The organism is Actinacidiphila guanduensis (assembly GCF_900103985.1).
Taxonomy (GTDB): Bacteria; Actinomycetota; Actinomycetes; order Streptomycetales; family Streptomycetaceae; genus Actinacidiphila; species Actinacidiphila guanduensis.
Map to the genome: position 1 here is coordinate 227,436 of NZ_FNIE01000002.1, position 115,343 is coordinate 342,778.

A 115,343-nucleotide genomic window follows, 5' to 3' on the forward strand; every position below is an offset into this window, starting at 1 on the left:
GCTTCACAGGGCTCACGGGGATACAGCGTAACCGTCCACAAGTAACAGGCAAATACCATCCTGGGTCATTACTTGCGACTGCGCAGCGTGATCTCCTCCGTGTCGTTTGTCATGATCTTGTATCGGGGGCGGAAGTTTTTCTCCTGCACAGGCTATGGACGAAGAAGCCGCAGCTCATGGGCGCTTTTCCGGTGGGCGGCGCGGCTTGTCCACAGGCCCGTCCCAAGGACTGTGCACAGGTTGGAGGCAGTTCTCCACAGGTATGTCGCCGCCGTCCACACCCCCTGTGGATAACCGGCTTGGTCCGCACCGCGCGGGGGCCTAGCGTGGAGCCCCCGACCCGCCCCGCGCGACCACCGGGAGCTTTGAGGACGAAGGGTGAAGTCGCCGCGGGACGGCGGCGGCGCCGTGAAAGAGTGGCACCCACGCGAGGTCCCGGCGGACCCGCCGGACGGGAGGAGGTGGCGGTAATGAGCCAACCCGAACCCGCCGACGACCGCTGGGGCGACCGCGCGACCGAGGAGCGCCCGGGGGTCAGCCCCTTCCGCAAGCGCGGCCCCGGCCAGGACGAGGGCCGCTTCGCCGAGAACGGCGGCTTCGAGCGGGTGCCGCCGCAGGACCTGGACGCCGAGCAGTCGGTGCTCGGCGGCATGCTCCTGTCCAAGGACGCGATCGCCGACGTCGTGGAGGTGCTCAAGGGCGCCGACTTCTACCGCCCGGCACACGAGACGATCTACAACGCGATCCTCGACCTGTACGCCCGCGGCGAGCCCGCCGACCCGATCACCACCGCCGCCGAACTCACCAAGCGCGGCGAGATCGCCCGCATCGGCGGCGCCCCTTACCTGCACACCCTCGTCAACGCGGTGCCCACGGCGGCGAACGCGGAGTTCTACGCCGAGATCGTGCACGAACGGGCCGTGCTGCGCCGCCTGGTGGAAGCCGGCACCCGCATCACCCAGATGGGGTACGCGGCAGACGGCGACGTGGACGAGATCGTCAACAACGCGCAGGCCGAGATCTACGCGGTCACCGAGCAGCGCACCTCGGAGGACTACCTCCCGCTCAGTGACATCATGGAGGGCGCGCTCGACGAGATCGAGGCGATCGGCTCGCGCAGCGGCCAGATGTCCGGCGTCCCCACCGGCTTCACCGACCTGGACTCCCTCACCAACGGCCTCCACCCCGGCCAGATGATCGTCATCGCGGCCCGTCCGGCGATGGGCAAGTCCACGCTCGCGCTGGACTTCGCGCGGACGTGCTCGATCGCGAACAAGATGCCGAGCGTCATCTTCTCGCTGGAGATGGGGCGCAACGAGATCGCGATGCGGCTGCTGTCGGCGGAGGCGCGGGTGGCGCTGCACCACATGCGTTCGGGCACGATGACGGACGACGACTGGACGAAGGTGGCCCGGCGGATGTCGGACGTCACCGAGGCGCCGCTCTACATCGACGACTCGCCGAACCTGTCGATGATGGAGATCCGGGCCAAGTGCCGCCGGCTCAAGCAGCGCAACGACCTGCGGCTGGTGGTCATCGACTACCTCCAGCTGATGCAGTCCGGCGGCTCGCGCCGCCCCGAGAGCCGCCAGCAGGAGGTCTCGGACATGTCCCGCAACCTCAAGCTCCTCGCCAAGGAGCTGGAGGTCCCGGTGATCGCCCTCTCCCAGCTCAACCGCGGCCCCGAGCAGCGCACCGACAAGAAGCCGATGGTCTCCGACCTGCGCGAGTCGGGCTCCATCGAGCAGGACGCCGACATGGTGATCCTCCTCCACCGCGAGGACGCCTACGAGAAGGAGTCCCCCCGCGCGGGCGAGGCCGACCTGATCGTCGCCAAACACCGCAACGGCCCCACCGCCACGATCACGGTCGCCTTCCAGGGCCACTACTCCCGCTTCGTCGACATGGCCCAGACGTGAGCCGGCCTGTCGGTTCCGCGTCTGAGTGACCCTTTCCGCGTCGCTGTGTCCTCATCGCGGCGCCGGCCGCCGACGCTCAACGGATTCCTCGCAGGAACCGGCCTCACCCTCGGAGGACCGAACCGGGTTCACGACACGGAAGTCGGCCGGTCGGGCCAGAAGACCAGTGGGCCGTTGGCCACCTGAGGCGTAGGGCGAAGTCGACTTGGGGGCGGAGTCCACCCGGCCACTTGAGGAACAGAATCAAAATGGTTACGCTTCTTTCAGGCTATGAGCCATCGGTCACCCGGCCGATCGGTGAGGTCGAGGTGAGGAGCGGGCCATGCGCGCGATCGAATACGACCGGTTCGGCGGCTATGACGTACTGGAGCTGCGCGAGAGGCCCCGGCCGGTGCCCACCGAGGGGCAGGTGCTCGTCAGGATGTCGGTGGCCGGGGTCAACCCGCTGGACGAGACCGTGCGTTCGGGAAAGCTCGCACCCGCCCTGCACAAGCCGCTGCCGATCCGGCCGGGTGGCTTCGGTGTGGGGCGGGTCGAGGAGCCCGGCGCCTCGGGGCTGGCCGCAGGTGACCGTGTCGTGCTGAGCGGAGGACGGTACGGGGTGAGCACCGACGGTTCGTGGGCCGAGTACATCGCGGTCGACGCGGCCCATCTGCTGCCGATCCCGGACGGCGTCGACGACGAGACCGCCGCCGCGCTGACCACCGGCGCCGGTTACCTGACCGCTTACCTGGCGCTGAAGGAGCTGGCGGGTTTCCGCAGCGGCCGGAGCGTACTGGCGCCGGGCGTCGGCGGTGCGGTCGGCCAGGGCGGCGTGGAGGTCGCCCGTGTCCTGGGCGCGTCGCAGGCCATCACCACGGCCACCACCGCCGAGAAGGCGGAACTGGGCCGGACCGCAGGGTATGAGGTCATCGACCTCACGCAGGAGTCGCTGCGTGAAGGGGTGGCGCGGCTGACCGACGGCAACGGCGTGGACATCGTGCTGGACGGCATCGGGGGTTCGGTCACCGGGGAGGCACTCGGCTCGTTGGCCGTGGACGGCACCCTCGTCAGCATCGGCTACGCGGCTGGAGTGCGTGCCGAGATCAACGTGACCGACCTGATTTGGAAGAACGCCCACATCCACGGATTCAGGTTCGCCCTGTTCACCCCCGAGCAGGTCAACGCCGCCAACGCGGCCCTGCTCGACCTGGTCGCACAGGGTGAGCTCCACCCGAAGGTGGCGCAGGTCTTCCCGCTGGAGAAGGCTTTCGAGGCGCAGCGCCTGCTGGCCGAGGGCGGCCCCTTCGGCCGCGTCCTGCTCGCTCTGTGACCCAGCGCGCCGCCGCGGGCCGACACGGCGGGCGCCAGAGCGCCAAGGGGGGCCTGACGGGCACGTCGGCAGCGTGACCCTCGCGGCAGGCGGCGGGCTCGGCGGGGTGCTGCCGGGAGGCGGGAGTGGGCGGTGGCGGATCGGTGCCGCGTCTGCGTCAGGAGGGGGCGGACAGCGTGGACTTCAGGGTGCGGCGGAGGTAGCGGCGGGTGGTGTGGGCGCGGTGGAGGCGGGCGGGGAGGGTGAGGGGGAGAGGGGTGGCGTAGCGGCGGGCGCGGATGTCGGCGACGACGGAAGGCGGCGCGTTCATCGCGGTCAGGGTGTCCAGCGCCTGGCCCTTGGTCAGGAGCCGGCCGTCCGCGAGGGTCACCGTGGCCCGGGCGAGGGTGAGCATGCCGAGGTCGACCCAGACGTCCTGCAGCCAGCGCAGCGGGGCCGCCGTCGCCGGCAGCCAGAAGTCCCGCAGGTCCGCCCGTACGAAGGCGGCCAGTTCGGCGTCGCTCACCGGCGGCAGCAGCCTGCCCGGCGGCGGGCCGAGCAGGACCAGGCCGCCGCTGTGCAGCTCCCGCCGCGTCACCTCCGTCACCGGCCGGGCGAACAGCCGGCGGTGCGCCCACGTCACATGCCGCGCCCGGGTGTCGGCGAGCGCGTCGCGGGCCAGGTACGAGCAGTGCAGCTTCTCCGCCGGCGGGAAGCGCGCCTCAAGCGATCGGTGCAGGTGCGTGAGGGCGTCCTGCTGGGCATCGTCCGCAGCGGCGCCGACGACCGCGATGAGGTCGAGATCGCTGATACCGGGCCGGAAGTCGCCGAGGGCGAGCGAGCCGTGCGCCCAGACCGCGACCGGGGAGACGACGTCCGCCAACCTGCCGGTGAACTCCGCCAGTAGCGGCGCCACCGCCTCGTGCACCTCGCGCATACCCACGATGCTGTCATTCCGCTCGCCCGGAGGAAACGCCTCCGCACCGCGGGTGCGGCACCGAAAAGGGGCCGTCCCCGGAACCGGAGCTCCGGGGACGCCCATGCACCACCAGGCGGGAGCCGTCAGATGGCCGTCCAGACGAACGTCACCGAGCCCTGCGAGCCCGCCGTGTTCCGGCCGGTGACCGTCACCGTCCAGGTGCCCGCCTTGCTCGCCGCGCCGGTGAAGGTGCCGTCTGCCGCCAGGGAGATCCCCGGCGGCAGCCCCGTCGCGGTGTAGGTGGCGCCCGACGTCCTGCCGTCCAGCGCCCAGTCCACCTTCTTGTGCACCGGGCTGCTCATCCCGTGCGGGTTGCTCAGGGTGAGCGGCGCCGCGGCCGTCCCGGTGCCCGCCGCGGCCGCCTTCGGGGCGATCGAGGCGGCCAGGTTGCCGTTGACGGTCGTCGGCACAGTGACGGTGCCGGTCAGCGGCAGGTTCCGCGAGGAGTCGCCGACCAGGATCTGGTAGGTGCCGGCCGCGGTGGTCCAGTTGCTGCTCGAGGTGTTCCAGTAGGCCAGGTCGTGCGTGCTGACGGTGAAGGTGACCGTCTGCGACTGGCCCGGGTTGAGCGTGACGCGCTGGAAGCCGCGCAGCTGGTGCACCGGCTCACCGGTGGACGCCGGATCGCCGACATAGAGCTGCACCACGTCCGTGCCGGCCCGCGACCCGGTGTTGGTGACCGTGGCGTGCACGGTCGCGTTCCCCCCGGACAGCGCCCCCACCTGCAGGTTGGAGAAGCCGTACGAGGTGTAGGACAGGCCGTACCCGAACGGGTAGAGCGGTGTGATGTTCTTCGCGTCGTACCAGCGGTACCCGACGTCCAGGCCCTCGCTGTACTGCACCTGCCCATTGGTGCCCGGCCACTGCGCCGCGGTGTTCGCGGGCACGTCGGCGAGCGACTTGGGGAAGGTGACCGGCAGCTTGCCGGAGGGGTTCACGTCACCGAAGAGCAGCGAGGCGATGGCCGTGCCGTACTCCTGGCCGGGGTAGAACGCCTCGAAGACGCCCGCCACCTGGTTGAGCCACGGCATGTTGATCGCCGAGTTGTTGTTGAGCACCACGATGGTGTGCGGGTTCGCCGCCGCCACCTGGGCGATCATGTCGTTGTCGGCCACCGAGCTGCCGCCGTTGTTCGGCAGGTCGAGCGTGGTGGTGTCGTGCTCCTCGTTGCCGTAGTTGTCGGAGGCGAAGACGATCGCGACATCGGAGGTGCGGGCGAGCGTGACCGCGGAGTTGAGGTCGGTCGCGTCGTTGTAGGTCACCGTGGTGCCGGTGCCCGCGGTCCGGTTCTGGATGCCGGTGATCGGCCAGACCGTGCCGGAACTCGTGGTGGTGGCGCTGCCGCCGCCGATGGTCTGCACACCGGCCCCGCCGTCCCAGCCGATCACCGCGATGGACTTGGTGGTGGAGGTGGACAGCGGCAGGATGCCGTTGTTCTTCAGCAGCACCGTGCCCTCCTCGGCACCCTGGAGCGCGACCTGCTGGTGCGCCGCGGTGGTGACGGTGGCGTCCCGGTTGCCGCTGGGCGCTTTGTCGAACAGGCCGAAGGCGAAGTACTGCGTGAGCAGCCGGCTGACCATCGTGTCCAGGGTGGCCTGGCTGACGGTGCCGTTGGCCACGGCCTGGGCGAGGAAGTCGGCGTAGAAGTACCCGTTGGGCATCTCCACCGTCAGGCCCGCGTTCGCGGAGTCCTGCGTGGAGTGCGTGCCGCCCCAGTCGCTGGTGATGAAGCCGCCGAAGTTCGCCTGCTGGTACAGCCCGACGTTCATCAGCGCCGGGTTCTGGCAGGCGGGCACGTTGTTGACGACGCTGTACGCGCACATCGCCGCCGCCGGCGAGCCCTGCTCCACGGCCGCCTGGAACGCCGGCAGGTACAGCTCCTGCAGCGTGCGGTTGTCGACGATGACCGTGCCGGCCGGGTTCTCGATGTTGTAGACGGCCACGTGCTTCATCTCGGCCATCACGCCCTGGCTCTGGATGCCCCGGATGTCGGCGGCGGCCATCTTCCCGTTGAGGTACGGGTCCTCGCCGAACGTCTCGAACGCCCGGCCCCAGCGCGGGTCGCGGACGATGTTCAGCGTCGGGCCGAGCGCCACCTGCGCGCCCTTGCCGGCGAACTCGGCGCCGATCGCGGCGCCGTACTGCTGCTCCAGCGCCTCGTCCCAGGTGGCCGCCGAGGCGTTCGCGGACGGCATCTGGGTGACGCCGCCGAGTCCGTCGCCCACGCCGTGCGGGCCGTCCTGGAGCCCGAGCGCCGGGATGCACAGCGACGGGATGCCGTTGATGTTGCCGATGTACGGCGAGGAGGCGTTGTTGCCGTGCAGGATCGAGACCTTCTCGGCGTTGGTCATCTGGGCCATGACCTGCGAGACACGGGTCGCGACCGGAGCGGTGGAACCGACCCACGGGCAGTCGCCGTTGCCGCCGCCGGGCGGGGTGCCGGTGCCGCCGGGGGTCAGGACGGTGAACTCCCAGAGGGAGTAGCCCCACTGGGTGGCCCGCTGGGTGCCGTACATGCGGATGTAGCGGCCGGTGGCGGTGAAGCTGAGGTTCTCCGTGCCGCCGGCGCCGCTGGTCGTGGAGTACACCGTGTTCCACGTGGAACCGTTGTCCGAGACCTGGATCTGGTACGCCTTCGCGTACGCGGTCTCCCAGGTCAGCTGGGCGCCGCAGATGCTCTGCGAGCTGCCGAGGTCGACCTGGATCCACTGCGGATCGGAGGCCGCGCTCGACCAGCGGGTGCCGGCGTTGCCGTCGAAGGCGGCCGAGGCGGGGGTGCCGTCGTTCTCGACCGAGGACGCGGTGGCCGGCTTGCCCAGGGCGGCGGTGGTGGTGCCGCATGTTGCGGGCGGGGTGCCGCCACCGGAGCCGCCGTAGACCTGGAACTCCCACAGGGAGTAGCCCCATTGGGTGCCGCGCTGGGTGCCGTACATCCGCACGTAGCGACCCGAGCCGGTGACGTTCAGGGTCTGGGTGCCGCCGGTGCCGGTGGTGGTGGAGTAGATGTCGGTCCAGCTTGCGGCGTCGTTCGAGGTCTGGATCTTGAACGCCTTGCCGTAGGCCGTCTCCCAGTTGAGGACGACCTGGGTGATCGGCTGCACGGAGCCGAGGTCGACCTGGAGCCACTGGGGGTCGGCGGCGGCGCTCGACCAGCGGGTGCCGGTGTCGCCGTCCACGGCCGCGTTCGCGGTGAAGGCGTCCTGGACCGAGGAGGCGGTGGCCGGCTTGCCCTGGGAGAGCAGCTGCGGGGTGGCCGCGTGGGAGGAGGTCGGGACGAGGGAGAGGTACGCCGAGGCGATGAGCACCAGGGCGAGCAGCAGGACGGCCTGCGGTGATCGTCGGAAACGTTTACGGCTGACGGAGAGCCCTTGTGGGGTGACCCTCATGTGAGTGCTCCTGTGTGTCGGGGTGCGGCTCGCTGTTGGGGGGACCGACAGTGGTGCGGGTGCGGGTGCGGGTGCGGGTGCGGGTGCGGGTGCGGGTGCGGGTGCGCTGCTGAGAGCGCTCTCTGATCGTCGTGATAGTCACGCCCGCCCGAGGGGGTGTCAACCTTTCCGACAAAGGCCGATCGGCGAAACCGCTTGCCTTGACCGGCAGTTGGTGTGGGAGCGCTCCGAGGGCCGGGGCGAGCCGGGCCGGGGCGCCCCCACCCTCCTACGGAAGGCTCGTCCGCGGAGGGCCGGACACGTCGAGAAGCGCGAGCATGGCGGGAAGCAGGTCGCTGTTCAGCGGATCGGGGTTGCTGCTGTCGATGGCACCTTCCAACGCGAGGGTCGTGTACCCGTGCACGAGAGACCAGACCGCGTAGCTCGGCAGCAGTGCGGGGTCGGTGTCGGAAGCCGCGGGTTCGGCGTCCTCGCCGCGCAGGCTGCGATCCAGAGCGCGGAGGGCGCGGTGCTTCTGTTCGGCCAGTTCGGGTGCGGTGAAGTCGAACTGGGTCATCCGCCACATCAGGTCGAACAGGGCACGGTTCTCACCTGCGAAGGCGACGTACTCCGCGGCAATGCGCGTGACACGCCCTCGCGCATCGAGCCCAGCGAGTTCGAGTGATTCGAGCCGATCGCAGAGTTGCCGGTAGGCGCGGGTCGCGAGCGCACCGAGGAGCCCGCGCGCGTCACCGAAGTGATGCTTGGGAGCAGACTGCGACACCCCCACCCGTCGCGCGGCTTCGCGCATGCTGAACCCGGCGACACCTTTCTCGGTCAGCACGACGAGCGCGCTGTCGAGCAGCGCGGCGCGCAGGTTGCCGTGATGGTACTGATCCCCGGTGAGTGGTTCCTTGCCCATCCCCTCATCTTGACAGTGAGCAGATGATTCGTAAACTGCTCGCTGTCAAGATGATGGATGGAGTGGCTATGTCGGACATGGTGCTGGTCACGGGCATCTCGGGGTTCATCGGTGGTCACACCGCGGCCGAGCTGTTGCGGCGCGGATACGCGGTACGTGGCTCGGTGAGGTCGCCCTCTCGTAGCGGCGAGGTGCATGCGGCGATGGCGGCAGCCGGCGTCGACACCGCAGAGTTCGAGATCTGCCGGCTCGACTTGTTGTCGGATCAGGGGTGGGCGGAAGCGGTCGACGGATGCCGATACGTATTGCATGTGGCCTCCCCGTTCGTGCTGGCAAAACCGAAAGACCCGGACGAGCTGATCCGTCCCGCCGTCGAGGGGGCAATCCGAGCGGTCGGGGCGGCACTGGATGCGGGCGTGGAGCGAGTGGTCATGACCTCGGCGTTGGCGACGATGCAGTTCGCCCGCGCACCCAGAGGGCACGTCTACACCGATGCCGACTGGACCGACCCGGACGACCCGCGCCTCAACGCGTACACCGTCTCGAAGGTCAAGGCCGAGCGGGCCGCGCGGGAGCTTGTCCAGCAACGTGGAGTCCCGGACTGGCTCGCAGTCATCAACCCGGGCGCGGTGATCGGGCCACTCCTGACGAACGATCCTGGGACCTCGGTCACCGCGATCCAGCAGATCATGTCCGGGGCGCTTCCGATGATTCCCGACCTTCGGCTTCCGTGGGTCGATGTGCGGGACGTCGCCGACGCCCACATCGCCGCAATGACCTTCGCGAGTGCCGCCGGTCGCCGCACGATCGTCGCCACCGACCCGATGTCGCTCATCGAGGTCGCCGGAGTCATCCGCGAACGCCTTCCCGAAGTGAGCCGGAAGGTGCCCGCACGGGCGATGCCGACCTGGTTCACCAGGCTCGCCAGCGTGTTCGAGCCCCAACTGCGCGACAACCGATGGCTGATCGGCCAGAAACAGCGCTTCGACCGCACCACCGCCGAGACCCTCCTCGGACACCCCTTGCGACCGATCCCCGACGCGATCGAGCGGACCGGGCGCAGCCTGGCCGAACGCCGGCTCATCTGAACTCCGGGACGTGACTGCGCCCCTGCGCCCCGTGCCACCTACCGCCCCGCTGAGGGAGCGACCGGTTCTCCGCCTGTGTCCGGCCGGCTGACCACCGAGTCCATCGACGGGCGGCTCGAACACCTCCGCGGCTCGGCGCTCGGGTTCCGAAACCTGACCGGCTGCATCGCCCGGTCAATACTCGAGGCCGGCGGTTTCAGACCACTCCTGCACCTCTGACTGCGAAGAGCGCCGTAACCCCCGTCCGGCGGCCCGGCGGACCCCGGCGGGGTACGGTCGAGGCGCATGTCGATCAGGTGCCGTGCCCGGTGGACGGGACGGCGGAAGGGCAGGGCGCGAGTGACCGCTGGAACCGACTCCCCGCAGGCGTACCAGGACGGGCTGCTGCCCGGTACCCGGCGGGCGCTGATGCACCGCGTCGCCGTGGAGCAGGCCGCGGGCCGGGCGCCCTCGGTGAGCGCCGCGCTCGTCCGGGACGGCCGGATGGTCTGGAACGGGTCCGCGAGCATGGTCGAGGGGCACGCGCCGGACGCCGGCACCCAGTACCGGATCGGCTCGATCACCAAGACCTTCGTCGCCGTGCTGGTGATGCGGCTGCGGGACGAGGGCCGGCTGGAGCTGACCGACCCGATCGGCGTGCACCTGGGCGGGCTGTCGGTGCCCGGGGTGACGGTCGGCCAACTGCTCGCGCACACCGCCGGATTGGCCTCCGAGACGCCCGGCCCCTGGTGGGAGCGCACCCCCGGCGAGCTGCGGCCGGAGCTCGCCGACATCCTCGGCCCCGCTCCCGTCAAGCACCCGGCCGGCCGCCGCCACCACTACTCCAACCCCGGATTCGCCCTGCTCGGCGCCCTGGTGGAGGAGGTGCGGGGCCGCTCCTGGGGCGAGGTGCTCCAGGAGGAGGTGCTCGATCCGCTGGGCATGGACCGGACCTCGCTGCGGCCGCAGCCGCCGGCCGCCGGTGGGTTCGCCGTCCATCCGCTGGCCGACGCCATGGTGCCGGAGGCCGTCCAGCAGACCGGGCGGATGGCGCCGGCGGGCGAGTTGTGGTCGACCACCGCGGACCTCTCGCGCTGGGCGGCCTTCCTCGCCGCCGGCCACGACGGCGTACTGGCCGCGGGGACGCTCGCCGACATGCGGGAGTCGGCCGCCCCCGCCGACACCAGCCAGCCGGACGGCGGCTACGGGCTGGGGTTGCAGCTGCTGCGCCGCAACGGGTGGGCGCTGGCCGGCCACACCGGCTCCATGCCCGGCTTCCTGGCCGCGCTGTGGGTGAGCACCGAGCGCCGCAGTGCCGGGATCGCGCTGGCCAACTGCACCTCGGGCCCCGCGGTGAGCGACCTCGCGGTCGACCTGATGCGGATCGCCGACGAGGCCGAGCCGCCCTTCCCCGCGCCCTGGCAGCCCGCCGAGGACCTGGACCCGGCGCTGGTGGAGCTGACCGGCCCCTGGTACTGGGGCACCGCGGGCTTCCTGCTCAGGGTGGTCGGCGGGCAGCCCGAGCTGCGCCGGATGGGCGGGCAGGGCCGCGGCACCCGGTTCCACGTGGAACCGGACGGCACCTGGACCGGCCTGGAGGGCTACTACGCCGGGGAGACGCTGCGGGTGGTGCGCCGGGCGGACGGCTCGGTCGGCCATCTCGACCTCGGGTCCTTCGTGTTCACACGCGAGCCCTACGATCCGCAGGCTCCGGTGCCCGGGGGCTTCCCCGGCTGGCACTGAGCCCCGGGCCCCGCAGCGGCAGCGCCGGCGCCGAACACGGCGGGCGCGGCGCCGCGCGCGGCCGGGGAGGTGGGGCGGGCGCGGTGGCTCACTCGTCACCGTGCGTGTTCCACGTGGAACATCGGCGGCCGCGCTCGGTGGCGGGGCCGCCGCCGTCAGCCCAGGTCGTCGCCGAGGAGGCCGAGCACGCCCTCGATGTTGGCGTCCAGGTAGTGCCGCAGGGTGAGCGGCACCACCTCCACCGACGCCAGGCCGACCCGGGTGAAGGGCACCCGTACGACCTCGTACTCGCCGCTGGGCGCCTCGACTTCGGGGCCGTGCCGCCGGTCGAGGTCCATCGAGGCGAGCCGGCAGGCGAAGAAGTACTGCACCTTCACGCCGTGCGCGCCGTCCTCGGTGATGTGCTCGACGGTGTCGATGAAGGCGGGCACGGCGTCGGTGATCTTCCCGCCGAGCTCCTCGTCGATCTCCCGGTGCAGGGCGGAGAGCACGTCGGCGTCCTCCTCCTCGACGCCGCCGCCGGGCGTCAGCCAGTAAGGAGACATGCCGGGCTTGGTCCGCTTGATCAGGACCAGCTGGTCGCCGTCGAGGATGATGGCGCGGGCGGTGCGCTTGACCACCGGGCGGGTGGTGGGACTGGGGTGCGTGTCCGGGGGCATGCCTGAGGTCTGCCGCGAAGGACGCGGGGGCAAACGTCCCCCGCACCCTTCAGTTGCCGTGCTGTGAACTGCCGGTGCCGCCGCCTGCCGCTTCCCTGAGCGCCGCGTCCAGCGCGCGGGTGACGTCGGCGACGATGTCCTGCGGGTCCTCGACGCCCACCGAGAAGCGCACGAAGCCCGGCGCGACCGCGTCGCCGCCCCAGCGGGCCCGCCGTTCGGCGGTGCTCTGCACGCTGCCGAAGCTGGTCGCCTCCGAGGTCATCCGCAGCGCGGCCAGGAAGCGTTCGGCGTGCTCGCGGTCCGGCAGGGTGAAGGACACCACGGGGCCGAAGCGCCGCATCTGCCGGGAGGCGAGCGGGTACGACGGGTCGGTGGGCAGCCCGGGGTGGCGTACCCCGGTGACCTCGGGCCGCTCCAGCAGCGCCCGGGCGAGCGCGAGCGCGTTCTCCGCCTGGCGGTCCACCCGCAGGGCGAGCGTGGCGAGGGAGCGGTGCGCGAGCCACGCCTCCATCGGGCCGGGGATCGCCCCCACGGTCTTGCGCCACAGCCGTACGGAGGCGGCCAGCTCGGGGTCGCGGGTGGTGACGTAGCCCATCAGCAGGTCGCCGTGGCCGCTGAGCGCCTTGGTGCCGCTGGCCACCGAGAAGTCGGCGCCGAGCGCGAGCGGGCGCTGGCCGAGCGGGCCGGCCAGGGTGTTGTCCACCGCGACCAGGGCGCCCGCCGCGTGGGCGGCGTCGGCCAGCCGCCGGATGTCGCACACGTCCAGCTCGGGGTTGGACGGGGTCTCCAGCCACAGCAGCCGGGCGCCTTCCAGCACCTCCAGCTGGGCGTCGCCCGCGGTGGGCGCCAGCCGCACCTCGACCCCGTAGGACTCCAGGCGGCCCTGGAGCGCGCGGGTGGTCTGGTAGCAGTCGGCGGGCAGCACGACCGCCTGGCCCGCGGACACCTGCGAGAGCAGCACCGCGGAGACGGCGCCCATGCCGGAGGCGAAGGCGAGGGTGGTGGCCGCCTCGTCGCCGGGCGCCTCCAGCTCGGCAATGGCCGCCTCCAAGGCGTCCCAGGTGGGGTTGTCGTCGCGCCCGTAGGTGTAAGGGCCGACCGGCTCGCCCGGCAGGTGGTAGTGCGAGACGAAGACCGGGCCCGGCAGCGAGGGCTCGTACGCGGTGGCCGGCGGCCGCCCGGCGTGGACGCTGCGGGTGCTGTCGCCCGATGCCGCGGCGCTCACTCGTCGTCCGGGAGTACGACGTGCAGCGCCCAGGAGACGATGCTGACGATCAGGGCGCCGACCACGGCCGTCCAGAACCCGTGCACGTGGAAGTCGAGGCTGAGCTTGCCGGCCAGCCACGAGGTGAGCAGCAGCATCAGCGCGTTCACCACCAGCGTGATCAGGCCGAGGGTGAGGATGAACAGCGGGAAGGACAGCACCTTCACCACGGGCTTGACCAGCCAGTTCACCAGGCCGAAGATCAGCGCGACGAGTATGAGCGAGAGCACCTTGCGCGCGGTGGAGTCACCGGTGAGCGTGATGTCCTTGATCACCCAGGTCGCCACGCCGAGGGCCCCGGCGTTGGCCAGGGTCTTGACGAGGAAATTCTTCATGGTGTGATCGTCGCAGGTCCGAGCACCCGCACAAGGGACGGGACCGAACCGTGGCCGTACCGCAGCGGAGGAGTGGCGATGAAGGTGTTCCGGCTGGACGACCTGGACGCGGAGCGTGCCGCGAACCAGGGCGCGTACCTGCGCTTCCTGCGCGAGCCCCACATGTCCGCGGGTCTGTACGCGCTCCAGGCCGGGCAGAGCGACCCGCAGCAGCCGCACGAACAGGACGAGGTGTACGTCGTGGTCAGCGGCCGGGCCTCGATCACCGTGGGGGAGGAGACCACCACCGTGGCCCGCGGCAGCGTCGTCTACGTACCGGCCCGCACCCCGCACCGCTTCCACCACATCAGCGAGGACCTCAGGGTCCTCGTGGTCTTCTCGCCGCCGGAGCCCTGACCGGACGCCGGAGCCCTGACCAGCGGGTGGAGCCCCGATCCGGCCGGTCCGGGCACCCCTAGGGTGTGTCTGACAAATCCCGCCTGGTCGGCGGGGTCTGGCACGCACTCTCGCCGCGTTGTCGGTCGTCGGCGCAGCCCGCTGCGCTCTCCTCCCTCCGCCTTGCGACAGCACGCACCAGACCTCGCCGCCCCCGCCCTTTCGGGCGGACGCCGCTATTTGCCAGACGCACCCTAGGGGGCGGATCAGGGTGGGATCAGGACCGCCGAGCCCCCGTCCGGGCACCTCGTGGCCCTACAGTCGTGAGTACGGCAACCACACCTGCCGACGATGCGCACCGCGCGCGCCGACCTAGGAGCGAAAGAGCGTCATGGACAATCTGCTGAAGAGCCTGCCCTGGTGGGTCAAGTGGATCGGCATCCCGGTCATCGCCCTGGTCGTCTTCGGCGGGCTGGTCGCGAGCCTGATCAGCATCGTCGTCGGCCTGCTGTTCAAGGTCATCGTCTTCGTCGTGCTGGTCGGGGCCCTGGTCTTCGTCGTGAAGCGCGTCACGTCCGGCGGCTCGGGCGGCAACCGCCGCGACTGGTGATCACCGCGCGCGCCGGTGGCTGTGCCCGCCCCCGCGGGCCGGCCGCGGCACCCGCGCGCCCGCCGGCGCACCGCGGTCGGCCCCGACCACGAGCGCGGCCAGCGCCGTGGTCAGCGGCACCGACGCCACCAGACCGATGCTCCCGACCAGTGTCCTGACGATCTCCTCGGCCACCAGCTCGCTCCCGGCCACCTGGACCACCCCGCTGCGCGCGATGGAGAAGAGCAGCAGCAGCGGCAGGGCCGCGCCCGCGTAGGCCATGACGAGGGTGTTGACCACGGAGGCGATGTGATCCCGGCCGATCCGCATCCCGGCCCGGTAGAGCTTGCGCCAGCCCGCCGTGGGATCGGCGTCCTTCAGCTCCCACACCGCCGCGACCTGGGTGACCGTCACGTCGTCCAGCACCCCCAGCGACCCGATGATCACCCCCGCCAGCAGCACGCCCTTGATCTGGATGTGCGGGTAGAGCGTGTGGATCAGCCCGGTCTCGTCCGAGGTGTTCCCGGTCAGCCGGGCCCAGCCGATGAAGTACGAGCCGAGCAGGCCGATCAGGAACAGTGAGCAGAGCGTGCCCAGCACGGCCACGGAGGTACGGGCGTTGACCCCGTGGCACAGGTAGAGCGCCAGGAGCATGATCGCGCTGCCGCCCACCACCGCGACCAGCAGCGGATTGTCGCCGTGCAGGATCGCCGGGAGGATGAACAGGGTCAGCACCGCGAAGGAGATGACCAGCGCGACCAGCGCCATCACCCCTCGCAGCCGCCCCACCAGCACCACCGCGAGCGCGAACACCCCGGCGAGCACCGCGAGCGGCAGGCCGCGGTCGACGTCGGTCACCGAGTAGCGCAGGTTCTTGGGCGCGTCGGGGGCGTAGGCCAGCACCACCCCCTCGCCCTTGGTGTAGCGGCGGGTCTGGTCCGGCTGGACGATCTCGGTGAACCGGGTGCCCTTGTCGGGGCCCGCCTCCACCTCGATGGTCGCCTTCTGGCAGGCGTCGCCGGCACTCGGGTCGGGAGTGGCGCCGGCCATCTTGCAGGAGACGTCGAGGAGCTGGACCACCCGGCCGGCCCGGGTCTGCTGGTCGAAGCCGACTCCGGTGCGCGCGTGGCCGGGCGCCCCGCCCGGCCACAGCAGCACCAGCCCGGCGACCACCGCGGCCGCGAAGGGCACCAGGATCGCGGCGATCACCCGCCGCAGGTGCCGGGAGACCGGTGCCGCGGGCCCGTGGGAGTGGCCGTGCAGGTGCGGGGCGGGGCCGTCCGGGGCCGGGCCGTGAGGGCCGTGAGCGGGGTCGTGCGTGGGCCCGGTCGCGGAGCCGTGCTGCTCGTACGGCTCGTGCGGGGGCCGGCCGGCCGGTTCGGGCGCGGGGCGCCAGGGGGTGTCCACCGGCCGATCATCGCAAGGGCCCCTGGTGGATGTCCGTATCCAGCCGCTACCGTTGGCAGCACCTTTGCAAACGCGGGAGCTCGGAGCACCGGGCTGAGAGGGCGCTGACATCGCCGTGAAGGGCGAGCGCTGCGCCGACCGCTGAACCTGTTACCGGGTAATGCCGGCGTAGGGAGTGGGTCTCATATGACCATGCAGGACGCACGCACGCGCGAAATCGGCTGGCACAAGGGCTATCTGGAGGGTTCGCGGCCCGATCTGCGGGTCCCGGTCCGGCGCGTGCACCTCACCGACGGCAACGACGTGACGCTCTACGACACGTCAGGGCCGTACACCGACCCGTCCGTCGAGACCGATGTACGGCGCGGCCTGGCGCCGCTCCGCCAGAACTGGATCGTCGCCCGCGGCGACACCGAGGAGTACTCCGGCCGCCCGGTGCGGCCCGAGGACGACGGGCTGCGGCACACCTCGCCCCGCGGCGGGCTGCGCAACCTCGACGCGGTCTTCCCCGGCCGGCCCCGGCTCCCCCGCCGCGGCCTGCCGGGCCGGCCGGTCACCCAACTCGCCTACGCGCGACGGGGCGAGGTCACACCGGAGATGGAGTTCGCGGCGCTGCGCGAGGGCCTCTCCCCCGAGACCGTGCGGGAGGAGATCGCCGCGGGCCGGGCGGTGCTGCCGGCCAACGTCAACCACCCCGAGATCGAGCCGATGGTCATCGGCAAGCGGTTCCTGGTGAAGGTCAACGCCAACATCGGCAACTCCGCGGTCACCTCCTCCATCGAGGAGGAGGTCGAGAAGATGACCTGGGCCACCCGGTGGGGCGCCGACACCGTGATGGACCTCTCGACCGGCCGCAACATCCACACCACGCGCGAGTGGGTGCTGCGCAACTCCCCCGTGCCGATCGGCACCGTGCCGCTCTACCAGGCCCTGGAGAAGGTGGACGGCCGGGCGGAGGAGCTGAGTTGGGAGATCTACCGGGACACGGTGGTCGAACAGGCCGAGCAGGGCGTGGACTACATGACCGTGCACGCCGGCGTGCTTCTGCGGTACGTGCCGCTGACCGCCCGCCGCAAGACCGGCATCGTCTCGCGCGGCGGCTCGATCATGGCCGCCTGGTGCCTGGCCCACCACCGCGAGAGCTTCCTCTACGAGAACTTCGAGGAGCTCTGCGACATCCTCGCCGCCTACGACGTGACGTTCTCCCTCGGCGACGGGCTGCGGCCCGGCTCCATCGCCGACGCCAACGACGAGGCGCAGTTCGCCGAGCTGCGCACCCTCGGCGAGCTGAACACCATCGCCAAGCGGCACCACGTGCAGACCATGATCGAGGGCCCCGGCCATGTGCCGATGCACAAGATCAAGGAGAACATCGACCTGCAGCAGGAGGTGTGCGAAGAGGCGCCCTTCTACACCCTCGGCCCGCTCACCACCGACATCGCCCCGGCCTACGACCACATCACCTCCGGTATCGGCGCCGCGATGATCGCCTGGTGGGGCACGGCGATGCTCTGCTACGTCACTCCCAAGGAGCACCTGGGCCTGCCGGACCGGGACGATGTGAAGACCGGCGTGATCACGTACAAGATCGCCGCCCATGCGGCCGACCTCGCCAAGGGCCATCCCGGCGCGCAGGCCTGGGACGACGCGCTGTCCGACGCGCGCTTCGAGTTCCGCTGGGAGGACCAGTTCAACCTGGCGCTCGACCCGGACACCGCGCGCGCGTTCCACGACGAGACGCTGCCGGCCGAGCCCGCCAAGACCGCGCACTTCTGCTCCATGTGCGGTCCGAAGTTCTGCTCGATGCGGATCTCCCAGGACATCCGCCGCACCCACGGCGGCGACAGCGGAGCAGCCTCCGCGGGGGTGTCCGAGGGGGTTGATCCGGAGCTGGACGCCGAGATCGCGGCCGGGATGGCGGCGAAGTCCGCCGAGTTCGCCGCCGCGGGCAACCGCGTCTACCTGCCGCTGGCGGAGTAGCCGGACGCCGCGAGTGCGCGGCCGGCTCTGCGTGGAAGGCCCCGGTGCTGCCTGCCGGGGCCTTCCCGCATGCGTGGTCGCGATCGGTCGGCGCCGTGTCGGGCAGCCCGGGGTCACCGGTGGGACGTGCCGCGCGGGCCTCAGTCGTCCGAGGCGTTGACGTTCGGCGGGACCGGCGGGGGCCAGCCGACCGTGGAGAAGCTGCGCCACAGGCCGACCGTGCCGACGGTCTTGGCGCTCTGCGTCGACGGCAGGTAGAAGCTGGGCAGCCCCTCCGGGTCGTGGCAGTTGGCGCCTTTGTGCAGCCAGATGTCGACCCCGGTGTTGTTGACGACCGAGTCGACGGGACGCGGCCCGAAGGAGTGGCAGTGCCCGTTGCCCTGGCTGGGGTTCTGCACGACCGAGCGGACGAACGCTCCCCGGGTGCCCACCACCTGCCCGGCCGAGGAGTCCGAGCAGCCCGAGGCCGCGAGGGCGAGCGGGGCGGCCGCGCTCAGGGCCACCAGCGATCGACGGACGCGCATGGAGCTCTCCCGTTCCGCACCCTTGCCGGCCAGGTACGCAACGAAGTCAAACAACGCGCGCCCGGCTCCGCGAGCCGGGGCGTCCATCCGGGCGGGCTCACTGCGGGCGGTGCTCGGGGCCGCCGAAGTCCGGACCGGTGAAGTCGGGGGAGGTGTAGCGCGGCGCTGTGGCCTGCGGGTCCTGCGGGGAGGAGAAGTCGGGCCGGGTGTAGCCCAGGTGAGGCATCCGCGTGACCCGGGGGGAGGGCGCCGGCGGCACGGCCTGCGCGTGGGCGAGGGTGTCCTCCAGGAAGGGCACCATCGCGCGGTCGAGCAGGGCGCGCTGCCAGGCGGCACGCGCCCGGGCCACCTCCGGCGGCAGCGACTCGGGCGCGTCGTGGATCGCGGTGGCGCCGTCCCGCAGCGCGGTGAGCAGCAGGCCCACCGCGCCCAGCAGGATCGCCGCCGCCGCGACCGCGGCGAAGAACCAGCCCGCCGTGCGCAGCGGCGAGGCGATGCCGGGCTCCGGGGAGACCGCCCGCAGCGCGTACCCGATGAGCAGGAAGATCACGGCGGCCGCGCCGGCCAGCATCGGGGTGAGCACCGCCAGCGTGGCGAAGATGCCGGCGCCCCGGCCGGAGCGGTCGGCCACACCCATGGCCGCGTAGCCAAAGGCGCGGCTCTCCCGCTCGCGGGCGTCCTCGCGCGCCGCCTCGCGGGTCTCGGCGCGGATCTCCCGGTAGGCGTCGTACTCCTCGGCCACTCTCGCGCTGATCGACTCGGCGGCGGCGAGCGCCAGCGTGCGCAACTGCTCGGCGTTCAGCGGCGTCCCGTCACCCGGGCCCAGCCCTGCTGTGCTGCCCCCCGGCCCTCTTCCGTCACCGTCCGGCCCGTCGAGGACGATACGCAGCGCTTCGTCGAGGACGTGCTCGAAGTCCGGGCGGTCCTCGGTGAGCAGATGTGGAACGCTGGTCATGTGCATCCCCCGATGCTCCGACTCCCCCACCACGTGCGGTGTTCCACGTGGAACCGGCCGGTTCGCCGGCGGGAGGAGCGGTGTGCCTACGGATACAGCCGATGGTAGGGCCGTCCGGAGGGCCTTGACAGGGCGTAGCCGGTAAATGTGCTGCGGAGGATGTGCCGTCGGGTATTCAGCCGACTCAGCCGACCAAGGGGAGTTGGGCGACCAGCAGCCGGCCGTCCATGGTGACCCCGCCGTCCATCGCCACCGCGAGGTTGTCCGCGTAGACCATCGGCCCGCGCACGCTCTGTCCCGACGGCTCGCCCTCGACCTGCTCCCCACCCTCGGCCAGCAGGTAAGGGATCGGGCTGTGGCCGTGCACCACGCGCTTTCCGCCGTAGGTGCCCAGCAGTTCGCGGGCCGCGTCGGGCCCGCCGTCCCCGCGGAAGGCGAAGCGCTTGGTGAACTTGCGGAACAGGTCCCAGCACTCGTCGGCGTCGCCGCGCTGCAGCACACCGGTGACCGCGTCGTTCATCTCCTCGATGCTGCTGCCGTAGTCGAGGTAGGCGGTGGTGTCGGAGTGCACCAGGAGGTGGCCGTCGGTGAGATGGGCGGCGTCCAGCCGGGAGATCCACGTCAGGTGGCGGTCCTCCAGGCGCTCCATGTCGGAGGGCTGGCCGCCGTTGAGCCGCCAGGCGGCGAGGAACGAGGCGGTGCCGCCGGTGGAGTTGACCGGCGTGTCACCGAACCGGTGGGCGCCCAGCAGCAGAAGTTCGTGGTTGCCCATCAGCGCCCGGCAGTAGCCGCCGGCCGCGGCGGCTTCAGCGGACAGCTGCATCACCAGCTCGATGACGCCGATGCCGTCCGGGCCGCGGTCGGTGAAGTCGCCCAGGAACCACAGTCGGGCGCTGCCGGCCGACCAGTGGCCCTCGGTGTCCACCAGGCCGCAGGCGTGCAGCGCGGCGAGCAACTCCTCGAGGTAGCCGTGCACATCGCCGACCACGTAGAGCGGCCCGGGGCGGTCGGTGGGCAGCGAGGTGTCGGTGATCACCGGGAGGTCGCGGGCGGTCGGGGTGTACTCCGGCGGGACCAACGGCGTGTCGGGGCGGGTCGGTTCGTAGCCGGGCGGAGCGGGGGGCGCCGGCGGCGCGGCGTCGTAGGAGGACGTCCCGGGGTAGCCCGGTTCGTACGGCGCGACCGGCTCGAAGGCGGGCGCGCTCCCATACCCGGGCGCGGGCTCGTACCCGGTACCGGGTTCATACCCCTGACCTGCCCCCTGAGTCATCGACCCCTCCACGATCGCGCCACCATCCGCCCATCATAGGAATGCGGCTGGCGCGTTGTGACATACCCAGGCACTCGGATTTCGCCAGGTCCAGACAAAACACCTCGTAAGTCACCGTCAGTCCCCGTCCGGCGGCTCCTGGCCCGGCCCCTGCCCGGTCCCGGCTCAGTGCCGGCTCAGTGCCGGTTCAGGCCCGGCTCACCCCTGCCCGCGCCCGGGCCCGCGCGGCGGGCTGACCGTCGTGCGGTGGGGGCGCCGCTGGGAGGAGGCGCGGATGATGAGTTCGGTGGGCATCACCTGCTGGACGGGGTGCGCGGGGCCGACCCCTTCGATGGCGTCGATGAGCAACTGGACCACCGCGGTGCCGATCCGCCGCGGCTGCAGCGAGAGCGTGGTGATCGGCGGGTCGGTGCCCGCGTAGCCGCCGCTCTCGGAGCAGCAGACCAGCAGCAGGTCGTCGGGCACGCGTAAGCCGTAGCGGCGGGCGGCGGCGAGCAGGTCGGTGCCGTTGGGGTCGAAGAGGCCGTAGACCGCGTCGGGGCGGTCCGGGCGGGACAGTAACCGGTCGGCGGCCACGGCGCCCGCGCACGGGTCGTGCGCGGGGTAGGCCTCGTAGACCGGTTCCTGGCCGACGCGCTCGCACCACTCCAGGTAGGCGGTGGTGGACAGCTTCGTGTACGTGTCGGTGCTGGTGCCGGTGAGCAGGCCGATCCGGCGGGCGCCGGCCGCGGAGAGGTGGTCGAGGATGCTCAGCACGGCCTCCTCGTGGTCGTTGTCCACCCAGGCGTGCACCGGCAGGCTGCCCGCCGGGCGGCCGTCGCTGACCACGGGCACGCCCTGCCGGACCAGTTCGCTCACCAGCGGGTCCTGGTCGGAGGGGTCGATCACCACCGTGCCGTCCAGCGCCACGTTGGCCCACACGTCGTGGCGGGAGGAGGCGGGCAGGATCACCAGGGCGTAGCCGCGGGCCAGGGCGGCCGAGGTGGCGGCTCTGGCCATCTCCGCGAAGTAGGCGAACTCCGTGAAGGTGAACGGTTCTTCGCCGTAGGTGGTCACCGTCAGGCCGATCAGGCCGGACCTGCCGGTGCGCAGAGTGCGGGCGGCGGCGGACGGGCGGTACCCGAGCCGGTCGGCGACCTCGCGGACATGCCGGCGGGTGGCGTCGGGCAGCCGGCCCTTGCCGTTGAGCGCGTCGGAGACGGTCGTGATCGAGACGCCGGCCGCGGCGGCGACGTCCCTGATCCCCGCCCGCTCGAGCCGGCGTCCGACGGGTCGGCTCGCCTGGTCGTTACCTGCTGCTGTCATGGCGTGCCGATAGTAGGGCGACGCTGGTCCATCCGGCTTCACGCACCAGGGGGGCGGGCAGGGCCCCTGCTGAACGGTTTCTGCAAGATCTACTTCGCCAAGCGAGATGGAATATGCAGGCGGCAGGGGCCGTGTGACGGGTGATGCGGGCCCGACGGCGTCGATCGGCGGGCCATTGGCCGCACATGATCGATTCGGCCAACTCACTCCTACGGGGGATGCGCGCCAGGCGTGCGCCACCAGGGCACAAGGTGACGCGCCGCACTCTCCCCGCCCGCGCGACCTGCTCGTAGTGTGTGAGCATGACCACTCCCAAGCTGCGCGCGGAACTCGACGGTATTCCGACGTACAAGCCGGGCCGCCCCCCGGCTCGCGACGAGGGCCGCCCCGCCTTCAAGCTGTCGTCGAACGAGAACCCGTACCCGCCGCTGCCGGGCGTGCTGGAGGCGGCCGCCGCGGCCGCCGCGTCCTTCAACCGCTACCCGGACCTGGCCTGTTCGGCGCTGACCGCGGAGCTGGCCGAGCGGTTCGGCGTGCCGGCCGCCCATGTGGCGACGGGCACCGGCTCGGTCGGCGTGGCCCAGCAACTGGTCCAGGCGACCGCCGGCGCCGGCGACGAGGTGATCTACGCCTGGCGGTCCTTCGAGGCGTATCCGATCATCACGCAGATCAGCGGGGCCCGGGCGGTCCAGGTGCCGCTGGACGCCGGCGAGGTGCACGACCTGGACGCCATGGCGGCCGCGATCACCGACCGCACCCGGCTGGTCTTCGTCTGCAACCCCAACAACCCGACCGGCACCGCGGTGCGCCGCGCTGAGCTGGAGCGCTTCCTGGACCGGGTGCCCGCCGACGTACTGGTCGTGCTGGACGAGGCGTACCGCGAGTTCATCACCGACCCCGAGGTGCCCGACGGTGTCGACCTCTACCGGGACCGGCCCAACGTGGCGGTGCTGCGCACCTTCTCCAAGGCGTACGGCCTGGCCGGGCTGCGGGTCGGCTTCGCCGTCGCGCACGAGCCGGTGGCCGACGCGCTGCGCAAGACCGCGGTGCCCTTCGGTGTGAGCCAGCTCGCCCAGGACGCGGCCGTGGCGAGCCTGCGCGCCGAGCCCGCCCTGCTGGAGCGGGTGCGCGCGCTCGTGGCCGAGCGGACCCGGGTGGTCGAGGCGCTGTCCGGGCAGGGCTGGACGGTGCCCGAGACGCACGCGAACTTCGTCTGGCTGCGGTTGGGGGAGCGCACCGCGGACTTCGCCGCGGCCTGCGAGCGGGCGGGCGCCACAGTGCGGCCGTTCCCCGGTGAGGGGGTGCGGATCACCATCGGCGAGACCGAGGCCAACGACCTGCTGCTCCGGGCCGCCGAGGAGTTCCGCAAGGAGCTGTAGGTCCTCCGGCGGTGAGGGCCGTTCGGCCCTGTGACCTGCCCTGATGCCCCCTGACCCACCCCCGGTGGCAGGGGGCATTCTCATGTGCGCGATACTACCTTGTGAATGTATTCACGTTCACAAGTGAACGTGTCGTGCCCATAAGGCAGGTCATGTCCGGTGAACCCGGGGCAAGTGCCCCGCGCGGCAGCAAAGGAGGCGTGTCGTGCAGCTCGCGCTCGAGCCACTGAACGTCGCCAGGTGGCAGTTCGGCGTCACCACCGTCTACCACTTCCTCTTCGTACCGCTGACGATCTCGCTGTCCGCGCTGACGGCCGGACTGCAGACCGCATGGGTGCGCACGAGCAACGAGAAGTACCTGAGAGCCACCAAGTTCTGGGGCAAGCTCTTCCTGATCAACATCGCCATGGGCGTGGTCACGGGCATCGTCCAGGAGTTCCAGTTCGGCATGAACTGGTCGGACTACTCGCGGTTCGTCGGCGACATCTTCGGCGCCCCGCTGGCCTTCGAGGCGCTCATCGCCTTCTTCTTCGAGTCGACCTTCATCGGCCTGTGGATCTTCGGCTGGGACCGGCTGCCCCGGCGCATCCACCTGGCCTGCATATGGATCGTCTCCCTCGGCACCCTGCTGTCGGCGTACTTCATCCTGGCTGCCAACTCCTGGATGCAGCACCCGGTCGGCTACCGCTACAACCCCGTCACCAAGCGCGCCGAACTCACCGACTTCTGGGCGGTGCTGACCCAGAACACTGCGCTCGCGCAGTTCTTCCACACCATGTCCGCCGCCTTCCTCACCGGCGCCGCCTTCATGATCGGCATCTGCGCCTACCACCTGGCCCGCAAGCAGCACATCGCCGTGATGCGCTCCTCGCTGCGGATGGCCCTGGTGGTCGCGGTCGTCGCGGGCGCCCTGACCGCGATCAGCGGCGACACCCTCGGCAAGGTCATGTTCAAGCAGCAGCCGATGAAGATGGCCGCCGCCGAGGCGCTGTGGGACGGCCAGGACGGCGCCCCCTTCTCGATCTTCGCGGTCGGCAACGTCGACAAGGGCCACAACGAGGTCGCCATCGAGGTCCCCGACCTGCTCTCCTTCCTCGCCACCGACGACTTCGGCTCCCACGTCCCCGGTATCAACGACGTCAACAAGGCCGAGCAGCACACGTACGGCCCCGGCGACTACCGCCCGGACATCCCCGTCGCCTACTGGGGCTTCCGCTGGATGATCGGCTTCGGCGCGGTCTCCATCGCGGTCGGCGCCGCCGGGCTGTGGCTGACCCGGCGCCGCTGGTGGGTGGCCCCCGAGCACCGCACCGGTGAGGACGAGGTGCCGCACCTGATGGTCACCCGCGGCATCCGGATCAGTCCCTCGCTCTCCCGCTGGTACTGGCGGATCGCCCTGCTCACCATGGTCTTCCCGCTGCTGGCCAACTCCTGGGGCTGGATCTTCACCGAGACCGGCCGCCAGCCCTGGGCGGTCTACGGACTGCTGCCGACGGCCGACGCGGTCTCCCCCGGCGTCTCCACGGGCGAGGCGGTCACCTCCCTGACCGTCTTCACGCTGCTCTACGCGGCGCTCGCGGTCATCGAGGTGCGGTTGATGGCCACGTACGTCAAGGCCGGCCCGCCCGAACTCACCGACGACGACCGCCGCTCCCCCACCCGGATCGGCGGCGACCGCGAGGGCGCCGACCGGCCGATGGCCTTCTCCTACTGACCGGCCGCTGAGCAGCCGAGGAGCGCGACATGCATCTGTACGACGTCTGGTTCGTCCTCATCGCCGTCCTGTGGACCGGCTACTTCTTCCTGGAGGGCTTCGACTTCGGGATCGGCGTCCTCACCGGACTGCTGGCCCGCGACCGCGCCGAGCGGCGGGTGCTCATCAACACCATCGGCCCGGTCTGGGACGGCAACGAGGTGTGGCTGCTGACCGCCGGCGGCGCCACCTTCGCGGCCTTCCCCGACTGGTACGCCACCCTCTTCTCCGGCTTCTACCTGCCGCTGCTGCTGATCCTGGTCTGCCTGATCGTGCGCGGCGTCGCCTTCGAGTACCGCGCCAAGCGCGAGGAGGAGCGCTGGCAGCGCAATTGGGAGCGGGCGATCTTCTGGACCTCGCTGCTGCCCGCCTTCCTGTGGGGTGTGGCCTTCGCCAACATCGCCTGGGGCGTGAAGATCGGCGCGGACAAGAACTACGCGGGCGGCTTCTTCGACCTGCTGCACCCGCACGCGCTGCTCGGCGGCCTGGTGACACTCACCCTGTTCACCTTCCACGGCGCGGTGTTCGCCTCGCTGAAGACGCTCGGGCCGATCCGCGAGCGGGCCAGGCGGCACGCGACCCGGGCCGGGCTGCTGGCGGCCGTGGCGGCGGCGTCCTTCCTGATCTGGACCCAGGTCCACACCGGCAACGGGCGCAGCCTGGTGGCGCTGGTCGTCGCCGTGGCCGCGCTGGCCGCCGCCCTCGGCGCCAACCTGGCCGGGCGTGAGGGCTGGTCGTTCGCCTTCTCCGGGGCGACCATCGCGGCCGCCGTGGTGATGCTCTTCCTCACCCTCTTCCCCGACGTGATGCCCTCGACGCTGAACAGCGACTGGTCGCTGACCGTCTCCAACGCCTCCGCGACGCCCTACACGCTGAAGATCATGACCTGGTGCGCGGGCGTCGCCACCCCGCTGGTGCTGCTCTACCAGAGCTGGACGTACTGGGTCTTCCGCAAGCGGATCGGCACCCAGCACATCGCGGAAGGCGCGCACTGATGGCCACCTCTCGTGCCGCAGCTGCGGGATACGCCCATGGCTGCGGGAGGCCGCAAGTGATGTTCCACGTGAAACACGAAAGGGGATGTTCCACGTGAAACCTGTCGATCCCCGACTGATGCGCTACGCCCGGACCACGCGGTGGTTCCTCGCCGGGGCAGTGCTGCTGGGCCTGGTCGGGGCCGTGCTGGTGGTCGCGCAGGCGGTGCTCATCGCCGACCTGGTGGTCGGCGGCTTCCAGCAAGGCAAGGGGGCGGGCGCGCTGCGCGGCGACCTCGTCGCCCTGGCCGCGGTCGCAGTCGGGCGCGGTCTGGTCGCCTGGCTCACCGAGCTGTGCGCCCACCGGGCCGCCGCCGCGGTCAAGTCGCAGCTGCGGCAGAAGCTCCTCGCGCACGCCACCGCGCTCGGCCCCGGCTGGCTGACCGGGCGGCGTTCCGGCAAACTCACCACGCTCGCCACCCGCGGTGTCGACGCGCTGGACGACTACTTCGCCCGCTACCTGCCGCAGCTCGGCCTCGCCGTGGTCGTGCCGGTGGTGGTGCTGGCCCGGATCGCCACCGCGGACTGGGTCTCGGCGCTGACCATCCTGGTGACACTGCCACTCGTGCCGCTCTTCATGGTGCTGGTCGGCTGGGCCACCCGGGAGCGGATGGACCGCCAGTGGCGGCTGCTGACCCGGCTGTCGGGCCACTTCCTCGACGTCGTCGCCGGGCTGCCGACACTCAAGGTGTTCGGGCGCGCCAAGGCCCAGGCGGAGAAGATCCGCGCCATCACCGACGACTACCGCAAGGCCACCCTGCGGACCCTGCGGATCGCCTTCCTCTCCTCCTTCGTGCTGGAACTGCTCGCCACGATCTCGGTCGCGCTGGTCGCGGTTGGCATCGGCATGCGGCTGGTGCACGGCGAACTCGACCTGCGCACGGGGCTGCTGGTGCTGGTCCTCGCCCCGGAGGCGTACCTGCCGCTGCGGCAGGTGGGCGCGCAGTACCACGCAGCCGCCGAGGGGCTCGCGGCCGCGGAGGAGGTGTTCGCGGTGCTGGAGACGCCGCGGGCGGGAAGCGCGGTCGGGGGCGAGCCGGCGGAGGGGGCCGGCAGCAGCGAGGGGGTCGACGGGGCTGCTGATGGAGCTGCCTGGGCCGATGAGGCCGCTGCCGAAGCCCCTGTTGGGGGCGCCGGTGCAGCTGCCTCGGCCGACGGGGCCGCTGTCGGAACTGCCATCGGAACTGCCGGAATTTCCGGGGTGGATGAGGCCGCGCTGCTGCCCGCCCCGGTGCCCGCGCCTGACGTGCGTACGAGCGTGATCTGGTTCGACGGCGTCGAGGTGCGCGAGGGCGGGGTGCTCGGCCCGACGACCCTGGCGCTCGCCCCCGGCGAGGTCCTTGCCGTGACCGGGCCCAGCGGGGCAGGCAAGTCCACGCTGATCAACACGCTGCTGGGCTTCGCGACCCCCGCGAAGGGCCGCGTCCTGATCGGCGGCGCCGACCTCGCCGCCATCGACCCGGCCTCCTGGCACCGGCAGATCGCCTGGGTGCCGCAGCGCCCGCACCTGTTCGCCGGGACCATCGCCGAGAATGTCCGGCTGGCCCGGCCCGAGGCGGACGACGCCGAGGTGGCCGCCGCGCTGGCCGCCGCCGGGGCAGGCGACTTCGCGGACCCGGACGACACGGTGGGCGAGGACGGCGTCGGCCTCTCCGCCGGCCAGCGCCAGCGCGTCGCCCTGGCCCGCGCCTTCCTCGCCGACCGTCCACTGGTGCTGCTGGACGAGCCGACCGCCAACCTCGACGGCGAGACCGAGGCCGCGGTGATCGCATCCCTGCGCGAACTCGCCCGCGGCCGCACGGTGCTGATGACGGCGCACCGCCCGGCGCTGCTGCCGCTGGCGGACCGGGTGCACGTGGTGGAGGCCGAGCACTTGGTGGGCGCTGTCTCGGACAGGCCCGCCGCCAGCGCCTCTGCCGCGCGAATACCGGCCCAGCCGGGCGCGTCCGGTCCCGTCCTGCGGACGGTGCGGGGCGGGAACCAGGACGGCGAGGTTCAGAGCGAGAAGCAGGGCGAGGCCCGAGGCGAGAGTCAAGGCGAGGCCCGTGTCCGGAGCGAGGCCGTTACCGCGGCGGCCCCGGCGCCCGCGTCCCCGTCCGTACTCCTCAGGCGCCGCGCGGCCTGGCTGCTGCGGTCGCTCCTTCCCGCCTCGGCCCGTACCCAGGGCTTCGGTGCCGCTCCCGGCTTCCGGCGCCGCTTCGCCGGGGCCTGCGCGCTCGGCGTCCTCGCACTCGGCAGCGCGATCGGGCTGATGGGCACCTCGGGGTGGCTGATCAGCCGCGCGGCCCAGCAGCCCCCGGTGCTCTACCTGATGGTGGCCGTGACCGCGACCCGCACCTTCGGCATCGGCCGGGCCGTCTTCCGCTACGGCGAGCGGCTGGTGGGCCACGACGCGGTGTTCCGCGCGCTGGCCGGCGTACGGGTGGCCGTCTTCCGCCGGCTGGAGCGGCTCGCGCCCGCCGGACTGAAGGACGCCCGCCGCGGCGACCTGCTCTCGCGGCTGGTCGCCGACGTCGACGGGGTGCAGGACCATTACCTGCGCTGGCTGCTGCCCGCCGTGACGGCCGCGGTGACCGCCGTGGGCGCCTCGGTGTTCACCGGGCTGCTGCTGCCCGCGGCCGGGGTGGTCCTCGCCGCGGGGCTGCTGCTCGCGGGCGCCGCCGTGCCCGCGCTGTCCGTGGCGGTCGCCCGCCGTACCGAGGACAGGCTCGCCCCGGCCAGGGGCGAGCTGTCGGCCCGCGTGCTGGGGCTGTTCACCGGCACCGCGGAGCTGACCGTCGCCGGGGCGCTGCCGCGGCGCCGCGAGGACGCGGCCCGGGCCGACCTGGCGCTGCGCCGTATCGCGGCCCGTTCGTCGGCCGCCGCGGGCCTCGGCGCCGGGCTGACCGCCCTGGTCACCGGCCTCACCGTGACGGGGTGCGCCTGGGTGGGTGTGCGGGCGGTGGCCGCGCACCAGGTGCACGGCGTGCTGCTGGCCGTCCTGGTGCTGCTGCCGCTGGCCGCCTTCGAGGCTGTCGCCGGGATGCCCGCGGCCGCGCAGCAGCGCCGCCGCAGCCGGCAGGCCGCCCGCCGGGTACGCGAGGTGCTGGACGCCCCACTGCCCGTACGGGAGCCGGAGCGGCCGCAGGAGCCGCCGGCCACCCCGTTCCCCCTGGAGCTGCGCGGGATCACCGCCCGGCACCCGGGGCAGGCCCGGCCCGCGCTCGACGGCGTGGACCTCGTCCTGACCCCCGGGCGGCGGGTGGCGATCGTGGGCCCGTCCGGCGCGGGCAAGACGACACTGGCGCACGTGCTGCTGCGGTTCCTGGACGCGGAGGGCGGCTCCTACGCGCTCGCGGGGCAGGACGCGACCGCGCTGGACGGCGACGACGTGCGGCGCCTGGTCGGGCTGTGCGCGCAGGACGCGCACGTCTTCGCGAGCACCGTGCGGGAGAACCTGCGGCTGGCCAGGCCGGGAGCCTCGGACGCCGAGCTGGTGGCCGCGCTGGCCGCCGCCCGGCTCGACCTGGACCTGGACGTCGAGGTCGGGGAGCACGGGGCGAGGCTCTCCGGCGGGATGCGGCAGCGCCTGGCGCTCGCCCGCGCGCTGCTAGCCGACTTCCCCGTTCTGGTGCTGGACGAACCCGCCGAGCACCTGGATCTGCCGACAGCCGACGCCCTGACCGCCGATCTGCTGGCCGCGACCCGGGGCCGTACGGTCCTGCTCGTCACCCACCGGCTCGCCGGGCTGGCGGACGGGGCGGTGGACGAGATCCTCGTCCTGTCGGCGGGCCGGGTCGTCCAGCGCGGCTCCTACGCGGAGCTGGCCGCGGCGGACGGGCCGTTCGCGCAGGGCTTGGCCAGGGAGCGGGCGGCGGACGCCGCGCCGGCGGTCGCGGCCTGAGGACCGCTCTCGTGCGGTGCCCGTACGGCTCCGGGGCGGCTCCTGTGCGCGGGGGCCGCCCCGGAGTTGCTTCCGCCGTCCCGGCTGCCTCCGGCTACGCCTGCGAGGCCGCGCGGGCCCGGTCGGCGAGCAGGCGCTCGATGACGACGGCCACGCCGTCCTCGTCGTTGGACAGGGTGTGCAGGGTGGTGGCCGCCAGCACCCGGGGGTGGGCGTTGGCGACCGCGTAGGAGGTGCCCGCCCAGGTCAGCATCGCCAGGTCGTTGGGCATGTCCCCGAAGGCGACGACCTGCGCGGGCGTCACCCCGCGCTCGGCGCAGCATTTGGCGAGCGTGGTGGCCTTGCTCACCCCCGCACCGCTGATCTCCAGCAGCGCCGCCTCGGCGGAGCGGGTGATCTCGACCCGGCCGCCGGCCAGCTCCACCGCGGTGGCCAGGAAGGCGTCGGGGTCGAGCGAGGGATGCCGGGCGAGCAGCTTGAGCAGGGGCTGGTCGCGGCCGTCGGCGACCAGCGAGTCGATGTCGGCGAAGGCCGCGATGTCCGGCTCCAACGTGGGGTACGCGGCCTCGCGCCGGAAGCCGAAGGCGCGCTCGACCGCGTAGGCCGTGCCGGGGACCGCCGCGCGCAGCGCGTGGGCGAACGCCAGCGCCTCGTCGTCGGGCAGCGGGAACGCCTCGACCAGCGTCCCGGCGCGCAGGTCGTAGACCGCGGCGCCGTTGGCCAGGATGGCGAGACCGTGTCCGGCGAGGTGCTGTGCGACCACACCCATCCAGCGCAGGGGGCGGCCCGTGACGAAGAAGACCTCGACGCCTGCCTCCTCGGCGGCGGCCAGGGCGGCGACCGTGCGCTGCGAGATGGTCCTGTCGTCCCGCAGCAGGGTGCCGTCCAGATCCGTGGCTATCAGCCGCAGACCGGAGTCGGCGAAGGTCTCTCCGTAAGTCTGTCGGTCGTACTCGGGTGCGGTCCCGGCGCCCTCGGGGGCGTCGGACGGGTGGCGGATGCCGGAGGACTCGGCCGGCTCGATGGCTGGGGTCACTGCCCCATCCTGTCCTACGTCGGCTTTGTCCTGCACACAGGTGCGGTCATCCGCTCAATGGAGCCGGGTGTTCCGCGGGTGGTCGTCGGTGGTGGCTTGCTCGCGCTCGTACGGGGATTGCCGGTGCTCTTGGGGCTCTCGTCGTGCGTACGGGTGGTGCGGGTGCGATACGTCACTGTGCCGCGGGGCCGGCAGGTACTGCTCACCTTGTGGGTGCTGTTTGCCTTGTCCGTCCTGCGGGGCGTGCGGGTCCTGTGCGGACCGGGGGTTCTGCCGGTCGTGCCGGTGGGGCTCGGTGCCGGGCCCTGGGTGCGGCCCAGAGGCTGTGCGCTCGGCTGTGCGCTCGGCGGGGAGCCGGGTGCCGCGGGGTCCCGGGTGGGTGTACCCGGAGTCGTCGCGCCTCGTGGTGCGGAGCCTCGTCGTGCGGGTGGTGCTGCCCGTCCGCGATGTGCCGGGCGAGCGGGTCGCGCGCGTGATGTGCGCCGTGCTCGTCGTGCGGGTGCCGCGAAGTGTCGGCCGGCCGTGGGCCGGATCTGCCGGGCGCGCGTACGGCCCGGTCAGGCGCACAGCGCGAGGTCGTCGGCGCGGGTGCTGCCGCTGCCTGCGACGGCCAGGTCGGCGAGTGCTCCCAGCCCGTTCAGGCCGTACGGGTCGAGCTCGGCCGGCAGGCTGCGGGCGCTGGGCGTGGCTCCGTGGGCCTCGGCGCTGATGCGCTGCTTCATCGTCGGCGGCAGGGTGCGGCCGCGGTTGCGCCGGTTCAGGCGGGACTCGGTGGTGGCGCGGGGCGCGGGAACGTGGGCGTCGCTGCGGCGCCGGCGGGGCGGAGCGGGCTGCGCGGCGGTTTCGGTACCGCCGTCCAGGGCTGGGAGTGCTCCTCCTGCCGGTGCTTCTGCCGATGCCTCTTTGTGCGCGCTGCCCCGCGCGTCGGCGGGAGCGACCGCGACGGCGACCGCGGTGGGGGCCGCGGGCACGGCCGGCGCGACCGGGGCCTGCAGGCGGGCGGCGGAACGGGCGGCCGGGGCGAACCCCAGCGCGGCCAGGCACTTGAGCAGCACGCTGAGCAGCGCGCCCCAGAACGTCCTGATGTCGGCCATCGACCTCTCGCTTCCTTGTGTCGTGGTGCGGTTTGCTGACTAGTCCGATCATGGGGAAGCCAGCACAGATTTCACGGAGCCGCACCTCGGGATCGGTGATATTCACATCAACGCCACCCGGATGGTGCAATTCGGGTGGTTCGGGCGCCCAGGTCGGGGGTTCCGGGGCGTGGTTAGGCTGGCGGGCATGTCGTATCGCCGGTCCTTCCGCAGCTCCTGTCCGGTGGTCGTATGAGCAGTGCGGAGACGGTGGAGACGGGTCGGGACGCTGCCTCGTACGCGGCCGAGCAGGCGGAAGTGGCCGAGTTCCGGCGGGCGTTGGGGCTGGACGCGCTGATCGATGTCCACACGCACTTCATGCCGGAGCGGCTGCTGGCCCGGGTCTGGGCGTACTTCGACGCGGCCGGGCCGCTCGTCGCCCGCCCGTGGCCGATCACCTACCGCGAGGAGGAGCAGCGGCGGCTGGAGCTGCTGCGCGGCTTCGGCGTGCGGGCCTTCACCTCGATGCTCTACCCGCACAAGCCGGGGATGGCGCGGAGCCTGAACGACTGGGCGGCCGACTTCGCCGCCCGCACCCCTGACTGCCTGCACACCGCGACCTTCTTCGCCGAGCCCGAGGCCGCGGCGGACGTGCGGCGCGCCCTCGACCAGGGCGCGCGTGTCTTCAAGTGCCACCTGCAGGTGGGTGGTTATGACCCCACCGATCCGCTGCTGGACGACGTGTGGGGCCTGCTCGCCGAGACCGGTACGCCCGTGGTGACGCACTGCGGCTCCGGCCCGGTGCCCGCCGCGTTCACCGGCCCGGGCCCGATCGGCGCGGTGCTGGCCCGCCACCCGCGGCTGCGGCTGGTCGTCGCGCACCTGGGCATGCCGGAGTACGAGGACTTCCTCGACCTCGCCGAGCGCCACGACGGCGTCCTCCTCGACACGACCATGGCCTTCACCGCGTTCTCCGAGGCGGAGGCGCCCTTCCCGCGCGCCGCCCTGCCCCGGCTGGCCGCCCTCGGCGACCGGGTCCTGCTCGGCACCGACTTCCCGAACATCCCCTACTCCTACGCCGAGGCCCTCACCGCTCTGGCTCGCACCGGCCTGGGCACGGCCTGGCTGCGCGCGGTCTGCCACGACAACGCCGCCCGCCTCTTCGCTCTGTAGACCTCATCCTTCTGCGGCCCGGACGGCTTCTTGGTCTTTCGCGGTCCGGACGGCTCTTGCCCTTTTGCAGTCCGGACGGCTCTTGGCGGTTCGGGTGACCCTTGGCGGTCCGGGCGACTCTTGCCAGCCCGGGCGACGGCCCGTCACCAGGGCGCTTCTCGCACCGCATTGGCGGCGGACGGCGGGGAAGGCGGCGGGCGTGGGAGAGATCCGGGTCGGCACCTGCTCGTGGACGGACAAGGCGCTCGTGGCGAGCGGGTGGTACCCGGCGGGCCACCGCGATCCGGAGGGACGGCTGCGGTACTACGCCGAACAGTTTCCGGTCGTGGAGGTCGACGCCACCTATTACGGCCTGCCGAGCGCGCGCAACAGCACCCTGTGGGCCGAGCGCACGCCCGACGGCTTCCGCTTCGACGTCAAGGCGTTCTCCCTGCTCACCGGCCATCCGACGCAGCCGCGCGCACTGCCGGCCGACCTGCGTGCGGCCTTCGCGCGGCAACACGGGCGCGGCGGCACCGACCCGCGCCTGCTCGACGAGGTCTGGCACCGCTTCGCCGACGCCCTCGAACCGCTGCGGCAGGCCGGGCGGCTGGGGGCGGTGCTCTTCCAGTTCCCGCGGTGGTTCGCACCGGGGTTGCCCGCGGCGGAGAGCCTGCGCCGCTGCCGCGAGCGTACGGCGGGCTGGCCGCTGGCCGTGGAGTTCCGGCACCCCGGCTGGTGGGGCGCCGACCGGATCGCCGGCACGACCGCGCTGCTCACCGAGCTGGACGCCGCCGCGGTCGCCGTGGACATGATCCAGACGCTGCCCGCATCGATCCCGCCCGTCGCCCAGGTCACCTCACCGCGGCTCGCGGTGGTGCGCTTCCACGGCCGCAGCGGCGCCTTCGGCACCGGCACCAAGGAAGACCGCTTCCGCCACACCTACACCCCGGACGAGCTCGCCGCCTGGGTGCCGCGCATCCGCACGATGGCCGAGCGGGCCCACGAGGTCCATGTCCTCTTCAACAACTGCTGCGCCGACGCGGCCCCCCACGCCGCAGCCACCATGCGCCGCCTCCTCACCGACAATGGCTGACGTGCCGGGACGACTCCCCGCGGCCGCGGGGTGCGCCCGGCTCCCGATTACCGCGCACGTCGAAGTCGACGCGCTCCAGTTCGTTGGCCCCCCGCCCTGGCCGTCGGCGACGAGGCAACGACTCAAGGGAGCCGAGGCCGCGGAACTCGATGACGACGGCCGCGGGGCAGCGATAGCCCAGGAACTGGCGGTCCGGCCCGAACCCGTCCCAAAGGTCTGCAGGTCGGACCCTGAGCCCGACACCCGCGGGTTCCGAACCCCGCCGGTTCGGCCTGTTTTGCGCGGACCGGAAGTCCATCGCAGCGGTCGGCCGGAAAGGGTCCGCGCCCGTGCGGGCCAGGAATCCCGCTCAGGAGCGGAGCTGTCCCGGGGCTTCGGTGGCGATGCGTTCGAAGGTGGCGTGGTCGTAGGCGAAGTCGGGGGAGTCCGGGATGGGCCAGTGGACGACGATCTCGGTGATGCCCGCCTCGGCGTGGCGGCCGGCGAAGTCCACGAAGGCGGCCACGGACTCGAAGGGGGTGGCGCGGTCGGGGGTGAATCCGGTGAGGAGGATCTTGGGGACGCTGTCGGGGTCGCGCGCAGCGTCCAGCAGGGCGCCCGAGAGACGGTCGATCTGGCCTCGAACGGCGGCCAGGGACTCCTCGGGAGTGCCTGTCTCGTACAGGGCCGGGTCGCCGGTGGTCACCCATGCCTGCCCGAACTTCGCGGCCAGGCGCATGCCGCGCGGGCCGGTGGCCGCGACGGCGAACGGCAGGCGGGGGGTCTGCACACAGCCGGGGATGTTGCGGGCCTCGAGAGCGGAGTAGAAGCGGCCGCTGAAGGTGATGTCGCCCTGGGTCAGGAGGCGGTCGAGGAGTTCGACGAACTCGGCGAAGCGGTCGGCGCGCTCCTTCGGCGTCCAGGGCTGCTGTCCCAGGACGGTCGCGTCGAACCCCGTCCCGCCGGCCCCGATCCCGAGCGTCACCCGGCCGCCGCTGATGTCGTCGAGCGTCATCAACTCCTTGGCGAACGGCACCGGTTCCCGGAAATTCGGCGACGTGACAAGAGTGCCCAGCCGGATCCTGTCGGTCACCCCGGCGGCTGCGGTGAGCGTCGGGACCGCGCCGAACCATGTGCGGTCGCGGAACGGTACCCGCCACGACAGGTGGTCGTAGGTGTAGGCGGCGTGGAACCCGAGCTCCTCGGCCCCCTCCCACACCTTCCGCCCATCGGCCCAACGGTAGATCGGCAGGATCACGGTGCTCAGACGCAGACTCATGCCCGGAGCTTACGGCCGCCACGCACAACTGCCCTGCCCAACGACGGTCCCGGCCACGTCGTCGCCGCGCCACGCTCCCCTCGGGCTACGCCTGCTGATGAAGCGGCTCCGGCTCACCGCTCCGCCGGATCGGGCGCCGCGGGTCGAGCCGTACTGCTCCCTGCGGACCGTGTCGCGCACCGCCAGGCGACTACTGCTGACCGTGACGGGACTCCGGTTTGCCGCTTGGTCGGATCGGGCGCCGCGGGTCGAACCGCACCGCTCCCTGCGGGCCGTGGCGCGTCTGCCGGGCAACTACCTCGCTCCCGTACCCGCGCTCTCCGTGTTGCTCAGCAACGTGCACGCTGCCGTATGCGCCGACACCCCGCCCAACCGGCTGACTACCCGGCCGCCTCCTATCCCGCACGGGGGCTGGCCGGGTGCGTAAGGTCAGGTGCCCGAATTTCCCAGATGGCTCCGCCCATTGCCATCCGGGTCCGGGTCCGTAGCTGTTGTCGCGGCTGCAGCTGCGTTCCGTCGTGCCGTTGCGGTCAGGGCGTCCATTCGGCGCGCGGCCACCTCTCGTTCGGCGGCCGCCGCCACGAACGCCGCCACCTGCCCGGCACCCACCAGATCCCGTACTGCCCGCACGGTCGGCTCCGGCAGCGGTACGTCGGCCGTCGACGGCGGGGTGGCGGGCGCGGGAGCCGCCGTGACCGTCCCCGTCCCCCTCTCTGTGACCGTTGCCGCCTCCGTGGTCGTCACGGACGCGCCCGGGGCCGGAGCCGCGACCGCCTCGCCGAGGTGGCGGCGGATGTGCTCGGTGGCCCGCAGCCGCATCGCCCGGGCCAGCTCGGCGTCGACCGTCTGCTGGGCCAGTGGGCGCAACCGGCGGATGAGCCCGGCGGCCTCCGCGGCCTCCTCCTCGCTCGGCGGATGGTCCAGGAAGCGCTCGAAGACGTACTCCGTGGTGAACTCCAGGAACCGCTGCGAGATGTGCTCCACCTGCCCGCGCAGCTCCTGGAGGTGGTCGGTGATCGCCGGCAACGGGACCCCGGCCCGGTGCAACTCCACCGCGACCGCCAGCTCGCTGGGGCTCGGTACCTCGAACTCCTCGGAGTCAGGCACCGGCACCAAGACGCCCAGCCGCACCGCCTCCTGGATCGCCGCCTCGTCCGTCACCCCGCCGAACGCCGCCGCCAGCTCCTCCCGCCCGAGCCGCGCCGGCCGCTCGTCCGACCACGGCCGGTCCACTTCCCCGACCAGCCCCAGCACCCCGCCCAGCCCCGTGCCCGAATCCCACGCCGCCAGCAACTCCTTGATGCTGGCCAGGGTGTAGCCCCGTTCCAGCAGGTCGGCGATCTGACGCAGCCGGGCCAGATGCCCGTCGTCGTAGACGTTGGCCCGGCCGTGCCGCACCGGCTTGGGGAGCAGCCCACGGTCGGTGTACGCGCGGATCGTGCGCACGGTCGTACCGCTGAGGTGGGACAGGCCCTCGATGCGGTACCCGCGCTGCCCTTCCGCTGTGGTCACCCTCAACTCCTCGCTGCTCGGGCCCCGATGAGGCGCCCCTCGGGCTCCCCTCCGGCACCCTCCGGACGCTGGTCAGGCGTCGGCTGGGCGCCGGTCGTGCGTCGGCTGGGCGCCGGCCGCGCCCCGTCAGTGCCAGCTGGGCGCCCCCAGCACCCGTCAGGCACCGGCAGCGCGCCACCGGCCGGGCACCACCGGCGGGTCACAAAGCCGCGTCCTGCTCCGTCCCCTTCTCGCCGGACGCGGCCGCCCGCGCCGCCGGGGACACCGCCAGGTACTCCTCCGCCCGGCGGAGCGAACCCTCCTGCGACGGATGGTACGACCGCCGCAGGTAGCGGGGCATCGCGGCGTTCAGCGACGCCCACGAAGGGAGCAGCCCGCGGCGGGCAGCGGCCCGGTGGTCCCTGAACCGGTAGCGCCCCCGGTCCAGTTGCGGGTCGTGCCGCATCAGGTAGCGGGCCCCGGCCACCCACAGGTAGAACAGCGCCGGCCAGGCGAAGGCCATCCCCTCCACCCTGCGCAGGTAGCGCACCGCGCCCTTGCCGCCCGCGTGCTGGTACATGTCGAAGGCGACAGCGCGGTGTTCGACCTCCTCCGCCCCGTGCCAGCGCAGCAGGTCGAGCATCACCTCGTCGGCGCCCACGTCGTCCAGCGCCTCGCTGTCCAGCACCCAGTCGCCGAGCACCGCGGTGAAGTGCTCTATCGCGGCTATCAGCGACAGCCGGAACCGCAGCCACTCCCGGGGGCGTATCGGCAGGCCCCGCGGCGGGCGCTCGCCGAGGAGCACGTCGAACATCCACTCCACGTGCCGGGTGTAGGCGGCCGTGTCCAACTGCTGCTCGGCCAGGTGCTCCAGCACATACGCGTGCTGGACGCTGTGCGTGGCCTCCTGGCCCATGAAGCCCTTGACGTCCTTGAGCAGCTGCTCGTCCGTGACCAGGGGCAGCGCCTCCTTGAACACCTTGACGAACCAGCGCTCGCCGGCGGGCAGCAGCAGGTGCAGCACGTTGATGACGTGGGTCGCCGTGGGCTCGCCCGGAATCCAGTGCAGCGGTGTCCGCTTCCAGTCGAACGCGACCCTTCGGGGCCTGATCGCGTGGCTCACGGCTGTGCCTCCTCACGCTCCACGGCGGTGACGAAGTCGGTTGTCCAGTCGGCGATGCGGTCCGGTTGCGACCTGGGGACCCAGTGCCTGGCCGGCAGGCGGTGCCGGGTGAGCCGGGGCACCCACCGGTCCAGGTCGTCGTAGAGGTGCTCGGACAGGAAGGCGTCGCGGGTAGGGACGATCAGCTGGACCGGGACGTGCGCGCGGGGGTCGGACCGGGGCCGGCCGAGGCGGCGGCGGATGTTGTCGCGGTAGAGCCAGGCGCCGTGCGCGGCATCCTGCGGCAGCGACACCGTCGGGTATCCGTCGGAGGGGACACGCTCGGCACGGGCGAGCAGCCTCGGCCACGCGCGGCCGAGGGCGCCGCGCCAGGCCAGTTCGGGCAGCACAGGGGTGTGCAGCGCGTACACGTACCAGGACTTGGCGGCCTGCGCGGCGAGTTGGGCGGTGCCGCGTGGGGTGGGATGGCGGGTGCGCGCCTTGATCCAGTGGCCGAAGTGGTCGAGGCAGGGCCCGGAGACGGAGGTGAAGGAGGCGAGGCGGCCCTTCGTCGCGGCGGACGTGGCGAACTCCCAGCCCTGGACCGAGCCCCAGTCGTGCCCGACGAGGTGCACCGGGCGGTCCGGGCTGACCGCGGCGGCCACCGCGAGGAAATCCTCGGTCAGCTTCTCCAGGGTGAAGCCGCCGCGCAGCGGCGCGGGCGCGGTGGAGCGGCCGTGGCCCCGCACGTCGTAGCAGACCACGTGGAAGCGGCCGGCCAGCCGGTCGGCGACCGCGCTCCAGACCTCCTTGCTGTCCGGGTAGCCGTGCAGCAGCACGACCGTCGGCGGACCGCCGGGCGCGGGCGCACCGCGCTCGGTCACGCACAGCCGCACCCCGGCGCCGGCCACGAACCGCTCGCGCACCTCCGCCTGTTCCCCGCCCATCGCCATCACCCCGTCCCGCCCGGCCCCGTGTCCGGTCACCGCATCAACACTGACAGTGATCAATGTGACATCGAGCGATGGCAGGGTCAAGACCTCCGGCACCACCCGGAGAAGATCTCACTCTTCCGAGTGCCTTCCCCTACGGGTGGTAAGCCGTGAGTCGTACACAGAGAGCAGACCCCGGGGGGACGCGGTGACACCGCCCGGACCTCTACGGTCGGAGCGTGACTGTGATCGCTACCGAGAGCCTGAGCAAGCGGTACCCACGGGTGACCGCCCTCGACCGGCTGACCGTGGACATCACGCCCGGCGTGACCGGGCTGGTGGGGGCCAACGGGGCCGGCAAATCGACCCTGATCAAGATCCTCCTGGGGCTGTCGCCCGCCAGCGAGGGCCGGGCCACCGTGCTCGGCCGCGACGTGGCGACCGACGGCGCCGAGATCCGCGCCCTGGTCGGGTACATGCCCGAGCACGACTGCCTGCCGCCGGACGTGTCGGCCACCGAGTTCGTCGTGCACATGGCGCGGATGTCGGGGCTGCCGCCCACCGCCGCCCGCGAGCGCACCGCCGACACCCTGCGCCACGTCGGGCTCTACGAGGAGCGCTACCGGCCGATGGGCGGCTACTCCACGGGCATGAAGCAGCGCGTCAAGCTCGCCCAGGCGCTGGTCCACGACCCGGAGCTGGTGCTGCTCGACGAGCCGACCAACGGCCTCGACCCCGTCGGGCGCGACGACATGCTCGGCCTGATCCGCCGCGTCCACACCGACTTCGGCATCTCGGTCCTGGTCACCTCCCACCTGCTCGGCGAGCTGGAGCGCACCAGCGACCACATCGTCGTCATCGACGGCGGCCGGCTGCTGCGGGCCTCCTCCACCAGCGACTTCACGCAGGCCACCGCCTCCCTCGCGGTCGAGGTCACCGACCGGGAGGAGGAGCTGCGGAAGGCCCTCACCGCGGCCGGGCTGACCGCGCGGCCCTCCGGCCACCTGCTGCTGGTCGACATCGCGGGCGAGGAGACGTACGACACCGTGCGCGACGCGGTGGCCGGCCTCGGCGTCGGCCTCGTGCGCATGGAGCAGCGCCGCCACCGCATCGCCGAGCTGTTCATCGACGACACGCAGGACGGTGAGGGCGCCGCGGAGGACGGCGGCCGCTCCACCGGACCGGAGCCGCAGCTGGCCGAGGCGCTCGCCGCCGGCGCAAAGGAAGGAGAGGGCAGTGACGCAGCCTGACCCGATCCCCACGGCAGCCACGGCAGCCACGGCCGCCGCGCGGCCCGGCGTCGCCGCCGGTCCCGCGGACGTCATCCACAACATCGGCTACCGGGCGTACGACGGCCCCCGCCTCGGCCGCGGATACGCGCGCATGTCCCTCTACAGCCAGAGCCTGCGCGGCGCCTACGGGCTCGGCCGCAGCGCGAAGTCCAAGGTGCTGCCGATGATCCTGCTGGCCGCGATGTGCGTGCCGGCTCTGATCATCGTCGCCGTCACGATCTTCACCGACCGCACCTCGCTGCCCCTGCAGTACACCCGGTACGCGGTCGTCACCCAGGCCGTGATCACCCTCTTCCTCGCCTCGCAGGCACCGCAGTCCGTCTCGCGCGACCTGCGCTTCAAGACCACTCCGCTGTACTTCTCCCGCCCGATAGAGGTCGTCGACTACGTGGCGGCCAAGTTCGCGGCACTCGCCTCGGCGCTCTTCCTGCTGACGGTGCTCCCGCTGCTGATCCTCTACGTCGGCGCCCTGCTCGGGAAGCTGGACTTCACCGACCAGACCGCCGGGTTTGCGAAGGCCCTGGTGTCCGTCATTCTGCTGTCCCTGCTCTTCGCGGGCATCGGCCTGGTCATAGCGGCCGTCACCCCGCGCCGCGGCTTCGGCGTGGCCGCGATCATCACCCTCTTCGTGATCACCTACGGGGCGGTCTCCGCGCTGCAGGGCGTCGCGTCCACCCAGGAGAAGTGGGACGTCATCGGCTGGGTCGGCCTGTTCTCGCCGATCACGCTGATCGACGGGCTGCAGACCTGGTTCCTCGGCGCCACCTCGGCCTTCCCGCACGCCGCGGGCCCGCCCGACGTGGCGGCCGGCTGCGCCTACCTGCTGGTCGTCGCCGGGATCATCGCCGGCAGCTTCTCGCTGCTGGTCCGCCGCTACCGGAAGGCCGGCCTGTCATGAGCACCATCGGCATCAACGCCGTCTCGCGCTGGTTCGGCAACGTGGTGGCCGTCAACGACATCACGATGTCGATCGGCCCCGGCGTGACCGGCCTGCTCGGCCCCAACGGCGCGGGCAAGTCCACCCTGATCAACATGATGGGCGGCTTCCTCGCCCCCTCCGCCGGCACCGTCACCCTGGACGGCACCCCCATCTGGCGCAACGAGCAGGCGTACCGCGAGATCGGCATTGTCCCCGAGCCGGAGGCGACCTACGACTTCCTGACCGCGCGGGAGTTCGTGGTGGCCAACGCCGAGCTGCACGGGCTGCCGGAGCCGGGCGTGGCCGCCCGGCGCGCGCTGGCCACCGTGGAGCTGGAGTACGCCCAGGACCGGCGGATCGACACCTACAGCAAGGGCATGCGGCAGCGCGCCAAGATGGCCTCCGCGCTCGTCCACGACCCCTCGGTGCTGCTGCTGGATGAGCCGTTCAACGGCATGGACCCGCGCCAGCGCCTGCAGCTGATGGACCTGCTGCGCACCATGGGCGCGCAGGGCCGCACCGTGCTCTTCTCCTCGCACATCCTGGAGGAGGTCGAGCAGCTCGCCCACCACATCGAGGTGGTGGTGGCCGGGCGGCACGCGGCCTCGGGCGACTTCCGCAAGATCCGCCGCCTGATGACCGACCGCCCGCACCGCTACCTCGTCCGTTCCAGCGACGACCGGGCGCTGGCCGCCGCCCTCATCGCCCACGACTCCACGGCCGGCATCGAGCTGGACCGCGCCGAGGGCGGGCTGCGCATCCAGGCGGTGGACTTCGCCGGATTCACCGGTTTCCTGCCTCGGATCGCCCGCGACCACGGCATCCGGCTCTTCGAGGTCTCGCCCTCCGACGAGTCCCTGGAGAGTGTCTTTTCCTATCTGGTCGCGGCGTGAGGAGCGGCAGACGATGACCACCACCACCGCGCCACCCGCCGCACGACCGGCCGCGGGCCCCGCGCTCTACCACCCCACTGTCGCCCGGCTCACCTACCGGGCGCTGCTCGGCCGCCGTCGCGCCCTGCTGCTCCTCGGCCTGCCGGCGCTGCTGCTCGTCATCGTCGTCGCGGTGCGGACGCTCAGCGGCCAGGACGACGGCACGGCCGAGGACATGCTGCGCAGCTTCGCGCTGAGCCCGATGGTGCCGCTGATCGGCGTCATCGCCGGCACCGGCGCGATCGGCCCCGAGATCGACGACGGCTCGATCATCTATCTGCTGGCCAAGCCGATCCGGCGCTCGACGATCATCATCACCAAGCTGCTGGTCGCCATGGGTGTCACGGTGACCTTCTCGGCGGTGCCCACCCTGCTCGCGGGCTTCGTGCTCAACGGGAACGGCCAGAACATAGCGGTCTCCTACGCGATCTCGACCGCCGTGGCCTCGGTCGCCTACGCCTCGGTGTTCCTGCTGCTCGGCGTCATCACCCGGCACGCGGTCGTCGCCGGCCTGGTGTACGCGCTGGTGTGGGAGACGGTGATCGGCAACCTGGTGCCGGGCGCGAAGACCCTCAGCGTCCAGCAGTGGGCGCTGGCGGTCGGCGCCAAGGCGGCGCACGGCGACCTGGTGCACTCCGCGGTGTCGCTGACCACCGGCGTGGTGCTGCTGGTGGTCGTCACCGGGGCCGCCACCTGGTACGCCGCCAGGCGGCTGAGCACCTTGAAGCCGGTCGGCGACGAGTAGCCGGCGAAGAGGCCAGGAGCACCCCGGCAGCGGCTGGGAATCAAAGGAGGGACGGCCGGGAACAGCGAGGAATAGGAGGGCGAGGCGGCCGCGTTGGCTGCTGGGGAGCCGGGCGCGGCCACGGACTGGTGCGGCGTCCACTCCCAGCAGGCGGCCGTAGCGCCGGGTGACGGGTCGAGCGGGGGTGTGGCTGCTGGTGACGGTGGGGAAGCGGTACACAGCAAACCGGCCGAGACTGGTGCCGATGGCCCAGGAGACCTCGCACCACCCGACGGTGCCGGAACCACCGGCCCAGGTCGCCGAGCCGGCAGCGCCGGTTCCGGCGTCTCAGCAGGGCGTGCCCTTCGTACCCCTGGGGAGCGCGCCGCTTGCGGACGGCGCGGTGCCCGCCGAAGGAGCCGCCGTCCTGCCGCGTACCCGCCGCCGCACCCTGCCGGCGGCGTACCGCTTCTGCCTGGAGTGGGTACGCTCCACGCCGGGGACGCACCTGTGGCTGGGCATCATCGTGGTGACCAGCGTGATCGCCGTCGCGCTGCCGCCGCATGTGCGCGCCCACCTGCTGCAGCACGTCAGTACGAACCTGGTGGAACTGCGGCGGCACCCCTTCCAGGTGCTGGTGGCCAGCGCGCTGTGGATCGAGGGCACGGCGGCGCTGGCGCTGTACGCGGTGCTCTTCGAGGTGGTGCACGCCGTCGCCGAGCGCTGGATGGGGACGGCGCGCTGGCTGGCCACGGCGGCCTTCGCGCACGTGGGCGCCACCCTGATCAGCCAGCGCGCGGTGCTGTTCGGCATCAATGGCAACCGGCTGCCCATGTCGCTCGCCGAGACGGTCGACATAGGCGTCAGCTACGGGCTGGCCGGCGTCGCAGGGGTGCTCACCTACCGGGTGCCGCGGCCCTGGCGCTGGCTCTACCTCGCGGCACTGCTCGGCGCCTTCGGCTACCGGCTGATCGCCGTCGACACCTTCACCGACCTCGGCCACTTCACGGCCGTGCTGCTGGGCCTGGGCTGCTACGCGCTCACTCCGCCAGGCCCAGGAAGGCGAACTCCCGCTCCAGGACGACTGCGATCCCGTCCTCGTCGTTGGAGAGGGTGACCTCGTCGGCGACCGCCTTGAGGTCGGGGTGGGCGTTGGCCATGGCCACACCGTGCCCGGCCCAGGCGAACATCGGCATGTCGTTGGGCATGTCGCCGAAGGCGATGGTCTCCGCGGCGGTGACGCCCAGCCGCCTGGCGGCCAGCGACAGCCCGGTCGCCTTGGTCAGCCCCAGCGGCAGCACCTCCACGATGCCCTCGCCGGCCATGACGATCCCGACCAGGTCGCCCGCGGCCGCGGCGGCAGCGCGGGCCAGCGCGTCGTCGTCCAGGGCGTGGTGCTGGAGGTAGATCTTGTTGACGGGCTCGGCCCACAGCTGCTCGCGCCCCTCCATGAGGACGACGGGCAGCTGGGGGTTGTAGATGTAGCCCTCGCCGACGAGCACCTCGCCGCTGAGCCCGTCCCGGCTGGCGGCCAGGGCGAGCGGCCCCACCTCCGCCTCGATGCGGGCCAGCGCCAGGGCGGCGACCTTGCGATCCAGGGTGACGGACGTCAGCAGACGCCCGGTGCCCGCGTCGTAGAGCTGGGCTCCCTGGCCGCAGACAGCAAGGCCCTGGTAGTCGAGGTCGGCCAGGACGTGCCGGGTCCAGGGCACCGAGCGGCCGGTGACCACCAGGTGCGCAGCGCCGGCCGCCGCCACCGCCGCCAGGGCGTCGCGGGAACGCTGGGAGACCGTGCGGTCGCTGCGCAGCAGGGTGCCGTCCAGGTCGGTGGCCACCAGCCGGTAGGGCAGGCCGCGGCCCTCCTCCTGGGCGGAGGGGGCGGCGGCGGTGCCCGCGGTCGCCCGGGCCGTCACTTGGCCGGGGCCGCGGTCGGCTCCAGCAGGTCACGTCCGCCGAGGAAGGGCCGCAGCACCTCGGGCACGCGGACCGAGCCGTCGGGCAGCTGGTGGTTCTCCAGCAGGGCGACGATGGTGCGGGTGACGGCGCACAGCGTGCCGTTGAGCGTGGCCAGCGGGCGGGTGCCCTGCTCGTCGCGCTGCCGGATGTTCAGCCGGCGGGCCTGGAACTGGGTGGTGTTGGACGTCGAGGTCAGCTCGCGGTACTTGCCCTGGGTGGGCACCCACGCCTCGCAGTCGAACTTCCGCGACGCCGAGGCACCCAGGTCGCCCGAGGCCAGCTCGATCACCTGGAAGGGCAGCTCCAGGGAGCTGAGCCACTGCTTCTCCCAGGCGAGCAGCCGCTGGTGCTCGGCCTCGGCCTCCTCCGGCGCGGTGTAGACGAACATCTCCACCTTGTCGAACTGGTGCACCCGGAAGATGCCCCGGGTGTCCTTGCCGTACGAGCCCGCCTCCCGCCGGTAGCACGCGGAGAAGCCGGCGTACCGCAGCGGCAGCCGCGAGGCGTCGATGATCTCGTCCATGTGGTAGGCGGCGAGCGGGACTTCGGAGGTGCCGACCAGGTAGAGGTCGTCCTTCTCCAGGTAGTACACGTCGTCCTCGACCTGGCCGAGGTAGCCGGTGCCGGCCATGGCGGCCGGGCGCACCAGGTTGGGGGTGAGCACCGGGGTGAAGCCGGCGGCGGTGGCCTGGGCGATCGCCGCGTTGACCAGGGCGAGTTCCAGCAGGGCTCCGACGCCGGTGAGGTAGTAGAAGCGCGAGCCGGAGACCTTGGCGCCGCGGTCGGTGTCGATGGCGCCGAGCAGTTCGCCGAGTTCCAGGTGGTCGCGCGGGGTGAAGCCCTCGGCGGCGAAGTCGCGCGGGGTGCCGATCTGCTCCAGGACGACGAAGTCCTCCTCGCCGCCGACGGGGGCGTCGGGATGGACGATGTTGCCTAGCCGCAGCAGCAGTTCCTGCGCCTCCTCGGCGGCCTGCTGCTGCTCGGTGTCGGCGGCCTTGACCGCGTCGGCCAGCTCCTTGGCGCGCGCCAGCAGCGAGGTCTTCTCCTCGCCCTGTGCCTTGGGGATCAGCCGGCCCAACTGCTTCTGCTCCGCGCGCAGCTCGTCGAACCGGGTGCCGGAGGACCTGCGCCGCTCGTCGGCGGAGAGCAGGGCGTCGACGAGGCCGACGTCCTCTCCACGGGCGCGCTGCGACGCGCGTACTCGGTCCGGGTCCTCACGAAGCAGGCGAAGGTCGATCACGATCCACAGGCTACCGGGAGCAGGCCCCCACCGCGACAAGGAAAAGGAGTAATGTTCCCTATGTCCACTTCGCTGGAAAAGCGAGGTAAATCATGGAAGGTGGCGGAAAAATGCCTCGTCAACGGTATTCTTCCGGTCCCTCCCGGGGGCCACGCACCCTGTGGAGAACCGGAGTTGATCAAGCGTCCGAGCGGGCCGCGAAGGCCGTCCCGCGGCGAGTTATCCACAGGGTGCCGGTGAATTCCCGCACGTTGTCCACAGGGTGTGGGGAAGATCTGTGGAGAACCGCGGTGATCATTTCCCGGGGCCGGCGTTCGGCCATGGATTCCCCACTCAAACCCGTTCCACACTCCCTTTCGAGTGAGAAGTGCTCCCTCGGACGGATGGCCGGGGCGAATTGGGGTGACGGGCGATGAGGTGTCGCACTCCGGGCGGAGCGGGTGTCTGTGTACCCATTTGTCGACTTGGCCGGGTTCTCCTGTCGACTTGTCCCCAGTTACCCACAGGCCGCGCACGGAGCCTGTGGAAAACTCTGTGGACGAAGCCCGACCTGGCTGGTGGAGGACGTGCGGGTGAACAGCCGGTGCCACGGGCACGGGCCTCAGCCGGGGCCGTCCAGCATCCGGGTCAGCCAGTCCGCCGCCTCCGCGAACTCCTCGTCGCCGGTGCCACGTGCCACCTTCGGCGCCGCACCGTCCGCCCGCGGGTACGAGCCGAGGAACCGCACCTTCAGGCAGCGCCGGTGCAACCCCATCAGGGTCTCGCCCACCCGCCGGTCGGTGAGGTGCCCCTCGGCGTCCACCGAGAAGCAGTACCGGCCCAGGCCCTGCCCGGTCGGGCGGGACTCGATCCGGGTCAGGTTCACCCCGCGGACGGCGAACTCCTGGAGCAGGTCGAGCAGGGCGCCCGGGTGGTCGTCGCGCGGCCAGAACACCGCCGAGGTCTTGTCCGCGCCCGTCGGCGCGGCCGGCCGCGCCGGGCGGCCGACGAGCACGAAGCGGGTGGCGGCGTTCGAGGCGTCGTGGATCCCGGTGGCCAGCGGCTCCAGCCCGTATACCGCCGCCGCGAACTCCCCGGCGAAGGCGCCGTCGTAGCGGCCCTCCTGCACCAGCCGGGCGCCGTCCGCGTTGGACGCCGCCGACTCCCAGACGGCGCCTGGCAGGTGCCGGGAGAGCCACTGCCGCACCTGCGCCTGCGCCGCCGGGTGGCCGGTCACCGTCTTGACGCCGGTCAGCCCGGTGCCCGGCCGCACCAGCAGCGCGAAGGCGATGGGCAGCAGCACCTCGCGGTGGATCACGAGCGGCCGGCCGAACGCCAACTCGTCGAGGGTGGTGGTGATCCCGCCCTCCACGGAGTTCTCGATCGGCACCAGGGCGCCCTCGGCCGTACCGTCGCGCACCGCGTCCAGGGCGGCGGGCACCGACACCATGGGAACGAGTTCGCGCGTGGCCGCCTCGGGCAGCGTGCGCAGCGCTGCCTCCGTGAAGGTGCCCTCGGGACCGAGGTAGGTGTAGCGGCCGGCCGACATGCGTTCAGCCTAGTCGTCGCACCGGGCTCAGCCCTCCAGCAGCCGCTGGCCGACGTATTCACCCGGACCTGGACCGCCGGGCACCGCGAACAGGCCGCTCGCCTCGTGCCGCAGGAAGCGCGAGAGGCCGTCGCCCCCGTCGAGCTTGCGCTGCACCGGGACGAAGCCCCGCATCGGGTCCGCCTGCCAGGCGACGAAGAGCAGGCCGGCGTCCGGGGTGCCGTCGGACCCGATCCCGTCGTGGAAGGAGAACGCGCGCCGCAGCATGGCCGCGCCGCCGTTGGACGCCGGCGCCGCCACCCGGACGTGCGCGTCGGGGGCGATGAGGGCGGCCCCGTCCTTCCCGAAGGCGTCCAGCCGCACCGGGGTGGTCTCCGTGCCGCCCGACAGCGGGGCGCCGTCGGACTTGCGGCGGCCGATCACCCGCTCCTGCGCGGCGACCGACAGGTGGTCCCAGGAGTCCAGCAGCATCCGGATCCGCCGGAAGACCGCGTACGAGCCGCCCGCCATCCAGGCCGGGGAGCCGTCCGCGGGCACGAAGACGCGGCGCTCGAAGTCGGCGTCGGTCGGCTTGGGGTTGTTGGTGCCGTCGATCTGGCCCATCAGGTTGCGGACGGTACGGGGGCGGTCGGTGGCGCCCGGCGTGCGGTTGAAGCCGTTCATCTGCCAGCGCACGGAGGCCGTTCCCACGGCGGCCTTCTGCAGCACCCGCAGCGCGTGGAAGGCGACCAGTGCGTCGTCGGCGCCGATCTGCACCCACAGGTCGCCGTTGCTGCGCTTGGGGTCGAGCCGGTCGGCGGTGAAGTCCGGCAGCGGGGCGAGCGCCTCCGGGAGCTGCGCGGTCAGGCCGGTGCGGGTGAAGAAACTGCGGCCGAAGCCGAAGGTGACGGTCAGGGAGGAGGGCCCGGCGTCGTCGGCGACCTGGTCGTCGTAGGCGGCGGGGGTGGCCGGCCGTCCGGCCCGGGTCATCTCGCGCACCGCGTCCGACCAGCGCCGCAGCAGCGCGGCCGCGGCCCGGCGGTCGGCGCCCGGCGCCAGGTCGAAGGCGGCGAGGTGGCCGCGGGCCTGGGCCGGGTCGACGATCCCCGCCTGGTGCACGCCCTCGAACGGGACATGGGCGGCGCCGACACCGGTCAGCGGCGCCGGGTCGTCCCGTACGGCGGCGGCGACCGCGGCCCCCGCCCCGCCGCCGACCACCAGGCCCGCGGCGCCGGCCGCCCCGGCGGTGCCGAGCAGCCGCCGGCGGGACAGGCCGGGGGCCGCGGAACTCGCGGCCGGGGCCGTGGGCGCCGCTTCGGCGGCCGGGCTCTGCCGCTGCGGCCCGGGCACCTGGGCGGCGCCCTCACCGGACTGCTGACCACCTGCCTTCCGCGCGGCCGTCTTACGACCGCCGGCCTTCGCTGTGCCGGACGCCGGGGAGCCCGTCTTCTTTCCGGTGGTGCTCACTGCGCGATCTCCACGTTCTTCGTCTCCGTCACCTCGTCGAAGTCCGAGGTGCGCACGGTGACCGACATCTGCCAGGAACCCGCGAGCGGCAACTGCACCGCGCTCGCCGTCCAGTGGCCCTTGCCGATGTGGTCCAGGATGACCGGGATGGGGCCGAGGTGCTGGGCGGGCAGCGTGAAGGCCAGCTTCAGCTCGGGCACGTCCACCGGCGCCCCGCTGTCGTCGGTGAGCAGCAGGTGCACGACGTTGGGGGTGCCGGCCTGCGCGGGTGCCAGCGTGATGCCCGCGACACCCTTCCCGCCCGCGCCGCCGGTGTCGTACGGGACGGTGACCGACAACTGCCGGGGGGCGCCGGACGCCGAGGAGGCCGAGGGCGCGGGGGCGAGGCCCTTCTGCTCCTCGGCGGCGCGCCCGGGCTGGGAGCCCGACAGGATCGTGGTGACGGCGAGCAGCACCACGGCGACGGCTGCCTCGGCCAGTACGGTACGGCGCAGGGCGCCTCTGGCCGGGTCGGCGGTGAGGACCTTGCGGGCGCGGGCCGCACTGCGGGCGGCCTGCTGGCGGCGCAACTGGGCGGCCCGGGCGGCGTTCTCCGCCGTACCGCCAGCCGTCCCGCCCGTCTTGCCATCACCCGTGGCGGTCGGCGTACCGTGCGCCTTGCCGTCTCCCGTTGCGGCAGGGGCGCCGCCGGCCGGGGCCGCGCTCGCCGCCGCACCTCCTGCCGCGCCTCCAGCCGTACCGCCCCCCGAACCCGCCGCCGGGACCGCAGTCGAGGCCGTACCGGAAGCCGTGGTCGCGGCCGCCGACGAACCCGCGCCCGTGCCCTTCGGCGTACCTCCTGCCGTACCCGCCGCCGAACCCGCGGCCGCCCCCTTCGGCGAACCCGCCGCCGAAGCCGCCACCCGCCCCGGCTTCTCCGCGGTGGCCCCCTGCGAGGGGACGACCGCCTGGCCGAGCCGGGCCGTCCAGCGGCGGGAGAACCAGGCGACGGCCACCAGCGTGCACACCAGGCCGATCTTGATGAGCAGGAGGTGGCCGTAGTGCGTGTCCGTGAAGGCCGCCCAGCTGCCCATCTGCCGCCAGGCCTGGTAGATCCCGGTGCCGACGAGCAGGGTGATCGCGGTGAGCCCGAGCAGCGAGAAGCGGCGTACGGCGAACGGCTCGATCGGCCGGGCCGCCATCGAGGGCGCCCACAGCGCGGTGAGCAGGGTGACCAGCCCGCCCAGCCACACCGCCATGGACAGCAGGTGCACCACGTCCACCGGCATCGCCACCTGGTGCTGGATGCCGACGGAGGCGTGCTCGGCCATCGCCCAGGTCGCCGAGATGCCGACCGCGACCACCGCACCGCCTATCCCCAGCCCCCACGCGAGGTCGGCCCGCTCCTCGGGGTCCTCCCGCTTGGCGTAGGAGCCGAAGAGGACGGCGAGGAAGACGGCCGCGGCCGCGAGCAGCAGCAGCCGGGAGAGCAGGGCGGCACCGGGCCGGGTCTCCAACTGGTCCCGCATCACGCCGAGATCGAGGGCCTGGCCGAGCCCCTTGCCGTTGACGTAGGGGCCGCGCAGCAGCAGGAGGGCGATTGTGGAGACCACGAGCGTCACCCACCCTGTGGCCGCGATCCGCTGCATCGGCCGCAGCAGGGCGCCGCGCGGCCAGCACACGGACAGGAAGACCGAGGCGCCGACGAGGAGGGCGAAGCCGAGGTAGGCGCCGAAACGGCCGATCCCGTAGAGCGTGCCGGCCGCCCCGCCGCCGGCCGAGGCCACGCCCGACAGGTCGACGCTGGTGCGCGAGGGCGCGCCGACCGAGAAGGTGAAGGCGCCGGCGACGGGGTGGCTGTCCTGCGAGATCGCCCGCCAGGCCACGGTGTACGTGCCGTTGCCCAGGCCCGGCTTGAGGGAGACGGTGGCCGTCGCCCCGGAGTCGCGGCCTTGCGCGTGGCCGGGGGTGCCCACGGCGACGTTCGCTCCGTGCGGGTCGAGCACGCGCAGCGAGTCGCCCGAGAGCAGCACCCCCTCGGAGAAGGTGAGCAGCACCCGCTGCGGGGCGGCCTTCACCACCGAGCCGTCACCCGGATCGGTGTGCAGCAGCGCGGCATGGGCGGAGGCGGGCGCGGCGGTCCCCAGCAGCAGCCCGACCAGCGCACCCGCGGCCACCAGCAGGGCCGCGACCCGCCGCAGAGGCGAGCGGCCCGCCCCCTGCCCCGGCCGCCGGCCCGGCCCCTGGCTCAGCCTGCCGCCCGTTCCTCGGCCAACGGCCCGGCCAACCCCCCGACCGAGCCCGCGGCCCCGCCCCGCGCCCGACGCCGGGCCCGCCCCTCGCCCCGGCCCCCGTCCGTACGACCGTGTGTTCATCGGGTGCTCAGCCTCCCGGCGTGTACGACGTGGGGCGCACCGGCACGGTGATCGTCACCGTGGCGGGCGCGCCCTGGGCGAAGTGCAGGGTGAGCGGCACCGTGTCGCCGACCGCCGGCTTGCGCGTGAGGTCCTCCAGCATCACGTGGTCGCCCCCGGTGGACAGCGTGAGCGTGCCGCCGGCCGGGACGGTCAGCGACTGCACCTGCTGCATGGTGTCGTCCTTGGTGATGTGCAAGGTGGCGTGGGCGGCCAGCGGGCTGCTCACCGAGGTCAGCCGGGCCGCGGTGCCGCCGGTGTTGGTGACGGTGAAGTACGCGGCGGCCATGTCGGTCAGCAGCGGCCGGGGTATGTAGCCGCCGGTCACCTTCAGGCGCGCGGGGCCTGCCGCCTTCGAGGAGCCGCCGCCGGAGGACGACGACGAGCAGCCGGTGACCGCCACCGCGGTGCACGTGGCCGCAGCGGCAAGGGCGATGAGGGCCGCGGAGCCGACCCGGGTGGGGCGGTTCACGGGTTCTCGCTCCTGATGATCCGGGGGAGGTCGTGCGCGTAGTCGCCGGCGGTGGTGCCGGACATGTAGAGCACGTGCGCCTTGTTGTCCTTGGGCCAGAAGGCGAGCACCTCGGCGCCGTGGGTGACGGTGATGCTGCCGTCCTTCTCCTTCACCGGCGGGTCGATGCCGACGCCGACCGAGCGGGCGGCCGCCTGGATGGTGGAGAAGGAGCCGGTCAGGCCGATGAAGCTCTTGTCCATCTGGCCGAGCCAGGCGTTCAGCCGGGCCGGGGTGTCGCGGGCGGGGTCGGAGGTGACGAAGACGACCTGCAGCCGGGCCTGGTCGGCGGGCGGCAGCTTGGACTTGGCCAGCGCGATGTCGCTCATCGTCGTCGGGCACACGTCCGGGCAGTGGGTGTAGCCGAAGTAGAGCAGGACGGGGTGGCCCGCGGTCTGCTCGACGAGGTCGAAGCGCTTGCCGTGGTTGTCGGTCAGCACCAGGTTCGGCTTGGTGAACGGCGTGTCGAGCACGGTGCCCGGCTTGTTGTCCGAGGACACCGAGGACACGGCGGCGACATCGGAGCCGGACCCGGACCCGGAGGAGCTGCCGCACCCGGCGAGCAGGAAGGCGGACGCGGCAAGGGCGGCGGCGCCGATGGTGACGGTCTTGCGCATGGAGTTTCCGTTCGGAGTTCGCTGACGTGGGCGGCGGGGGCGGGCCCGCCCGAGGAGCACGCGGGAGCGTCGGAAGCAGGAAGCAGCGGGAGGACGAGGGGGGCCGGGGCTCCGGTCGAGGGCTGAACCCCCGGCCCCCTCGAGCGGGACATCAGTCCGCGCTGCGCCTGCGGCCCGCGAACACCCCGAAGCCGACGCCGATCACGCCGACCGCGATGCCCGCCACGCCCAGCGCACGGGCGGTGTCATCGCTGGAGGAGCCGCCACCGGAGGCCGCGGCCTGCGCCGTACCGCCCTTGGTGTCCGCGGCAGGAGCCGCCGCCGGGCTGCCGGTCGGAGCCGCTGCCCCGTCGCCGCCCGCGGCGGTCAGCTTCAGCTCGGGCGCCGGGTTCTGCGGCTCGGGCTGCCCGGCCTGCGGGATCTCGATCCAGCGGACGACATCGCCGTTGCTGTAGGTCTGCAGCGCCTTGAACGTCAGGGTGTCGGCGTCGTCCGGCAGCGGGCCGAGCGAGACGGGGAACTGCTGGAACTGCCCCGGCGCGATCCTGCCGCCGGTCCAGGTGATCCGGGTGACCGCGCTGTCGACGGTGCCGTCGTCCGTCTTCAGCGGCGTCTTCAGCTTGGCCGTGGTGACCTTGGCCGTCCAGCCCGGGACCGGCTGGATCGACACCGAGGCGATCGGGTGGTCGGTCGGGAGGGCGACCTCCAGCTTGACGGTGGAGGCGTTGTCCTCCTCGCAGGGCACCTTGAAGGCGACCGTGCTGTAGCCGCCCTTGGGCGCCGAGTCCGGCTGCACGGTGACGTGGGCGAACGCCGGCACGGCGGCCAGGACGACGGTGGCGCCGGCGAGCGCGGCGACGGACGCGGCCCGGCCGCGGATACGGGAACTGCTCATGGCAGGTGGATCTCCACAGGTGACGGTGGTGCGCTGACGGTGGACCCGCGCACGAAGGGCGCGGTGGGGCGCGAACCGCTCGTCCCGAAGCAGGCCGCGTCGGCCGCCGGCACGGCACCGCGGCATCCGCGCGAACGGAGCCGGAGCCGGGGCAGCACACGTGGGGGCCGTCAAAGCGCCGCAAAGAGTGGCATACGGGACAGCGGGCAGGCGGCCGAAGCGTCCGCCGGCGCTCCCGTCAGGGGAACCGACGCCGCGTCAGGCCGCCAGGCCGTACGCCGGAGGACCCCGCCGCGCCACGCTGTGCCGCAGCCAGACCGTACGGTGCCGGGCGCGCGGGACACCGGCCGCCGCCGTCCGCAGCCGCGCGCTGGGCGCCGCGGCGGCAAGAGCGGCCAGCAGCGCGCAGGCCCACCGCAGGGCGGTGCCGGTCAGCGCGACCAGGCCCGCCACACCCCGCCGGGACAGCCGGATCAGCAGCCACAGCGCGACCTCGCCGCGCCGCAGCAGCCACCCCGCCGCCGTGGCGGCCAGCAAGTGGCCCAGCAGCATGGGCAGCGAGCACATCGACAGCAGCATCGAAGGCAGCGACATGGCGGCGCTGTGCGCGCCGGCCGGCAGGGGACCCGACGGGTCACCGGGCATCCACATGCCCGGCATGGCGGAGGACGCCCCGGCGAGGTGCGCTCCCGCGAGGTGCGAGGGGTCGAGCCCGGCCTGGACGACTATCTGCCGCGCCGCCTGGGGTGTCAGGTGCGCCGCCCGGCCGCCGCACACCAGCCGGTCGGCCACGGCCACCAGGCTGTCGGCCGCGCCGTGCCGCGGCGAGGCGGTGATGCTCGCGCACATCTGCCCGGTGCTGAAGAGCGTGTGCAGCACGATCTGCCCGAGCCCGAGCAGCGCCGTGATCCCCGGCAGCCGCCGCTCCCTTCCGGCCAGCGGCACCGCGAAGGCGAACACCGCGCACCAGGCCACCGCCAGGGAGGCCGGCGGCACCGCCCGCCCGGACGCCAGGGCGTGCCCGGCCGCGGCGAGCAGGACGCAGGCCCCGGCGAACACCCCCGCGCGCAGCAGCCGTACACCGGCGGCAGCGCGCACGGCAGGCGCGGTGCGGCGGGTACGGAAGGTGCCGGCGGGGCGGATGGCAGACATGACGGCGTCATCATCTCACCGCGGAAAAACCGGGCGGACGGCGGGTTTGAGCCGCGCGGAAGCAAGACGGCCGGCGCGACCGCGGCCGAAAGCCGGGCAGGACCCGTCCGACCTGCGCTCCTTGGCGGCGCGGCCGCCGCTCGGGCGTGCGTCCTACCCCGGCCCGTGCCGAAGACACATCCGCCGAATGGGCGGCATCACGTCAACACCACGCTTACATACAGCCTTTCGTGGCAATACGTAACCGTATGTCGAGCCGCAGCCAGGAGGCTGGAGCATGAGCATCTGGTGGTCACTCCATTTGCGGCGCGAGGCTGCGAGCGTTCCGCTGGCCAGAAGGCTGCTGATGGGCACCATGGAGACCGCCGGGGTGGACCCCGACATCTCCTTCGACCTGTCGGTGGCCCTGACCGAGGCGTGTGCGAACGCCGTGGAACACGCCGATTCCGCCACGGGCTACAGCGTCACCGCCCGGATCGAGGGCGACTGCTGCCGTATCGAGGTCGCCGACTCCGGTCCCGGCCTGCCCCGTGACCGCTTCCGCCACCCCGCCCGGCCGCCGGCCCTGCGCGGCCGGCACGCCGAGCACGGGCGGGGGCTGTTCCTGATCGAGGCCCTGGTGGACCACGTGCAGTTCCAGGACCGGCCGGGGCACGGCACTGTCGTCGCGTTCGACAAGGTGCTGAAGTGGCGTGAGGACGCCCTGCTCAAGGCGTCCTGACGCCGACTCGCCCCGCCCGGCCGGCCTGCGGCGCCCCGCTCAGGACTCCTTGAGCCCCGCCATCCACGCCTCGACCTCGTCCGACCGTCGCGGCAGCGCCGCCGACAGGTTCCGGTTGCCGCTCTCGGTGACGAGGATGTCGTCCTCGATCCGCACCCCGATGCCCCGGTACTCCGCCGGCACCGTGAGGTCGTCCGCCTGGAAGTACAGCCCCGGCTCCACCGTGAGCACCATGCCGGGCTCCAGCGTGCAGTCCACGTAGGTCTCGGTACGGGCGTGGGCGCAGTCGTGCACGTCCAGGCCGAGCATGTGGCCGGTGCCGTGCAGGGTCCAGCGGCGCTGCAGGGCCAGCTCCAGCACCCGCTCCACCGGGCCCTCCAGCAGGCCCCACTCCACCAGCCGTTCGGCGAGCACCCGCTGGGCCGCCTCGTGGAAGTCGCGGTAGGCCGCGCCCGGCTTGACCGCGGCGATGCCGGCCTGCTGGGCGTCGTACACCGCGTCGTAGATGCGGCGCTGGAGCGGGGTGAAGGTGCCGTCGACGGGGAGGGTGCGGGTGACGTCAGCGGTGTAGAGGGTGGTGGTCTCCACGCCCGCATCGAGCAGCAGCAGGTCGCCGGCGTTCACAGGGCCGTCGTTGCGCACCCAGTGCAGGGTGGTGGCGTGCGGGCCGGAGGCGCAGATCGAGCCGTAGCCGACGTCGTTGCCCTCCACGCGGGCGCGCAGGAAGAAGGTGCCCTCGATGTAGCGCTCGGAGGTGGCCTGGGCGCGGTCCAGCACGCGGACCACGTCCTCGAAGCCGCGGGCGGTGGAGTCGCACGCCTTCTGCAGCTCGCCGATCTCGAACTCGTCCTTGATGAGGCGCAGTTCGGAGAGGAAGACCTTCAGTTCCTCGTCCCGCTCGGCGGTCGTCTTGTCGTGCAGGGCCGCCTCGATCCCGGCGTCGTGGCCGCGTACGACGCGGACCGGTCCGGTGGCCTCCCGCAGGTCGTCGGCGGCGGTGCGCACGTCCTTGCAGGGCAGGCCGAGCAGCTGCTCGGCCTCCGTGAGGCTGTTGCGCCGCCCCACCCACAGCTCGCCCTGGCCGTGCAGCCAGAACTCGCCGTTCTCCCGGTCCGAGCGCGGCAGCAGATAGGCGGTGGCGGCGTGACCGCCCTCGGCGAGGGGTTCGAGCACCAGCACGGCGTCCTGCGTCTGGTCGCCGGTGAGGTGGACGTACTCGGTGGAGGCGCGGAAGGGATAGTCCGTGTCATTGGAGCGGGTGCGCAGGTTGCCCGCCGGGACCACGATCCGCTCGCCCGGGAAGCGCGCGGACACCGCGGCGCGGCGGGCGGCGGTCCGGTCGGCCTGCGGGATCGGGTCGAGGCCGCGCCGCTCGGTGTCCGCCCAGCCGGACTTCATGACGGCGGCCAGCTCGTCGGAGACGGCGGGGTAGAGCCCGTTCTTGCGCTGCTTGATCGGCTTGCCCGCGGGCTTGCCGGCCTCGCCCGCGGCTCCGTCCCCGGCGGCGCCCGTGCCTGCCCCGGGTGCCGCTGCCGCCCCCGCGGTGTCCTGCGTGTCCTCGGCCTCCGCCACCTGCTGCCTCCTCATACCGGAACGTTTCGTCCATCGTATGGGGGAGGGCGGGCCGGCGACCCCGCGCCCACATGCCCGAAAACGGCACGGCGAGTGCGGTGACACGGCACGGCACGACAGAACGGCGACAGGGCACGGCGACACAGGACGGCGATACGGTGTGGCGACGCGGCACCGCGACACGGCACTGCGACACGGCACTGCGACACAGGGCCAAAGCACAACACGGCGGCACGGCACTGCGGCACGGCATCGGCCTCGAAGGCACCCGCCTCGCAAACCCCCCTCACAGACCGCCCTACTCGAAGTGCGCCACCAGCAGCACCAGGTCCTCCGGGTGCTCCGCCCGGTCCCGCCCGTCCGGCAGCACCGCGCCCAGCACGTGGTCGGCCAGCCGCTCGGGATCGGCCCGCACGGCCGCCGGCGCGCTGCGGGCGGCTGCGTGCAGGCGGGTGAAGGCCCGGTCGGTGGGTTCGCCGGTACGGTGCAGCAACCCGTCGGTGAAGAGCAGCAGGCTCTCCCCCGGCCGCACTCGCAACTCCACGCCGGGCGCCTCCCAGCAGCTGAGCATGTTCAGCGGGGCGGACAGCGAGGTCTCGACGTACTCGCAGCGCCGGTCGCCGACGAGCAGCGGCGGGCAGTGGCCGGCGCCGGCCAGCGTGATCCGGTGGCCGCCGGCGGAGTGGGCGGCGGCGTGCACGAAGAGCGCGGTGGCCGAGCGGGCGGGCTCGGTCATCCGCAGCAGCAGTTCGAGGTCGGCGAGCACGGCGACCGGGTCCTCGCCCTCCATCACCGCGTACGCCCGCAGCGAGGCCCGCAGCCGGCCCATGGCGGCCACCGCGCCCGGTCCCGCGCCGGTCACCCCGCCGACGGCGAGCCCCAGCGCGCCCTCGGGCAGCGGCAGCGCGTCGTACCAGTCGCCGCCGCCGCGCGGGCCGGCGGTGTGGCGTACCGCCGTCCGCACCCCTGGCACCCGCGGCAGCCGCGCCGGCAGCAGTTCGGCGCGCAGCGCGGCGGAGCCGTCGCGGACCCGGGCGAGTTCGAGGCAGCGGGCCACGTACTCGGTGGCGAAGCGCAGGTAGAGGGCGAGCAGGCGGCGCCGGCGGTCGGGCGGCTCGGCGGGCTCGTCGTAGAACCAGACCGCGGTGCCGAGCGGCCCGCCGCTGTCGGCGGTCAGCGGCACCGCGTAGCTGGCGGCGAGGCCGAGGTGGGCGGCGACCTCGCGGTGGCGCGGGGCCAGGCCGGGCTCATGCAGCAGGTCGCGGTGGAGGCCGCCGCCGGCGCCCCCCGTGGCCAGGGCAGCCTGCGGCACCGTCTCCAGGGTGCCCAGGTCGCTGTGACCGAGGCCGAGCGCCACGGTGGTCTCCGGGCCGAGCCCGTCGGCCGGCGCCAGGGCGACCAGGCCGCGGCGGGCGCCGACCAGGGTGGCGCCGGCCCGCAGCAGTTCGTGCACCGCGTCGTCCAGGCCGCTGGTGCGGGCCAGGCGCTCGGTGAGCTCGTGCAGCAGTGACAAGTCGCACACCCAGGCGGCGAGCCGGTCCTGGACGGCGCCGGAGTGGTCGCCGGTGCCGCGCGGCGGCAGCGCCTCGTGGCCGCCGCTCTGCGCGGGCGGGACCAGGACGGAGGACGGCGAGGACGCCGGGGAGGCTGGGGACGCCGGGGGTGCGGCAGTCTGCGGCCTGACAGAAGACGACGGTTCGCTTCCGGCCACTTTTCCTACGTCGGCGGGGCTCATGGCCGGCGGCCCGTGGCTGCATGCCGACGCGTGGGGTGATCAGGGCATTCCGCCCGCGGTGTGCGGAGCACAAGCCGGAATAGCATCGCAAACCCCCATGTCGTGCTGCGCTGCTGCCAAGGACCCCACTTCTACACGCACGATCGTGGGCATGTCCAGGATTGTCCCGGTACAAGAATGGTGTCGGTGATACGTCCCCGTCTCTTCCGACGCACCGGTCACTTCCGTAGGTTGGCCGGAAAGCGTCACCCCCGCGCCATGCGCACGGTCGACTGAGCCCGGCCAACAGCGCGTCATTTCGCGGGTGGTGGGTAGGAACCCGAAGTCCGGCTCAAGCGTCGTAGTACGTATACAGTTGACGGCCGACCCAACCCCGAGTGGCGAGGGGTGCCACATCCGGCGCGAACCACGACCAGTGGCTCGTGGCCAGGATTCAGCAGGCAGGAGCGCCAGGTGCGCGCCACCCTCCGCCACGTTCCACGCTCGGCTGGCAGCGCGGAAAGCTGCCTCAAGTGCGGTGTGCTCGACAGTTACTTTGTGCAGTGGGCAGATCCCTGGGCGTTAACGGAAAGGAACGAGCGCTCATGCGCGAGATCCTCGGAAGGCGACGCAAGATCTCTCTTCGGCGAAGGGGGCGGACCGCCTCACTCGACGCGGCGCTCGTCTACGCCGGCCGGTGGCAGTGGCGCGTGGTCCCCGGCGTCGGACTCGACCGCCCCGTGCGGCGTACGGCCGGTGCCCCCGGCTGCGGTTGCGGCAGACCGGCCTGCGCCGTGCCCGGCGCCCACCCGCTCGACCCCGGACTGCTGGCCGCGACCCGGGACCCGCGCATGGTCCGCTGGTGGTTCACCTCCCGCCCGGACGCCCCCGTGGTGCTCGCGACGGGCGACCGCGTGTCGGCCGCGAGCCTGCCCGCGGTGGCGGGCGCCCGCGCGCTGGAGGTGATGGAGCGCCTCGGCTGCCGGCTCGGCCCGGTGCTGGCCACCCCCACCCGCTACGTCTTCCTCGTGGCCCCTTACTCGCTGCCCGAACTCGGCGAACTCCTCGACACCCAGGACTGGGTGCCCACCTCGCTGCGCTACCACGGTGACGGCGGCTACGTGGCGCTGCCCTCGGCCACCGAGACGCCCGGGCCGGTGCACTGGGTGCGCTGCCCGGTCGTGCCCGCAGGCGAGGACACCCCCTGGCTGCCGCGGATCGACGCGCTGGTGGACGCGCTGGTGCGGGCCGGCCGCACCTCGCCGGACGGGGACCGGCTCCGCTACTGAGGCCGCTGAGGACGCTAGGGCTGCTGAGGCGCCCCGGCCCGGAGCGGGCTTCGGCGCTCGGCCCGGCCGGTGGGAAAGCGGCCGGGCTGCGCTGTTCCATGCCGCCGCCTGGGGTGGTGTGCCCCGCGTTCCGCCGGGGTGTCGTGACAACCGCCCCTCCCTCCGGGTTATCTTCGGCCGGGCGGGGGATGCGGTACATCGAGGTCGGAGGAAGTGCAGGTGGTTCCGGTGACGTCGAAGCATCCTGGGAACGGTTCCGCGCGGCAGGCGCGCGAGGAGCAGGATCGGCTGCGCGCGGCCGGGCTGCGCAAGGTCGCGGTCGCCAGCGTGGCGGCGCTCGCCGTGGTGCTGCCGCTCGCCTTCGCCACCGCGAGCGCCGAACACGGTCGGGCGCACGGCGGGAACGCGGGCCACAGCAGTCCTGCGGCGCCGAGGACGTCGTCGGACGACTGAGCGGTCCCGCTGATCTGTCCTGGGCGAACGGGTGTGCGGCCTGCCGGGACGCGGTCGGGGGCGCTCGACCGGTGGACGGTCCCCGGGCGCCGGTGCAAGAACCGTCCCTCAGCTGCGGATACGGTGCCGCGGGCGCCGTACGGGCGCGGATCGCGCGGCTGCGGCCACCCTGCGGGCACGAAAAGGCCCGGCCGCTGGCGACGGGGGATGCACCAGCGACCGGGCTGTTCAAACGGTAACAAGACTTCGTCCGATCGCAAATTCCCCGATCGGGGGAGCGCCCCCATTCCCCGGTGTTTTCAGGGGAGTTGTGATCGGAATCACTGAGCAACCGCTTGGTCCGGTCCAGCGGCCGGGCCGGATCGCGGGCCGCCGACCGGCCGGCGGCGAGGCACCGGACCGGGCGGCGGCTCCCGTTCTCAGCTCAGCGTGATCTGGCGGTTCGTGAAGCCGCTGCGCGCCCTGCGCTCGTCCGCGGTCAGCGGGCCCGTCCGGGTGAGCGTCTCGGCCAGCCGCTCGCCGAAGGCCGCGGCCGGCTTCTCCACGTCGTCCGCCGACATCCCGACCGGCAGGTCCCACACCGGCACCAGTAGCCCGTGCGCGCGGAACGAGCCGACCAGCCGGGTGCCCTCGCCGAGTGAGGACGCGCCGGCCGCGTGCAGCCGGGCGAGCGCGTCGAGCAGCGCCTCCTCCGGGTGCGGCATCACCCAGCGCAGGTGGTTCTTCTCCGGGGTCTCGCACCAGTAGGCCGCGTCCACCCCGTTCAGCCGGGCGGTCGGGATCGCGGCCTCGTTGGCCCGCTCCAGCGACGCGGCGACCTCGCCCGTGGCCGCCGAGGCGTCCTCCAGCCAGAAGTCGAAGCCTGCGTGCACCTGCGGGACGAACGGCGCGTCGAGGTCGAGCAGGTCCTGCAGCCGCGGTCCGTCGGGGTCCGGGCGGCGGCCCTCGACCGGGTTGCCCGCCTCGGCGGACAGCGCGCGCACCAGGGTGTCGGCGAGGTCGCGGCTGATGTCGCCGGAGGACGCGTCGTTCTGCAGCCCGAGCAGCACCGCGCCGGTGTCGCGGCGCAGCCCCGGCCAGGCCATCGGGAGCACGGTGCCGAGCGTGACGGAGGGCACCCCGTCCGGCAGCGGGTCCTTCAGCGTGAGCGGCACGGTGGCCGCGGGCACCAGCTCGCGCAGCGCCACCCAGTCGCACTCGGCGGGCAGCCCCTCGAAGGGGCGGCGGACCAGCTCGGTGACCGCGTGCGCCGCCTCCCGCCCGTGGCACGCCTTGTACCGGCGGCCGGAACCGCATGGGCAGGGTTCCCGCGCGCCGACGACGGGAACGGCATCGCCTGCCGCTGCCTTGGGGCTGCGCTTGCTGGCGGTCGCGCGCTTCTTGGCCATGGCTCGATCTCTCCCGGTCTCTCCCGGTACGGCGTTCTTCCGGCCGCGAGCCTAGCGCCCGCAGCTGCCATGGCCCGACCACCGCGAGGCGCGTACGGGGGCGAGCCTCGTACGGGGCCCGCCCCTTCGGCCGCGGAGGCGGGCGCGTCGCGTACGGAGCAGGCCGCTGCCGTACGGAGCTGGGCACTGCGGGTACGAGGCCGGTTGCCCCCATACGGAGCTGGGCGCTTCTCCTGCGGAATGGGTTCCTGGTCGTACGAGGTGGGCCGTCCCGTACGGAGTCGGGCGTCGCTCGTACGACGTCGGCTGCCTCGTACGGACCTCGCACCCCGCGTACGCAATGCGCCCGCCGCAGCGAACAGCTGGTCGCTCGCCCACCCTTCGTACGGACCCTCTCACCCGGCCCCGTACGCCTCTTCCTGTCAGCCGAGGTCGTCCAGCGACTCGGCCAGGTCGAGGGGGAGGTCCAGGGGGACGCCCATCGGCAGGCGGATGCCCGTGCCGATCGAGTCGTCCCGGCGGGCGTGGCGGCCGCGGACGGGCAGCACCGCCCAGACCGTCACCTCGCCGGGGGCGTCCCGGACGCCCCAGCGCAGCGCCAGTTTCGCCACGATGCCCAGGCCCCGGCCGCCGTGCGCGGTCAGCGAGGGGCTGGCCGGGCGCGGGCGGGTGGAGCCGCCGCCGTCGGTGACCTCCAGGACCAGCAGCCCGTCCTCACCGACCGACCACGCGGCCCGTATCCCGGCCTCGAACGAGTCGGCGGGCGCCTGCGCGCCCGCCGGGTCCCGGCCGCCCTCGGTGCTCGCGCCCAAGGGCCGGGCATGCCGGCAGGAATTGCTGATCAGCTCGGAGACGATCAGGACGGCGTCGTCCGTCACGGGGTCCGGCACCCCTTGCGCGCACAGATCCGTACGCAACCGCCGCCTGGCGTCCGCGACGCCCGTAGGACCATGGGGCAGGGCCATGGTCGTGGACGTCGGCACTCCTTGCGCCACCATCAACGACACCCCCGAGACCTCCTTCACCCCACGCCACAGGGTGGATGCCCTCTGGGACAGCGCCGGAAACAGGTCAGCCGCGATCTTTTACGCCACGGTGACGCGGGTTGCGCAACCGATGCGGGCCAGTGGCACCGTCAAGCGGGGCACCGTTGGCACCTTGGCTCGCCCAGAAGCCTCCAGAGTGGCCAGGCCCCGGCGTGATGCGGGCCCGCGGGCGGCGCGTACGGGCGCCCGCTCCGGCGTGCACCGGCGCGTCCGGCCTCACCCGTCCCCGCCCGTACACCGGCGTATACGGGGCCCCGCGTCCCCCGCTGCTTGCTGCCCGCGCCCTGCCCCCACCGCTCAGCGGCCGAGCTGCTCGCGCACCTGTCGCGGGCGGTTCGTGATGATCGCGTCCACGCCCAGCCGCGCGCACAGCTCCACGTCCTCGGGCCGGTCCACCGTCCACACGTGCACCGCATGGCCCGCCCGGTGCACCCGGGAGACGTACCCGGGGTTCGCCCGCACGATGCGCATGCTCGGACCCGCGACCGCCACCCCCGCCGGCAGCCGCCCGTCGCGGTAACGGGGGGAGACGTACTGCATGAGCTGGACCGTCGGCAGCTGCGGCGCCCAGGCGCGGACCCGGCGCAGCGAGCGGGCGGAGAAACTCATCACCCGAACGGGAGCGGGCCCGTCCGGCGGCGGCCGGTCCAGGCCGTGCTCGGCGAGCAGGTCGAGCAGCCGCTCCTCCACCTGTCCGGCCCAGCGGGTCGGATGTTTCGTCTCGATCGCCAGCTCCACCCTGCGGTCGGTCTCGGCGACCAGTTCCAGCAGCCGGCGCAGGGTGAGCACCCGGCTGCGCTCCCCCGGGTCGAACCGCTCGGGCGCCTCCGCGTCGGCGTCCTGCCCCTTCCAGGAGCCGAAGTCGAGCGCCGCGAGGTCGGCCAGCTCCAGCGAGGAGACGGCGCCGCGGCCGTTCGACGTGCGGTTCACCCGCCAGTCGTGCACGCACACCAGCTCACCGTCCGCGGTCAGCCGCACATCGCACTCCAGCGCGTCCGCACCGTCCTCGATGGCCTTCCGGTACGCGGCGAGCGTATGTTCTGGTACGTCCTCGGAAGCGCCCCGGTGGGCGACGACCTGGACCGGCCGTCCTCCCGGGAACGGCTCCGGGGCCACGCGCGCAAAAGTCACCGGGCCATGGTGCCACCGCGCGGTGTGCGGCACGTCGCACGTCGGCCACAGAGCGGTCGCACGTCGGGCTGCTCGTCGGTTGCCCGTCGGCTGCTCGTCCGCCGCTCGTCTGCTGCTGGTCGGCGGCCGGCCGGCTGTCGCACACCGTCCGAGGCGGCGCACAGCTCCGTCTTACGGCGGTCCGACACGCCGTGGGAAATGCTGGGTCCATGACGTGATGGGCCCCTGGTTTCTGCTTGTCGTTGTCTGATTGGTCATGACCCTGAGGAGAAGAGCTGTGAGCACCGAGAACGAGGCCGGTTCCTCCGTACCGGCCGGGGAGTCGGCGGCCGCGCCGGACGGTGCCTCGGCTGCCCCTGTTCCGCCGGCCGGCTCGCCCGCCGAGCCGGCGGACCGGCCTGCCGATCCGGCCGCGCCGCCCGCCGCCCCACCCGTGCCCGCCGCGGCGCCCACCGCCCCCGCCCCCACCGACCGGGTGCCGGCACCCGCCGCGCCCGCCGAGGAGCACCGCACCGAGGTGCTGCCCACGCAGGCCCCGCCGCCGGTGGGTCCGCCGTCGCCGTACGGGCCGCCGCCCAGCGCGCTCGGCGGCGGGTACGACAAGCCGCCGGCGGTGCCCTCCCAGCCTGTCCCGCCGCCCGTGCCGCAATCGGTGCCGCAGTCCGCGCCGCCCGCCTCGGCGTACGGCGCCCCGGCCTACGGCACACCTGCCGCGCCTGCCGCGCCTTCGTACGAGGCCCCGCGCCCGGCCGCCTTCAGCGCCGAGCCGCCGCCCCAGGGCGGGCCGCAGGGCGAGCACCCGGACCCGGCTCCCGTGCACGACCCCTACGCGGTGCCGTCGACCCCGGCCTATGCCACCCCGCAGCCGGGCGCCGGCGGTCCCGGCCAGCCCGGCGGCCCGGCCTGGGGCACCCCGATGCCCCCCAGCTCCCCCTCGGGAAGCGGGCGGGAGCGCCGCGGGGTGGGCCGCCTGGTCGCCGCCGTCGTGGTGGCCGCGCTGGTGGCCGGCGGTGTCGGCGGCGGCATCGGCTACTACGCGGCCAAGAACAACGACGACTCCGGCTCCACCACGGTCTCGGCGCCCGCCGGCACCAAGGCGCTCAACCGCGCGCCCACCTCGGTGGCCGGCATCGCCAACAAGGTGCTGCCCAGCGTCGTCACCATCAAGGCGCAGAACAGCCAGGAGAGCGACACCGGCACCGGGTTCGTCTTCGACACCCAGGGCCACATCCTGACCAACAACCACGTGGTCGCCCCCGGCGCGCAGGGCAAACTCACCGTCACCTTCTCCAACGGCAAGACGTACGACGCCTCGATCGTCGGCCGCGCTCAGGGCTACGACGTGGCCGTCATCAAGCTGAAGAACGCCGGCTCGGTCAAGCTCACCCCGCTGCCGCTCGGCAACTCCGACGACGCGGCGGTCGGTGACGCGACGATCGCGGTGGGCGCGCCGTACGGCCTGTCGGGCACGGTGACCACGGGCATCGTCTCGGCGGTGCACCGCCCGGTCGCGTCCAGTGACGGCGAGGGCTCGAGCGCGTCGTACATGAGCGCCATCCAGACCGACGCCTCGATCAACCCGGGCAACTCCGGTGGCCCGCTGCTCAATGCGAACGGCGCGGTGATCGGCATCAACTCCGCGATCCAGCCGGGCGGCAGTTCCTCGCCGGGCAGCCAGGGCGGCAGCGTCGGCCTCGGCTTCGCGATCCCGATCAACCAGGCGAAGCGGGTGGCCGAGCAGCTGATCCGCACCGGCCAGCCGGTGTACCCGGTCATCGGGGTGAGCCTGGACACGCAGTACGAGGGCGACGGCGCGCAGATCTCCACGGACTCCAGCTCGGCGATCACGCCGGGTGGGCCGGGCGCGAAGGCGGGCCTGAAGCCGGGTGATGTGATCACCAAGTTCGACGGCACGATGATCGACAGCGGCGAGACGCTGATCGGGGAGATCTGGCAGCACCAGCCGGGCGACAAGGTCACCCTGACCTACACCCGCTCGGGCACGACCCACACGGCCACCCTCGTCCTCGGCAGCCGCACCGGCGACAGCACCAACTGACCCGATACGCTGTCCCCCAGGCGTCTTCCCCTCCCGCGGGGAACGCCCGGGGGAGGCTTGCCCGAGCGGCCTAAGGGAACGGTCTTGAAAACCGTCGTGGCAGCGATGTCACCGTGGGTTCAAATCCCACAGCCTCCGCGCAGCTAGCAAACCCGCAGGTGGGGGCGGCTCCCGTTCGTACGGGGGCCGCCCCCACCTGTTGCGTTGTCCCGCTGCTGTGCTGGGCGGTATCGCTGCTGCTCTGGGTTGGTTCAGGTGTCTTGGGTGTCGGGGTGGGTCGGGGTGACGGTGGTGGTGGCGACCAGGGCGACGACGCCCTCGGGGTCGCCTTCCAGCGGGGTTTCCATCCAGTCCCAGGTGTGGGCGGGGTCGAGCGGGGTGTAGCCGAGGGCGGCGAGGGCTTCGGTGCGGGCGTGCAGGGTGGGGACGCCGTCGGTGGTGGCGAAGGGGATGTGGGGCCAGCGGGGTTCGTCGGGGAGCGCGACGAAGACCTGCCATTCGGTGCCGTCCCAGGAGTGGATCATGTGGGCCCTGAGGGGGCGGGTGTGGGGCAAGGAACTCCGTTCGGTCGGGGGTCGGTTCAGACGGCGTGCAGGAAGCCGCGGGCGTCGGCGAAGCGGATGAGGTGGTGCAGCGCGCGCTCGGCGCAGGTGCCGTAGGCGTGCGCGGCGTCGGCGAGCGCGGACGGCTGACCGCCCGGCTCGTCTGCGGTTTCCTCGTTGCCCTCGCTGTCCTGGGCGTGCCAGCACGCGAGGAGTTCTGTGCGCAGGCGGGCGAGGTCGCGCGCGCCGGCCTGGACAGTGAGGGACTGGGCGAGGTTGGGCAGGTCGTCCAGGTCGAGGACGTATGCGCCGTTGCGCTCGCGGGTGAGTTCGACGTGGCGCGGGCGCTGGCTGCTGAGCACGGCGCGTACGGCCCTGGCGGTGCCGACGGCGTAGCCGAGGGCGGCGTTCTCGTACAGCTCGCGCGTGTGGTGTTCGAGCACCATGTAGAGGTCGCTGAGCTGCCAGAGGGCGTCCTCGTGGGGCCTTACCGGCTCGGCGGCGCCGGGAACGGTGAGGGTGCCGGGCAGGGGGATGATGCGGGCCGGGTCGGTGGTGCGGGCGGTGAGTTGGGCGTGCTGGTGGGCGGTGCGGAGTTCGTCGGCGGCGGCGCCCAGGGCGCGGACGCTGTCGGCCAGGCTCGCGTGCCAGGCGGTCTCGGGCATAGGGGTTCCTCCGTTGGGCGGGGCGGTGTCAGGTGAGGGGACCGGCGCCGGCCCGTTCGAGGAGGCGGCGCAGGTCTCCCCCGACGGTGGCCAGGCGGTGTTCGATCGCCTGCCAGGACTCGGCGTCGATGGCCATCAACCCGGCTATGGCGGTGGGGCCTTGGCCGAGTTCGAGGGCGGTGAGGACGTCGCGGAGTTCGGCGATGGCCATCAGCGAGATGCAGGCGGGCGGGACGGTGGCGGGCTGGGTGCACATGTCGGTCTCCTTGCCGGTCACTTGGCGGGGATGGCGTCGCGGAGGGCGGACATGATCTGGTCGACGGAGGGTGCCGCGCTGCTGCGGGCGAGGTAGAAGCCGAAGAGCAGCGCGACGAGGGCGGCCCCGGCGCCGAGGGCGCGGTAGCGCATGAGGAGCGTGAGGAGGAGGCCGAACAGGACGAGGGCGGAGATGCTGAACGCCATCGAAGTGCCTTTCTCGGGTGGGTGGTTGCTCAGCGGGTGCCGTCGCGGTGCAGCCGCGTGGCGACGTTGTAGAGGTGGCGTCCCGTGCGGAGCCGCTGCCCGCGGCCGTGGCAGCGCCGGCACTCGCGCCCGCGGACGATGCGTCCCCGCCGGTTCTGCCGGACCTTGAACCCGAAGCCGCCGCACCTGCGGCAGGAGCCGACCGGACTGACGGCGCAGAGAGCGGCGTAGCAGAGCGCGGCGAGGGCGAAGAGGGCTATAGCGGCGGTGAGTTGGGACATGGCGAACCCCTTCCAGGGCGGAATCAGGGTGTGCGGGAGTGGGGCCGCTAGGCGCTAGCGGCCAGGTCAGAGGCAGTGCGAGCCGCTAGCGGGGGTGCTAGACCTAGCGGGTGGCGGTGCTAGGCGGAGGTGCCGGGCTACGCGGCAGCGCTGCCGCCGTCTCGCCGGGTCACCGCGTCGAGGACGTCTGCGCGGCGCAGGCCGCGGCGGTTGGCACCCTTGCCGTCGGCGGAACCCCACACCTGCACGGTGCGGATGCCGTACGGCTTGACGGCGGCGGCCAGTTGCTCGGTGGACCACTGCCCGTAGACGTCGGGCCGGAGTTCGCCGAGCCGGGCGACGATGTCCTCGCTCCACGCTTTCGATGTGCCGGGCGGGAGTGCCGTGAGGACGTCGGTGAGGAGGTCGTACGAGGACGCGGCCGGCTCGGGGGCCTCACCGAGGGCGTGGCCCGTGATCCGCCCGGCCTGCTTGCGGAGTTCGAAGATGCGGGCCGCGAGGGCGTCAGCCGTGGGGACGTCGACTCCCACTGTGCGGACGATGCGCGCGTCGGCTCCCTCGCCGACGAACCAGGCGATGCCCTTGTCGGTCCAGGCGAGCGTGTTCGCGCGGATGCCCCGCTTGTGGGAGCCGGTGCCGAGGACCATGTCGTTCTCGATCTGGCCCATGACCTTCAGGCACCAACGCACCGTGGCGTTCGCGGAGATGCCCGTCGGAAGCGACTTGGAGTCCGGGCGCTGGGTGGCCAGGAGAAGCGTGATCCCCAGCGCCGGGCCCCGCTTGACGAGGTCCGTGCAGTGCTCCTCGAACTCGGCGCCGTGCTGGGGATGTTCGAACCACTTCTGGCACTCGTCCACGCCGATGACGATCGGGTGCAGGCCGAGTGTCCGGCGGTCCGCGAGCGGCGAAGTGACCTTCGACTCCGGGCACAGGTCCTTGGGGAGTTCGCGGATCACCTTCGCGCGCCGCCTCAACTCGACGCGGAGATCACGCAGGTCTTGGAGGGCGTACGCGATGTCGTCCCCTTCTTCGCCGGCCCGGTAGCGGTGGGCGACGCGTCCGACCGTGGACAGGTCGCCCGTGCCCTTGAGGTCGTAGGCGTGGATCTCGGCGCGCAGGTCCATGCAGGCGATCAGCAGGAGCAGGCGCAAGAGGAACGTCTTGCCCATGCGCGGGACGGCTCCGATGATCCCGGAGACGTACACGAGCGTCTGGGCGACCCACCGGCCGCGCTGGTCGGTGGCGAACGGCTGGGGCTTGAAGAGGTCGAGCGGCTTGACGTCCAGGAGCGGCCACTTGGCCTGCCGCGTCTTGGACATGTCCTGGTCGCCGACCCACAGGCGGAGCCGTCCCGTGTGCTCATCGGGTACGGCCTCGGGCCATACGCAGCCGAGTGGACGCCGCAGGCCCGAGGCCAGCTTCTCGCGGCGGTCGATGACGTCGGTGACGGTGACGCCGTAGGGGAGGTCGCCTTCCACAACCCAACCGGGGCCGTCCCGGAGGATGGGCGCAGTGAAAGAGAGGACCTGACTTCCCTTCGCCTGGGCCTGGTTAATAGCTGGGAGACCGAGGGAAGTGAGAGCGCGTAGGACGATGTCGCTGGTGAGGACCGTCGCCCGTGGAACTTCTACGGCTCTGTTGGCAACAGTTGCTCCAACGGGTCGGCCGATTCGGCCGAGAGCAAGGCTGAGCATCGTGCCACAGAGCGCGATCAACCACGGTGGGCCGAGCACATACAAGGCAAGCGCCGTTGCCATACCGACGATTGCCGCCGTGACCGTCACGACCGTGCGCCACCGCACCCGCCGATCCCGCTGCCGCGAGAGCTTCAGGTACTCCTCGATGTCCTCGCGAGTGGCGGCCACTTGCCGGAGCGGCTCGCCCTCGGCGTCGAACGTCCACCGCAGTACGCCGGCGACGAACCGGGCGGTGCCGCGCGGGGCTTGCAGGGTGAGGCGAGCGACGTACCAGGGTGTACGGATCGCGTGATAGGCGGTGACGTGGCCGACGTACGTACTCAACCACCGGGCTGTCGAACGGAGTTCACGTTGCGAGCGGGCCCACGCCGGGACGACGGGGCGACGACTGGCCTTACGGGCACGGTCGAGCAGGCTTGGGGCGGTCGGGACGCCGGGGGCGTCGACCAGCGTCCTGGGCTCGCCGTCGGAGTCAGGCACGGATGCCTCCTTCCGGATGCGTCAGGAAGTCTTCGGGGTGCCGTTCGGCGCGGGCGGCTGTTCACCAGGGCCGTTCACCGGACGCGGGCCGCGTTCGGCGTCCAGCCGGACGAACACGCTGTGCACGTAGCTCGGCGCGCGGGTGGCGCGGCGGGCGGTCTCGCGGACGCTGAGACCGGCGGCCCAGCCGCGTTCGATCGCCTCCAGCGCGGCGGAAGTGTCGAGCTTGGCGGGTGAACGCTCGGGCGAACGGCCCTCGCTGCCAGCGGTGTTCGCCCCCGGCAGTTCGGTGAACAGGAGCCGGGGGTACCGGCGGACGTTCGCCGTTGCCTGCGCCATCTGGCTACGCACGTGGCTCGCCAGCGCCGAGGCGGCGGGGTCGCTCGACTGCTCCCACGGTGCCGCGAGCGCGATCGTCGCCAGGGCGGCGGCGTTGCGCCGGGCGGCGAGCTGGTCGAGGAGTTTGCGGCGCTGCTCGGCGTCCGTGCCGACGGACGCGCGAGCGACGGCGACAGCCAGGCGGTGAGCCGTGCGGCGGCTCCTCCGGCTCCTGCGCTGCGCCGGGCTCAGCTCGGCGAGACGCGCGGCGAGCGCGACGGCCCGTGCGGTGGCGCGGTCGCGGGTGATCTGGGCGGCGTCCCGGTGCCGCTCGGCGATGCCGAGCCGCGAGAGCAGACGTTCGCGGGCGACGAGGGCGCCGAAGCCGTTCGATGACGCCTCGGGCCTGCGGTGGCGCAGTTCGATGCCCATGGCCAGGTGCCAGAGCATCGCTGCCATCACCGGGCCGACGAAGGCGCGGACCGTACCGCCGACGGGGCCCGACTCGGCGTACGCCGGGATGATCTGCACACCGGTGATCATCCAGATGAGCACGCCGGGGACGCCGGGAGCGCCGGTCGGACCGTTGAGGTTCTGCCGGGCCATCAACGCCGTGGCGAACAAGGCGAGTTCACCAGCCCCGAACATGCCTGCGCGCTCGGCGGCGCCCGCCATGTCGAGGTAGTCGGCGGCGAACCGCCATGAGGTGTCCGCGCTGTACGCGGTGCAGGCCGCTGCCGCCAGGGCGGCGACCGGGACTGCGACGGTGCCGCGCGTGATGCGCCGGGCAATCGCCCAGCCGATCACGAGGACGGCGAACGCAGCGACCACGTAGGCCGCGGGCAGGTGCGCGTTCATGCCGCCTCCCGGGTGCGCCGGCCATGAGCGCGCGGGACGCGGGCCCGGCACCCGCGCAGGAGCATCGGGCCGCCGATCAGCACGGCGTACCAGGCGTCTTCCAGCGCCACGGCGTCGGCTTCGCCCTCGATCAGCAACTCGGCGAGGACATCGCGCGCCGCGGCCATACGGGCGGCCCGGTGCTCCGGCGGTTCGGCACTTCCGGGCGGCCCGCGGAACAGGTCCCGGAAGTGCTCCGGGAACTCCGCTAAGTCGAGGTTGTCACCGTTGCCACGGTGGGTGGGCGTACACATCGGTTCTCCTGATCACGAGCGGGACGGGGCCGACGGCTGCGCGATGCGGCCGCGCGGCCGACGGCGGACGAGGAACGGGGGCGCCGCGCGAGCGCGGCACATGCGGAATCCACAGCACGAGCGGCCGGAGGAGCCCGCGGACATCACGCACGAGCGGTCATGACCTCCGGCACCGCCGACCTGCGAAGAGGCAGGCCGTGCCGGGATCAAAAGCACTCGTTCGTTCGGGCGCGCTGTGGAGTTCTCAAGGTCCGTGCGCTGCCTTCGGCACCGCGGTGGGCGGACCTCCGGACGCATTGACGTTCTCCACTCCTCAAGAGATCAAGTCCTCAAGTCCTCTTGAGGAGTGGAGTAGTCACTATGAACCCTGAGTCCTCAACTCGTCAAGACCTCTTGAGGACTTGTATGCTGGGCCCGTTGACGACCAGGACGGTGGGCCGCATGGCGAAGGCATACGAACGGATCGCGGACGATCTACGCGACCGCATTCACGCAGGTGAGCTGCGCCCAGGCGACCGCCTTCCCCCGGAGACGACACTCGTTGAGCAGTACGGCAAGAGCCTGCCGACGCTCCGCCAGGCGCTCGGGCTCCTGCAGACCGAGGGCCTGATCGAGAAGCAGCACGGCCGCGGCAACTTCGTCCGGCAGCCCCGCACTCCCGTCTTCCGCACGAACCTGCGCCACCAGTGGGAGAAGGACCGCGCCCGCGAACCGGAGGACGAGCGCAAGGCGACTGGGGCGACCGAGCACGACACCGGCCTCGAACTGGATGACCTGGTCTTCTACGCGGCGTACGCCGACATTGAGGCGGACGAGGAGTTGGCCGAAATCTTCGGCGTGCCGACCGGGACGTCCATGCTCCAACGGACCTACCGCACCCGGTACAGCGCCGAGGACCACCCCTTCAGCCTGGTCGTCTCGTACCTCGTCCGCGAGGTTGTGGCGGCCAATCCCGAGCTGCTGGACGCGGGCAACGAGCCCTGGCCGGGCGGGACACAGAACCAGCTCTTCACCATCGGCATCGAACTGGACCGGATCGAGGAGCGCGTCTCCGCGAGGCCGCCCACGGCCGAGGAAGCCGAGGAACTGGGCCTGCCTCCTGGCACGGCCCTCATCGTCCTCGGCAAGACGTCGTACGACACCGCCGGCCGCGTGGTCGAGCACTCCTTCGTCCGCTTGCCCGGCGACCGCACGGAGCTGAACTTCACCACTCCCCTGGAAAGGTGGTGACCGCCGTGGCGGATCGCCGGATCGACGTCATCACGGCCGTTCACGCGCCTGCGGCGCCCTATCTGGCGGACGCCTACAAGTCGTTGTGCGCGCAGGAACTCCCGGACGGCTGGGAGTGGCACTGGATCATCCAGGAAGACGGCTACGGCGACGCCGTCCGTCCCCACGTTCCCGAAGACCCCCGCGTCACCTTCCACCAGGGCCGCCCCGGCGGGCCCGGCGTGGCGCGCACGATGGCGCTGGCCTACGCCTCAGGCCCGTACGTCAAAGTTCTCGACGCGGACGACCAGTTGACCGAGGGCGCCCTCTCCCGCGACCTCGCCCTCCTGGAGAACGACCCCACCCTCGGCTGGGCCACCTCCCGCGTCCTCGACCTGCTCCCCGACGGCTCCACGGCCGGCTTCGACCAGGACCCGGACGACGGCCCCCTCGCCAAGGGTGTGGTGGTCGAGCACTGGAAGGCCCACAACTTCCGCGCCCAGGTCCACCCGGCCACGCTCTTCGTCCGCCGTGACCTCCTGCTCGCCCTGGGCGGCTGGATGGCTCTCCCCGCTTCGGAGGACACGGGCCTTCTCCTGTCCCTCAACACGATCAGCCCCGGCTACTTCACCCGCGAGTACGGCCTCCTCTACCGCAAATGGCCCGGCCAAGCCACGGCCCAGGCCAGCCACACAGATGAGGCAGAGCGCGAAGCCCGCATGGCCGTGGTGGCGGAGCGAGTAAGGCAGCTCGCTGGCTTTCGCTGGAGGGCTTAATGAGGCGCCGTGCCGAAATGGCAAGGGCGGGCGGCCGTGAGATTACTGATCTTCTGTACGTCTCCGAAAAAAAGATTCGCGGACGATTGGGCATGTGGGGGGTTCACGAAGAGGGGGAGTTCAAGGGTTCCGCAAAATTTCCGGGTGTCATCGATTTTTCGGCCACCAAGAGTTGGCAGCAAGATCCCGACGGTTTGGCTTCGCATGAACTGGTGCGGCGTGCTGCAATTAAGGTCGAGCAAACTCTGTCCCCTGTTGATTTTACTCAACCTGGCTTGCTTGCTAACCAATGGGTCAGATTTCAGCTACCTATGGCCCAGGCTGCTGTGCATGAGGATAGCAGTGAGCCACCCGAAGACGTAGCCCTATTCATTGGAAGCGCGCCGACAGAGTTTCAAGGGGAGACGCGTGAAATAGACCTGATGCTTTGTGGATCTGCCTATCATCTGAGAGGCCGAACCATTCCAGCAGGGCGAATGGGATCTGACACCACCTGGCTTCACGATCTCATCCTTGCCGTGGAGGAGCGTGAGGAAAACGGCGTTAATGTTATCCCGGAATTCCTGACCGAGATCCTGCCGACGCGTAAGAGTCAAAACCTTATAGGGGAAACGGCGCGCGGTGTTTTTAACTGGATCAGCCGGGACCTGCCACCGTCCGCGCGGGGTTCAGTTCGAGGCTATGCCATTGTGCTGATGGATATCGAGTGTACTCCGGTGTCCAATAGACTCATTGTTGCGACCCCGCTTTACGTCGAGTCATCCCCCGTTTTGTTGCCTTCTCGCCCACGTCGAAGTATCTGGCGTCAGGGGCGGTAGATAGTCAAGATATTCGCGAGACTGACTGTTAATCCATCAGATCGCTTCGAGCTTGAGCCCTGATCTCGTTGATTACAGCTATCAGCCTGTCTCTGGCTTCCCAAGAGTGATCATCGATGATCGGTCCACTTTCGGACTCTGAATATTTGATAGTGGCCATGACATCCTTGACTCGCATGATGAATGCTCCGTATGGGGCTGACAGTTTACGAATCAGTCTTCTGACTTCATCGCTCCAGTAAAATTCAGAGGCCGCGAGGCTGACGGGAGGGTTTATTGTTTCCCATGGGCGGTCACCGATGAGGGTGCAAGCCTTGACGTGCACTTCTCTCCGAGTTGTTGTTGTCGCGGCGTGTATTTCATCGATTTTCCGCTCTAGGCCGTGCAGCCATACGGCCAGATCGTCATAGCTCTTCTTTAGGCTATCGAGGGCCGCTCGTTTTCGATCCGAATTAAGCTGCAACTCGTGCTGGCGCTCGAAAATTTGACGACTGGTCTCGAAGTGACGCTCGATCATCTCGATGTCATGCTGGCTTCTTTTGGCGCCCAAGAGGTATCCGATTCGCGCACCAACCCCTAGGGTGATCATTGCTGCAGCAATGTCGTCAATGAACGAGAACACGTGTGCCATTGTTGAAATTCTCTGTTTTCTGAGATCTCAAGGCTACTGATGCACAGGCACCTCGTAGACGATTTCGCACAGCGTGGACGGGACCACGATGTCCGCTGTCTCCACCGGGCGACCGTCTTCCGCGTAGTACGTGCGCGTGATGTGCGTGACCAGCGTGCCCTTTTGAACGCCGAGGAGGGTTGCCTCCTCGGCCGTGGCCGCGCGCGGTGAGGGCTGCTCCACCGCCCGGGTGACCGTCACGCCGATCTCCGCCATGCGGCGCACCACGCCGATGCCCGCGTGCGGGCCACCCTCGGGCAGGACGATCAACGTGCCGCCCGTCAGTGCGTACGGCTCCCAACTCGTGGAGAGCTGCGCCGGCTTGCCGTCCGCCAAAAACTCGTAGGCCGTGCGCACGCACAAGTCACCCTCGGCGATGCCCAGCCGCTCGGCGATCTCCGCCGGAGCCGGCACCTTCGCGTCCGTCCGGCTCTCCCACGTCCCGCGCCTGCCCAGCGCCGCCATGTCCGCCTGGAAGGGCGAACCGCCGGCCTGCTCACGGTAGATGGACCGCACGATGCGCAGCCGTTCGCGCGGTGCGGCGACGTACGTCCCGGAGCCCGCGCGGCCTTCGAGGACGCCGACGGAGATCAGCAACTCCTGTGCGCGGCGCACGACGTTGTCGCCGACCCCGTACTCCTGGGCCAGCTCGGCGCGCGAGGGCAGGCGGTCTCCCGGCGTCCACTCCTGACGCGCGATGCGCCCGCGGAGCTGGTCCGCGATCCGCAGGTACGGCGGCTGATCAGGCATGTGGACAATCTAGTGCACTAGCTCTAATCTAGTTAACTAGCTTTACTGAGAGTGCTTGATCGGCGACGGAGGACCGCCTTGTGCCCCCACCCGAAGCACGTATCGCAGACATCCGCGCGGGCCTCGCCGCGGCCGGTCTCAGACCGGTGCGAAAGGACGGAGCCGAGGAGGTACGGATCGAGGCCGACGTGCCGCCCGACTTCCCGCCGGAAGCCTGGCTTGCGGTTCTCGCGGCCCTTGAGTCCGCCGACCGGTTCGGACTCAGCGACGGGACCGCCCGCGGCCGCACCGTGTGGGCCCTCGTCCGCAGGTCTCCGTAAGCACGTCGACGCCGTGAAATCCCAGGTCATACCCAACGTAGGAGCAACCCCATGATCCGACTCTGTAAACGAGTTGCCACGTGGCGACCACGACGGCGCCCCCGCCCGGCCGGACGGCACGCTCACCGCGCCGTGCGCACGAGGGTGCACGCCGCGCCGTTGCCCACCTCGCTGTCCCAGGTACGGCAGCACCCGCGCCACTGCACCGTCCGCGGCGAAGACGTCGCACTCGTCAGGCCGTACGTCCTCGTCGCCGAGAAACGGCGAAGGGAGGTGACCTCGCCGCGATGACCGCTCGCCATCAGGAAGTCGCCGAAGCGCTGCGCCGCCGCATCCTCGCCGGCGAGTTCACGGTAGGGGAGCGGCTTCCACCGGAACGGCAGCTGTCCGACCACTACCGCGTCAGCACGCCCACCCTCCGCGATGCCCTCGAACTCCTCCGCTCTGAGGGCCTGGTGGAGAAGTTCCAGGGCCGCGGCAACTTCGTCAGCCGGCCCCGTGAACGGCTGCGGTTCCCCTACGGCGTGATGCCCGGCGACCTCGACGTCACCCTCAGCGCCGCTGACATCAAGGCCACCGCCGAACTTGCCGCGCACCTGGGCAGACCGCCCGACGAGCCGCTTGTCGAGTACGTCTGCCTCAGCGTTCGAGGTGAGCAGCCGCAGGGGTTGGCGCGCATCTTCGTGCCTGCCGATGTTGCAGCGGGCACCAAGCCGAGCGGTTGTGCGGTGCCTTGGGGCGACGACCTCCTCAACCACCTTGCCCGCAGGCCCGATAGCGCGATGCTCAGCAGCTTCGACCAAGTCACCGCCCGGTTCCCGAGCCCGACGGAAGCACAGTCGTTGCGGATCAGCGCCCGCGTACCGGTCCTTGCTGTCCACCGGACGGTGAGCGACGAGGAGGAACGCGTCGTCGCCTGCGTCCACCTCGTTCTCGCGGGCGACCGAGCCGAGGGAGCGTTCGTCACCCACATCTTCCGGAAGGGGGCGCCCCGTTGACTCGTCTCCTTCCCTGGCTCGGCCCGGAGGGGAAGCCCTGCTACCTCGATTCCGACCCCGACGAGCCCTCGTTCCTCTGGCAACTCGCCGACAACCTCGAATCGGTCCAGCTCGGCATGGCTGAGGAACTGCTCGGCGACGTACGCCAGTCCCTGGCGGATGGGGCCTCCGACGTCGAACTGCGGAGCATGACGCGGTCGTTGTGCGCGGCGCTGACCGACGTACTCCGTGTCGCCCACAGTCGGGGAGACCGGCTCCCGGCCTCCGGCGAGGACGAACTGTCAGCCCAGGCGCGGGCGGTCGTTGACCGCGAGATCGCACGTCGTGAGGGGATGGCTCCGAAGGTGCAGCGCCCGCCTGTCCCCGGGACGCCCTAATCGTCGGCCAACCGACTCCCCGTTCAACCACCCTGCACAGAGAGGCAGCGAAGCATGCCCGGAAACAATGCCACCCCGCTGGAAGGGGCCTTACTCCCGCCGACCGAGATCACGGCCACCGCCGAAGACCCCGGACGCACGTGGACGATCACCACCGCCCACGGAGTCACGGTCACCGGCTATCTGCCCTCGTGGGCGACCGAAGACCCCAGCGAGGACGGGGTTCCGGATGCCCGGCTTGAGGGCCGGCTCTCGGACATCACGCACTACGTGACCTTCCCCGGGCGGGAGTTGTACGTCAGCCCGCCCGAGTTCGCGGAAGAGCCCGCCATGACGGAGGTCTTCCACACGAGCATCGATTGCACGCCCTTCGACGCGGACCACGCGCCGCCCCTGCCCGTAGCGACCGTGCACCTCGTCGCCGACTACTGGGTCGGCAACCTCGATCCCGACGGGCTCGCCGACCTCGCACAGGCGTTGCGTGCGCAGGCCGACATGTTGGAGCACGAGGTACGGCCCCGGTTGGCCGCCGCACGCGCGGACTGGCTCGCCCATCACCCGTCCACTGCGACAGCCACAGCTCACGGACCGGACTGCGTCGCCCACGACAGCGGCGCTGAGTAGTCGGCCGCGTTCCCTGACGGGGTCGGCCGTGCGCCTGCGCGTGCGGCCGGCCCCCGCACATCCCTCCACCAGCCACCCCTTGATCACGCCCAGGAGCGCCAGCATGCGCAACCGCGACCACAACCGCCGGCGGAAGGACACAGCCTCCCTCTCGCCTCGCGCCTTCTACGCCGCGGAGTTGCGCTTTCGCCGCGAGCAAGCCGGCCTGACTCAGGCCGCGCTCGCGCGCATGCTCTACATCACCACCGCCCACCTTGCGAACCTCGAAAGCGGGATTCGGCGCATCCAACCCGACCTTGCGGCGGCCCTGGACAAGGTCCTGCGCACGGACGGCTTCTTCGTCCGCCAGCTTGGCGCCGGACGCGCGGCCTTGATCCCCGCCCAGTTGTCCGACCCCGCGCGGCTCGCCGTGCAAGCCCAGAGCATCCGCGAGTGGGACACGACCTTCGTCCCGTGGCTGCTCCAACTCGGCTCCTATGCCGATGCGGTGGCCCGTCTCCAGGACCCGACCCTGCCGAGCGCCACGGGTGCAGCGGCCCCGGGTTCGCTGTTGGACGCCGACGGCAGCCCTCGCTATGCCGCCGTCCTGACCGAGCGAGCCTTACGCCGTCCGATCGGCAGTGCCGCCACTATGGCCGAACAACTCCGCCACATCGCTGCGTTGGCCAGGACCGGCCGCATCGTTCTTCAGGTGGTGCCCCTCAACGCCGAGCCACACGTCGCCGGGGACATGGCCTTCACGCTGATGAACTTTGCCGACGAGCAACCGGTCGTCGCGGCGAGCCTGCGCGATGGCGACCAGGTCGTGAACGATCCGGCGTCCTCAGCTCTGGCCGAACTCGGATACACGCTCCTGAGCGCCGCCGCTCTTCCGCCTGCCGAATCGCTCGACCTCCTCGACGCCACGGCGATGGATCACGGCCTGGCCGGAGCCTGAACACCGTCCGCGGTTCGCCTACGGCAGTCGGTCCGCGTCGATCCGGGAGAACACGAGGTCGCTCTCGTCCGTGACCGGCCCGTGCCAGCGCACGGGTACGGCGGACGGGCCGCTCAGCGCGGAGGGGTATGAGGCGGCGGCGTACTCGTTGGCCAGGCGGTAGACGTGGAAGCCGCGCGAGGTCATCGTCTCCAACAACTCCTCGACCGAGTCGCCGAGCTGCGCCATGCGCTCCGGCGTGACCTCGACGGTGACCTCGGCGTCCGGACGGAGCTTGTCGAGCATCGGCGCCATGCCGCGTACGACGCTGCCCTCCGCGCCCTCCACGTCGATCTTGATGACCCGGGCCTTGCTGATCTCGTCGGACTCCAGGACTTCGGGGAGCGGGTACGCCTCGATGTCGAAGACGGACTCGGTGGGGCCGTCCCAAGGGACGATGCTGTTGGCACCCATGTTGCGGGAGCTGGCCAGGATGAAGGTGAGCGTCTGCTGCTTGTCGGAGACGGCGACATGGGCGGGCCGGATGTTCGTGATGCCGTTGAGGCGGGCGTTCAACTCGACACGGTCCATGAAGGGGCGGGACGCCTCGACGGCCACAACGTGCCCGGCAGGACCGACGAGTTGGGCAGCGAGGACGCTGAAGTAGCCGATGTTCGCGCCCACGTCCACGAAGGTGTCGCCCGGACGGAGCCGGCGTTGTAGCCACTGCGTCATCCGGGGTTCCCAGACGCCGAAGAGGTACATGTAACGCTGGATGAGATCTTGGGTGTCCACGGCGAAGCGGGCGCCGAACGTCGTCTCGGTGACGCGGCCGCGGGGCTCGTCGCGCAAGTGCGGGTTCAGCCAGCGGCCGGCGAGGGCGGCTTTGCCGAGCGTGCCGGGCGCCTTGCGCACGTACCACCGGCCGAGGGTGACCAGGGCCTCTGACGTGGGGTTGCTCATGATCTGGCCTCTCCGCAGGGTGCCACGGGCACCGTAACACTACGGTCGGACCGCTCTGCCCGACAGCAGCACTGCTCTTCCCGAAGCTGCGGAATCGCCCCCGTCTGTTCCCCTGCCCTCCTAAAATCCTCAAGACGTCTTTACGACTCGCGGGGTGGGGGAGGGGCGTGGACACGTCCGAGCAGTTGCTGACGATCGTGGCCGTCCTGGTGGGCGCGCTCACCACCTACGTGACGAACTACTGGACCGAGCGGCAGCGCATCCGTCGCGAGCTGCTGACGCGGTGGGACACCAAGAAACTGGAGTCCTACGAGAACTACATCGACCGGGTACGGGCGGCGGTCTACCTGGGCGTAGAGCTGTACGAGCACCGTGAGGGCATCCGCGTGAGCGACGACCCCGAGCCCTCCCTGCGCAGCCAGCTCTCGCAGGCGACGCACCTGCGAGGGCGGGCCTTTGAGCGGGTGATGCTGCTGGCCGGCGACGAGGTCGTTGAGGCGGCGCACGCCTTGAACGCGGCCTCGCTGGAAGTGGACTGGCAGGCGATGGGCAAGACCGCGGGCACGCTGGACGACTGGCGCGCACGCAACCGCGCGGTCTTCACGGCGATCAATGCCTTCCATGAAGCGGCCCGCACGGATCTGGGCGTCTCGGGCTCGGTCACAGGAGAGACGCATCCTAACCGGGATCTTCTCCTGCCTGCTGATCGAAGCCGCTCCTTCCAAACTGGTCAGAGTCAGTGAGTGCAATGTTCACAGTCTAGATAGTTGCTCACCTACAACAAAATGAGAGTAGCCATGATTACTGGTATTGAGACTGCCGTTCTCCCAGCTGCTGCCCGCGCAGCTGGAAGCGCCGTTGGAAAGGTCGCAGCTCTTCCATTTGGGACCGTTGCGGGGAAATTTAAAAATAGAGCTGCGCGAAAGGCGCTAAAAGAGAGCGGATTTGACGCCCTCAAGGTTCACGTTCCACTTGAGACTGCCAGTGAAGTCGTAGATTTCCTTGAATCTCCCGATTTTGAATCAATTGCACTGTCAGTTGCAACGCAGATGTACGCGGGTTCGAGCGCTCGTGAGATCAGCGCAGAGTTCGCACAGGCGCCCGTAATTATTAAAAATCAGCTGTCGCTTCGCCTTACAGACAAAAGCATGATGTCTGAAGTTTCTCAGGCTGTGTGGAGCGCGCTATTGCAAAAAGTTGCCGAGCGAGTGAAGGAAGTGCGAGCCGCAGATTCACTTAGCGCCGAAGCGCGGGCCTCTCTGGTTAAGGTAGCCGCTTCCTTTGCGGCTGCAGATGCTAAGAACGCTGGGCATCTGACGCAGTTGACTGATCTCGCGCGGTTCAAGGACTTCGAGCAACAATTGGCGGACCAAGTGAAGAACCTGCACGCTACTATGAGGCTCCCCCACGCAGGAACAACACGGAAGGTTCCATACAGCAAGCTATTTGTGGAGCCTCGCCTTGAATTCGATATTGGAAAGGCCGAATCGGCACATGGGCGCATAGTCGAGTTGAAAAACCTCGACGAAGTTCTAGCGGCAAATCAAAGGGTCGTCGTACTTGGTGACCCGGGCGGCGGCAAGTCCACTTTGTCTCTTAAGCTTGCTTACGACATTGCCAGGAATGCTTTTCCTGCGTCCGCAGCACGAGTACCGATTTTGTTTGTACTGCGGGATCACATCGAGGGCCTTAGGAGTGGTAAGGAAACAATGTCGGGGATTCTGGAGTCAATTTGCCGGAATCCTTACAATATTCAGCCGCCCGCTGGAGCAATAGACTATCTCCTGGAAAACGGTCGCGCTCTAATTATTTTTGATGGTCTCGACGAGCTAACTGATACGTCACTTCGTAGAAAGGTGACCGATTTCGTTGAATCTTTTGTTTATAGGTACCCTGCGACGCCGGTCCTGGTAACCTCGCGAAAGATTGGGTATAGCGAAGCGCCACTTGATGATTCACTGTTCTTTGCCTGTACGCTCGCCGAGCTTCAAGAAGAGCAAGTCGCCCTATACGCGAAGAAATGGTTCTCTCTCGATCAAAGTGTCGACAGGAAGAACCGAGCTGAACTGGCCGACTCGTTTGTTCGCGAAAGTAATTTTGTACAGGATCTTCGCAGGAACCCCTTGATGCTGTCTCTGATGTGCGGCATCTACGCCAGCGAGCATTATATCCCCTCTAACAGGCCCGACGTATATCAAAAGTGTGCTGAGCTCCTATTTGAACGCTGGGATAAGCAGCGCGGTATCGTGATTCCGCTGCCGTTCAATGCGCACGTCCGCCTGGCTCTTAATGCCCTTGCTTATCAAATGTACTCTGACCCGAAGGCACAAAAGGGGCTAAATCGCCAGCGGCTTGTTCAATTCGTGAAAGGTTTCTTGCTCTCAAAGAGATATGATGATGAGGTCGAGGCAGAGGACGCAGCGAACCGGTTTGTGGACTTCTGCACTGGCCGAGCCTGGGTGCTTACAGACATGGGGTCAGATACCCAGCAGAACCTATACGCATTTACACACCGAACATTCCTCGAATATTTTGCAGCAAATCAAATCGTTCGCGCCAATTCAAGCCCCGACATGCTTTTCGATGCACTACACGAGCGTATCGCAAAACAAGAATGGGAGGTGGTAGCGCAGTTGGCGGTGCAGACACTCGGGCAGAATGTTGAAGATGGTGGAGATGAATTTCTGGATCTCCTACTATCCGCTGTTGAAGATACGGAGGAGTTTACAAGCAAGCGCAACCTTGCTGCATTTTCGGTCCGCGCGCTCGGTTTCATGGTTCCGCGTCCAGACATTATAGAGCGAATCTGCCGTATCGCCATCAGTTTGGATATTGAAGAAGTACGCGATGAGGAGTTTCGCGTAACGCTGCTCCAGCAGCTAATGAACTGTAGCCCAGAAAATCTGCAGATGGTTGTCAGGTTCGTTAAGAGTACTCTCGAAAAGGTAGTCGAAAGCAGGCCAAACGATGACGTTCCGTTGTTCTATGCACTAAACATGATTGATGCTAGTTTCCTCTGGCCGGGAAAACAGATTTGGCGAGACGTTGCAGAAGAGATCAACCTTTCCCTGGCGCCGCTTGTTCCTCGTCACTACGAGAAAGCGTATTGGGCAACCCGCAAGGGAGTCCTTCGTGGCGATGTTTCGGTGAACCAGTTGGTGGAAGGGTTCGGAAGTGGATCCCTGTGGTTCACCACTCGCGGCAGGTCTCTGTGGGCGCCAACATGGAGTTCTCTACTCCTGAATGCTTCGTTCCATCCTCAGGCTCTGCCACCCTCTGACGATTTCATTTCGTCAGATGTTGAGGATTCCTGCTTTAGTGAACTAAGTAGAATTCTACCCAGGCTAGAGGCTCCGTGGGTGTCTAACAGTGAACTCCGCGAGGCGATTGCCTACGATATCCTACGCTCCTGTGACGGCCCCGTAGGGCGACGGTTGGGTACTAATAAGGACGGCGCATTCCTTATGTTCTTGCCCGTCGCTGAGATGCTGGAAAAGACGGGAGAATTTGAACATTTGAGCCGAGGGTACGCGGAATTTCGCGGCAGAACGTACGGTCTTTTGCGTAAGATCCTCTTCAAGCTTCTGACTGCACGTGTTGACCAAAGCTTCCGTCGGAGTGCGGCGGCAACTATTCGAAACCTGGAACTCAGTCCTGAAGTGAAAGATTTTGTTATGGACTGGGCGAGCGGAAATTTCGACCTGGTCGAATTTCACACGGAAGAACAGGTGAGTTATAGAAGGGCGAGTGTTCAACTATTCGCTGGTCGGGCTGACTAGGGGCTGTCCCGTGAGTGATCTTCGGACGGCCGCAGACTGACAGGAGCCCCGGTGGTCTGGTCTTGTCGGTCTGCGAGCCGTGGGCAGCGCCTCCATGCCTTCGTGATGCGCCCCTGGACGGTACGAAGGATGGCCGATCAGTTTGTCGAACTGCTCGGAACGGCTCCCGCCAGCATCGATGGCGGCAAGCTGAGGTTCATCCGATGACGCCTGTGCACCACGCTCTCGAAATCTGGAAGGTCTGCTACGACCGGGCGGCCTTCGGCTGGACGGTCCACACGGACTACGCCGACCCACTGGCCGGCGGGCAGCGCCCCGCTCGCCCCCGCGGGCGCCGCCAGCGTCACTCGCTACGGGCCGTCCTCCCTACACTTCGTCCGCGGCTCCCACGGGGCTGCTACTCCTGGCCGACACCCACCCCCCCCGGGGACCGGGAGTGGTCGTTCACGCCGACCGACGACGAGCCAGCCCGACTTGCGAAAGCGACGCTTCTCGCTCGTTAGCGTGGTGATCAGGGGTTGGAGCGGGCATCTGTCACCAAGCTGCGGAACCGCGGCGAAGAGCCCAAGGCCCGCCGCCGCGACTACCTGTTCCGGCAGGCCGTCGCCGAATGGTCCTGGCAATACGCCAAGGTCACGGGCATGGCTCTCGGGGACCTCGCAAAGCTCAAGGGAAGTATCCTCTGTTGCCCGGAGCCTCCCACCGGAGATAGCCCAAGCGACAGCGAGAGTCCTGGAGCATTGGAATGAAACATCGAAGTACGACGAGACGAGTCTGAGCAAAGCACCGGCCAGGCTGCGGCGCGAATGAGCTGTATCAGACCCATACTTCAGAGGGCGCCCGCGAGCGCAGTGCGCACGGGTTGGATCAGGCTTTTGAAACCGTCTTCCGGATGCCAGCGAACGATCAAAATCGCAAACCCCTGGCGCGTGATGCTATTTGCGTATTCCAGCAGATTTGGTGGAATCGTTGCGCTCGTGACGAGCAACCCCGCCATTTTTTCGCGACTACGATCTCTTGCACGACTGAGGGCCGCTTGAAGCTGCAACACAGCCTCGCTCCTAATCGAAGCGTCTGTGCGAGAATAATGTTTGGCTTCGACGAACAGTTTTTTGCCTGATGTGACCACGGCAATGTCGTATTCTTGATCCCCTTGGCTGCCGCCTTGCTCGGTAAACCCGGTAGGATCTAGTGCTGAAATTACCTTTTCGAGAGCTGTGTAAAGCGCTAGCTCATATTGGTAGGCGGAAAGCCAGCTGCCAGCTACTTTCTCCTGGGCGGAATCTTTCGCTGCATCTAGAACATGCACGGGAAATGGTAGCGTCGCGGGGGGCTCATCTTCGCCCGCAACTGCGACATCCACGAGGATACGTCGAGCTAGCCCTTCGCCATATGTGCCCACCACGACACCTTCAATGACGTCCAACCCCCAGGGGACGGCTACCGTCTGCCCGATCGTGTAGTCGGTTTCTGTCATGTCAACCCTCACCACGGTCGCTGGATTCCCAGAAGGGCGGATAGGTAGGTGCCGACAACGTCGTCCATGCAGACGCAGAGTTCGTCTAGCATCTTGTGCCATGATTGAAGGGTTGGAACGTCGAGGTTGTAGCCATCGCCGTTTAGCCGTAGTATTTTTCCTGTGTCGTCATGAGCTACCCCGTTGCGCATTTCGACAATTTTTCGGAGTTCTTTTTCCCATGTATTGGCGCGCTTGTCTGCGGCTTGCATGGTGGGCCAAAAAGTTAAACCAAGGCGAGAGAAATCCCTCTTTACGGCGTCATCGTGTGCGTTGCCCTTATTGAGTGCTCGATCTGCCGTCATGCGCTCGCGAAGGATAGTCTCTAGGTTTGTACTCCCTGCTGCTACGTGGCGAACAAAAACTTCTGTCGCTTCGTCATGTAGTCCGCGGGCGAACCCTTGGAACTCCGTGGCCATCCGCTGAAGGACCATCGCGAGAGCCGCCTCAGCGTGCCACGCTGCGGACTGGGGGCCTGAGAGCTGGCTGTGCAAGTTCCAGAGGAGAGTGATCTTCCCTCGGCGGCTGTTGTTCCAGTCGGTGAGAGCAAGCGAGGTCACCCGCCGAGCATAGAGCTTGGGTCTGATGTTCCGTGCGGTGGCCCAGTGGAGCGGAACGCTTTCTGCTGGCTGACGAGCCATGCACGGGCCAGGCGAGCCGATCCGGTCTGCTCGTCTCGGTTCCGGTCCAGGTCAGAGAGTTAGGAGGCCCGTGGGGCGGGGGCCTCTTGAAAACCGTCGTGGCAGCGATGTCACCGTGGGTTCAAATCCCACAGCCTCCGCGCAGCTAGCCAACACGCAGGTGGGGGCGGCCCCCGTACGAACGGGAGCCGCCCCCACCTGTTGCGTTGTCCCGCGGCTGTGCCGTCGTATCCCGTCTGCGACCAGTGCGTGTGGTCAACCTGTGGTCAGGTTTGCCGTCGAGGCCGGCGGCCACGTTCCGCTATCGGTCCTGGTCGGCGAGGGCGCGGCTGATCAGGTCGTTGGCGTGATGCTGAACGCCCCGCAGGATCTTGGCGTAGAAGCGGAAGAGGACGGCGACGCTGTGCCCGGCGCGCCTGGCGACCTCGACGGGGTCGACGCCCGACGTTCCTCCAGGAGTAGCCGTGCCGTACTGCCTCCGCTAGGTCAGGGCCCCTGGGCTCGATGCTCGCCGCCGACGACAATGTCTCGGTGAAGACCTGGACGGACAGCCTCCCGCAGATCCCTTTTCCCTACCGTGGGCTGCCGGCAGGCGGCCCCTGGTTGACTCAGGAGGAGGCCGCGTCCTATCTGGGCATCGGTCCCTACCACTTGAACGCACTGACGTCTGTCACCCACCGGATCGACATGGTTCGCACTACGGGCCGCGAACTGGCAGTCACCCGTGCCAGTGTTGAGGCGGAGAAGAAATGGCGTACAACCGCTGCTCCCTGGCGGAAGGTCGCACGTCTTCTCAAGGACATTCTCAGGGCGATGTGAACTGGTGGCCCGGGTCGGTAACGCCACCATGCAGCCGCCCGCGCCCGTCCGTGCGGCAAGGATCTCGGCTGCCGCAAGTGCCGCCTCCGTCTTGCCCTCGGCCATCGGGGCCTCGATGATCAGCAGGCCCGCGGGGTCCATCTCGCGGGCGACCCGTACGGCCTCTTCCTGTACGGGGCGGATCGTGGCACCGTCCGGCAGGTCGAAGCGGCGTGCGAACAATTCCGATGCGGGGTCGTCGGGTTCGTCCGGTTCCCAGGGGGCGGGCAGGTCCAGTCCCTGCCAGGCGGCCTCCAGCCTGTGCTTCGTTGTCTGTCGGCCCGCGCCTTTGTCTCCGCTCGCGTGTCGTGTCACGTAGGGGAAGAGTTCGGCCGAGCTGGCGATCCAGTCGGCCAGGATCACCAGGGCCGTCAAGGTCACCTGGGCGCATTGCGGGAGTTTCACGTCTCGCCATGCGTCGAGCCTGTCCGTGGCGCTTGCGGCTCGCGCGCACGCGTCCAGGAGTTCGAACTGGACGGTTTTCCAGGTGGCCTCGCTCGGGCCCTTCGTCCTCAGCAGCTCCGGGTGCAGGTCGAGGTCGTGAATCCGCTGAGGGCCGGGGTGTACTCCGTGGTGCCCGCCGATGACGATGGCGAACTGCCGGCTGGAGCGTTCGGCCCAGCCGTGGCGTTCGGTCAGCCACTCCTGGAGCAGCAGTTGTCCGGCGAGCCCGTGAGGACCCATTGTCCGGTCCTCACCGAACTGCTTCTCGTACGGCATCGCCAGCCCGATGTCCCGCATCGCGTTCGCCAGGGGTTCCACCTGGCATGCGAAGGCGGGCGTGGCCTTGCCGACGTCGTGGCTCGCGGCCAGCCACACGGCGAGCTTTCGCCCGTCCCCGATTCCGCCGGGCAGGGCCTCGCTGACCAGCACCTTGACGTTGTGGGGCAGCCACACGTCCCACAGCCGACCGGCCACGGCGCCGCTGTCGGCCATGTGCCGCCACAAGGGCAACCAGTCGTCGGTGGGCCGGTCGTGCTTCCCCCACGCGGCCCGCGCGGCAGCCGGGAGGCGGTCGAACGCCTCATCGAAAGCCGGGTCGGTGCTGTTCACGGCAGTAGTGGACAGTATGCAGTCGCCGCCATGGGCGGCAAGTCGCTATCTGCACGATGTTGATCGCTTTTGACTATGTGGAGCCGAAGTCTGTACGTCCGGCATGGGACTGGGGAACAGCCCCGCGTGCGCGGGGACCACATCGGCGGTGGAATCGTGCTCGACCTCGCCGGGGGAACAGCCCCGCATGCGCGGGGACCACACGTACGGCGGGTGGCAGTCTGAGCGCGTGAGGGGAACAGCCCCGCATGCGCGGGGACCACGTCGCCCCCGACGGCACGGTGGAGCACCTGGAGGGAACAGCCCCGCATGCGCGGGGACCACTCGATGATCCCGGCGAGGTACGGCCACGACTGGGGAACAGCCCCGCATGCGCGGGGACCACCCGAAGGGCCGAACCTGCCCCGCGCGGCCCGGGGGAACAGCCCCGCATGCGCGGGGACCACCCAACGGGTGGGATCACCAATCGCTTGGAGCGGGGAACAGCCCCGCATGCGCGGGGACCACGGCACGGTAGCGCCGCGTGACGCTGCGTGTATGGGAACAGCCCCGCATGCGCGGGGACCACGGGGCCTCCTACTGAGAGATGTTGACGGTGGCGGGAACAGCCCCGCATGCGCGGGGACCACGGCACGGTAGCGCCGCGTGACGCTGCGTGTATGGGAACAGCCCCGCATGCGCGGGGACCACGGGGCCTCCTACTGAGAGATGTTGACGGTGGCGGGAACAGCCCCGCATGCGCGGGGACCACCAGTTCGACAACCAGAAGGAGCCCGGCGAGCAGGGAACAGCCCCGCATGCGCGGGGACCACTGGGCCGCGGCAAGCCACCCGGCCTTCCCCGAGGGAACAGCCCCGCATGCGCGGGGAACACTTCTCCTCCTCGGCGGCCTGCACGGCGTACTCGGGAACAGCCCCGCATGCGCGGGGACCACAGCTGCCGCGACGCTCACCAGCTCCACGACGAGGGAACAGCCCCGCATGCGCGGGGACCACCACAGGCGGCTGCCGGTGGAGTTCGGGAAGAAGGGAACAGCCCCGCATGCGCGGGGACCACTGGTTGATGTAGCAGGGCACGAGGCCCCGCTTGGGAACAGCCCCGCATGCGCGGGGACCACCCCTCGAAGGACTGCGGCGGCTCGGAGACGCCGGGAACAGCCCCGCATGCGCGGGGACCACAGGCCCTTGATGCCCGTGCGGTCCGCCGCGATGGGAACAGCCCCGCATGCGCGGGGACCACACTGTGCCCGGGTGGAGAAGATCGTCTCCGACGGGAACAGCCCCGCATGCGCGGGGACCACGGGTTGTCGAGGTGCGCGGCTGCGCCCTCCACGGGAACAGCCCCGCATGCGCGGGGACCACCTGCTCGACACCTTTAACGAGTACAGCGTTCAGGGAACAGCCCCGCATGCGCGGGGACCACGGTGCTGACGCCCGTCTGCTCGGAGAGCCGACGGGAACAGCCCCGCATGCGCGGGGACCACGTGCCCACCTGGGCGCAGACGCTGATCACGATGGGAACAGCCCCGCATGCGCGGGGACCACGTCGGCTGCGACAGCGTCGCCGTGGAGTACAGGGGAACAGCCCCGCATGCGCGGGGACCACCGCCGCTGGTACGCGGACGCGTGTGCCGCCGAGGGAACAGCCCCGCATGTGCGGGGACCACGCACCCGGGACGGCCGGACTCGGTGACGCCGGGGGAACAGCCCCGCATGCGCGGGGACCACTTTGTGAGCTGCGTGGCCCTTGGAGTCGAGCAGGGAACAGCCCCGCATGCGCGGGGACCACCGCCTACGGCACACACCTGCGGGCCGTGACGGGAACAGCCCCGCATGCGCGGGGACCACAGGGTGCCCGTCAGGCCATCCCACTCAGTCGTGGGAACAGCCCCGCATGCGCGGGGACCACACCCGCGCCTGCTTGCAGTGCTCCCGCAGCCTGGGAACAGCCCCGCATGCGCGGGGACCACCGCTTCAACAGGCCGAAGTACGGCGAGCGGGGGGGAACAGCCCCGCATGCGCGGGGACCACAGCGTCGGAGGGCGCCCGCCCTGCGCGCCGATGGGAACAGCCCCGCATGCGCGGGGACCACCAGACGCCCGGCAAGCCGGGCCCGGACGACTGGGGAACAGCCCCGCATGCGCGGGGACCACGCCGCCAAGCGCCTGCGCGTGTCCGCGGCGCAGGGAACAGCCCCGCATGCGCGGGGACCACCGCGGGTCCGCGCACCCGGGCGGCGATCAGCGGGGAACAGCCCCGCATGCGCGGGGACCACCCCGATGAGAAGTTCACCGTGGGCGGGGTCACGGGAACAGCCCCGCATGCGCGGGGACCACATTCCGTGCGATCTCCCTTCTCTCAGGTACATGGGAACAGCCCCGCATGCGCGGGGACCACCCACCTTCCCGCCGTCGATCTCAGCGCGGAATGGGAACAGCCCCGCATGCGCGGGGACCACCCACCTTCCCGCCGTCGATCTCAGCGCGGAATGGGAACAGCCCCGCATGCGCGGGGACCACACGTCCGCGCAATCCAACCCCCTTCGGGCGGAGGGAACAGCCCCGCATGCGCGGGGACCACGGACGCTCTTGCCGAACCCCTTTTTCCCGCTGAGGAACAGCCCCGCATGCGCGGGGACCACACCGTCCAGTCCGCGCTTACCGACCCGGCCGGGGGAACAGCCCCGCATGCGCGGGGACCACGCCTCCAAGATGGGGGTTCAAGGACCGCCGCCGGGAACAGCCCCGCATGCGCGGGGACCACGAAGACCGATTCCGGACACAAGAAAACCCACCGGGAACAGCCCCGCATGCGCGGGGACCACACTCCGTGACCAGCGCGTTTATAGCGCCGGACGCGCGGTTTTGCTTACTTCCATAGGGTCGGGCATTTTGGAATTACTAGGGCAAGAGGGCATAGCTCCGATGTGCGTCATCGCGTCGAGTTAACCACGCTGTCCGAAGACATGACTGGGCGTCGGCTTCATGGGTGGGCGGCGCCTTTTGCGAGGAGTACCCGCCGTGCCCAGACGGGTTGTTCTGGGCCCCGCGTAGGGGGCGGATCTGCTGGGCTCCCTGGCTTCCCAGCGCAGTTACAAGCGCCCGAGTGGGGCGGTTCCGGGGCTGCTCGGGGAGCCGCACTCACCGGAGCCTGGGGGCCCTCGCACAATGGGGCGGGGTCGAGCGTCGGTGCGGTGCGGCGGGTGCGCCGGCGGGCGCCGTGGTAGGCAGGGAAGCCCTGGCGTTGGGAGAGGTGGGGTCGGTGTGAGCATTGCGTTTCCGTGCGGGGTGGCGCGGCTGAGCGTCGTGCGGCACGGGGAAAGCACCGCCAATGTCCTCTTCGCGGATGCTGAGCGCCGCGGGGACGCTCACGTGCGGCTGCCCGACGGCAGGGACGCCGATGTCGGGCTCTCGGGGAGAGGGGTCGCGCAAGGGCGGGAGCTGGGGCGGTGGCTGGTCGGGCTTCCCGAGGAGGAGCGGCCCGAGGTCGTGGTGTGCTCGCCCTACGTCAGGGCCGTGGCGACCTGGGATGAAATGGCCCGCGTCGCACGGGAGTCGGAGGTGCCCTGTCCGCCTGCGCTCAGCGATGAGCGGTTGCGCGACCGCGAGGCCGGCGTGCTGGAGCTGCTGCCCCCTCCTGCCGTACGCGAACGTTTTCCCGAGGAGGCCGAGCGGCGCGAGCGGGTCGGGGACTGGTTCCACCGGCCGCCCGGCGGCGAGTCCCTGGCCGATGTGACCCTGCGGGTACGGGACTTCCTGCGTGACCTCGGCGACCCGCGCTCGGGCGCCGCCGGCCGGCACGTTCTGCTCGTGGCGCACGACGCCGTCGTCCTCGCCGTCCGCCAGGCACTCGGCGGCATCGGCGGGCCCCCGCCCGACCTCGCCCCCGTCCCCAACGCCTCCCTCTCCCGCTGGGACGGCGACGGTACGCACCTGCGGCTGACCTCGTACGGCGACACGTCCCACCTCCCCGCGGGCGCGTGAAGCTTCCCGCTCGAACCTCTCCTCCGGGTCGCAGGGGAAGCCGCGAGTCGGGTACGGCGACGTGTCCGCCCGGGGGATGTGAGTGGCTTCCGCTCGAACGGTCTCCTGCGGGTCGTACGTGAAGCGCCGGGTCGGGTACGGCGACGTGTGCGCCGGCGGTTGCGTGCGGTCCGTTTTAGCCGCCTCGTTGGTCGTACGCGAGGCGCCGGGCCGGCTACGTACAACAGCGTGTTCGCCTGCGGTTGCGTGCGGCTTCCGTTCGAACGGTCTCGTGCGGGTCGTACGCGAAGTGCCCAGTCGAGTGCGGCGACGTGCGTGCCCGCCCGCGGACGTCCAAGCCGCCCCCTTGCGCCTCTCCTGGACGTCGTACCCGAAGTCCCAAGTTGCGTACGCCCCCACCTCCACCCGCGGACGCGTGACGCTCCTCGCCTGAACCCCCATGCGGGCCGCATACGAAGCCCCGAGCCGCGCCCCGCGCGTGAACCCCCGGCCCCGCCCCACCTCCCCGCGCCGGCGCCCCTCGCCATACGAGCCCCGCCGTACTTCCTGTGAGCCCCCTGTGAATCATCCGGGCGCCCGCTCACACCGGCGCGGAAAACGGGCGTAAGGCAGGTTTATCGACAGATCGTCACGCGTGCGAGCGAAAGCGATCATGGGGCCGCATTCCGGCGTGGGCGGTGGGCAATCTGCTGGTGGCGACGCCGAAGGAAACACCGGCGGAGCGGTCGGCCGGCCGCTCCACCACCTGCAGAGCTCAGAGAATGTCCCCTGGAAGGGAAACTCCATGGCAAGCATCCGTACCGTCCGTGTCCTGGCCGCCGTTGCGGCACTGCCCCTGGCGGGCGTGCTGTTCGCGGGCACGGCCGCGGCCGACGACGGTTCGTTCGCGGGTGGCCACTCGAACGCGACGGTGGTGAGCAACTCCGGCGGCAACGCGCTGGGCAACTCGGGCAACGTCACGACGACCCAGCAGGCGGCCACCGGCGCCGGCGCCTCGAACCAGGACAACACGGCCAGCGTCGCCGGCTCGGCCTTCACCGCCATCCACCAGAACACCGTGGCGATCCACTTCTCCCCGCTCTGGTGAGCCGGGCCCGACGCGCACCGACCCCGGCCCGCCCCTCGGGCTGAACGCCGCTCCCGCGCGGTGAAGAGGGGGCCGCGCGGGGGCGCCGCGAGGGCGCCGGACGAAGTGCGACGGGGATGATCGGGGGTGGAACGGGGGGCACAGGGGGAAGGGTGCGCGGCAGCATGGGGGTGCCGGCGCGCACGCCGTGCCCACCGGGGCCGCTGTCCACAAGCTGTGGACAACGGCCCCTCCTTTGTGTCCGCGGCCCCACGCGTTCTTCATATGCGCGGCCCCTGCTCGTACGCGCCTCCGCCCTCCGTGGCGTCGCGCCTCCGTGGCCTCGCGCCCAGGCCCGCGCCCCGCCCCCGCACCCCCGCCTCCACGCCCCCGTTCGCCCACCTCCCTCTTCACGGACGAGTTCACGTACGAGCGGCCAGACGGGTGGTGGCGGCGTGTCGGCTCGGCGGCTGCCGTCAACCGTCGTTGACTCACGGAATGAGCGAAAAAGGTGCGTTCATCCGCTTTATGGTCACCGGTGCGCTGGCGCTCGCCGGGCTCGTGCTGCCCGCAGGGACCGCCGGCGCGACCGACCTCCCGCGCCGCGACGTCCTCGGGCTCGACGTCCAAGGGCGCGACGTGCAAAGCCGCGACCTCCTGGACCGCGACCTCCAGAGCCCCGGCAGGCAGAGCGCCGACCCGCAGAGCCGCGACACGCAACCCCGTAACGCCCAGGCGCGCAACGCCTCCAGCAGCGTCGTACAAAGCAGTGCCGCACACAGCAGCGACGTACAACGAAGTGACACCCAAAGCCGCACCCTCCAAGGCCGGGACTTCCAGGGCCGCGGCTTCGACACCTGCCAAGCCCCCGACCTCGCCACCATGGACGCGTGGATCGCCCACTCCGATTACCGCGCCGCCGGCATCTACTTCGGCGGCCGTGCCCGCGCCTGCAAGTCCCAGGTCCACCTGACCCCTTCCTGGGTGCGCCGCACCACCGCCGCCGGCTGGAGCCTGCTGCCGATCTATGTCGGCTCGCAGAGCCCCTGCGTGGCGGGCGCCAACAAGAACCCGTACCGCATCGACACCGCCCGCCCCACCGCCCAGGGCGCCGACGAGGCCCAGGACGCGGTCGAACGCGCCCAGGCCCTCGGCCTCGACCCGGGCAGCGCGCTCTACCTCGACATGGAGGCGTACGACATCGGCAACGGGCCCTGCGCGAGCGCCACCTTGAAGTTCGTCCGCTCCTGGGACACGGGCGTGACCGCGGCCGGCTACATCCCCGGGTTCTACAGCAGCGCCGACTCCGGCATCCGGCAGATGGCCAGGGCCCGCGCGGCCGGCACCACCCAGCTGCCGCAGGCGCTCTGGTACGCCCGCTGGGGCGTGCCGCCCACCCTCACCGCCGAGCCCTCGCTCGACCCGGACACCTGGACCCCGCACCGGCGCGTCCACCAGTACCACGGCGCCGTCACCGAGACCCACGGCGGCCGCTCGCTGACGATCGACCGGGACCTGCTGGACGCTCCCGTCGCGGTGGTCGGCTGAGCCGAGGAGCCTTCGAACGGGCCCCCGCGGGGGCCGTCCCCGTGCTCCCTGGGGTGCATCCCCTCGGGGACGACCACCCGCGGGTCCACCCCCGGGTGGTGGGGACAGCCCCCGGCCTACGACCTGAGGGTGATCCCCTTTCGGCACCTGGGGCCGATTCGCCGCACCCGCCCCACCTCCTAGCGTGGAGCCATGACCACGCCTGTCTGCACCAGCGCCCACACGGCGCAGTTCACGGCCTACGTACGCAGCAAGGGCCCGACCCTGCTGCGCACCGCACGTTCCCTGACGCCGAACCCCGCCGACGCCGAGGACCTGCTGCAGACCGCCCTGACCAAGACCTACCTCGCCTGGGACCGTATCGACGACCACCGGGCGGTCGACGGATACGTCCGCCGCACCCTGGTGAACACCCGCACTTCCCAGTGGCGCAAGCGCCGGGTGGACGAGTTCGCCACCGACGAGCTGCCCGAGCCCGCCGTGTCCGGGCCCGACCTGACCGAGCAGCAGGCCCAGCGGGACGCCCTGCTGCGCGCGATAGCCCGGCTGCCCCCGCGGCAGCGCGCGATGGTCGTGCTGCGGTACTACGAGGACATGAGCGAGGTGCAGACCGCCGAGACCCTGGGTGTGTCCGTCGGCACCGTCAAGAGCGCGGTCTCCCGCGCCCTCGGCAAGCTGCGCGACGACCCGGAGCTGGAGGTCGGCGTGGGCTGATCCGCCGATCGGCCGCGGGGTAGTGACATTTCGCGCCGAACGCCACCAGAATCACGGCAGCGACCTTCTTACGGGCCCAGTACACATCCAGCACAGCACCGCCCAGGACAGACCAGCACCGAGCCCGCACCGATCCGTCCCCCGCTGCCGGAGGCCCCCGTGCTCAGCACCATGCAGGACGTGCCGCTCACCGTCACCCGCATCCTCGTGCACGGCACCCACGTGCACGGCAGGTCCGTGATCACCACCTGGACCGGACAGGACCGGCCGCAGCGCCGTACGTTCCGCGAGGCCGGCGAACGCGCGGTCCGGCTGGCCAACGCCCTGCACGACGAACTCGGGGTCCGCCGCGGCGAACCGGTGGCCACCTTGATGTGGAACAACGCCGAGCACGTGGAGGCGTACTTCGCCATCCCCGCCATGGGCGCGGTGCTGCACACGCTCAACCTGCGGTTGTTCGCCGAGCAGCTGACCTGGATCGTCAACCACGCCGCCGACCGGGTCGTCCTCGTCAACGGCAGCCTGCTGCCGATGCTCGCCCCGCTGCTGCCGCAGTTGCCCACCGTGGAGCACCTGGTCGTCGTCGGCCCCGGCGACCTGACGCTGCTGGAGGGCTGCCCGCCCGCCGTCCACGACTACGAGGAACTGCTCGCCGGCCGCCCCACCACCTACCCCTGGCCGGAGCTGGACGAGCGCGAGGCCGCGGCCATGTGCTACACCTCCGGCACCACCGGCGACCCCAAGGGCGTGGTCTTCTCCCACCGTTCGGTCTACCTGCACTCGATGCAGGTCAACAGCACCGAGTCGATGGGCCTGAGCAGCTACGACACCTCGCTGGTGGTCGTCCCGATGTTCCACGTGAACGCCTGGGGCATCCCGCACGCGGCCTTCATGTCCGGCATCGGCCTGCTCATGCCGGACCGCTTCCTGCAGCCGGGGCCGCTCGCCGAGATGATCGAGGCCGAGCGCCCCACGCACGCGGCCGCCGTGCCGACGATCTGGCAGGCCCTGCTCGCCGAACTCACCGCCAAGCCGCGCGACATCGGTGCGCTGAAGCGGGTGACCATCGGCGGCTCCGCGTGCCCGCCCGCGCTGATGAAGGCGTTCGACGAGCAGCTCAAGGTGCGGCTGGTGCACGCCTGGGGCATGACGGAGACCTCGCCGCTCGGCACCACCTCCTTCCCGCCGGTCTACGCCACCCCCGAGGAGGAGTGGGGCTACCGCCTCACGCAGGGGCGGTTCCCCGCCTCGGTGGAGCCGCGGCTGATCGGGCCCGACGGCTCGGTGATGCCCTGGGACGGGAAGTCCGCGGGCGAACTGGAGGTGCGCGGACCGTGGATCACGGCCGCGTACTACGGCGGGGCCGGCGGCGAGGCCCTGCGGCCGGACGACAAGTTCAGCCCGGACGGGTGGCTGCGCACCGGCGACGTCGGGGTCATCTCCGAGGACGGCTACCTCACGCTCACCGACCGAGCGAAGGACGTCATCAAGTCCGGCGGCGAGTGGATCTCCTCGGTCGACCTGGAGAACCACCTCATGGCGCACCCCGATGTCGCCGAGGCCGCGGTCGTCGCCGTGCCCGACGAGAAGTGGGGCGAGCGGCCGCTCGCGACGGTCGTCCTGCGCGAGGGCGCTGCCGCGGGCTTCGAGGAGCTGCGCGCCTTCCTCGCGGAGCGCATGGCGCGCTGGCAGGTACCTGAGCGCTGGACGCTGGTCGAGGAGGTGCCGAAGACGAGTGTGGGCAAGTTCAACAAGAAGGTCCTGCGGACGGCTTACGCGGAAGGGCGACTCGACGTGACACGTCTCTGACCGCCCCCGCCCGAACGGCCCCCCGCCGCCCGGGGTTCCCCCCGGCCCCCGCTGGGACGGCCACCCGCCGTCGGGGGTACGCCGTCGTCCCCGGCCGCAGGCCGGTAGGTGGCTGTGGGGGTGCCCCCTCTGGGGGAGCAGTTCCCCGCGCCCCCAAGAAACGGCAACCCGCCGCAGGGGCTTCTGCCCCTTCCCGGCCCCAGGCCGGAGGATGGCTGGTCGCGCAGTTCCCCGCGCCCCTGGGTTGTACGGCCTCGCCCTACGCGCGAACGGCAAGCTCCATGGGGGCGCGGGGAACTGCGCGGGAAGAGGCCACCACCCCGGGTCGGCATACGACCCCGTGGGGCAGACGGGAACCCGAAAGGGGCGCTGGGGGTGCCCCCAGGCGAAGTTCTGGGGGAGGAACTGCGCGACCGGCCACCGCGGTGGCGCGCCTGGGAGGCGGCCTGACAGGGCAGTACCCCTTCCCCGTAAAGGGGCTAGGGCTACGCCCCGATCTTGCCCAGGAGGTCCACGATCCGGGACTGGACGTCCGCGCTGGTGGAGCGTTCCGCGAGGAAGAGGACCGTCTCGCCCGAGGCGAGGCGGGGAAGCTCCGCGGGGTCGATGTCCGCCGAGGTGTAGACGACCAGCGGGGTCGTGTTGAGGCGGGAGTGGCCGCGCAGCCAGTCCACGATGCCCTGCCGCCGGCGGCGGATCAGCATGAGGTCCATCACCACGAGGTTCGGGTGGATCTGGGCCGCCTTCGTCATCGCGTCGGCCTCGGAGTCGGCGTGCGTGACCTGCATCCCGCGCCGCTCCAGAGTGCCCGCGAAGGCCATGGCGATCGGGTCGTGGCCCTCCACGAGCAGCACCCGCGGCGGATGCTGCTCGCTGTCGCGCGGCGCCAGCGCCTTGAGCAGGACCGCGGGGTCGGCCCCGTACGCGGCCTCGCGGGTCGCCTGGCCCAGCCCCGCGGTGACCAGCACCGGGACCTCCGCCGCCGCCGCGGCCTGCCGCAGCGACTGCAGCGCCGTACGGGTGATCGGCCCGGTGAGCGGGTCCACGAAGAGCGCGGCCGGCGGCTCGGCGACCTGCGCGTCCACCTCCTCGCGGGACCGTACGATCACCGGACGGTAGCCCCGGTCGGTGAGCGCCTGCCGGGTGGAGACGTCCGGCTCGGGCCAGACCAGCAGCCGCCGCGGCTCGTCCAGCGGCGCCTCCTCGCCCCCGATCCGCGGCTGCTCCATGGTGTCGGTGACGTCGACCGCGCCGTTCGGCCCGTCCAGCGGCTCGGGCCCCTCGGCGGCGCCCGCCGCGGGCGCCCCTATCGCGTACGCGCGGGCGCCCGGCTGCGGGTTCGGGTCCTCGGCCGGTACAGCCCGCAGCCGTGCCGTCTCGCGTCCCTCCGGCGTGCGTACGGGCACCTGGCCGCTCTCCGGGCCGGCCTGCGGGTGCTGGCGGGGCAGCGACTCGCCGCCCGGCACCGGCGGCTGGCTCGGCACCAGCGGCAGCGCGCTGACCGAGGGGCCCTCCTGGGGCGCGGCCAGCCGGCGGCGGCGCCCGGAACCACCCGCGGCCACCTGCGCGGGCAGGCCCTGCGGGTGCTGTGCCTGCGCGGCCTGCGTCGGGGTCTGGTCGCCCGCGTCGCCGCCGTAGGGCACGCCCTGACCGAGGGTGCGCACGCTTATGGCCCGCCCCTGCGTCTGGTGCGAAGGGTCCTGGGACGGACCGGCGTTGGGGGCGGGGCGGACCCGCGGGTCGTTCTGCTGCCCGTGCTGTGGTCCGTCATGGGGCCCGTTCTGCGGCCGCGGCAGCGGGCCGCCGGCCTGCGGCCATTGCGTGGGGGCGGGCGCCTCCTGGAGCGCGGGCCGCTCGGGGTCCGGCCACGTGGGCTGCTGGGGGGCGGGAAGGGTGGGACGGTCCTGGGCGGCGGGCGCGAGCGCCGGGGCGTTCGCCCGGGGCCCCCTGGGGTCCTCCTGCGGCTGCGCGTGCTGCTGCGGCGCCTCGGCGCCGGGCTGCGGCCACGCGGTGGCGGCCGGGCCCCCGCCGGGACCCACCTGATAGGGCAGGCCGGGAACAGGCGCGGCCTCCAGGGAACGCCGGGCCCGGCGCCCGGTCCGCTGCGGCTGCTCGCCGGCGGCACCCGCGTCGGGGGTGCCCGGGTGGTTCTGGGCGTCACCCTGCCGGCCGGGAGAGCCGAGCCCGGCGGGGCCGACGGGCACACCCGGAGCACCTTGCGGGGCCTGGGAGTTGGCGTCGCCGAATGCGGTCGGCCCGCCGGGCAGCCCCGGAGCGCCGTGGGGTGCTCCGCCGCCCGGGCCCACGGAAAGGCCCGGGGCGGCCGGGCTGTTGGGGCCCCCGGGCGCCGGGGCGTCGCCGAGTCCGCCGGGGCCGACCGGCAACCCCGCTGCACCTTGCGGGAGTTGGCCGTTCGGTCCGGCCGGACCACCCTGACCGGCCCGGCCGTGGGCGCCTTGGCCGCCGGGCGCGCCGAGTCCGGTGGGGCCGACCGGCAACCCTGGTGCGCCCTGCGGGACTTGGCCGTTCGGGCCGCCCTGCGCGGGAAGGTTCCCGGGGCCGCCCGGACCCGCGGGCCGACCCGGAGCGCCTTGCGGGGCACGGCTGTTGGGGAGAGTGCTGGGAATGCCCTGGCCCGGTGCGAGGGGAGCGGCGGGAAGGCCGCGCGCGCCCTGCGGGTTGGGGGCGCCCTGCGGCACGGGACCATCACCCTCGCCGGCCGACGGCAGCGCGTGGGGGACGCGCCTGACGGGCAACTCCCGCAGCTCGCCCTCCTCCTGGGGCTCCTCCTCCGCCGGGCGGCCGCGGCGGGCCCGGCGACCGGTCGGCTGCGGGCCCTGCGGCGGGGACTGCTGCGCCCCCTGATGCGGGATCTGTGGTGTCACGTTCGGCGGGACCTGCTGCGGGATCTGCGGACCCGGCTGCGGCACCTGCGGGCCGAGTTGCGGCGCCACTTCCTGCGGGCCGCCCGCGGACTCGCCGCTCGGCACGCTGCGCAGACCGGGGCCGTTGCGCTCCGCCCGCTCGCCCTGGCCGCCCCGGGAACCGTCCTCCCCCGGCCGCCGCAGGGCCCGGCGCCGCCCGGTCGGGGCCTCGCTCTGGTCGGCCGCGGCCGGGATCGCCCACGGCGCCACGACCGTACCGGTGTCATCGGGGTGGCGGGGCTGCCGCGCGGCCCCGTCCTGGGCGCCCTCTTGTGCCTCGGCGGGCACCTGCTCGGCGGGTTCGGCAGCCGCACCCGAGGACGCCTCCGCCGCAGCCGCCGCCTGCCGCGCCCGCGCCGCCGCGCGCCCGCCGCCCGGCACGCCCGGGGCCGTAGCGCCGGCGCCTCCCGTACCGCTCTCGGCCGAGCGCGCGCGGCCGTGTGCCGCCCGGCGGCCGTGGACCGGGGCGCCCGCGCCCTCCGCGCCGGAGCCCTCGGTGTTCTCCGGGGTGCCGTCCGGGACCGCGCCCAGCGGCACTTCGAGCACGTACGCGCTGCCCTGCCCCGGCACCTCGTGCGTCTGCAGCACCCCGCCGTGGCGCTCGATGATGCCGCGCGCCAGCGGCAGGTGCACCGGGTCGCCGCCCGCGCTCGGGCCCCGTACGTCGATGCGGACCATCTCGCCGCGCTGGGCGGCCGCGACCACGATCGTGGAGTCGCCGGCGAAGGCCATCGCGTTCCCGGCCGCGTCGATCCCGGCGACGTCGGCGACCAGGTGGGCCAGCGCCTGCGCCAGCCGCGGGCCGTCCACCACCGCCTCGATCTCGCCCGCGTGCACCGCGAACTGCGCCCGCCCGGGCCCGATCAGCTCCACCGCGCCCTCGACGGCCGCGGCCACCACCTCGTCGATCCCGACGGCCTCGCGGCGCAGCTTGTCGTCGCCCCGGTCGAGCCGCTGGAAGTCGAGCACGTTGTCGATGAGCGTGGTGATGCGGGCGTAGCCGGCGGCCAGGTGGTGCAGGATCTGGTTGGCCTCGGGCCACAGCTGCCCGGCCGGGTCGGCGGCCAACCCGGTGAGTTCGCCGCGCAGTTCGGCGAGCGGGCCGCGCAGCGAGGTGTCGAGCAGGGCGCGCAGCTGGCCGTTGCGCGCGGCCAGGGCGTCGTATTGCGTGCGGTCGGTGAACGTCATGACGGCGCCCACGAGTTGGTCGCCGTCGCGGACCGGGGCCGTCGTCAGGTCCACTGGCACGGCCCTGCCGTCCTTGCGCCACAGCACCTGGCCGCGCACCCGGTGCTTGCGGCCCGAGCGCAGGGTGTCGGCGAGCGGGGTCTCCTCGTAGGCCAGCGGCGAGCCGTCCGGGCGGGAGTGGTGCACCAGCGGGTGCAGCTCCTTGCCGCCGAGGTCGGTGGCGCGGTGGCCGAGGATCTGCGCGGCCGACGGGTTGACCAGGACGACCTTGCCCGCGGTGTCCACACCGACCACGCCCTCGGCCGCGGCCCGCAGGATCATCTCCGTCTGCCGCTGCTGGCGGGCGAGTTCGGCCTCGGTGTCCACGGTGCCGCTCAGGTCGCGGACCACCAGCATGAGCAGCTCGTCGCCGGTGTAGTGCGGCATGCCGTCGCCGTAGTCGGCGTACGGGGTGCGGCTGTCGTCGAGGTTGGCGCTGGTGACCTGGACGGGGAACTCCGTGCCGTCGGTACGGCGGGCGGTCATCCGGGTCGGCTTGGTGCGGGTGTCCTCGGCGGCCTCCTGCGGGCTGCGCATCGAGCCGGGGATCCGCTTGGGATCGAAGCCGGGCAGCAGATCGAGCAGGCCGCGCCCGACCAGGGCGGTGCCCGGCGTCTCGAAGGTCTCCAGCGCTATGGCGTTGGCGTTCACCACCGTGCCGTTGGCGTTGACCAGCAGCAGCGCGTCCGGGAGGGCGTCCAGTATCGAAGCGAGGCGAGCAGCGCCTCGGGATGGCCTGCTGCTCACGAGACGCTTCCTCCCTGTTACCGCATGTGCTGTTCCGCGTGGCGCAGTGCCGGGGCGGTGCGCCGAGTCGCAGACGACCCCCGGCGGACCCCGCCCCGGCGGGGTCGTTCGGCGCGGTCGGCCTGCGTCACGGGCGGCCCATCTTGCCGCCGGCCCCGGGCCATGTCACTAGACCGAGTGTACGGGTCGGGTCCTGCCATGTGGCCTAGGACGGCCATGTGGCGCCACCGCGTGGGGGGTTGGGGGTTGTGCCGTGAAGGTGTGGTGTGCGTCACGCGGCAACGGGGTGGTGCGGGGGCCGCCGTACGGGGTCGGGCAGCGCGGGCACCATCTTCTGCCAGCGGGCCACCTCGCAGCCGTCGGTGCGGCGGTACGACTCGTGGACGGGGCGGCCCTGCCAGGTGCCGCGGACCTCGGCGGTCTGCGGGCCGCCGTAGATCATCGAGCACGCCTGGCCCTGCGGGGTCGCGGCCACGGGCCCACCGGTCTCGGCGAGGCGCGCGCAGGCGGCGTCGTCCTCGGGGTGCGCGCGGCCGGCCATGCCACCGCAGAAGAGGCGGTACGTGCGGGGGCGGCCGGAGCCGTCGTCGTAGGTGACGGTGAGGCGGCCCTGTACGGGGGTGGGGTCGGCGGACTGTACGAAGTCGGGGGCCTGACCGTCAGGGGCGAGGGCCGGGACCGGGATGCTCCCGGGGCCGCCCTGCGCGGGAACGGTGACCGGGGTGCTCTGTACGGCGCCGCCTGCGGCCGCCATGTTCGGTGCGGGGGTCGCGCTGTCGGGGACCAGGTCCTGCACCGGGGCCGTGTGGTGGGGCACCACTTGGCCGTACGCGGCGGCCGGGACGGCGAGGAGGGCGCCGGCGAGGACCAGGACGGCGGGCCAGCGGCGCAGGGCGAGACGGGCGGGTTGTGGGGAGGTTTCGCGCACGGGGGTTTCGGTGGGGGGTGGGGTGGTTGCCGTGACGGTGGGGGTGGCCGCGGCGGTGGTTGCCGTGGTGGGGGCGTCGGCTGGGGTGGCTGCCGTGATGGGGGCGGTGGCCGCGGCCGCGGTGGTCGGGGTGCCGCTGACGGTGTTCTTCGCGGGGCCGCTCGTGGTGGCGGGGCCGCTCGGGGTGGCCGGAGTGCTGTTGGTGGTGCTCCTCGCGGAGCTGCTGGCGGTGCCGGTACCGGTCGCGGTACGGCGGGACGGGCGCCTTGCGGGGCGCGGGGACGCGGAGCCGGTGGGGTGCGCGGGGTGCGTGGGGTGCATGCCCCACTCCTTACGCCCGGCCCGCACCGACCCCCGGGCAACCACTCGTTCGTGGGCGTGCCCGCCGGTGCGGTCGGGCGACTCCCGGGCCGACCCCTTTTTGCCCTGCCCAGGCGTGGCCTTGTACCGTATTCTCGGATTGGTCGCGGCCCTTCGGGCTGTGCCATCATTCCCCCACGCGCCCGTTCGCACGGGTTCGTGACCAAGGAGGCGTCGCCTAGTCCGGTCTATGGCGCCGCACTGCTAATGCGGTTTGGGCTTTACCGTCCATCGAGGGTTCAAATCCCTCCGCCTCCGCCACCTGACCAGGGAGTTTCCGCCGAATAGCGGAGGCTCCCTGATCTGCTTCCAGGGCCCCTTTTCAGCGTCCTGAGGGCACCCTGACGGCACCAGCCGCCGTGAGGCGGTTCCGGCGCGGGATGAACGCCGCGATGCGGCGCGTGGCGTCGGCGGCGGCTGGTCAGCCGCTGAGCTGGTGGGCCAGGACGTCGGATGCGATCTCGGAGATCTCGTCGCTCGACAGGCCGGCGCATTCGGGCGGAGTGGTGGGCGCCCCGGTGAGCTGCACAGTCCCGGGCGTGTACTGGTCGCGGACGGCCTTCCAGCACGCGGCAGTCCTGGCTCCGGTCGCCAGCTTCGAGTCCGACGGTATGGGCGGCTCGGTCGCGGGTGTCGTGGTGACGCTGTTCAGCGGTGCGTACTTCCCGCTGAACGTGACCTCGGCGTGCCCGTGGTTGCTGCTCGAACAGCCGGTGAGTGCAAGGCCGGCGACGAGCAGGGCGGCCGCTGTTGCGGCGCGGTGGTGTGGCATGTGCCCCCCTGATGTGGTCGTGGGGAGCATGCCGGGTGCCGCCGGGTGAGCGCGGAGTTGTGATCGGGTTGTGACAGTCAGCCTTGCGATGGCCGGGGGGTTGCTCCGACCAACCGCCGCTCCATCAAGTCGGCCACCCACAGCCACTCGGCCCGGGGTACGAGGCGATGTATCCGGCGGCCGGGGTACGGCCGTGGGTACGGCGTACCCGGCGGATCGAGTGACGCGAGTACGGCGGCGGCGTGGGGCGCGGGGCGGGCCGCACCGGCGAGGGCGGCCAGGGACATGGGCCGATCCGCGTCGGTGCAGGGTTGCCGAGTACGTTGACGCGCATGGGCAGACGGGCAGCGCAGGCAACCGAGCGGGCGAAGGAGTTGGTCTTCGGCCTCGCCGCGGCGTGGGTGGTGGTCGGACTGGCGCCGATGCTGTGGATGAGCGGCGGCTGGGCGGGTGCCGAGGAACGCGCCGATTCGGCCGCGCCGATCGTGACGGCTGCCTTCGTCGGCCGGTTCTGCCGGTGGGCGTGGAAGCGGCACAAGGCGCTCGGGGACGTCGCGTCGGCCTCCGCAGTAGACGCCAGCCGGTCCAGGGCCGGGCGATAGGGCCGGCGGCGAACGTCCGCACGAGGGGTTGCGCGGCCCCCGCGCCCGTCCACCTCGCACGCCTCCGTCAGACGCCGGCTTCGTCGGGAGTCGCGGTCCCCGTGGAGGCGCCCGGTGCCGTGGGCCCGGCCGACACGGAGTTCGCGGATTTGGCGAAGGCCGCCGAGTTCGCCGAGTTCGCTACCGGCCCGGCGGCTGCGGCGGTTGCGGCGGACGTACGGCGGCGGGCCAGGACGCCCGAGTACCAGTAGCCGGCCACCAGGACCGCGGCCACCGCGAGCGTTTCGGCCGTACCCAGCAGCCACGTGGACGTGCTCGCCGTCTTCTGCGCCAGCTTGGGCAGGGCGTCGGCCGCCACGTCGGAGTGCTTCGCCAGGCCGGCCTGGTACGCCTGGTTGCGCGCCGAGCCGTGCAGGAAGGGCGCGACGAAGAGCAGCGACAAGCCGAGCAGCGTCTCAAGGGTGACGACGACCGGGAACTCCCGTACCAGCAGCGTCCGCAGCGGGCGGTCGTCGCCGGCGGCGCGCAGGGCGTCGAGCCGGGGGTGCAGCCAGAACTGGTTGAAGGCGCCGAGAACCAGCAGGGTGCCGAAGATGAGGATCTTCACGCCGAGCACGCGCCCGTACATCGTGGTGAGCAGCTGCGTCGGGCCGTCGACGTGCTCCCAGTAGAGGAAGAGGCCGGAGAGGGTGATCGCGGCCACGCAGCCCATGGCGGCGGCGGAGAAGCGGCGGATCGCGGGGGACCAGAAGGCGCCGCGGTCGGTGGCGGCCACCGCGCCGGGGGCGGCGAGCAGGGCCAGGCCGGCCAGGCCGCCGAGCCAGACGGCGCCGCCGATCAGGTGGAGCATCCACATCGCGGTCTCGAAGACGGTACGGCCCCAGTCGTCGGGCGCGGCGTCGGGGAACTTGGTGGTGCCGAGGGCGACGGTGCCGGCGGCGAGCCCCGCGACCAGCAGCGGGCGGCGGGCGGGGCCACCGGCGAGGGAGCGCAGGGCGAGCGGGGCGAGGAGGAGGGCGCCGGCGGCGATCAGGGTGACCTCGAGGCCGGCGAGGAGGCCGTCGTTGCTGCCGTCGTAGAGGGAGTGCCAGGCGGCGCCGTAGTCGTAGCCGCTGCCGCCGGCGGCGCTGTGGGCGAGGTCGGTGAGGATCGCGGGGACGGCGAGGGCGCCGAGGAGGGTTGCTGCGCGGGCGAGGCGGGTGGTGACGGTGGCGAGGGGGGTGGGGGTGTGGGTGCCGTCGCCGTTGCTCGTGTGGGTGGTGTGACCGCTGCTCGTATGGGTGCCGTGACCGTCACCGTGGCGGTTGCTGGTGCCGTTGGGCGTGCCGTTGCTGGGGGCGCTGCCGCGGCCGAGGCGGTGGGCGGCGGGGCCCGCGGCGGTGAGGGCGAGGGCGGTGAGGCCGACGAATCCCATGAGGGTGACCCAGGCCGTCCACGCGACGGCGCTGTCCGCGAAGGGCCCGAGCGGGGTCGAGGGCGCGGCCCCCGCCAGGTACGGCCCCGCGTGCGGCGCCACCGTTGCGGCCGCGGCGAATACGGACATGGGCATGGCGGAACCCCTCGCTGACCTCGGGAAACGGGAACGAACTTAGGTTAGGCATACCTAACTTCTTGGTCAATGTGACGTACCCAACCACCCCTGCCCTGAACGCCCGGCCCCCTCCCTCCGTACGCCCGACCCCCCGTTCCCGCCCCCCGGCCCCAATCGATTTCACCTCCCGGCGCCCCTCATGTAATGTTGTCCCCGCGACGCCGACCGGCCCACCAGCCGGAAAGCCCCGCACTCGTAGCTCAACGGATAGAGCATCTGACTACGGATCAGAAGGTTGCAGGTTCGAATCCTGCCGAGTGCACAGCACGTCCGAGGCCCTGTGGAGTGATCCACGGGGCCTCCGGCTTATGTCGTGACCGCAGCGTTTGACGGCAACCGGGCTCGGGGCCGATCCGGGCGGTGTTCGCGGCAGGCCGCACCAGCTGGCACACGGGCGTGATCGCGGACTACGCGGAGGATCGCGTACTACGCGGTCGCCACGCCCAGGAAGCGCAGTACCGCCAGGACGCGGCGGTGGTCGGCTTCGGCCTTCGGCAGGTCGAGCTTGGTGAAGATGCCGTTGATGTGCTTCGCGACCGCGCTCTCGCTCACCACCAGCTCCGCGGCGATGCCGGAGTTGGACCGGCCGCCCGCCATCAGCTCCAGCACCTCCCGCTCGCGCGGGGTCAGCCGGTCGAGCGGATCGCTGTGCCGGCGCACCAGCAACTGCGCGACGACCTGCGGGTCGAGCGCGGTGCCGCCCGCCGCCACCCGGCGTACCGCCTCGGCGAACTCCTCGACATCGGCGACCCGTTGCTTGAGCAGATAGCCGACGCCCGAGGTGTTGGCGGCGAGCAGATCGGCGGCGTACCGCTCCTCCACGTACTGCGACAGCAGCAGCACGGCCGTACCCGGATACTGGCGGCGGATCACCAGCGCGGCACGTACGCCCTCGTCGGTGAAGCCGGGCGGCATCCGCACGTCCACCACGGCGATGTCGGGACGGTGCTCCTCGACGGCCGCCAGCAACCCTTCCGCGTCGCCGACCTGCGCGCACACCTCGAAGCCGGCCGCCTCCAGCACCTTGACCACGCCGATGCGCAGCAGCAGGGAATCCTCGGCGATCACGGCGCGCACGGCAGCTCCACGGTGATGACGGTCGGGCCCCCGGCGGGGCTGTGGCAGGAGAACGTGCCGTCGACGGACGCGACGCGCTTGGCGAGCCCGGCGAGCCCGGTGCCGCCGGCCGCCGCGAGATCCGCGCCACCCGCGCCGTCGTCCGCGACGACGACCAGCATCCTCTCCCCGGTCCCCTCCACGGTCACCTCCGCCCGGGTCGCCCGAGCGTGTTTGACCACGTTGGTCAGGGCCTCGGAGACCACGAAGTACGCGACGGCCTCGACCGTGGGCGAGGGGCGCCGTGGCAGGTCCACCGCCACGCGCACCGGGATCGGGAGGCGGGCGGCGACCCCGGACAGCGCGGCGTCCAGGCCGCGGTCCTCGAGGACGGCCGGATGCAGGCCGCGCACCAGGTCGTTCAGCTCGGCGATCGCCTCCTTCGCCTCGCGGTGCGCCTCGTCGATCACTTTGCGGGCGTCCGCCGGCAGGTCGCCGAGGGTCGCCTTGGCCAGGCCCAGGTTGACGGCGAGGGCGACGAGGCGCTGCTGCGCGCCGTCGTGCAGGTCGCGCTCGATCCGCCGCCGCTCGGCGTCGGCGGCGTCGAGCACACCGGCCCGGCTCTCGGCGAGGTCGGCGACGCGGCGGGCGAGCTTCTCGGTGCGGCTGGGGCCGAGCAGGACCTCGGCCGCCCGGGTGTCCAGCCGCACCAGAGCGCGGGTCAGCCAGGGTGCGAGGAACAGCAGGGCGAGGCCGCCGGCGGTGATGTACGCGGCCTGCGTGGTGTACCCGAGGTCGGTGACCCGCCACTGCGGGGGCAGCGCCCAGATCCACACGTAGAGGGAGGCGGCCGTGAGAGCGGCGGCCCAGACGGCGAGGACGGCGAGGTCCAGGACGGCGAGCAGCGGACCCGCCACGGCGTGGTAGCAGGTCTGCCGCCACAGGGCCCGTGTGGTCAGCCGGCGTAGCGCCGACGTCCAGGTGCGTCCGGGCCCGGGTGCGGCGGGGCGCGGGAGGTCCTTGCCGATGAGCGCCCGGTAGCGGCGCCGCTGCCCGACGTTCAGCAGGGGGGTCACCGCGAGCGTGAGCAGCACGGGCAGCGGAGTCACGGCCGGCGCCCCCGCGAGCGCGCCGGCCAGCCAGAGCCACAGCGGTATGACGGCGAGATGGAGCGGCACGCCGGCGGCGACGAGCGCGGTCCGGTGTCCCGCCCCGCGGAACGGCCGACCCGGCATCAGCTGCAGCCGCGTCCTGAGTTGCATGCGCCACACGCTAAAGCCGCAGGCCATCCCGGTGCCATGACGCTCCCACCCGGTTCGGGGCTGCACTTGTCTCCACCCCGGTTCGGGTTCCTGCGTGACTGACGGGGCCATGGTGCGCGGCGGAGGGTGGAGCGCGTGAAGGGGAGAGCCGACGGGGAGCGGGGGAAGGCGATGCGTCAACTCGCCTTGGGGGAGCAGGAAATGGCCGGTGCCCAGGTGATCCCGTTGTACGAGGGGGCGCAGGTGCCGCGTCCGGCGCGGGGCGTGCGGCGGGCCGGGTGGCTGCTGGTCGCCTGCGGGCTCGCCCTGCTGCCCTGGCTGTACGTGCTGGCCACCGGCCTGCCGGCCACCGCGACCGCGGCGCACTGGCCGGTCGCCTGGGTCGGGCTCGACACGCTGGAGGCGGTCGGCCTGATCGCCAGGGGCCTCTTCGCCGCCAGGGGTGACCGGCGGCACACCCTGACGGCCGCGGCGACCGCGACGCTGCTTGCGGTGGACGCCTGGTTCGACACGACGACCGCGGCCTCGGGCGGCGACTTCGCCACCGCGGTCGCCATGGCGCTCGGTGCCGAGCTGCCGCTGGCCGCGCTGTGCGGCCGGCTGGCACTGCGCGGGCTGGGCGGGCGCGCGTGAAGCCGACCGCCGACCGCATACCGGGGAGAACGACGGTGCTCCATCACGGCTGGAGCCCTGGAGAGGGCCACGGGACCCCCGGCCGGCGCGCCCGCACCGATCGTCGGGTCGGACATGGGTCGGAGCACCGGTTCTCTCCAGCGGAGGCCGGGGCTTCTCGTTCAAAAGGCCCGCGAGGTTTTCGGTGGGCGCGTCTGTGAGTGGGTGGACGAAGGTCAGGTGGGCGGCAGGGATCGTCGGGCTGCGGTGATGAGGTGCTGGGCGGCGGGGCCGTAGACGGCGGACTCGCGGAGGGTGCGCCACGTGCGCAGGTAGGTGGCGACGGCGGGACCGTCGTCGATCCACAGCTCCGCGTGCCAGTTCTCGACGATCACCTGCGCGTCGTCGTAGAGCCAGAAGGCGGTGGCCGGGGGGATCTTGAGCGGGGCCGAGAGCGGGATGATCCCCAGCTCGACCGTGTCCAGACCGACGGCTCCCGCGAGGCGGTCGAGCTGGGCCGCCAGCACCGACGGCGGGCAGACCAAAGCGTGCAGGGCGGCTTCCCACATGAGGAGGTGGAAGCGCTTCGAGGAGTCGTACAGCGCTTCCTGCCGCTTCATGCGGGACCGCACCGCCTCCTCGGTGTCGCGTGGCGATCGCTGCAACTCGGCGTACCGAGTGAAGAGCGACCGGGCGTAGTCCGGGGTCTGAAGGATCCCGAAGACCATCGCGGGCTCCCAGCCGCGGAACACCGAGGCGTCGGCATGGGCGTTCAGGTGGGTGTCCTGGACCGCTTTGTGTCCCGAGGCCAACTGCCTCCGCCACGACCTGATGTGGGACTCGAATCCTCGGAGGCGCGCGACCAGCTCGTCGTACGCCTCCGGCCGGCCGGTCGCATCCGCCCACTTGCGCAGGTCGTCGGGCGTCGGAGTCTGCTTGCCGTTCTCCAGCCTGCTGACCTTGGACTTGTTCCACCCGTGCTGCTCGGCGAGGTCGGCGCCGGTGAGCCGGCCGCCACGGGCGGAGAGCCGGAGTTCGCGCAGCCGTACCCCGAGTGCTTCCCGTGCCTGCTGGTAGTCCGTGCTCACCGGTGGGCGCCCGTTTCAGTCACGCACGGCCGGCCGCGCCGCGAACTCCTCGTACGGACGGGCATGGTGCAGCGCCGCGTCGCGCGTCATGACGTACCGCAGCACCGCGGCGGGCTCCGTGATCAGCTCGACGTCCACCAGGTTGTCGGCGTCATCGAAGTTGAGCAGTGCGACCAACCGGGAGTCGAAGATCCAGAAGTCTTCGGCGGGCAGACCGAGGCGATCGGCGTCCTCCCGCGGCAGGTTGAGGATCTTCTCCCCGACGAGGCTGTTACGACGTGCGTTGTCGAGCAGGTAGAGCTGGCCGGCCGTCGGCGGATCGTCGACGATGCGGACGCGCTCGAACCGCTTGCCCAGAGCCACCTGCTCGCGGCGTTCCGCGCACCACTCCGCGTCGGTTCCCTCCCAGTCGACCGGCTCACCCCGCATGAACTGGGCGTAGGTGTCGGTGAGTTCGTCCGAGGCATAGCGGCGGCGCGTCTCCAGCCGCCATGCCGTGTGCTCGAACTGCGTGAAGAGCCGATCGAACTCGTCCAGCCCGATGACGTCGGCCACCCGGACGACCTCCTTCGGACCGAAGTCGACCAGCAACCCGCGTGGCACCACGATGGGCACCTCGCCCTCGTTCAGGTGCCGGAGCTGCGCGATGTCGCCGGGATCGGTGAGGGCGGGGCCGTGCAGGATGATCTCGCCTGTGTCGATGTCCTCGTGTACGGACGGGCACCCGTTGACGCCACTGCCAGTGCCGTTGAACCGCAGCCGTCGGGCCATGATCACGTCCTTCCCTCGGGGGCCGATGTCCCAAGCCTTCCCGAGGCCAACGCCTTGCGTCCCAGGTTCAGTTGCCCTGAATCAGCAACCTTACGCAACCGCGGCGAACGACTGAGCAACTTCGCGCAACTTCCGTGGCTCCGGCAACGCCCGCTCCCTAACGTCCCGTTCATGGCCGGCGCACGCCAGACCCGGGACGCCGGTCAGCCCCCGAACCGCAACGGCACGACCTGTCTCCGAAGGGGTAGTCCATGACCGTCACGCTCGACCGGACCGCAGGGACGCGCACGCGCGATCCGAAGGAACTCCTCAACTCCGTCCAGCCCCACGTCACGCAGTTGACGGTCAACGTGCTGGACCGCGGCATGACCCTCTGGGACCGAGAGGTCGCCCTGCTGCTGCGCGACAACACGATGGTCCGCGACATGGCCGAGCGCATCCTCGGCAACGCCGTCATGTACACCGTCGGCTGCATGGAGCACAGCGAGGTGCACCTGGGCGTCGGCAAGCTCGTGGACATCGGCGTTCACCAGCTCATTCTCGACATGCCGGTGTGGTGGGCGCTCTGCCACGTGTACAACGAGGGGCGCTACAAGCACCACGCGCCGTTCATCGAGCGCCGGAGCGACGGCCTGTGCCTGCGGACGGCGGACTTCCTGGTGTCCATCGGCTTCGACGTCGACCAGGAACTCTGGGCGATCGACGGGGCGGAATGCTCGCCGTGCGACAACAAGGTGCCCGACAGCCACTGAACAATTCCACGCTGGCCCCCGTCCCCGGTCAGCAGGGGCGGGGCCGGCCCTATGCGAGGGGTAGCGGCGTGTCCGTGCGACATGACATCGACGCCGAAAGGGAGCTGTGGGACGCCTACGCGGCTTCCGCGTTGAAAGGGGACGCGGAGGCGAGCTTCTGCTGGACGCAGTACGCCGGGCACGGGCCCGGGGTGGAACTGCTCGGGGAGCCGCGGTCCGTACTGGAGATCGGGTGCGGTACCGGCCGCGCGCTCGCGTACCTTGCTCGACGCGGTGTCGCCGCTCGGGGTGTCGACCTGTCGCCCGTCATGGTGAAGGCGACCACCGCGAAGTGGGCCGGCAGCGGGGCCGAGTTCGTGTGCTCCGAGGTGCTCGAGTACCTGGGTGAGCACGAGGATACGTACGACGCCGTCTACTCGATCTTCGGGGCCGCCTGGTTCACCGACCCCGGACGCCTGTTCCCCCTGGTCCGGCGGCGCCTCACGCCCGGCGGGGTCTTCGTCTTCTCCCAGCCCCCGGCCATTCCCGGCGCGTACGGGCCGCAGGGCATGTACAAGGGCGGCTTCGCCGGGAAGGCCATGTACACGTACCGCTACAGCTACCGTCCGGCGGTCTGGGAACGCCTGCTCACCCGCGCGGGCTTTGCCACGGCCTGCGCGCGGATCCTCGACGCACCCCACCCCGGACACATCGGAACCCTGCTGGTCCATGCGGTCGCCCCATGACCGTTGGAGGACACTGGGGGTGATGGGGGTCTTTCAGGGGGTGGGTGGCGTGGAGCGCACCGGTGGTACGGGGTACGGGGAGCAGGGCGGGGCGAGTGACTACGAACTCGCGCCGCCTCGTGGGGATTACGAGCTCGCGCCTCCCCGGAGGGTGGAGCCGCGTGAAGGGTTCGGCGACCGGGCGGTGACGGAGTCCGCTGCGGGCGGACCTGGTGGCGTGCCTTCGGACGAGGCCGTTGTTTCACTGACGCCCGAGCCCGTGACGCCGGCGCCTGCGGCCACTTCGCCGGGAGCCGCGCCCGTGGCGCCCGCAGTTCCGCTGACAGGCCCGGCCGTTACGCCCGCTGCCGTGCCGCCGACGCCCGCATCCGTGGCGCCCGCCGGTCCGTTGGCGCCTGCGGCCGTCGCGCCGCCCGCGCCCGGAGCCGTTACGCCTTCCCTCCCACCGCCCCCTCCGTACGCGCCCGGGCCCTCTCCGTACGCGCCCGGCACCCCTCCGTACGCGGCGGCGCCCAACTTCGCGTCCCCTTACGGTCCTGCGGCCGCACCGCCCCAACCAGGCCCGGCTGGGCCCGAGTTCCTGGTCATGGATCGGCGGAACGCGGTCGTTGCCGACGGGGGCGGGATCTCGCTCGGGAAGGACGGGCGCGTCGTCGAACTTCCGTGGGGGGACGTCGAAGTGGCCTGGGCCGAGCGGCGGGAGGGGCGGCGGAGCGTCCTGTCCGTCGTGGTGCTGCAGTACGACGGCACCGCTCACACCTGCGAGGTCACCGCCGGCTCGCCGGGCGAACTCCAGGCGTGGCTGGGCGCGTTCACGGCTCTGACGGCCTACTACCGGGTGGACGGCTGAGCGGCGCCGCCTGGCGGGGCAGCGGTACGGGGTGCCCAGGAGGGTGGCCGGTTCGTGGTGGTAGCTCGCGTCTTCCGGACCGCGCGCGGCTGCGGAACCAGTCGCGCTGCCCGGCCGGCACCCGGCTGCTAGAGGCGGCGGCTGGCAGCTCACGGCGGTCACCGCCGTACGGCCGAAGCCGGCGCCGAGCGCGGCCACCGCACGGGCCTGCTCGGGCGGCAGGTAGAAGAGGACGCCCTCGGCGACGTACGCCACCGGGCGCCCGCCGCCCCACCGTACGGACGTCGGGAAAGCCGTCACCCGCAGGCGAACGGCGCTCCCACCCGCGCGCGGACACCGCCCGCACCGGCGGACGCAGGCCCGCGGACCCCTCGTCCCGCCCCCGGCGGAACCAGATTCTCAGAGTTTTCACAGATTCGGCCAAGGCGGATTTCATAGCGCGCCCACAGGGTGGTCACCATGGCTACGACCTCATCCGCGGCCGCCTCCCGGGCCGCCACCGCGTACACCGTCCCCGCCCAGTCCACCGGCCAGGAGCTGGCCCGACCCGACGGCACTCCCGTCCAGGTGCTGGTGGTCGACGACGAGACCCCGCTCGCCGACCTGCTCTCGATGGCCCTGCGCTACGAGGGCTGGCAGGTCCGCACCGAGGCCGACGGCGCCGGCGCCCTGCGCTCGGCCCGCGAGCAGCGGCCCGACGCCGTCGTCCTCGACGTGATGCTGCCCGACATGGACGGCCTGGAGGTGCTGGCCCGGCTGCGCCGCGAGACCCCGGACGTGCCGGTTCTCTTCCTGACCGCCAAGGACGCGGTGGAGGACCGGATCGCCGGCCTGACCGCGGGCGGCGACGACTACGTCACCAAGCCCTTCAGCCTGGAGGAGGTCGTCGCCCGGCTGCGCGGCCTGCTGCGCCGCTCCGGCGCCGCCGCCGTGCGCAACGAGTCGCTGCTGATCGTCGGCGACCTGGTGCTCAACGAGGACAGCCACGAGGTCAGCCGCGGCGGCACCGACATCCACCTGACCGCCACCGAGTTCGAGCTGCTGCGCTACCTGATGCGCAACCCGCGCCGGGTGCTGAGCAAGGCGCAGATCCTGGACCGGGTCTGGTCCTACGACTTCGGCGGCCAGGCCAACGTCGTCGAGCTCTACATCTCCTACCTGCGCCGCAAGATCGACGCCGGCCGCACGCCGATGATCCACACCCGGCGCGGCGCGGGCTACCTGATCAAGCCCGGCGAAGGCGCGTGACGCCGGCCCGCCCCCCGCACACCGCGCCGCCCACCGCCGGGCCCGCCGCGCCACCGGAAGGCTCGCCGCCGGAAGCGGTCCCACGGGAGGCAGCCTCAGCGGCAGGGGCCTCGCGTGAACCCGCCTTGCCGGATGCGATCTCGCCTGAACCCGCCCTGCCGGCAGGGGCCTCGCGTGAACCTGCCCTGCCGGAAGCGGTCTCACGAGGAGCGGCCTCACTGGCAGCGGCTTCGCGTGGACCCGCCTCAGCGGAAGCGGTCTCACGTGGACCCGTCCCACCAGACGCGGTTTCGCGCGAAGCGGCCTTGCCGGATGCGGCCTCGCGTGAAGCAGCCTCACCGGATGCGGTCTCACGAGAACCCGTCCTACCAGACGCGGCTTCGCGAGGACTGGCCTCGCCGGATGTGCCCTCGCGTGAGCCCGGCGCACGAAGAGCCGCCCTCGCCGAGGCCGCCCCGACCGAGACGGCCGAGCCCCGGACGGCCTCCCCTGAAGCCGAGGCCGAAGGCCAAGCCCAAGTCCGCCTCCCGTCAGAGCCGTCAGCGCCGTCAGCGCTGCCGGTGCCGCCGCAGCCGCCCGGGGCCCCCGCGCCCCGGCCGACCGCAGCCGGCCCCGGCAGCTCGGGCAGACCTGGCGACCCCGGTGACCCCGGCGACCTCGCCAGCCCCGTGACACCCATGGCACCCGCTGTCCCAGCGGCCCCCGCCGCACACCGCCGCCTGCCTGCCC

95 protein-coding genes, 3 tRNA genes, 1 pseudogene and 1 CRISPR repeat array (1 of these 100 only partly in view) are annotated in these 115,343 nt (G+C 71.6%); of the genes and pseudogenes, 46 read left to right on the plus strand and 53 right to left on the minus strand.

The genetic code is table 11. From position 1 onward, the window contains the following. The first annotated feature begins 470 nt into the window (after positions 1–470). Entirely contained in the window at positions 471–1,919 is a 1,449-nt protein-coding gene (dnaB, locus tag BLR33_RS04290) for a replicative DNA helicase (protein WP_093782911.1), read from the plus strand. A gap of 322 nt (positions 1,920–2,241) precedes the next feature. Next, on the plus strand, positions 2,242–3,231 hold the full coding sequence (locus BLR33_RS04295; RefSeq protein WP_093782912.1) for a quinone oxidoreductase family protein: 990 nt from the start codon (positions 2,242–2,244) through the stop codon (positions 3,229–3,231). 157 nt (positions 3,232–3,388) lie between these two features. Here BLR33_RS04295 and BLR33_RS04300 read toward each other — a convergent pair whose 3' ends face one another. From BLR33_RS04300 to BLR33_RS04310, 3 genes are all read right to left on the minus strand, one after another. Continuing rightward, complete coding sequence (locus BLR33_RS04300; RefSeq protein ID WP_093782913.1) at positions 3,389–4,147, minus strand: nucleotidyltransferase domain-containing protein; 759 nt, start codon at positions 4,145–4,147, stop codon at positions 3,389–3,391. A 125-nt stretch (positions 4,148–4,272) separates the two neighbouring features. Then, the gene (locus tag BLR33_RS04305; RefSeq protein WP_093782914.1) at positions 4,273–7,575 is read right to left on the minus strand and encodes a discoidin domain-containing protein; all 3,303 of its coding nucleotides are present in this window, start codon (positions 7,573–7,575) and stop codon (positions 4,273–4,275) included. A gap of 268 nt (positions 7,576–7,843) precedes the next feature. Further along, positions 7,844–8,476 carry a TetR/AcrR family transcriptional regulator gene (locus BLR33_RS04310; RefSeq protein WP_093782915.1) on the minus strand — a complete coding sequence of 211 codons (633 nt, stop codon included), beginning with the start codon at positions 8,474–8,476 and terminating at the stop codon, positions 7,844–7,846. Between the two features lie 23 nt (positions 8,477–8,499). Here BLR33_RS04310 and BLR33_RS04315 point away from each other — a divergent pair, with 23 nt between their 5' ends. Then, positions 8,500–9,564: an NAD-dependent epimerase/dehydratase family protein gene (locus tag BLR33_RS04315; RefSeq protein WP_245771149.1), complete on the plus strand. Its 1,065-nt coding sequence runs from the start codon at positions 8,500–8,502 to the stop codon at positions 9,562–9,564. A gap of 408 nt (positions 9,565–9,972) precedes the next feature. Further along, complete coding sequence (locus BLR33_RS04320; RefSeq protein WP_245771202.1) at positions 9,973–11,286, plus strand: serine hydrolase domain-containing protein; 1,314 nt, start codon at positions 9,973–9,975, stop codon at positions 11,284–11,286. 155 nt (positions 11,287–11,441) lie between these two features. Here the strand turns inward: BLR33_RS04320 and BLR33_RS04325 are convergent, their stop codons facing one another. From BLR33_RS04325 to BLR33_RS04335, 3 genes are read right to left on the minus strand one after another with little or no spacing between them, the layout of a single operon-like run. After that, on the minus strand, positions 11,442–11,945 hold the full coding sequence (locus BLR33_RS04325; RefSeq protein ID WP_093782917.1) for an NUDIX domain-containing protein: 504 nt from the start codon (positions 11,943–11,945) through the stop codon (positions 11,442–11,444). 49 nt (positions 11,946–11,994) lie between these two features. Next, a complete protein-coding gene (locus BLR33_RS04330) occupies positions 11,995–13,170 on the minus strand; it encodes a cystathionine gamma-lyase (RefSeq protein WP_093782918.1) in 1,176 nt (391 codons plus the stop codon). Then, positions 13,167–13,544 carry a phage holin family protein gene (locus tag BLR33_RS04335; RefSeq protein ID WP_093782919.1) on the minus strand — a complete coding sequence of 126 codons (378 nt, stop codon included), beginning with the start codon at positions 13,542–13,544 and terminating at the stop codon, positions 13,167–13,169. The genes BLR33_RS04330 and BLR33_RS04335 overlap by 4 nt, the downstream gene beginning before the upstream one ends. A 78-nt stretch (positions 13,545–13,622) precedes the next feature. Between BLR33_RS04335 and BLR33_RS04340 the strand changes: the two genes are divergently transcribed. Further along, on the plus strand, positions 13,623–13,940 hold the full coding sequence (locus BLR33_RS04340) for a cupin domain-containing protein (protein ID WP_093782920.1): 318 nt from the start codon (positions 13,623–13,625) through the stop codon (positions 13,938–13,940). 370 nt (positions 13,941–14,310) lie between these two features. Continuing rightward, the gene (locus BLR33_RS04350; protein ID WP_093782922.1) at positions 14,311–14,529 is read left to right on the plus strand and encodes a DUF5326 family protein; all 219 of its coding nucleotides are present in this window, start codon (positions 14,311–14,313) and stop codon (positions 14,527–14,529) included. Here BLR33_RS04350 and BLR33_RS04355 read toward each other — a convergent pair whose 3' ends face one another. Continuing rightward, complete coding sequence (locus BLR33_RS04355; protein WP_456049196.1) at positions 14,530–16,026, minus strand: YibE/F family protein; 1,497 nt, start codon at positions 16,024–16,026, stop codon at positions 14,530–14,532. It abuts the gene before it with no gap. Between the two features lie 75 nt (positions 16,027–16,101). On the opposite strand from BLR33_RS04355, the gene thiC reads away from it, so the two are divergent. Beyond that, complete coding sequence (gene thiC, locus BLR33_RS04360; protein WP_093782923.1) at positions 16,102–17,895, plus strand: phosphomethylpyrimidine synthase ThiC; 1,794 nt, start codon at positions 16,102–16,104, stop codon at positions 17,893–17,895. Positions 17,896–18,035: 140 nt separating this feature from the next. Here thiC and BLR33_RS04365 read toward each other — a convergent pair whose 3' ends face one another. The 4 genes from BLR33_RS04365 to BLR33_RS04380 form a co-directional block, all read right to left on the minus strand. After that, entirely contained in the window at positions 18,036–18,419 is a 384-nt protein-coding gene (locus tag BLR33_RS04365) for a hypothetical protein (protein ID WP_093782924.1), read from the minus strand. Between the two features lie 97 nt (positions 18,420–18,516). Further along, positions 18,517–19,380 carry a hypothetical protein gene (locus BLR33_RS04370; protein WP_093782925.1) on the minus strand — a complete coding sequence of 288 codons (864 nt, stop codon included), beginning with the start codon at positions 19,378–19,380 and terminating at the stop codon, positions 18,517–18,519. Between the two features lie 178 nt (positions 19,381–19,558). Beyond that, on the minus strand, positions 19,559–20,644 hold the full coding sequence (locus BLR33_RS04375) for a metallophosphoesterase (RefSeq protein WP_093782926.1): 1,086 nt from the start codon (positions 20,642–20,644) through the stop codon (positions 19,559–19,561). A gap of 198 nt (positions 20,645–20,842) precedes the next feature. Continuing rightward, positions 20,843–21,949, minus strand: a complete 1,107-nt coding sequence (locus BLR33_RS04380; protein ID WP_093782927.1) for a LacI family DNA-binding transcriptional regulator — start codon at positions 21,947–21,949, stop codon at positions 20,843–20,845. A gap of 296 nt (positions 21,950–22,245) precedes the next feature. Here BLR33_RS04380 and hisC point away from each other — a divergent pair, with 296 nt between their 5' ends. From hisC to cydD, 4 genes are all read left to right on the plus strand, one after another. Continuing rightward, the gene (gene hisC / locus BLR33_RS04385) at positions 22,246–23,328 is read left to right on the plus strand and encodes a histidinol-phosphate transaminase (protein ID WP_093782928.1); all 1,083 of its coding nucleotides are present in this window, start codon (positions 22,246–22,248) and stop codon (positions 23,326–23,328) included. 205 nt (positions 23,329–23,533) lie between these two features. Continuing rightward, on the plus strand, positions 23,534–25,042 hold the full coding sequence (locus BLR33_RS04390; protein ID WP_093782929.1) for a cytochrome ubiquinol oxidase subunit I: 1,509 nt from the start codon (positions 23,534–23,536) through the stop codon (positions 25,040–25,042). A gap of 29 nt (positions 25,043–25,071) precedes the next feature. Beyond that, complete coding sequence (cydB, locus tag BLR33_RS04395; protein ID WP_093782930.1) at positions 25,072–26,076, plus strand: cytochrome d ubiquinol oxidase subunit II; 1,005 nt, start codon at positions 25,072–25,074, stop codon at positions 26,074–26,076. A gap of 94 nt (positions 26,077–26,170) precedes the next feature. Continuing rightward, entirely contained in the window at positions 26,171–29,998 is a 3,828-nt protein-coding gene (gene cydD, locus BLR33_RS04400) for a thiol reductant ABC exporter subunit CydD (protein ID WP_143031620.1), read from the plus strand. Between the two features lie 94 nt (positions 29,999–30,092). On the opposite strand, the gene BLR33_RS04405 is transcribed toward cydD, so the two are convergent. Both BLR33_RS04405 and BLR33_RS04410 read right to left on the minus strand, forming a co-directional pair. Next, positions 30,093–31,034 carry a Cof-type HAD-IIB family hydrolase gene (locus tag BLR33_RS04405; RefSeq protein WP_407639631.1) on the minus strand — a complete coding sequence of 314 codons (942 nt, stop codon included), beginning with the start codon at positions 31,032–31,034 and terminating at the stop codon, positions 30,093–30,095. 557 nt (positions 31,035–31,591) lie between these two features. Next, entirely contained in the window at positions 31,592–32,128 is a 537-nt protein-coding gene (locus BLR33_RS04410) for a DUF6344 domain-containing protein (RefSeq protein WP_093782932.1), read from the minus strand. A gap of 231 nt (positions 32,129–32,359) precedes the next feature. Here BLR33_RS04410 and BLR33_RS04415 point away from each other — a divergent pair, with 231 nt between their 5' ends. After that, on the plus strand, positions 32,360–33,280 hold the full coding sequence (locus BLR33_RS04415) for an amidohydrolase family protein (RefSeq protein WP_093782933.1): 921 nt from the start codon (positions 32,360–32,362) through the stop codon (positions 33,278–33,280). A gap of 199 nt (positions 33,281–33,479) precedes the next feature. Further along, a complete protein-coding gene (locus BLR33_RS04420) occupies positions 33,480–34,355 on the plus strand; it encodes a DUF72 domain-containing protein (protein WP_093782934.1) in 876 nt (291 codons plus the stop codon). 349 nt (positions 34,356–34,704) lie between these two features. On the opposite strand, the gene BLR33_RS04425 is transcribed toward BLR33_RS04420, so the two are convergent. The 4 genes and pseudogenes from BLR33_RS04425 to BLR33_RS04440 all read right to left on the minus strand — a co-directional run. Further along, positions 34,705–35,613 (minus strand): LLM class flavin-dependent oxidoreductase, encoded by a 909-nt coding sequence (locus BLR33_RS04425; protein WP_093782935.1) that lies wholly within the window; start codon positions 35,611–35,613, stop codon positions 34,705–34,707. 429 nt (positions 35,614–36,042) lie between these two features. After that, positions 36,043–37,125, minus strand: coding sequence for a MerR family transcriptional regulator (locus tag BLR33_RS04430; protein ID WP_176930122.1), 1,083 nt, complete (start codon positions 37,123–37,125; stop codon positions 36,043–36,045). 199 nt (positions 37,126–37,324) lie between these two features. Beyond that, positions 37,325–38,227 carry a metal-dependent hydrolase gene (locus BLR33_RS04435; RefSeq protein ID WP_093782937.1) on the minus strand — a complete coding sequence of 301 codons (903 nt, stop codon included), beginning with the start codon at positions 38,225–38,227 and terminating at the stop codon, positions 37,325–37,327. Positions 38,228–38,244: 17 nt separating this feature from the next. Continuing rightward, positions 38,245–39,153, minus strand: a pseudogene (locus BLR33_RS04440) (alpha/beta fold hydrolase); the annotation flags it as partial. A 230-nt stretch (positions 39,154–39,383) separates the two neighbouring features. Here BLR33_RS04440 and BLR33_RS04445 point away from each other — a divergent pair. From BLR33_RS04445 to BLR33_RS04465, 5 genes are all read left to right on the plus strand, one after another. After that, on the plus strand, positions 39,384–40,388 hold the full coding sequence (locus BLR33_RS04445; RefSeq protein ID WP_093782938.1) for an ABC transporter ATP-binding protein: 1,005 nt from the start codon (positions 39,384–39,386) through the stop codon (positions 40,386–40,388). A 4-nt stretch (positions 40,389–40,392) separates the two neighbouring features. Further along, the gene (locus BLR33_RS04450) at positions 40,393–41,328 is read left to right on the plus strand and encodes an ABC transporter permease (RefSeq protein ID WP_407639641.1); all 936 of its coding nucleotides are present in this window, start codon (positions 40,393–40,395) and stop codon (positions 41,326–41,328) included. Further along, a complete protein-coding gene (locus BLR33_RS04455; RefSeq protein ID WP_093782939.1) occupies positions 41,325–42,242 on the plus strand; it encodes an ABC transporter ATP-binding protein in 918 nt (305 codons plus the stop codon). Before BLR33_RS04450 ends, BLR33_RS04455 begins: the two co-directional genes overlap by 4 nt. Positions 42,243–42,255: 13 nt before the next feature. Next, positions 42,256–43,026, plus strand: a complete 771-nt coding sequence (locus tag BLR33_RS04460) for an ABC transporter permease (RefSeq protein WP_093782940.1) — start codon at positions 42,256–42,258, stop codon at positions 43,024–43,026. 244 nt (positions 43,027–43,270) lie between these two features. Beyond that, positions 43,271–44,122 carry a rhomboid-like protein gene (locus tag BLR33_RS04465; protein WP_176930123.1) on the plus strand — a complete coding sequence of 284 codons (852 nt, stop codon included), beginning with the start codon at positions 43,271–43,273 and terminating at the stop codon, positions 44,120–44,122. Here the strand turns inward: BLR33_RS04465 and BLR33_RS04470 are convergent. The 9 genes from BLR33_RS04470 to BLR33_RS34160 all read right to left on the minus strand — a co-directional run bounded on the left by BLR33_RS04470 (position 44,046) and on the right by BLR33_RS34160 (position 54,743). Next, positions 44,046–44,918 carry an HAD family hydrolase gene (locus BLR33_RS04470; RefSeq protein ID WP_093782941.1) on the minus strand — a complete coding sequence of 291 codons (873 nt, stop codon included), beginning with the start codon at positions 44,916–44,918 and terminating at the stop codon, positions 44,046–44,048. The two genes, BLR33_RS04465 and BLR33_RS04470, sit on opposite strands and share 77 nt — an antisense overlap. Beyond that, on the minus strand, positions 44,915–46,201 hold the full coding sequence (serS, locus tag BLR33_RS04475; protein WP_093782942.1) for a serine--tRNA ligase: 1,287 nt from the start codon (positions 46,199–46,201) through the stop codon (positions 44,915–44,917). The genes BLR33_RS04470 and serS overlap by 4 nt, the downstream gene beginning before the upstream one ends. A gap of 601 nt (positions 46,202–46,802) precedes the next feature. Continuing rightward, positions 46,803–47,729: a prephenate dehydratase gene (gene pheA, locus BLR33_RS04480; protein ID WP_093782943.1), complete on the minus strand. Its 927-nt coding sequence runs from the start codon at positions 47,727–47,729 to the stop codon at positions 46,803–46,805. 27 nt (positions 47,730–47,756) lie between these two features. Next, complete coding sequence (efeB, locus tag BLR33_RS04485; RefSeq protein WP_093783257.1) at positions 47,757–49,058, minus strand: iron uptake transporter deferrochelatase/peroxidase subunit; 1,302 nt, start codon at positions 49,056–49,058, stop codon at positions 47,757–47,759. A 113-nt stretch (positions 49,059–49,171) separates the two neighbouring features. Next, positions 49,172–51,331, minus strand: coding sequence for a copper resistance CopC/CopD family protein (locus BLR33_RS04490; protein ID WP_245771150.1), 2,160 nt, complete (start codon positions 51,329–51,331; stop codon positions 49,172–49,174). A 205-nt stretch (positions 51,332–51,536) separates the two neighbouring features. After that, positions 51,537–52,040 (minus strand): copper chaperone PCu(A)C, encoded by a 504-nt coding sequence (locus BLR33_RS04495; RefSeq protein WP_093782945.1) that lies wholly within the window; start codon positions 52,038–52,040, stop codon positions 51,537–51,539. Beyond that, a complete protein-coding gene (locus tag BLR33_RS04500) occupies positions 52,037–52,696 on the minus strand; it encodes an SCO family protein (RefSeq protein WP_093782946.1) in 660 nt (219 codons plus the stop codon). The genes BLR33_RS04495 and BLR33_RS04500 overlap by 4 nt, the downstream gene beginning before the upstream one ends. A gap of 151 nt (positions 52,697–52,847) precedes the next feature. Beyond that, positions 52,848–53,591, minus strand: a complete 744-nt coding sequence (locus BLR33_RS04505; RefSeq protein ID WP_093782947.1) for a YcnI family copper-binding membrane protein — start codon at positions 53,589–53,591, stop codon at positions 52,848–52,850. Positions 53,592–53,849: 258 nt separating this feature from the next. Continuing rightward, positions 53,850–54,743, minus strand: coding sequence for a hypothetical protein (locus BLR33_RS34160; RefSeq protein ID WP_107408837.1), 894 nt, complete (start codon positions 54,741–54,743; stop codon positions 53,850–53,852). 277 nt (positions 54,744–55,020) lie between these two features. On the opposite strand from BLR33_RS34160, the gene BLR33_RS04515 reads away from it, so the two are divergent. Further along, positions 55,021–55,464 (plus strand): ATP-binding protein, encoded by a 444-nt coding sequence (locus BLR33_RS04515; RefSeq protein ID WP_093782949.1) that lies wholly within the window; start codon positions 55,021–55,023, stop codon positions 55,462–55,464. Positions 55,465–55,503: 39 nt separating this feature from the next. Here BLR33_RS04515 and BLR33_RS04520 read toward each other — a convergent pair whose 3' ends face one another. After that, a complete protein-coding gene (locus BLR33_RS04520; RefSeq protein WP_093782950.1) occupies positions 55,504–57,051 on the minus strand; it encodes an aminopeptidase P family protein in 1,548 nt (515 codons plus the stop codon). A gap of 283 nt (positions 57,052–57,334) precedes the next feature. After that, the gene (locus BLR33_RS04525; RefSeq protein ID WP_093782951.1) at positions 57,335–58,771 is read right to left on the minus strand and encodes a PP2C family protein-serine/threonine phosphatase; all 1,437 of its coding nucleotides are present in this window, start codon (positions 58,769–58,771) and stop codon (positions 57,335–57,337) included. Between the two features lie 584 nt (positions 58,772–59,355). On the opposite strand from BLR33_RS04525, the gene BLR33_RS04530 reads away from it, so the two are divergent. Both BLR33_RS04530 and BLR33_RS04535 read left to right on the plus strand, forming a co-directional pair. Further along, the gene (locus BLR33_RS04530) at positions 59,356–60,039 is read left to right on the plus strand and encodes a bifunctional DNA primase/polymerase (protein ID WP_093782952.1); all 684 of its coding nucleotides are present in this window, start codon (positions 59,356–59,358) and stop codon (positions 60,037–60,039) included. A gap of 228 nt (positions 60,040–60,267) precedes the next feature. After that, positions 60,268–60,492, plus strand: a complete 225-nt coding sequence (locus tag BLR33_RS04535; protein WP_143031621.1) for a hypothetical protein — start codon at positions 60,268–60,270, stop codon at positions 60,490–60,492. Positions 60,493–60,911: 419 nt separating this feature from the next. Here the strand turns inward: BLR33_RS04535 and BLR33_RS04540 are convergent, their stop codons facing one another. From BLR33_RS04540 to BLR33_RS04555, 3 genes are all read right to left on the minus strand, one after another. Beyond that, entirely contained in the window at positions 60,912–61,880 is a 969-nt protein-coding gene (locus BLR33_RS04540) for a DUF5926 family protein (RefSeq protein ID WP_093782954.1), read from the minus strand. Between the two features lie 422 nt (positions 61,881–62,302). Then, complete coding sequence (locus BLR33_RS04545) at positions 62,303–62,887, minus strand: ATP-binding protein (protein WP_176930124.1); 585 nt, start codon at positions 62,885–62,887, stop codon at positions 62,303–62,305. 336 nt (positions 62,888–63,223) lie between these two features. Continuing rightward, entirely contained in the window at positions 63,224–64,057 is an 834-nt protein-coding gene (locus tag BLR33_RS04555) for a glycerophosphodiester phosphodiesterase (protein WP_093782957.1), read from the minus strand. 277 nt (positions 64,058–64,334) lie between these two features. Here BLR33_RS04555 and BLR33_RS04560 point away from each other — a divergent pair, with 277 nt between their 5' ends. Together BLR33_RS04560 and BLR33_RS04565 are read left to right on the plus strand one after the other, a co-directional pair. Then, on the plus strand, positions 64,335–66,116 hold the full coding sequence (locus BLR33_RS04560; protein WP_245771151.1) for a S1C family serine protease: 1,782 nt from the start codon (positions 64,335–64,337) through the stop codon (positions 66,114–66,116). Positions 66,117–66,167: 51 nt separating this feature from the next. Further along, positions 66,168–66,254 (plus strand) — tRNA-Ser (locus BLR33_RS04565). 113 nt (positions 66,255–66,367) lie between these two features. Here the strand turns inward: BLR33_RS04565 and BLR33_RS04570 are convergent. The 8 genes from BLR33_RS04570 to BLR33_RS04605 all read right to left on the minus strand — a co-directional run bounded on the left by BLR33_RS04570 (position 66,368) and on the right by BLR33_RS04605 (position 71,712). Beyond that, the gene (locus tag BLR33_RS04570; protein WP_143031622.1) at positions 66,368–66,670 is read right to left on the minus strand and encodes a DUF6303 family protein; all 303 of its coding nucleotides are present in this window, start codon (positions 66,668–66,670) and stop codon (positions 66,368–66,370) included. A 26-nt stretch (positions 66,671–66,696) separates the two neighbouring features. Beyond that, positions 66,697–67,323 (minus strand): hypothetical protein, encoded by a 627-nt coding sequence (locus BLR33_RS04575; RefSeq protein WP_093782960.1) that lies wholly within the window; start codon positions 67,321–67,323, stop codon positions 66,697–66,699. A gap of 28 nt (positions 67,324–67,351) precedes the next feature. After that, the gene (locus tag BLR33_RS04580; RefSeq protein ID WP_093782961.1) at positions 67,352–67,579 is read right to left on the minus strand and encodes a hypothetical protein; all 228 of its coding nucleotides are present in this window, start codon (positions 67,577–67,579) and stop codon (positions 67,352–67,354) included. A 17-nt stretch (positions 67,580–67,596) separates the two neighbouring features. Next, positions 67,597–67,785: a hypothetical protein gene (locus tag BLR33_RS04585; protein WP_093782962.1), complete on the minus strand. Its 189-nt coding sequence runs from the start codon at positions 67,783–67,785 to the stop codon at positions 67,597–67,599. A 29-nt stretch (positions 67,786–67,814) separates the two neighbouring features. After that, positions 67,815–68,066, minus strand: coding sequence for a hypothetical protein (locus BLR33_RS04590; protein ID WP_093782963.1), 252 nt, complete (start codon positions 68,064–68,066; stop codon positions 67,815–67,817). Between the two features lie 137 nt (positions 68,067–68,203). Further along, the gene (locus tag BLR33_RS04595; protein ID WP_093782964.1) at positions 68,204–69,544 is read right to left on the minus strand and encodes a hypothetical protein; all 1,341 of its coding nucleotides are present in this window, start codon (positions 69,542–69,544) and stop codon (positions 68,204–68,206) included. A 720-nt stretch (positions 69,545–70,264) separates the two neighbouring features. Further along, positions 70,265–71,419: a helix-turn-helix domain-containing protein gene (locus BLR33_RS04600; protein WP_245771152.1), complete on the minus strand. Its 1,155-nt coding sequence runs from the start codon at positions 71,417–71,419 to the stop codon at positions 70,265–70,267. Further along, positions 71,416–71,712: a hypothetical protein gene (locus tag BLR33_RS04605; RefSeq protein WP_093782965.1), complete on the minus strand. Its 297-nt coding sequence runs from the start codon at positions 71,710–71,712 to the stop codon at positions 71,416–71,418. Before BLR33_RS04605 ends, BLR33_RS04600 begins: the two co-directional genes overlap by 4 nt. A gap of 441 nt (positions 71,713–72,153) precedes the next feature. Here BLR33_RS04605 and BLR33_RS04610 point away from each other — a divergent pair, with 441 nt between their 5' ends. From BLR33_RS04610 to BLR33_RS34640, 3 genes are read left to right on the plus strand one after another with little or no spacing between them, the layout of a single operon-like run. Next, positions 72,154–72,942, plus strand: a complete 789-nt coding sequence (locus BLR33_RS04610; RefSeq protein WP_093782966.1) for a GntR family transcriptional regulator — start codon at positions 72,154–72,156, stop codon at positions 72,940–72,942. After that, positions 72,939–73,697 carry a glycosyltransferase family 2 protein gene (locus BLR33_RS04615; RefSeq protein ID WP_093782967.1) on the plus strand — a complete coding sequence of 253 codons (759 nt, stop codon included), beginning with the start codon at positions 72,939–72,941 and terminating at the stop codon, positions 73,695–73,697. Before BLR33_RS04610 ends, BLR33_RS04615 begins: the two co-directional genes overlap by 4 nt. Next, entirely contained in the window at positions 73,697–74,515 is an 819-nt protein-coding gene (locus tag BLR33_RS34640) for an SAVMC3_10250 family protein (protein WP_143031623.1), read from the plus strand. The genes BLR33_RS04615 and BLR33_RS34640 overlap by 1 nt, the downstream gene beginning before the upstream one ends. A 28-nt stretch (positions 74,516–74,543) precedes the next feature. On the opposite strand, the gene BLR33_RS34645 is transcribed toward BLR33_RS34640, so the two are convergent. Then, positions 74,544–75,146: a hypothetical protein gene (locus BLR33_RS34645; RefSeq protein WP_143031624.1), complete on the minus strand. Its 603-nt coding sequence runs from the start codon at positions 75,144–75,146 to the stop codon at positions 74,544–74,546. 33 nt (positions 75,147–75,179) lie between these two features. Next, complete coding sequence (locus tag BLR33_RS04620) at positions 75,180–75,935, minus strand: GntR family transcriptional regulator (RefSeq protein WP_093782968.1); 756 nt, start codon at positions 75,933–75,935, stop codon at positions 75,180–75,182. A gap of 607 nt (positions 75,936–76,542) precedes the next feature. Here BLR33_RS04620 and BLR33_RS04630 point away from each other — a divergent pair. From BLR33_RS04630 to BLR33_RS04645, 4 genes are all read left to right on the plus strand, one after another. Next, positions 76,543–77,253 carry a GntR family transcriptional regulator gene (locus BLR33_RS04630; protein WP_093782970.1) on the plus strand — a complete coding sequence of 237 codons (711 nt, stop codon included), beginning with the start codon at positions 76,543–76,545 and terminating at the stop codon, positions 77,251–77,253. Further along, positions 77,250–77,630, plus strand: coding sequence for a hypothetical protein (locus BLR33_RS04635; protein WP_322987095.1), 381 nt, complete (start codon positions 77,250–77,252; stop codon positions 77,628–77,630). Before BLR33_RS04630 ends, BLR33_RS04635 begins: the two co-directional genes overlap by 4 nt. 54 nt (positions 77,631–77,684) lie before the next feature. Further along, complete coding sequence (locus tag BLR33_RS04640) at positions 77,685–78,254, plus strand: DUF6907 domain-containing protein (RefSeq protein WP_093782971.1); 570 nt, start codon at positions 77,685–77,687, stop codon at positions 78,252–78,254. A gap of 103 nt (positions 78,255–78,357) precedes the next feature. Beyond that, the gene (locus tag BLR33_RS04645) at positions 78,358–79,191 is read left to right on the plus strand and encodes a helix-turn-helix domain-containing protein (RefSeq protein WP_093782972.1); all 834 of its coding nucleotides are present in this window, start codon (positions 78,358–78,360) and stop codon (positions 79,189–79,191) included. 18 nt (positions 79,192–79,209) lie between these two features. Here BLR33_RS04645 and BLR33_RS04650 read toward each other — a convergent pair whose 3' ends face one another. Continuing rightward, positions 79,210–80,133 carry an FkbM family methyltransferase gene (locus BLR33_RS04650; RefSeq protein WP_093782973.1) on the minus strand — a complete coding sequence of 308 codons (924 nt, stop codon included), beginning with the start codon at positions 80,131–80,133 and terminating at the stop codon, positions 79,210–79,212. Positions 80,134–80,300: 167 nt separating this feature from the next. Here BLR33_RS04650 and BLR33_RS04655 point away from each other — a divergent pair, with 167 nt between their 5' ends. Together BLR33_RS04655 and BLR33_RS04660 are read left to right on the plus strand one after the other, a co-directional pair. Beyond that, complete coding sequence (locus tag BLR33_RS04655; protein WP_093782974.1) at positions 80,301–80,876, plus strand: hypothetical protein; 576 nt, start codon at positions 80,301–80,303, stop codon at positions 80,874–80,876. Positions 80,877–80,900: 24 nt separating this feature from the next. After that, positions 80,901–83,912: an NACHT domain-containing protein gene (locus BLR33_RS04660; protein ID WP_143031625.1), complete on the plus strand. Its 3,012-nt coding sequence runs from the start codon at positions 80,901–80,903 to the stop codon at positions 83,910–83,912. 829 nt (positions 83,913–84,741) lie between these two features. Here the strand turns inward: BLR33_RS04660 and BLR33_RS34650 are convergent. From BLR33_RS34650 to BLR33_RS04670, 3 genes are all read right to left on the minus strand, one after another. Next, entirely contained in the window at positions 84,742–85,389 is a 648-nt protein-coding gene (locus BLR33_RS34650) for a restriction endonuclease (RefSeq protein WP_143031626.1), read from the minus strand. 8 nt (positions 85,390–85,397) lie between these two features. Continuing rightward, positions 85,398–85,988 carry a hypothetical protein gene (locus BLR33_RS34655; RefSeq protein WP_143031627.1) on the minus strand — a complete coding sequence of 197 codons (591 nt, stop codon included), beginning with the start codon at positions 85,986–85,988 and terminating at the stop codon, positions 85,398–85,400. Between the two features lie 567 nt (positions 85,989–86,555). Next, positions 86,556–87,980 carry a CRISPR-associated endonuclease Cas3'' gene (locus BLR33_RS04670; protein ID WP_176930125.1) on the minus strand — a complete coding sequence of 475 codons (1,425 nt, stop codon included), beginning with the start codon at positions 87,978–87,980 and terminating at the stop codon, positions 86,556–86,558. Between the two features lie 112 nt (positions 87,981–88,092). Further along, positions 88,093–90,803: a CRISPR direct-repeat array (repeat unit 29 nt; unit sequence GGGAACAGCCCCGCATGCGCGGGGACCAC). 439 nt (positions 90,804–91,242) lie between these two features. On the opposite strand from BLR33_RS04670, the gene BLR33_RS04675 reads away from it, so the two are divergent. From BLR33_RS04675 to BLR33_RS04695, 5 genes are all read left to right on the plus strand, one after another. Beyond that, positions 91,243–91,962: a histidine phosphatase family protein gene (locus tag BLR33_RS04675; RefSeq protein WP_245771153.1), complete on the plus strand. Its 720-nt coding sequence runs from the start codon at positions 91,243–91,245 to the stop codon at positions 91,960–91,962. Between the two features lie 784 nt (positions 91,963–92,746). After that, positions 92,747–93,049: a hypothetical protein gene (locus tag BLR33_RS04680; RefSeq protein ID WP_093782976.1), complete on the plus strand. Its 303-nt coding sequence runs from the start codon at positions 92,747–92,749 to the stop codon at positions 93,047–93,049. 477 nt (positions 93,050–93,526) lie between these two features. Continuing rightward, on the plus strand, positions 93,527–94,576 hold the full coding sequence (locus BLR33_RS04685) for a glycoside hydrolase domain-containing protein (RefSeq protein WP_245771154.1): 1,050 nt from the start codon (positions 93,527–93,529) through the stop codon (positions 94,574–94,576). A gap of 192 nt (positions 94,577–94,768) precedes the next feature. Then, a complete protein-coding gene (locus BLR33_RS04690; RefSeq protein WP_093782978.1) occupies positions 94,769–95,290 on the plus strand; it encodes a SigE family RNA polymerase sigma factor in 522 nt (173 codons plus the stop codon). 159 nt (positions 95,291–95,449) lie between these two features. Further along, positions 95,450–97,099, plus strand: coding sequence for a long-chain fatty acid--CoA ligase (locus BLR33_RS04695; protein ID WP_093782979.1), 1,650 nt, complete (start codon positions 95,450–95,452; stop codon positions 97,097–97,099). A gap of 485 nt (positions 97,100–97,584) precedes the next feature. Here BLR33_RS04695 and BLR33_RS04700 read toward each other — a convergent pair whose 3' ends face one another. After that, complete coding sequence (locus tag BLR33_RS04700) at positions 97,585–101,997, minus strand: PAS domain-containing protein (RefSeq protein WP_093782980.1); 4,413 nt, start codon at positions 101,995–101,997, stop codon at positions 97,585–97,587. 271 nt (positions 101,998–102,268) lie between these two features. Continuing rightward, entirely contained in the window at positions 102,269–103,246 is a 978-nt protein-coding gene (locus BLR33_RS35840; RefSeq protein WP_245771155.1) for an SSI family serine proteinase inhibitor, read from the minus strand. A 206-nt stretch (positions 103,247–103,452) separates the two neighbouring features. On the opposite strand from BLR33_RS35840, the gene BLR33_RS04715 reads away from it, so the two are divergent. Then, positions 103,453–103,546, plus strand: a tRNA-Ser gene (locus BLR33_RS04715). Between the two features lie 160 nt (positions 103,547–103,706). Here the strand turns inward: BLR33_RS04715 and BLR33_RS34660 are convergent. After that, positions 103,707–104,057, minus strand: coding sequence for a hypothetical protein (locus BLR33_RS34660; protein ID WP_143031628.1), 351 nt, complete (start codon positions 104,055–104,057; stop codon positions 103,707–103,709). A 332-nt stretch (positions 104,058–104,389) separates the two neighbouring features. Here BLR33_RS34660 and BLR33_RS04725 point away from each other — a divergent pair, with 332 nt between their 5' ends. Beyond that, the gene (locus tag BLR33_RS04725; protein ID WP_143031629.1) at positions 104,390–104,659 is read left to right on the plus strand and encodes a hypothetical protein; all 270 of its coding nucleotides are present in this window, start codon (positions 104,390–104,392) and stop codon (positions 104,657–104,659) included. Positions 104,660–104,726: 67 nt separating this feature from the next. Here the strand turns inward: BLR33_RS04725 and BLR33_RS04730 are convergent, their stop codons facing one another. Beyond that, positions 104,727–106,208 (minus strand): CopD family protein, encoded by a 1,482-nt coding sequence (locus BLR33_RS04730; protein ID WP_218136611.1) that lies wholly within the window; start codon positions 106,206–106,208, stop codon positions 104,727–104,729. Between the two features lie 231 nt (positions 106,209–106,439). Between BLR33_RS04730 and BLR33_RS04735 the strand changes: the two genes are divergently transcribed. Then, positions 106,440–106,512 (plus strand) — tRNA-Arg (locus BLR33_RS04735). Positions 106,513–106,676: 164 nt separating this feature from the next. Here the strand turns inward: BLR33_RS04735 and BLR33_RS04740 are convergent. Together BLR33_RS04740 and BLR33_RS04745 are read right to left on the minus strand one after the other, a co-directional pair. Further along, positions 106,677–107,327, minus strand: a complete 651-nt coding sequence (locus BLR33_RS04740; RefSeq protein ID WP_093782983.1) for a response regulator transcription factor — start codon at positions 107,325–107,327, stop codon at positions 106,677–106,679. After that, positions 107,315–108,568, minus strand: coding sequence for a sensor histidine kinase (locus BLR33_RS04745; protein WP_093782984.1), 1,254 nt, complete (start codon positions 108,566–108,568; stop codon positions 107,315–107,317). The genes BLR33_RS04740 and BLR33_RS04745 overlap by 13 nt, the downstream gene beginning before the upstream one ends. A 201-nt stretch (positions 108,569–108,769) precedes the next feature. On the opposite strand from BLR33_RS04745, the gene BLR33_RS04750 reads away from it, so the two are divergent. Continuing rightward, positions 108,770–109,201, plus strand: a complete 432-nt coding sequence (locus BLR33_RS04750) for a hypothetical protein (protein ID WP_407639632.1) — start codon at positions 108,770–108,772, stop codon at positions 109,199–109,201. Positions 109,202–109,416: 215 nt separating this feature from the next. Here BLR33_RS04750 and BLR33_RS04755 read toward each other — a convergent pair whose 3' ends face one another. Continuing rightward, the gene (locus BLR33_RS04755) at positions 109,417–110,268 is read right to left on the minus strand and encodes a helix-turn-helix domain-containing protein (RefSeq protein WP_093782986.1); all 852 of its coding nucleotides are present in this window, start codon (positions 110,266–110,268) and stop codon (positions 109,417–109,419) included. A gap of 15 nt (positions 110,269–110,283) precedes the next feature. Next, the gene (locus tag BLR33_RS04760) at positions 110,284–111,039 is read right to left on the minus strand and encodes a DUF6879 family protein (protein ID WP_093782987.1); all 756 of its coding nucleotides are present in this window, start codon (positions 111,037–111,039) and stop codon (positions 110,284–110,286) included. A 251-nt stretch (positions 111,040–111,290) separates the two neighbouring features. On the opposite strand from BLR33_RS04760, the gene BLR33_RS04765 reads away from it, so the two are divergent. The 5 genes from BLR33_RS04765 to BLR33_RS04785 form a co-directional block, all read left to right on the plus strand. Next, a complete protein-coding gene (locus BLR33_RS04765) occupies positions 111,291–111,791 on the plus strand; it encodes a hypothetical protein (RefSeq protein WP_093782988.1) in 501 nt (166 codons plus the stop codon). Positions 111,792–111,859: 68 nt separating this feature from the next. Beyond that, positions 111,860–112,516: a class I SAM-dependent methyltransferase gene (locus tag BLR33_RS04770; protein WP_093782989.1), complete on the plus strand. Its 657-nt coding sequence runs from the start codon at positions 111,860–111,862 to the stop codon at positions 112,514–112,516. A 586-nt stretch (positions 112,517–113,102) separates the two neighbouring features. Beyond that, complete coding sequence (locus BLR33_RS04775) at positions 113,103–113,366, plus strand: hypothetical protein (protein ID WP_093782990.1); 264 nt, start codon at positions 113,103–113,105, stop codon at positions 113,364–113,366. A gap of 459 nt (positions 113,367–113,825) precedes the next feature. Then, the gene (locus tag BLR33_RS04780) at positions 113,826–114,614 is read left to right on the plus strand and encodes a response regulator transcription factor (RefSeq protein ID WP_093782991.1); all 789 of its coding nucleotides are present in this window, start codon (positions 113,826–113,828) and stop codon (positions 114,612–114,614) included. A 677-nt stretch (positions 114,615–115,291) separates the two neighbouring features. Next, positions 115,292–115,343 carry the beginning of a sensor histidine kinase gene (locus tag BLR33_RS04785; RefSeq protein ID WP_093782992.1) on the plus strand. It continues 1,568 nt past the right edge of the window, so the window shows 52 of its 1,620 coding nt (coding positions 1–52); the start codon lies at positions 115,292–115,294; the stop codon falls past the right edge of the window.

Bases quoted from the DNA above. Each gene is read 5' to 3' on its own strand.
- dnaB (WP_093782911.1), top strand. From the start codon at position 471: ATGAGCCAACCCGAACCCGCCGACGACCGCTGGGGCGACCGCGCGACC.
- BLR33_RS04295 (WP_093782912.1), top strand. From the start codon at position 2,242: ATGCGCGCGATCGAATACGACCGGTTCGGCGGCTATGACGTACTGGAG.
- BLR33_RS04300 (WP_093782913.1), bottom strand. From the start codon at position 4,147: ATGCGCGAGGTGCACGAGGCGGTGGCGCCGCTACTGGCGGAGTTCACC.
- BLR33_RS04305 (WP_093782914.1), bottom strand. From the start codon at position 7,575: ATGAGGGTCACCCCACAAGGGCTCTCCGTCAGCCGTAAACGTTTCCGA.
- BLR33_RS04310 (WP_093782915.1), bottom strand. From the start codon at position 8,476: ATGGGCAAGGAACCACTCACCGGGGATCAGTACCATCACGGCAACCTG.
- BLR33_RS04315 (WP_245771149.1), top strand. From the start codon at position 8,500: ATGATTCGTAAACTGCTCGCTGTCAAGATGATGGATGGAGTGGCTATG.
- BLR33_RS04320 (WP_245771202.1), top strand. From the start codon at position 9,973: ATGCACCGCGTCGCCGTGGAGCAGGCCGCGGGCCGGGCGCCCTCGGTG.
- BLR33_RS04325 (WP_093782917.1), bottom strand. From the start codon at position 11,945: ATGCCCCCGGACACGCACCCCAGTCCCACCACCCGCCCGGTGGTCAAG.
- BLR33_RS04335 (WP_093782919.1), bottom strand. From the start codon at position 13,544: ATGAAGAATTTCCTCGTCAAGACCCTGGCCAACGCCGGGGCCCTCGGC.
- BLR33_RS04340 (WP_093782920.1), top strand. From the start codon at position 13,623: ATGAAGGTGTTCCGGCTGGACGACCTGGACGCGGAGCGTGCCGCGAAC.
- BLR33_RS04350 (WP_093782922.1), top strand. From the start codon at position 14,311: ATGGACAATCTGCTGAAGAGCCTGCCCTGGTGGGTCAAGTGGATCGGC.
- BLR33_RS04355 (WP_456049196.1), bottom strand. From the start codon at position 16,026: ATGTCAGCGCCCTCTCAGCCCGGTGCTCCGAGCTCCCGCGTTTGCAAA.
- thiC (WP_093782923.1), top strand. From the start codon at position 16,102: ATGACCATGCAGGACGCACGCACGCGCGAAATCGGCTGGCACAAGGGC.
- BLR33_RS04365 (WP_093782924.1), bottom strand. From the start codon at position 18,419: ATGCGCGTCCGTCGATCGCTGGTGGCCCTGAGCGCGGCCGCCCCGCTC.
- BLR33_RS04370 (WP_093782925.1), bottom strand. From the start codon at position 19,380: ATGCACATGACCAGCGTTCCACATCTGCTCACCGAGGACCGCCCGGAC.
- BLR33_RS04375 (WP_093782926.1), bottom strand. From the start codon at position 20,644: ATGACTCAGGGGGCAGGTCAGGGGTATGAACCCGGTACCGGGTACGAG.
- BLR33_RS04380 (WP_093782927.1), bottom strand. From the start codon at position 21,949: ATGACAGCAGCAGGTAACGACCAGGCGAGCCGACCCGTCGGACGCCGG.
- cydB (WP_093782930.1), top strand. From the start codon at position 25,072: ATGCATCTGTACGACGTCTGGTTCGTCCTCATCGCCGTCCTGTGGACC.
- BLR33_RS04410 (WP_093782932.1), bottom strand. From the start codon at position 32,128: ATGGCCGACATCAGGACGTTCTGGGGCGCGCTGCTCAGCGTGCTGCTC.
- BLR33_RS04415 (WP_093782933.1), top strand. From the start codon at position 32,360: ATGAGCAGTGCGGAGACGGTGGAGACGGGTCGGGACGCTGCCTCGTAC.
- BLR33_RS04425 (WP_093782935.1), bottom strand. From the start codon at position 35,613: ATGAGTCTGCGTCTGAGCACCGTGATCCTGCCGATCTACCGTTGGGCC.
- BLR33_RS04455 (WP_093782939.1), top strand. From the start codon at position 41,325: ATGAGCACCATCGGCATCAACGCCGTCTCGCGCTGGTTCGGCAACGTG.
- BLR33_RS04460 (WP_093782940.1), top strand. From the start codon at position 42,256: ATGACCACCACCACCGCGCCACCCGCCGCACGACCGGCCGCGGGCCCC.
- BLR33_RS04465 (WP_176930123.1), top strand. From the start codon at position 43,271: ATGGCCCAGGAGACCTCGCACCACCCGACGGTGCCGGAACCACCGGCC.
- pheA (WP_093782943.1), bottom strand. From the start codon at position 47,729: ATGTCGGCCGGCCGCTACACCTACCTCGGTCCCGAGGGCACCTTCACG.
- BLR33_RS04500 (WP_093782946.1), bottom strand. From the start codon at position 52,696: ATGCGCAAGACCGTCACCATCGGCGCCGCCGCCCTTGCCGCGTCCGCC.
- BLR33_RS04505 (WP_093782947.1), bottom strand. From the start codon at position 53,591: ATGAGCAGTTCCCGTATCCGCGGCCGGGCCGCGTCCGTCGCCGCGCTC.
- BLR33_RS34160 (WP_107408837.1), bottom strand. From the start codon at position 54,743: ATGTCTGCCATCCGCCCCGCCGGCACCTTCCGTACCCGCCGCACCGCG.
- BLR33_RS04515 (WP_093782949.1), top strand. From the start codon at position 55,021: ATGAGCATCTGGTGGTCACTCCATTTGCGGCGCGAGGCTGCGAGCGTT.
- BLR33_RS04520 (WP_093782950.1), bottom strand. From the start codon at position 57,051: ATGAGGAGGCAGCAGGTGGCGGAGGCCGAGGACACGCAGGACACCGCG.
- BLR33_RS04525 (WP_093782951.1), bottom strand. From the start codon at position 58,771: ATGAGCCCCGCCGACGTAGGAAAAGTGGCCGGAAGCGAACCGTCGTCT.
- BLR33_RS04530 (WP_093782952.1), top strand. From the start codon at position 59,356: ATGCGCGAGATCCTCGGAAGGCGACGCAAGATCTCTCTTCGGCGAAGG.
- BLR33_RS04540 (WP_093782954.1), bottom strand. From the start codon at position 61,880: ATGGCCAAGAAGCGCGCGACCGCCAGCAAGCGCAGCCCCAAGGCAGCG.
- BLR33_RS04575 (WP_093782960.1), bottom strand. From the start codon at position 67,323: ATGCCCGAGACCGCCTGGCACGCGAGCCTGGCCGACAGCGTCCGCGCC.
- BLR33_RS04580 (WP_093782961.1), bottom strand. From the start codon at position 67,579: ATGTGCACCCAGCCCGCCACCGTCCCGCCCGCCTGCATCTCGCTGATG.
- BLR33_RS04585 (WP_093782962.1), bottom strand. From the start codon at position 67,785: ATGGCGTTCAGCATCTCCGCCCTCGTCCTGTTCGGCCTCCTCCTCACG.
- BLR33_RS04590 (WP_093782963.1), bottom strand. From the start codon at position 68,066: ATGTCCCAACTCACCGCCGCTATAGCCCTCTTCGCCCTCGCCGCGCTC.
- BLR33_RS04600 (WP_245771152.1), bottom strand. From the start codon at position 71,419: ATGAACGCGCACCTGCCCGCGGCCTACGTGGTCGCTGCGTTCGCCGTC.
- BLR33_RS04605 (WP_093782965.1), bottom strand. From the start codon at position 71,712: ATGTGTACGCCCACCCACCGTGGCAACGGTGACAACCTCGACTTAGCG.
- BLR33_RS04610 (WP_093782966.1), top strand. From the start codon at position 72,154: ATGGCGAAGGCATACGAACGGATCGCGGACGATCTACGCGACCGCATT.
- BLR33_RS34640 (WP_143031623.1), top strand. From the start codon at position 73,697: ATGAGGCGCCGTGCCGAAATGGCAAGGGCGGGCGGCCGTGAGATTACT.
- BLR33_RS34645 (WP_143031624.1), bottom strand. From the start codon at position 75,146: ATGGCACACGTGTTCTCGTTCATTGACGACATTGCTGCAGCAATGATC.
- BLR33_RS04620 (WP_093782968.1), bottom strand. From the start codon at position 75,935: ATGCCTGATCAGCCGCCGTACCTGCGGATCGCGGACCAGCTCCGCGGG.
- BLR33_RS04630 (WP_093782970.1), top strand. From the start codon at position 76,543: ATGACCGCTCGCCATCAGGAAGTCGCCGAAGCGCTGCGCCGCCGCATC.
- BLR33_RS04640 (WP_093782971.1), top strand. From the start codon at position 77,685: ATGCCCGGAAACAATGCCACCCCGCTGGAAGGGGCCTTACTCCCGCCG.
- BLR33_RS04645 (WP_093782972.1), top strand. From the start codon at position 78,358: ATGCGCAACCGCGACCACAACCGCCGGCGGAAGGACACAGCCTCCCTC.
- BLR33_RS04650 (WP_093782973.1), bottom strand. From the start codon at position 80,133: ATGAGCAACCCCACGTCAGAGGCCCTGGTCACCCTCGGCCGGTGGTAC.
- BLR33_RS34650 (WP_143031626.1), bottom strand. From the start codon at position 85,389: ATGACAGAAACCGACTACACGATCGGGCAGACGGTAGCCGTCCCCTGG.
- BLR33_RS04680 (WP_093782976.1), top strand. From the start codon at position 92,747: ATGGCAAGCATCCGTACCGTCCGTGTCCTGGCCGCCGTTGCGGCACTG.
- BLR33_RS04685 (WP_245771154.1), top strand. From the start codon at position 93,527: ATGAGCGAAAAAGGTGCGTTCATCCGCTTTATGGTCACCGGTGCGCTG.
- BLR33_RS04690 (WP_093782978.1), top strand. From the start codon at position 94,769: ATGACCACGCCTGTCTGCACCAGCGCCCACACGGCGCAGTTCACGGCC.
- BLR33_RS35840 (WP_245771155.1), bottom strand. From the start codon at position 103,246: ATGCACCCCACGCACCCCGCGCACCCCACCGGCTCCGCGTCCCCGCGC.
- BLR33_RS34660 (WP_143031628.1), bottom strand. From the start codon at position 104,057: ATGCCACACCACCGCGCCGCAACAGCGGCCGCCCTGCTCGTCGCCGGC.
- BLR33_RS04725 (WP_143031629.1), top strand. From the start codon at position 104,390: ATGGGCAGACGGGCAGCGCAGGCAACCGAGCGGGCGAAGGAGTTGGTC.
- BLR33_RS04730 (WP_218136611.1), bottom strand. From the start codon at position 106,208: ATGCCCATGTCCGTATTCGCCGCGGCCGCAACGGTGGCGCCGCACGCG.
- BLR33_RS04745 (WP_093782984.1), bottom strand. From the start codon at position 108,568: ATGCAACTCAGGACGCGGCTGCAGCTGATGCCGGGTCGGCCGTTCCGC.
- BLR33_RS04750 (WP_407639632.1), top strand. From the start codon at position 108,770: ATGGCCGGTGCCCAGGTGATCCCGTTGTACGAGGGGGCGCAGGTGCCG.
- BLR33_RS04760 (WP_093782987.1), bottom strand. From the start codon at position 111,039: ATGGCCCGACGGCTGCGGTTCAACGGCACTGGCAGTGGCGTCAACGGG.
- BLR33_RS04765 (WP_093782988.1), top strand. From the start codon at position 111,291: ATGACCGTCACGCTCGACCGGACCGCAGGGACGCGCACGCGCGATCCG.
- BLR33_RS04775 (WP_093782990.1), top strand. From the start codon at position 113,103: ATGGATCGGCGGAACGCGGTCGTTGCCGACGGGGGCGGGATCTCGCTC.
- BLR33_RS04780 (WP_093782991.1), top strand. From the start codon at position 113,826: ATGGCTACGACCTCATCCGCGGCCGCCTCCCGGGCCGCCACCGCGTAC.